We start from the raw sequence: 115,343 nt of genomic DNA, 5'->3' as shown, positions 1-115,343 counted from the left end.
ACCGAACGCACCTCTGACGCACCATACTCCCGTAGCGGTGGCGGAATAATCCCTTTACCCACCTGCAAAGCGGCATGCTCCAGCTCAACTAATGGCCGATTCTGAATACGGATAAACAGCCAGGCTCCCCCTACAGCCAATAACATAATTGCCAGGGTATAACGGAACAGTGGCGAGAAATCGCCCTGATGGATCTCAGTTAATGGCACTCGTACCCAAATATCCGGCGATAACCACGTCTTTAGCCAGACAACAGGGGAGTTTTTATTAACTTCGACCCGAACATCGGTTGGCCCACCCAATTGTTGGGCCATTTGATCACTGAGAAATTTGTAATGCTGTGCCCAACGCAGGCCACTTTCCTCCGCCGCAGCATTGGTATAAAGCGAAATCCCCAATTCACGGTAAATCTCACGCCGAAACGCCGGCGGGACTTCAAGTAGCGTGCCATCTTCCAATTGCAGCCGGTCAGTCATCAGCATACGAACTTCATACGCCAACACTTTGTTAAACTGCTGCAAACTGGGCAAAATGGCGAAATTCAGCACCACCAAATACGTGGTGACCAGACTGACGAACAGCAAGGTCACAATCAGTAATAAGGTTCGGGCAAATGAGCTACGTGGAGAAAAGCGCCATCGCCTCATGCTTTACTGCCGTCCGGTACAAATACGTAGCCCAAGCCCCATACAGTTTGGATATAGCGCGGATGCGCCGGATCTTCCTCGACCATACGCCGCAGACGTGAAATCTGTACGTCGATGGAACGCTCCATCGCACTGTATTCGCGACCTCGGGCCAGATTCATCAGCTTATCGCGTGACAACGGCTCACGTGGATGACTCACCAAGGCTTTCAGCACCGCAAACTCACCGCTAGTCAGTGGCATAGGCTCATCTTCACGAAACATCTCGCGCGTGCCTAAATTGAGTTTGAACTTACCAAACGCAATCACTGCTTCTTCCTGTGAAGGTGCACCCGGTAGCTCGTTAGCCTGACGGCGTAACACCGCACGAATACGGGCCAGTAACTCTCGGGGGTTGAATGGCTTAGGAATATAATCGTCAGCACCAATTTCCAATCCGACGATACGGTCAACTTCCTCACCCTTAGCCGTCACCATAATGATCGGCATCGGGTTACTTTGGCTACGCAGACGGCGGCAGATAGATAGACCATCTTCACCCGGTAACATCAGATCAAGCACCATCAGGTGGAAAGACTCACGGGTCAGCAAGCGATCCATCTGTTCAGCATTGGCAACGCTGCGCACCTGGAAACCTTGCTCTGTTAGGTAACGTTCCAACAGCGCGCGCAGGCGCATATCGTCATCAACGACCAGAATCTTGTGATTCTCTTGCATTTTATTACTCCCAAAGGCCGTATTGCTCGAACCTGTACATTGTTAAAAAAACTTACTTTATACCCTAAATAATTCGAGTCGCAGGAAGGCGGCAACTGAGCGAGCCCTCGGTCACTTACATGAGTCAGTGACGGAGGGTGAACGAAGGAAGCCAACACACATGCAGCTTGAAGTATGACGTGTATAACAGACAGCTTTTTATGGTATACATTCTAGTCGAAATTGTTACAAAGCTTATTGTTGTGCCTAATTATCAACACTTTCGTCAAATGGGCGGTAGCGGATCTCTAATATCCAGTAGGTTGCTTCACCATTTGGTGTCTGAACCGTCACCTCATCCTCCACCTGCTTGCCAATTAAGGCACGGGCAACCGGTGAATCGATAGAAATCCATTTTTTTGCCGGATCAAACTCATCCGGCCCAACCAGGCGAAAGATGCGCTGCTCTTCTAATTCATTTTCTACCCGCACCCAGGCACCAAAAAAGACTTTTCCTTCCTGACGCGGGTCAGGGTCGACAACTTTCAGCACCTCAAGGCGTTTGGTCAAAAAGCGTACCCGGCGATCAATCTCTCGTAGCCGCTTCTTACCATAGATATATTCAGCGTTTTCCGAACGGTCACCCATTGCTGCGGCTTCAGACACCGCCTGTGTTACCACCGGGCGCTCTTCCCGCCACAGATAATGCAATTCACGATCCAGCGCCTGCCAGCCTTCGCGGGTAATGTAATTACTTTTCGCCATATAATTATCCCTTTGGCATTGATGCTTCTACTATACCCTAACTTTTTACCGATAAGTCCACGTTACCTCAAGCTCTGCTGCCGCTCTACTGGCAATTTATCCGGGCAATCCGTATAACTATCTTCTGCCATTTTTCCTACTCACTATCAGACTTGACATCAGACTTATGAATGAACAACTGAGCAGCATTATTGCAAGCGAACTACAGGCGCGGCCGGAGCAAGTTATCTCTGCTATCCGCCTGCTTGATGAAGGTAATACCGTGCCGTTTATTTCGCGGTATCGTAAGGAAGTTACCGGCGGGTTGGATGATACCCAGTTGCGCCAGTTGGAAAGTCGTTTGGGCTATCTGCGTGAACTCGAAGAGCGCCGCCAAACCATTCTTAAATCAATTGAAGAAAGGGGCAAGCTCACTGAGCAGTTGGCCGGTGCCATCAATGGCACCATGAGTAAAACTGAGCTTGAAGATTTATATCTCCCTTATAAACCGAAGCGCCGCACCCGTGGTCAGATTGCGATTGAAGCCGGTCTGGAACCATTGGCGGACAGTTTATGGCATGACCCACAGCAAGAGCCAGAACAGGTTGCTCTCGCTTATGTTGATGCCGATAAAGGTGTTGCAGATACGAAAGCGGCACTGGATGGTGCACGCTATATCCTGATGGAGCGCTTTGCAGAAGATGCAACCCTACTGGCGAAAGTGCGCCAGTATTTGTGGAAAAATGCCCATTTGGTAGCAAAAGTGGTGGAAGGCAAAGAGCAGGAAGGCGCTAAATTCCGCGATTACTTTGACAGCCACGAACCTATCGCCCAAGTCCCTTCTCACCGCGCACTGGCAATGTTCCGTGGACGTAATGAAGGTGTGCTGCAACTGGCGCTAAATCCGGATCCGCAGTTTGACGAACCGCCGCGCGAAAGTCAGGGCGAGCAGATAATTATTAACCATCTCGACCTGCGGCTGAATAATGCGCCAGCAGACGGTTGGCGCAAAGCGGTGGTCAACTGGACCTGGCGTATCAAAGTGCTGATGCATCTGGAAACCGAGCTGATGAGTACCCTGCGCGAACGAGCCGAAGATGAAGCAATCAACGTATTCGCCCGTAACATGCAAGATCTGTTGATGGCAGCCCCTGCCGGCATGCGCGCCACCATGGGCCTTGATCCGGGCCTGCGGACTGGGGTGAAAGTGGCGATAGTGGACGCTACCGGCAAGCTGGTTGCCTTTGATACCATCTACCCTCATACCGGGCAGGCTGCTAAAGCCGCCGCCGTGGTGGCCGCCCTATGCATCAAGCATCAGGTTGAACTGGTGGCTATCGGGAATGGTACGGCATCGCGGGAAACCGAGCGTTTCTTTGTCGAGCTACAGCAACAGTATCCGGCAGTCACCGCGCAAAAAGTGATTGTCAGCGAAGCTGGAGCCTCGGTTTACTCCGCCTCGGAGTTGGCGGCGCTGGAGTTCCCAGATCTGGATGTCTCCATCCGTGGTGCAGTGTCTATTGCCCGGCGGTTACAAGATCCACTGGCTGAACTGGTAAAAATTGACCCGAAATCTATCGGGGTCGGCCAGTATCAACATGATGTTAGCCAAAGCCAACTGGCGAAAAAGCTGGATGCGGTAGTGGAAGACTGCGTAAACGCCGTGGGTGTGGATTTAAACACCGCGTCGGTGCCGTTACTGACCCGGGTTGCGGGTTTAACCCGCATGATGGCGCAAAACATTGTTAGCTGGCGTGATGAGAATGGCCGCTTCCATAACCGTGAGCAATTGCTCAAAGTCAGCCGCCTCGGGCCGAAAGCCTTCGAGCAGTGTGCCGGCTTCCTGCGTATCAATCATGGCAATAACCCGCTGGACGCATCAACCGTGCATCCAGAAGCCTACCCGATTGTTGAGCACATTTTGGCTGCAACTGAACAGGCATTGCAGGACCTAATGGGTAATGCTACCGCGCTGCGTAATCTTAATGCGCGTGATTTCACCACCGAGCAATTTGGTGTCCCGACGGTCACCGATATTCTACGCGAGTTAGAAAAGCCAGGCCGTGACCCACGCCCTGAGTTCAAAACCGCAACCTTCGCTGAAGGTGTAGAGACGCTCAATGACCTGACTCCGGGCATGATCCTCGAAGGCTCGGTCACTAACGTGACCAACTTTGGTGCCTTTGTTGATATTGGTGTTCATCAGGATGGTTTGGTACATATTTCATCACTGGCGGATAAGTTTGTCGATGACCCACATAAGGTGGTGAAAGCCGGGGATATCGTCAAAGTGAAAGTCATGGAAGTGGATTTGCAACGCAAGCGCATTGCCCTGACCATGCGCCTTGATGAACAGCCTGGTGAAGGCGGCTCGCGTCGTGGTAACAATGGCGCTAATAGTGCGAATAGCAGCGCCAATGGTCGTAATGACAATCGTGGTGCCAGCCAGCCTCGTAACAGCAATGATGCGAACAGTCGCCCAGCAGCCAAGGGCCGGGCAGACAGTAATTCTGGTAGCAACAGCGCCATGAGTGATGCACTGGCGGCGGCATTTAAAAAACGCTGATATCTCTACTCAGGGCCACGTTGGTGGCCCTTTTTTCATTTACGTTTTTGTTTCAAATTATCGCGACATCTTTAATATTTCCTCTCATATCCTTTTCTTCTATAAAGCTGAAGATTTATCTTTTAAATTAATTAGCACGCGATTCTTTTCTGCTGCGAAATGACGTTTACATCATGATTAAATCGGCGTTAATTTAACAATCTATTTAACATGAGGGTTAATTTCGTCAATTATTCACTCTAATTTATAAATAATTATGAAGACATTCTGTGAGTTAATTAAAATCCGAATGTTATTTTATTAAAATGTGAGTGAATTAATTATGTTAACAATCGGTATTTAACTGCCCTAACAGGGCATAATGGAAACATTCAGTTAACTGATTTAACTCATTATTTTCATTTGCGATTATGTTAATTTGATGGTAAAACAAGCATAAATAAAAATCAGACTCATTAATTATACCCTAAATAATTCGAGTTTCAGGAAGGCGGCAAGCGAGATAATCCCGATAAGCTTACATGAGTAAGTGATTCGGGTTAGTGAGCGTAGCCAACACACAGGCAGATGGAAGTATGACGGGTATATAAAAATGAAATAGTAACGAATACTTACCTTTGAGTATTTCACCTTAGTTGAATATGAAAACGATTCTTACTATTATTATTTTATCTATTACCTTTTAGAGTCGTATCACTCTGAATTTTGGTACGCCAATAACGTAATAACAAGAGGCACCTATGCATCTTATCCCGCAGCGTTCCTATAAAATTGTTGGTTTCTCGCCTGAAATCAGCCCGGCTTACCGGCAGAAATTATTGTCACTGGGTATGCTGCCCGGCTCTTCGTTTAATGTTGTCCGCCTCGCGCCATTAGGTGACCCCATTCAGATAGAGACCCGCCGCGTCAGTCTGGTGCTACGGAAAAAAGACTTAGATCTGCTTACGCTGGACTTGCAACCCTAATATTGCGGGTCAACATCCTATTTTGGCTGCCGGGCTGCGTGTCAAAGCCCCCCTGCGTAGTCTGATTTTAATTTACTAATATCACGTTGGATCATGAAAGCACTCACAATCGGCCTGATCGGCAATCCCAATGCAGGTAAAACCACCCTTTTTAACCAGTTAACCGGTGCCCGCCAACGGGTGGGGAACTGGGCCGGGGTTACGGTGGAGCGCAAAGAAGGCCATTTCACTACCGCGCAACATCAAGTGACATTGGTTGACCTGCCGGGAACCTACTCCCTGACCACCATTTCTGAGCAAACCTCGCTGGATGAGCAAATTGCTTGTCACTACATTCTAAGTGGTGAAGCTGACCTGCTGATTAATGTCATTGATGCGGTGAATCTGGAGCGCAATCTCTACCTGACACTGCAACTGGTTGAATTGGGTATTCCCTGTATTGTGGCGCTCAATATGTTGGATATTGCCAAAAGCCAACATATCGATATTGATATCAAGGCATTATCTCAGCAGTTAGGTTGCCCGGTTATTCCGCTGGTCTCCACTCGCGGGCAGGGTATCAATGAATTAAAAAGCAGTATTGATGAACTTCAGCCAATTCCCTTTAAGGCTTTGGTTAACTACCCGCCAGTGCTGCTCAGTGAAGTAGATAAGTTGGTACAGGCCATGCCTGAGTCCTGGCCGGTACAGCAGCGCCGTTGGCTGGCACTGCAAATATTGGAAGGTGATATCTATAGCCTGGCACGTGCAGGCATAGCGCCCTCAATCGTGGCGCTAGCGCGTGAAAATCTGCGAGCAAGCCAACACGAAGATCCCGAGCTGGTGATAGCCGATGCCCGCTATCAAAGTATTGCCCGCATCTGTGATGTGGTCGGTAACTCGCAGCAAGCGGAACCGAACCGCCTGACACAAGCGCTTGATAAAGTGATCCTTAATCGCTGGTTAGGTGTCCCGATCTTTCTGTTTGTCATGTATTTAATGTTTGTCTTAGCCATCAATATCGGTGGGGCGTTGCAACCCATATTTGATATCGGCTCTGCGGCTATCTTTATTCAGGGGTTGCAATGGGTGGGTTATACGCTGCATTTCCCACAGTGGTTAACCATCTTCCTCGCTCAAGGCGTGGGGGGCGGGATTAATACCGTGCTGCCGTTGGTGCCACAAATTGGCATGATGTACCTGTTTCTCTCCTTTTTGGAAGACTCCGGTTATATGGCCCGAGCCGCATTTGTTATGGACCGGCTGATGCAGGCGCTGGGGTTACCGGGTAAATCCTTCGTACCACTGATTGTCGGTTTCGGCTGTAATGTGCCCTCGATCATGGGTGCACGAACACTGGATGCGCAACGCGAACGCCTGATAACCATCATGATGGCACCCTTTATGTCCTGTGGCGCACGGCTGGCGATTTTTGCCGTCTTCGCGGCGGCATTCTTCGGTCAGGATGGGGCCAGTATCGTTTTCTCTCTTTATCTATTGGGTATCGCGGTCGCCATCCTCACTGGGCTGGTGCTGAAATACACCATTATGCGTGGCGAAGCCTCACCCTTTGTGATGGAACTGCCGGTTTATCATGTGCCCCATCTAAAGAGTTTATTATTGCAAACCTGGCAACGGTTAAAAGGTTTTGTCCTGCGCGCAGGGAAAGTGATTGTCATTGCCAGTATCTTCATCGGCGGCCTGAACAGCTTCTCTTTCAGTGGCAAACCGGTAGATAGCATCAATGACTCAGCACTGGCCTCAGTCAGTAAAGTGCTGACGCCACTGCTGGCACCCATGGGTGTTCATGGCGATAACTGGCAGGCAACCGTGGGGTTAGTGACCGGCGCCATGGCAAAAGAAGTGGTGGTAGGGACACTCAATACTCTCTATACCGCAGAGCAGATTAAGAATGAACCCTTTGATGCCGAGAGCTTCAACTTACCGGGCGAATTGGTCGGGGCGGTTAAAACTACCTGGCAGGGCTTAAAAGATACTTTTAGCCTTAGCGTGTTATCCAATCCCATTGAAGCCAGCAAAGGTGATGGTGAAATGGCAGCCGGTTCGATGGGCATGATGAGCAGTAAATTCGGTTCCAGTATTGCTGCCTATAGCTACCTGATATTTGTGTTGCTCTATGTGCCCTGCGTCTCAGTCATGGGGGCTATCGCTCGGGAAACCAGCCGCGGCTGGATGACCTTCTCAATATTGTGGGGGTTAAATGTGGCCTACTCACTGGCAACCCTGTTCTACCAAGCCGCCACGTTTCACCAGCACCCGCAACAAAGCCTAATGATTATTGCGGTGGTTATGGTGATTAATGCATTGATCTTGTTTGGATTGCGCCGCGCGCGGAGCCGGGTAACTGTCAGGTTGCAAAACAGTAAACCTGCGAGCTGTTGTCAGAGTGCAAGCAATGATTGCCATTAACAAACCGCTTTTGTTACAACAGGAGGCATGATGGCGAGCCTACTCCAATTACGCGATGCCATCGCGCTCAGTGGTAGTGTGGGAGCGAGTCAACTAAGCCAGCAATTGGCAACACCTTTACCCCTGGTTGAGGCCATGCTAGAAAGGCTGACGGCAATGGGCAAGGTTGAACGCATTGAGCAAGATAATAGTGGGTGCCTGACGGGCAGTTGCAAGAGCTGCCCTGAAGGAAAAAATAAATGTAACACTGTGATTTATAAAATAAAAAATCATCATTAAGTCACAAAAAGAGATGCCCGATGGGCATCTCTGCCTTTTTATTACTTATAAACATCGGCATCAGCGTCAAATTTCTTCTTTTCACGCTCGGCGATGATCACATAATACTTACCGCCTTTCTCATCCGCCATTTTCGACAGCTCTTCTTTCACATCCATCGGCGATGTTGCCTGACCCGACGTGGTGATGGTGCCAATCTTCTCGTAATTCTTCGCTTCTTCTTTAGTAATTTCTTTCGCCGCCATCGCGCCAAAAGAAACCCCGGTCACAACCAGAGCAATAGCCAGATTTTTCAATAAATGCATACCGAATACCTCACAAGTGAAGGGTTAATGCGTATAAAAACAGTAAGAAAAACAAAGATGATATTGATTTAATTCAAGACAGTTGGCTGATGTTACGCCACGCGCAGTGGCCGCCCACACCTCTAAAGAAAAGGCTCTCCCCATGCCAGTGCGCGGGGATGCGCCAATTTGAACCTTCTTAATTATTAAGTAAATTTAATATTTAGCCATTAAATTACGCATTAAATTCCATTCATCTCTATGTGCTAAGGCCTTAAATCTGTGGCAGTTAGCTATTCCAGTGTGATTTTAGCGTCAACATGTGCTGAAAAATCTATAAGTAATTTTGAAAAATCATCAGGATGAGAAACAAAAGGGGCATGAGCTGCTCCCTTCATCACCACCGATTGACTCTGCGGCCAGGCACTATCTAATAACGAAGCCACTTTGCGCGGCACCAGCCCATCCAGATAACCATAAATGCGCAACAAAGGTAGAGTGCATTTGCCCAGTGCGGGTCGTAAATCTGCAGTACGCAGAATGTCTAGCCCGCCGATTAACACCTCCACCTCTGGCATCTGGTGTTGTAGCACCACCGCGTTCAATAAACGGGCATCCTGTCGTGCACTTTCCGTCCCCAAAGTTTGCAATGCCAGAAAACGCTCAACGGTACGCTGAAAATCCTCACTTAACTGTTGCTGAAAACCAGCCAAGACTTCCGGCCGAATCCCCGGCCATTCATCATGCGCAGTAAAACATGGCGAGGAGGAGACAGTTATCAGCCCACGCACGCGCTCTGGTTGAGTCAAAGCTATCTGACTGGCCACCAGCCCGCCCATCGACCAACCGAGCCACAAGGCGCGCGGTGGTGCTTGTTGTAAGACAATTGCCGCCATATCAGACAGTGGCATCGTACCAAAATCTTTGCTGCGCCCATAACCGGGGAGGTCCACCAAATGCAGACGAAAATGCGGCGCGAGTCTATCAATTATGCAATGCCAGACTTCGGCGTTCAGCCCCCATCCGTGCAGCAGCACAAGATCGCAATCACCTTCACCGCAGATGTTCCAATACAGTTGTTTCATACGTTAATATCCTGTTGCCTTAGCCGCGTCATACATCACTTATCAAGGAAGATAAACATGCTAACAATCGTCAGCCAGTGTTGGCTATGCCGGCAGCGGTTATATCATCCCAGGCATGGCATTTGTTGTTATTGCAACCAGCATTTACCTAAATTACCGCCCTGTTGCCCTCGCTGCGGCTTGCCCTGCACTAACCCGGCATTACCTTGTGGCCGCTGCCTTAACGCACCACCCCGCTGGGCGAGTATGACCTTTGTCAGTGATTATATTCCGCCCTTGAACGGGCTGATAAAAAAGTTCAAATTTAACGGCGTCACACCGTTGGCTCCGGTACTGGCCCGTTTATTATTGTTACGCTGGCTTGATGCCTACCGTCAGGGTAAGGTTATCAGGCCAGAAAGAATCATTAGTGTGCCTTTACACCGCAGGCGCTGTTGGCGGCGCGGCTATAACCAAACAGACCTGTTAGCACGGCCATTGGCACACTGGCTTGGCTGCCACTACAGTAATATGACGTTACAGCGAGTACGGGCTACACCACCGCAGCAGCGATTGAAAGCTACCGCGCGACGTAAAAATATGCGGGGGATATTTCGTTGTACACAGTCTCTTCGCGGCCAACATATTGCTCTGCTGGATGATGTCGTAACAACGGGCAGTACACTGAATGAGATTGCCGATCTACTCTGGTCCGAGGGGATTGCCTCATTACAGGTGTGGTGTATCTGCCGAACCTTGTAGTCACCCTAGCAATGGGCGTATTATAACCGACAAGAATAGTCAACTATTGAGCAGATGCCATGATCACAATAACAGACGCAGCACAATCTCATTTTGCCAAACTGTTGGCAAATCAAGAAGAAGGCACCCAAATCCGGGTATTTGTTATCAACCCCGGAACACCCACCGCTGAATGCGGCGTGTCTTACTGCCCACCGGATGCGGTCGAAGCAACAGATACTGTACTGAAATTTGAGCAGTTATCTGCCTATGTTGATGAAATGAGCAAGCCTTATTTGGACGACGCTGAAATCGATTTCGTCACTGACCAACTAGGCTCTCAACTTACCCTGAAAGCGCCTAATGCCAAAATGCGTAAAGTTGATGATACTGCACCATTGATGGAGCGGGTTGAATATGTTCTGCAATCGCAGATTAACCCGCAACTGGCCGGGCATGGTGGCCGTGTAACATTGATGGAGATCACACCAGATGCATTGGCTATCCTGCAATTCGGCGGTGGCTGTAACGGGTGCTCTATGGTTGATGTCACATTGAAAGAAGGCATCGAAAAAGAGCTGTTGCAGAAATTCCCAGAATTGAAAGGCGTGAGGGATTTGACCGAGCATCAACGCGGCGAGCATTCCTATTACTAATTATCCTGCGTCCTTGGCGCTACAGCGGTGTTAGCTTCGCTCGCTCACCCGAATCACTGACTGATGTCAGCTCATCGGGATTTGTTCGCTTGCTGCCTTGCTGTAACACCAATAACTTTGGCTAATAATTGAGCATTGCTATTACTAATTGTCCTGCGTCCTTAGTGCTACAGCGGTGTTAGCTTCGCTCGCTCACCCGAATCACTGACTGATGTCAGCTCATCGGGATTTGTTCGCTTGCTGCCTTGCTGTAACACCAATGAATAATATTGTTCTTAATGCTGACAAAACCAGATGACTCAATCTGGAGCGGCGAGGATAGGTAGAAGAGTAAAGCGTCCGCGCCAGGGATGGCGCGGCACGAGCCTACATCGACGTATTGATGGCGTCTTTACGATCTGCCTGTTCTCTCCGCCACGAGCACTTTATTGGCAGCCTACTGAGAGATTCCCTCCCTTATCATCCCGCCGACACATTCTTGCGCCGCTTATCCAAATCCTTCAATAAACGATTAACCTGACTGTCAGCAAACATCTCTTCCAAGGTCGAGGTCAATTTACGCCGCCAGTTCGGATATTCCTCACTGGTTCCGGGGATGTTTACCGGTGTCGCCATATCTAACCAATCTTCCGGTTGCAAACCCAGTAATGCGCTGGCGCTGTCAGCAACATAACGCTGTAATCCCCGGTTAAGGACTGGGCTCATCGAGAGGAGTGACGCTTTATGGCCTACCTTCTTTGGCACACAGTCATAGTGATGTAACCCTTCCAATAATCCTTGCTTGGCCCGTTCCCGATCAAGATAAAGCTGCTTCAATATCTGTTGGTCTGGATATAACCCCAGCTTATTCCCCAACGTCAGATCGTCACTTTGCCAATAGCCCCGTAAGGTCGGCAAGTCATGGGTCGTAATGGTGGCCATCGCCTGTGCCGGATAAGATTGTGGCGCACGGAAGGTATTCTCACTGTCATGCTCAAAATAGAGCACCTTATAGGAATACACCCCGCTGTCACGCAGCTTAGCCACAATCTCTACCGGTACCGTGCCTAAATCCTCGCCAATCACCATGCAGTGATGACGCTGACTTTCCAGCGCCAATATCGCCAATAGATCATCGACCGGATATTTAACATAAGCCCCCTGGGCGGCAGTCTGCCCGTAGGGAATCCACCACAGACGCAATAAGGCCATCACATGATCAATACGCAGAGCACCACAACTGGTCATATTAGCGCGCAGCAAATCGATAAAAGGCTGGTAGGCACGCGCAACCATGACGTGCGGGTCCATTGGTGGCAACCCCCAGTTCTGGCCCAGCGGCCCTAAAATATCAGGCGGAGCCCCTACTGAAGCTTTCAGACAATATAACTCGCGGTCACACCAGGTTTCAGCGCCACCTTCAGCCACACCAACAGCTAAATCACGGTACAAACCAATCGGCATTTTTCGTGTCTGGCTGTTGCGAAAACAGTTATCAAACTGAGTGGCGGCCAACCACTGTAACCATAGATAGAAGGTCACATCACTCGCGTATTCGCGGCAAAAATCAGCTACAGCACTGCTGTGCCCATCACGATATTTTTCTGGCCACACCGGCCAGCCCCACATCATTGGGTCTTGCGCACTTAAATGAGCATGTAGCGCATCAAAAGCTGCTTGTTGATGCAGACTACGACCGCCTTGTTCCACAAACTGGTGGAACGCCTGCATCCGTGCATCTTTTACTTTACGAGCAGTAAACAACGGGAAGGCCAAACGCAGCGCCATCAATTTCAGTTGCATAACTTGCGGATAATCAACCCACTCATTAGCCCGAATTTCAGCCAGCGTCTGTTGCGTTGCTGGTTGATGCCACCAGAGCTGCGCCGCTTCACTGTGCTGAAACTCATCCACGCGGTTCACGTCGATATAAACCACATTCAACCAGCGTCTTGAAGAGGGGCTATAGGGGCTAGCACTCTGTGGGTTAGCCGGATACAGCGCATGAATTGGATTCAAACCGATAAAGGCACCACCACGCTCGCCCACCTGTTCCAACATTTGGCTGAGATCACCAAAATCACCAATCCCCCAGTTGCGTTCGGAACGCAGGGTATAGAGCTGTACACAAGCGCCCCACAACTTTTTCCCTGCCAGCAACGCATCTGGCTCATAGCAACGTTTCGGTGCCACAATAATTGAACACTGCCACTGCTGTAACCCTTGTTCGAGAATCAAACGGTGATAACCCTGCGGCAGAGAAGATGGCAATGTCAGCGTCTTTTTTGCACTGATACGCCCCTGGTGCAACTCACCTTTTTCTGTCTGCAATTGCCAGTGATAATCGCCTGAACCCGCCATTGGTAGCTGCATTGGGCTACCAAAAGTAAATACTTTCACCACCGGTAGTGGTGTATTTTCTGTCGAGGTGTCCTGAGGCACCTGAGTGCGCCCCATGGCCGCCAACAACTGCTGCTTGGTTTCCGGCAAAATAGCCTGCGGCTTACCATGAGCATTAATGTAGCTGGCGGCTATCCCTGCCAGTGTCGCTGCTTGATCGAGCGATTTACGATCCATGCAGTCTTCTCCTTAACGTTTGGCTTGCCAAATCCGTGATTGGTAATCACGAATTGAACGGTCAGAACTGAACATCCCTACCCGGGCAGTGTTAAGAATGGTACGGCGGGTCCATTCATCCTTATCGCGGTACAGGGCATCAATTTGCTTCTGTGCCTGACAGTATGAGGCAAAATCAGCCAATACCAGATAAGGGTCACCCCCTTCCAACAGGCTATGCAACATCATGTCAAATGCGTGCTTATCACCTTGGCTGAACGCACCACTGGTCAGCTCATCCAGAATGCTTTTCAGGTGCGCGTCAGCTTTAAGATACTGCTGCGGCTTATAGCCTTTCGCCAAAATGGCTTTTACCTGCTCCACGGTGTTACCGAAAATAAAGATATTCTCGTCACCCACCTGCTCGGCAATCTCAACGTTAGCCCCATCGAGAGTGCCCACAGTCAATGCACCATTCAGTGCCAGTTTCATGTTGCCAGTACCAGAGGCTTCTTTACCGGCAGTTGAAATCTGCTCCGATACATCCGCCGCAGGAATCATCAATTCCGCGACTGAAACCCGATAATCGGGGATAAAGACCACTTTTAGGCGATCTTTGACGATCGGATCATTGTTGATCTTATCGGCGGCCTGATTGATCGCATAAATAATATTCTTAGCTAAATAATAACCAGGTGCAGCTTTGGCACCAAACAAGAACACCCGCGGCGCAATATCCAGATTCGGGTTGTCACGGATCTGGCGGTAGAGCGACAGAATATGTAACAGATTCAAATGCTGACGCTTATATTCATGCAACCGCTTAATCTGCACATCGAAGATGGCGTCTGGATTAATCACCAACCCCATAGTTCGCTTAACGTATTCAGCTAACTTAACTTTGTTGTCATATTTGATCTGCTGATAACGGCCCCTAAAAGCCTTATCTTCGGCATAAGACTCAAGCCCAGCTAATGCATCCAGATTATTCGCCCATTCCACTTTCAGCGTTTCATCAATCAGGCCAGATAATGCCGGATTACATTGCTTCAACCAACGGCGCGGCGTAATACCATTAGTAACATTATGGAATTTATTTGGCCATAATTGATAGTATTCAGGGAATAAGTCTTTGATAACCAGATCAGAATGCAGTTGCGCTACGCCGTTGACGGCAAAGCCGCTGACCACACACAGATTGGCCATTCTCACTTGCTTATTATGATGAACCGCCAGCTTGGCCCACACCGCTTCATCCCCAGGCCATTGCTTATCCACCACCTTTTTAAACTGCGCATTGATCTGCTTGATGATGACAAAATGGCGTGGCAACAAACTACGCACCAATTTTTCATCCCAACATTCAAGTGCTTCAGGCATCAACGTGTGGTTGGTATAGGCGAAGGTTTTACTGGTGATCGCCCACGCCGCATCCCAGCTTAGCTGATGCTCATCCAGCAGTACTCGCAGCATTTCAGGAATAGCGATAGTCGGGTGGGTATCATTCAGTTGAATAACTTCATAGTCAGGCAATTCAGCCAGTTTACGACCAGCCAGATGGTGCTTACGTAAAATATCCGCCACCGAGCAGGCGCATTGGAAGTATTGCTGCATCAGGCGCAGACGTTTGCCGGCCAGATGGTTATCGTTTGGATACAATACTTTGGTCAGTTTTTCTGCTTCAACGCCATTTTGTTCTGCCAGCAGGAACTTCCCATCATTAAAATTAGTTAAATCAAATGGATGTTGATGAGTAGCCTGCCACAGGCGCAACGGCTGTGTTACACCATTGCGAAAACCCAGCACCGGTAAATCCCAAGCTTCACCGCGCAAGGTGAAGGCCGGACGCCACACCTGGCGGCCATCAGCGAGTTTTTCTAACTTGCCAGCAAAGCCGACATCAACCGCCAACGCCGCATTATGGCGAAACCACGGATAACTCTCGCGCTGCCAGTTGTCCGGGGCTTCCTGTTGTTTACATTCACTGAAAGATTGACGGAACAGACCATATTGATAATTCAGACCATAACCGGTGGCGGGTTGCTCAACGGTTGCCATCGAATCAAGGAAACAGGCCGCCAAACGCCCAAGACCGCCATTACCCAATGCAGGGTCAGTCTCCTGCTCCAGCAAATCACACAGGTTAATTTGCTGCTCGGCCAGCAACGCCTCCACTTGGTCATACCAACCCAGATTAATCAGGTTGTTTGCCGTTAAACGACCAATCAAAAACTCCATTGAAATGTAGTTAACATGCCGTTGGACTTTTTGGGTTTTACCTGGTGCAGGCTGAGCCGCCAATTGTTCGGCTAACGCCGCGCTGACAGCTTCCCACCATTGGTGTTGAGTCATTTGCTGAGCGGAGGTTAGGCCAAAGCGCTGCCACTGGCGGGTCAGTGCGGCCAGGAAATCGTCCTTTTTAAGCGTAGGCTGTGACATAGGGAGTCTCTATCCTGTGAGTGGGGTAATTTTACCCTTATCCTGCCAATGAGAACTGACAAGGGCATCATCCTGCCGGGGGATTAGCTGGGGATGAGTCGCAGGGCGTAGCTAAAATTGTGATCCGGTGCAACTTACAGCCATATGAAACATTAACTCTATTGCAATAACATGGCCGTTATCAGACCTTAGCAGTGCTGATTAATTACGAGGCTAAAAATAATTACTCTTATGAATGCCTGTAACATTTAATTACAAATGGACATATCACTCGCCAGGACGTCTTCTCACCGGATATTGGTTAAACCGGACACAGCATGCTGATCCCCTCAAAACTGAGCCGCTCGGTACGGCTGCAAAATACCGTGATACGCGACCGTCTATTGGTTAAGTTATCAGGTGTAGCAAACTATCGCCTGACTTTGATCAATTGCCCAGCCGGTTATGGTAAGACCACGTTGATCGCCCAATGGGCTGCCGACCAATCCAATCTCGGGTGGTATTCACTGGATGAAAGTGACAATCAACCAGAGCGTTTCGCCTCTTATCTGATTGCTGCGGTACAGTTGGCGACTGGCGGCCATTGCAGTAAAAGTGAAGCGCTCAGCCAAAAGCATCAATACGCCAGCCTTTCAGCGCTGTTTGCTCAATTATTTATCGAGTTGTCCGATTGGGACGGCCCGCTTTATCTGGTCATCGATGACTATCATCTGATTACCAATGACGCTGTTCATGAAGCTGTGCGCTTCTTTCTGCGTCACCAGCCGGAAAATATGACGCTGATCCTGCTATCCCGCACCTTGCCACCGCTGGGAATTGCTAACCTGCGGGTGCGCGATCAGTTGCTGGAATTAGGCATGCAGCAACTGGCATTTAATCATCAGGAAGCACAGCAATTTTTTGATTGCCGCCTGTCAGTGCCACTGGAACAAGGTGATAGCAGCAGCTTGTGTGATGAAGTTGAAGGCTGGGCTACCGCGCTGCAACTGATAGCACTGTCATCGCGTCAGCCAAACTCATCCGCGCAAAAATCGGCAAAACGCCTGGCAGGGTTAAATGCCAGCCATTTGTCAGACTATCTGGTGGATGAAGTATTAGATCAGGTGGATAGCAATTCCCGCGTTTTTCTGCTGCGTTGCTCAGTATTACGTTCCATGAATGATGCCCTGATTGTGCGCCTGACTGGGGAAGATAACGGTCAGCAACGGCTGGAAGAGTTGGAGCGCCAAGGGTTATTTATTCATCGTATGGATGACAGTGGTGAATGGTTCTGCTTCCACCCGCTATTTGCCACCTTCTTGCGCCAGCGCTGCCAGTGGGAATTGGCGTTGGAGTTACCGGAATTGCATCACGCAGCCGCTGAAGGTTGGATGGCGTTGGGCTACCCGGCTGAAGCAATCCACCATGCATTGGCCGCAGGTGATGTTGGCATGTTACGTGATATCTTGCTGCAACATGCCTGGACGCTGTTTAACCACAGTGAGTTGGCGCTGCTGGAACAATGTCTAGTCGCCCTGCCTTACTCTTTATTGGTGCAGAATCCAGAACTGGCACTGCTACAAGCCTGGCTGGCGCAAAGCCAACACCGTTATGGTGAGGTGAATACCTTGCTCGAGCGCGCTGAATTTGATGCCCTGCGTGCTCAGGTGGCTATCAATGATGGTAAGCCAGATGAAGCCGAAAAACTGGCAACTGATGCGCTGAAATATCTGCCGATGGCGAACTTTTATAGCCGTATTGTGGCAACCTCCGTAACTGGTGAAGTTCATCATTGTAAAGGGGAGCTAAGCCGTGCGCTGCCCATGATGCAGCAAACCGAGCAAATGGCACGTCGCCACGAAGCCTATCACTATGCCTTATGGGCATTGCTACAACAGAGCGAAATCCTGATTGCACAAGGTTTCTTGCAAGCCGCTTATGAAACGCAAGATAAAGCCTTGATTTAATTCATGAACAACATCTTGAGCAGTTGCCGTTGCATGAATTCCTGCTGCGTATTCGCTCCCAAATTTTATGGTCGTGGTCACGGCTGGATGAAGCGGAAGAAGCGGCACGCAAAGGCATTGAGATTCTGGTCAATTACCAACCCCAACAGCAATTGCAGTGTTTGGCGATGCTGGCAAAATGCTCACTGGCGCGTGGTGATCTGGATAACGCCAATATGTATATTCAGCGTTGTGAGGCCCTGCAACACGGCAGCCAATATCATCTCGACTGGATAACCAATGCCGATAAGCCACGGGTTATTCACTGGCAGATGACCGGGGATAAAGTCGCCGCCGCAAGTTGGCTGCGCCAGGCAGAAAAACCGGGGATGGCGGATAATCACTTTTTACAGGGGCAGTGGCGTAATATCGCGCGGATACAGATCATGCTAGGGCGGTTTAATGAAGCCGAAGTGGTATTGGACGAACTGAACGAAAATGCCCGCCGCCTTCGTTTAACCAGTGACCTCAACCGTAATCTATTGTTAAGTAATATCCTTTATTGGCAAACCGAACGTAAAAGTGAGGCCCAGAAAGCGCTGATTGAATCACTGTCATTGGCTAACCGCACCGGTTTTATCAGCCATTTCGTGATTGAAGGTGAAGCTATGGCACAGCAGTTGCGCCAACTGATTCAACTTAACGCGTTACCGGAATTGGAACAGCATCGTGCTCAGCGAATACTGAAGGATATTAACCAGCACCATCGGCATAAATTCGCCCATTTTGATGAGATATTTGTCGATAAACTGCTAACTCACCCGCAAGTACCAGAACTGATCCGTACCAGCCCGCTAACCCAGCGCGAATGGCAGGTATTAGGGCTGATTTACTCCGGCTACAGTAATGAACAGATCGCCGGTGAGCTGGAAGTGGCGGCCACTACGATTAAAACCCATATCCGTAATTTATATCAAAAACTGGGGGTTGCTCACCGCCAGGAAGCCGTACAACAGGCACAGCGTTTATTACAGATGATGGGTTATGTTTGATTATTTTTATTGTTATGGCAATAAGTTACCACTGTACTGCAATTTACATTAAACCAATGTTATTGCAGTCAGTGGTCTTTGGCGATAATATTTTTATATTAATAATATTATCGGCTATAACTGTTAGCTCTTTAATATCTTTGGGGGATTGAAGCAACAATCCTACTGATTGAAAAGACAAGTTAAGTACAACTATATAGCCTATATAATTTTTTCATTTCGTTTTTACTGTAAAATTCCCACTTCATTGAAATATTTAATGAATTCCAGCAATGACTTTAATGTCGGATTAGCATTCAAACTGGCATTCCTTTTCTCCACCTTAATATTATCATTATAAATAGTAGCCTGAGATTGATATTCTGCACTTGATAAGCGGTTAAGCATAGATAATGCCTTTATTTTAAACCAACCATGTGCCCTATATTAATAACGATAGATTTAATTTATTAATTCTATAAAAAAACAACATATTAAATTGGAATCAGAGACAAAAATAACATTACAGTTAGTCTGGTATTTATCAGCTAAAAAATGATTATAATCGTGTTTTGGCATTTTCTCTCTAAATGCATTTTTGTAAGGTAGAGCAAGATGGAACAGTTTGAAACAATCAGTGTTGAGCAGGCTCATAGCCGCCTGAAAGAGAATACCGCCGTATTGGTCGATATCCGCGATCCACAGAGTTATGAAGCGGGCCATGCACCCATCGCGTTCCATTTGACCAATAGCAGCCTGCATACCTTTATGCAGCAAACAGATTTTGAACAGCCCGTCATGGTGATGTGCTACCACGGCAATAGCAGCAAAGGGGCGGCGCAGTATTTGCTCCAGCAGGGCTTTGAGGCGGTTTACAGCATTGATGGTGGTTTTGAGGCATGGGCCAAAAGCTATCCACAAGAAATCATTCGTGAAAATGTCTGACTTTGTTACCCGTTTGTAGCTTGTCATTCGCCACAACCGACCAGATTGTGATATTTTTAAGCACTTTAATCACATTCATAATATCTATACTCAAAATCATTGGCGTTGCAGGTAGGCAGCTCACAACCCTGCGGCCTCAAATACAAAAGGTATAGACGGTAATGGGCAATATGATTCGTGTAATAGCAATCTCTAATCCGCGTCTGGCACAGGCCTTTGTGGATTATATGGCCACTCGCAATGTGGTACTGGAAGTTCGGCCTGATACTCAGGGTGCAGAGATCTGGCTTGCCGATGATGAGCAATTGCCCTTGGTGCAGCAGGAGCTGGAACAGTTTTTGCTCGATCCCCTCAATCCACGCTATCAGGCCGCAAGTTGGCAATCGGGTAATTTACACTCAAATTTATCCTATCAGCGCTTTTCCTACCTGCAGACGCTGCGCAGTCAGGCCGGCCCACTGACATTGAGTGTCATGGTACTGTGCATCGCCATCTATATTCTGATGCAAATTGTCGGCGATGCGGCCGTTATGTCATGGCTTGCCTGGCCCCGCGACGAGAGCCAATATCTACAACTCTGGCGCTGGGTCAGCCATGGCTTTTTACACTTTTCGCTACTGCATATCTTATTTAACCTGATGTGGTGGTGGTATCTGGCAGGACAAATGGAAAAACGGCTTGGCACCGGTAAATTGCTGGTATTAACTGTGGTATCTGCCCTGTTCAGTGGCTGGGGGCAATCGCTATTTAGCGGTGTGAATTTTGGTGGTCTGTCTGGTGTGGTGTATGCCTTAATGGGTTATGTCTGGCTGACCGGCGAGCGCGCACCCGAGCGCGGTATCTCGTTGCCCCGAGGTTTAATGGCTTTTTCTGTCCTCTGGCTGATTGCCGGTTATTTCGATGTTTTAGGTTTGTCGATTGCCAATGCGGCTCACGTTTCAGGTTTGATTATTGGGTTATTAATGGCATTTTGGGATACGCGCAACAGCGTAAGAACCACACAATAACTGCCTGAGCAACCAGGCGCATTAGGGGATTATAGTGAAGCAAACGCAGCGGCATGATGCGATTATTGAATTGGTACGCCAACAAGGCTACGTCAGCACTGAAGAGTTAGTAGAACATTTTGCCGTTAGCCCGCAAACCATCCGGCGTGATTTGAATGATTTGGCTGACCAAAACAAAATTCATCGTCATCATGGTGGTGCAGCACTCCCTTCCAGCTCAGTTAACGCCGCCTATAACGATCGTAAAGTGATGTGGTCGGAAGAAAAGGCCCGTATTGCACAGCGTGTTGCCAGCCAGATCCCCGATGGTGCAACACTGTTTATCGATATAGGTACCACGCCAGAAGCTGTCGCCCACGCGCTGATGAACCATAAGGGGCTGCGGGTGGTGACCAATAATCTTAACGTTGCTACCTTGCTGACGGCTAAAGAGGATTTCCGGCTGATTCTGGCTGGTGGTGAAGTTCGCACCCGCGATGGTGGGATTATTGGTGAGGCCACACTGGATTTCATTTCTCAGTTCCGTCTTGATTACGGCATCCTTGGTATCAGTGGTATTGATATGGACGGCTCACTATTAGAGTTTGATTACCATGAAGTGCGCACCAAGCGAGCAATTATCGAGAACTCCCGTTGTGTGATGCTGGTAACCGACCACTCGAAGTTTGGTCGTAACGCAATGGTGAATTTGGGGAATATGAATTTGATTGATTATCTGTTTACCGATCAGATGCCTCCTCCCAGTGTGATGAAGATTATTGAGCAGCATCAGGTTCAATTGGAGTTGTGTTAGTCGTTAAATTTTGGTTTTGGTGATCCGGTGCGGTTGTTAAGTCAACTCAAGTGCTCTAACAACCGAATCGGACCACAGAACACCGAACAACCAAACCTAATCACCAAATCCAAATCCAAATCCAAATCCAAATCCAAATCCAAATCCAAATCCAAATCCAAACTTTCCCCACATTTTGATAACAAAACTGTTACCTCCATCACGGGGGAATGTTTTTTTTTGGTTAACTCTTGGCTTGTTTGTTGGTTTTTGATTACAATCATGAGCGAAAACGAACATTAAAGAGCTGTTTCGAACATCTGGAGAGAGGAAGCATGGAAACCAAAGACTTGATCGTGATCGGTGGCGGCATTAATGGTGCCGGTATCGCTGCGGATGCGGCAGGGCGTGGCCTGTCCGTTCTGCTGCTGGAAGCGCAAGACTTGGCCTGTGCTACGTCTTCCGCCAGCTCCAAACTTATCCACGGTGGCCTGCGCTATCTGGAACACTATGAATTCCGTCTGGTAAGTGAAGCACTGGCCGAACGTGAAGTATTATTGAAACTGGCACCGCATATCGCATTCCCAATGCGTTTTCGTCTGCCGCATCAACCCCACCTGCGCCCAGCCTGGATGATCCGCACTGGTTTGTTCCTGTACGATCACTTGGGCAAACGTACCAGTCTGCCTGCCAGTAAAGGGTTGCGTTTTGGACCAGAATCGGTATTGAAACCAGAATTGGTGCGCGGTTTCGAATATTCTGACTGCTGGGTCGATGATGCTCGCCTGGTGGTGCTGAATGCCCAAGAAGTGGTCGAGCGCGGTGGTGAAGTCCGCACCCGTACCAAAGTGACCCGTGCCTGGCGTGAACAAGGTCTATGGATGGTTGAAGCCATTGATGTGAATACCGGCAAAACCTTTACCTGGCGTGCCAAAGGCTTGGTAAATGCGACCGGACCATGGGTTAAACAATTCTTCGACGACGGCCTGAAGCTGAAATCGCCTTATGGCATCCGCTTGATTAAAGGCAGCCATATCGTCGTGCCACGGGTTCATAATCAGCCACAAGCCTATATTCTGCAAAACGAAGACCATCGTATTGTTTTCGTCATTCCGTGGTTGGATGAATATTCCATCATCGGCACTACTGACGTGGAGTACCACGGCGATCCGAAAGAGGTGAAGATCGACTCACAAGAGATCGATTACCTGCTGAAAGTGTATAACGATCACTTTAAAAAACAGTTGGGTCGCGACGATATCGTGTGGACCTACTCTGGTGTACGGCCGCTATGTGACGACGAATCAGATTCACCGCAAGCTGTTACCCGCGACTACACGTTGGATGTAGCCGATGAAGACGGTAAAGCACCACTGCTTTCTGTATTTGGCGGCAAACTGACCACCTATCGCAAACTGGCAGAACACGCGCTGGAAAAACTGTCTGGCTACTATCAGAATGTCGGCCCAGCATGGACCAAGACTGGCGCATTGCCGGGTGGTGATATTGGCGGCAGCCGTGATAACTATACTGTTCAGTTGCGCCATCGCTATAACTGGTTACCTGAAGGGCTGGCCCGCCGCTATACCCGTACTTATGGTAGCCATAGCGAGATAATTTTGGCAGAAGCGACCAGTATCGAAAGCTTGGGTGAACATTTCGGCCATGGCTTGTACGAAGCAGAATTACGCTATCTAGTTGAAAAAGAATGGGTTGTAGAACTAGATGATGCGATTTGGCGTCGTACCAAGTTAGGTATGGCTCTGGACGATGCGCAGAAACAGCGCGTTGCCGAATGGTTGGCACAGGTGCAGGCCGGGAAACAACAGACATTATCGCTGGTTTCCTGATAACCCATCCAGTTCATCGATCTGCTTAAAAAAACCCTCTTCACAGTTGACTGTTGAAGAGGGTTTTTATTATTAGCTCAGTGGATATAACTACAGCCTGATAGGTTTAATATGCCAAATCTCGTCGGCATATTCTTCAATGGTACGATCTGAAGAGAAGTAACCCATATTGGCAATATTGAGTAACGTCTTGCGCGTCCATTCGTCCGAATGGCGATATAGCGTATCAACCTGCTCCTGAGTATCCACATAGCTGCGATAATCAGCCAATAGCTGGTAGTGATCACCAAAATTAACCAGTGAATCGAACAGGCTGGTATAACGCTTAGGGTCTTCGGGACTAAAGGTGCCTGTCGCCATTTGCGTCAATGCCAGATGCAATTCAGGATCTTCATCGTAATATTTCCGTGGGTTATAACCATTGTTACGCAGCACCTCGACCTGTTCGGTGGTATTGCCGAAGATAAAGATATTCTCCTCACCCACATGTTCGCGGATCTCGACGTTAGCCCCATCCAATGTGCCAATGGTCAGCGCCCCGTTGAGGGCAAACTTCATATTACTGGTACCCGAAGCCTCGGTTCCCGCCAGAGAAATCTGTTCCGATAGGTCAGCCGCCGGAATGATCAACTGCGCCAGACTCACGCTATAGTTTGGAATAAATACTACTTTCAGTAGGTTATTAATCCGAGGGTCATTGTTGATTACCTTCGCTACATCGTTGATCAATCGAATGATTTGCTTAGCATTGTAATACGCTGATGCCGCTTTACCGGCAAAAATTACCACGCGCGGCACCCACTTCTCATTCGGTGCTTCGAGAATACGGTTATAGCGGGTGATAACATGCAACACATTCAGCAATTGTCGTTTGTACTCATGAATACGTTTGATTTGCACATCAAACAACGCGCCCGGATTGACCACAATATTCAATTTTTCAGCAATATAAGCCGCCAGCCGTTTTTTGTTCTCCAGCTTGGCCTTTTGCAATGCCTGCAAGAAGCTGGGGTAATCGAGGTTTTTTTCCAGCTCACTGAGTTGGCTCAGATCAGTCCGCCAATTGTGACCAATACTCTCATCCAATACCGTAGCCAGTGGTCGGTTAGCCAACCCCAGCCAGCGCCGTGGCGTCACCCCATTGGTTTTATTGCAGAAGCGATTAGGGAAAATGTGAGCGAAATCGGCAAACAGTGACTGCACCATGAGTTCAGAGTGCAAAGCAGACACACCGTTAACTTTATGGCTGGCGATCACCGCAAGCCATGCCATACGGACCTTCCGCCCATGGGTTTCATCAATAATAGAGACTCGTGGCAACAGTTCTGGTTCAGACGGATATTGTTCCTGCACCAGTTTGAGGAAGTGATCATTGATATCAAAAATGATTTGCAGATGGCGCGGTAAGATTTTGCCAATCATGTCAATTGGCCAGGTTTCCAGCGCTTCGGTCATCAGCGTGTGATTGGTGTATGAGAACACCTGCTGCACCACGTCCCACGCATCCATCCAATTGAACTTATGTTCGTCGATCAACAGACGCATCATTTCAGGAATGGAAAGGACTGGGTGAGTATCATTGAGATGAATAGCAATCTTATCTGCCAGATTATCGAACGTCTGATGCATGGTCCAGTGGCGGCTGAGGATATCCTGTACCGTCGCCGACACTAAAAAGTACTCTTGTCGCAAACGTAATTCACGGCCGGAATAGGTAGAATCATCGGGATACAACACTCGTGATACGTTTTCTGAATGGTTTTTATCTTCAACCGCAGCAAAGTAATCACCCTGATTGAATTTGCCCAAATTGATTTCATTACTGGCCTGCGCAGACCATAAGCGCAGTGTATTAGTTGCATCCGTATCAAAGCCAGGGATGATTTGATCATAAGCACAGGCGAGGATTTCTTCGGTTTCCAGCCAGCGAGTTTTGCTGCCTTCCTGCTGAATTCGGCCACCGAAGCGCACTTTATAGCGGGTATTATGGCGTGGGAATTCCCAGGCATTACCATATTCCAGCCAGTTATCTGGCGACTCCATCTGTTGGCCATCCACTATTTTCTGGCTGAACATGCCATATTCGTAGCGGATGCCGTAGCCACGGCCCGGTAGTGCCAGTGTTGCCAGTGAGTCCAGAAAACACGCCGCCAGACGGCCTAAGCCACCATTGCCAAGCCCAGGGTCGTTTTCTTCTTGCAACAGCTCTGACAGATTGAGGCCCATCTCATCCAGCGCCTGTTCGATATCTTCATAAATACCCATAGATAACAGTGCATTAGAGAGGGTTCGCCCCAATAAAAACTCCATCGACAGATAGTAAACCTGACGAACGTCTTGTGATAATTGTGCGCGGTTAGAGCGTAGCCAGCGTTCTACCATCCGATCCCGTACCGCAAATAATGTCGCATTCAGCCAATCGTGCTGAGTCGCAATCGAGGGATCTTTGCCGACAATAAACATCAATTTGTAGGCAATCGAGTGTTTCAGCGCATCCACACTGACAACGGGTGAGGTATAACTGAACGGTGATGTCATAACGGTTTTCCCAATTCGTGGTTACAACAAATCGACAACTAGAGACGCCGATAAAGTGACAGATATTGACCAGCAGCTACTTGCCAACCAAAGTCCAACCCCATTGCATGGCGCTGAACATGACGCCAATGTTTTGGCCGGCTCCACAGAACAAAAGCACGGCGAATTGCCCGCACCAATGCCTGCGCATCGCATTCATCAAACACAAACCCCGAGGCGCTGCCATCCGCCAGATTTTCCAGCGCGCAATCCACCACGGTATCTGCCAACCCGCCCGTATGCCGGACCAGTGGCAAAGTGCCATATTTCAAACCATACAACTGCGTTAACCCACAAGGTTCAAAACGGCTAGGCACCAGAATCACATCCGCACCGGCAATAATTCGGTGAGAAAATGCCTCGTGATAACCAATTTGTACCCCAACCTGGCCGGAATAGTCTGCCGCTGCCGCCAAAAACTCCTCTTGTAGAATGGCATCCCCCGCCCCCAAGACCGCCAGTTGCCCACCTAGTTTCAGTAATTCAGGCAAAGCTTCCAGCACCAAATCCAACCCTTTTTGCTCGGTCAATCTACTGACCACGGCAAAAATAGGTTTCTTATCCGTCACCTCCAACCCCATCGTGGTTTGCAGATGCACTTTATTCACCGCTTTCTGCTGCAGGTTCTCTATGTCATAGCAGGCGTGCAGCAAGGTATCGCTCTGTGGGTCCCAAATGGCGCTATCCACCCCATTGAGGATGCCGGTCAAACGCCCCTGACTGGCTCGTTCTTGCAGCAGCCCTTCCATGCCGTAACCAAAAGCAGGTTGGGTAATTTCTTTGGCATAGGTCGGGCTGACAGTAGTGACATGATCAGCAAAGAACAGCCCAGCTTTCAGATAGGAAATTTGACCGTAGAACTCCAACCCGTACATTTGGAAAAATGCGGCGGGGAGTTGTAACTCAGCCAAATGGTACCCAGAAAATAGCCCCTGATAGGCCAGATTATGGACGGTAAATACTGATCGTGCCGGTCTACCACGCGCCGCCAGATAAGCACAGGCCAGCCCAGCGTGCCAATCATGGGCATGCACCACATCGGGACGCCAGAAACCATCCAGCCCGCAGGCCAGCTCACACGCCATCCATCCCAGCAAGGCAAAGCGGCGATAGTTATCGGCGTAAGCATGCAACGACTGGTCGTGATAAGGGCTGCCAGCGCGGTCATATAACCCCGGAGCATCAATAAGATAGATACCAATGCCCTGATAATGGCCGTAGCGCAGAGAAACCCGTCCGGCAAAGGTGTCTATCTCCCTAACCAGCACGGTGTCTGGTATTCCACGACGCAAATCAGGGAAGCTCGGTAGCATGACCCGAACATCGGCCCCTTCAGCAATTTGTGCGGCAGGTAAAGCGCCAACAACATCAGCCAATCCCCCTGTTTTCAACAAAGGAAATAGCTCAGAACATACGTGTAAGACCCGCATCGTGACTCCTGACACCTATCGGATAAATAAAATAGCCCTATTTGACGTTGACGGCTAATTTCGCCAGCATCGCACGGGTCACTAGCACCACCCCGCCCTCCGAACGATAAAAACGGGCGCTATCTTCATCGGCGTTCTCCCCGATAACCATCCCTTCAGGTATGTGACAGGCGCGATCAATAATGCAGCGGCGTAAACGGCACGAGCGACCAACATTGACATCAGGCAGCAATACCGTGGAATCAATGGTACAGAACGAGTTCACCCGAACCCGAGGGAACAACACCGAATGCACCACTACCGAGCCAGAAACAATACAGCCACCGGAGACCAGCGAGTTCATGGTCATGCCATGGCTACCGGAGCGATCCTGAACAAACTTAGCCGGCGGCAACGGCTCCATATGGGTACGGATTGGCCAGGCACGGTCATACATATCCAGCTCTGGTGTGACCGATGCCAAATCCAGGTTGGCCCGCCAGTAGGCATCCAATGTCCCAACATCACGCCAATAAGGTGGCAATTCGGCATTGGAGGTCACGCAGGAGAGATCAAACGGATGTGCCCAAGCCGCCTTCTGTTCGGTAAGTTTGGGAATCAAATCTTTACCAAAATCATGGGTAGAGCCAGGGGTATTCATATCTTCTTCTAATAACTTGAACAGATAATTGGCATTAAAAATATAGATCCCCATACTGGCTAACGCCATATCAGGCCGTCCAGGCATTGAAGGCGGGTTCGCAGGTTTTTCAAAGAAAGCCGTTATCTGGTAATCCTCGTCCACCTCCATTACCCCAAATTCATTGGCCTCGTTAATGGGTACCGGGATACAAGCAACGGTGCACTCAGCGCCTTTCTCTACGTGGTCGATGAGCATGCGCGAGTAATCCATCTTGTAGATGTGGTCACCGGCCAGAATGACCACATATTCCGCCTCATAGCGGCGGATAATATCCAGGTTTTGATAAACCGCATCCGCAGTACCTTTGTACCAATGCTCGGTGCTCAAACGTTGTTGGGCAGGCAATAAATCAACAAACTCGTTCATCTCCTCGTTGAGGAATGACCAGCCACGTTGAATATGCTGCACCAGAGTATGAGACTGGTACTGGGTGATGACACCGATACGGCGGATACCTGAATTCAGGCAGTTAGATAGCGCAAAATCGATGATACGGAACTTGCCGCCAAAATGTACCGCCGGTTTGGCACGGGTGGCGGTCAAATCTTTCAGACGAGAACCACGACCTCCGGCCAGAATCAGCGCTACAGATTTATTCGGTAATTGTCTGGCTAACATCAATGGGTCTTTATTTTCGAATTTAACCATGGCTGACTCCTTAAGATTTCAGTACGAGCACGCAAATGTCATGCGCGGCTCCGTTCCATACGGTGAATGATTCCATCTGATCTGACGGCCCAAAAGGAGGGATAACCTCCCATTCCCCCGCAGGTAACTGTATTTCACATTCTTGACCAGTGGCGTTAATCACCACCAGCCAGCGCTGAGACAACAGAATTTGCAGCTGTTTCTGGCAGCCATGTTCCCAAGCTGCATCACTCAGCACTTGCCCCTGACTATCCAGCCATTGCACATTGCCATCACCCTCCTGCCACCATGCGTCCTTAATCAGGGCCGGAATTTGCTGGCGTAACCGGATAAGATCGGCGGTAAATGTCATTAATGAACGATCCGCACTGCCCCAGTCGAGCCAAGTGAGGATGTTGTTCTGACAATATGCATTGTTATTACCTTGCTGGCTGTGACCATGCTCGTCACCGGCCAGTAACATTGGCGTTCCCTGCGAGAGTAATAAGCTGGCCAACAATGCCCGCTGACAAGACTTACGCCGTTGCCAGATAGCCTCATCAGCCACCAACCCTTCGCTACCAAAATTATTACTAAGATTGTTATCACTGCCATCACGGTTTTCCTCACCATTGATTTGATTGTGCTTTTGGTTAAAACACAGCAAATCCTGCAAAGTAAAACCATCATGGGCGGTAATTTGATTGATACTGGCGGAAGGCAAACGCCCCCGCTGTTGGAAAAGATTGCTTGAAGCGGCAAAGTGCTGAGCAAATAGTCCCAGCGGTAAGTCATCCCTTAACCAGAAACGGCGCATCGCATCACGATACTGGTCATTCCATTCACTAAAACCGGTAGGGAAGTTACCCAATTGATAGCCTCCCAGACCAATATCCCAAGGCTCGGCAATCATTTTGCAGGCACGCAGCCGCTCATCGGCAGCCAGCGCGGTAAATAAAGGGGCATGTTGGTCAAAAGCCGGCGTGCGGCCCAGAACGGTACCCAGATCAAAGCGGAAGCCGTCAACATGGCAGCTATCGAGCCAATGATGCAGGCAGTCGATAACCCACTGCATGACATTAGGATGATTAAGCCGCAGCGTATTGCCGCAGCCAGTCATGTTGTCGTATTCACCGTCAGGAGTGAGCCAGTAATAGCTAGCATTGTCGATACCGCGCTGGCACAGGGTTGGGCCAAAAATATCCAATTCGGCGCTGTGATTGAACACCACATCGAGAATCACTTCGATACCCGCTTTATGTAACGCTTTGACCGCATCCCGTAGCTCTCGCAGCGGAGATATGCCGTCACGGCCCGAGGCATAATCAGGATCAACGGCATAAGGCGCTAGCACGTTATAGCCCCAATAATTACCCAGTCCCATCTTCTGTAAACGAGGTTCATCGACGTGGAATTGCACCGGTAACAACTCCAGTGTGGTAATGCCCATGTCTTGCAAATAGGTAATCATGACGGGATGAGCTAACGCCGCATAGCTACCACGCAGGTCAGCCGGAATATCAGGGTGCAGTTTGGTTAAGCCGCGTACATGGGCTTCATAAATCACGGTATTGCCCCAAGGAATAGCCGGTGACTTATCCTCCTGCCAGTCATATTCTTCATGTACCACAATGCACTTAGGTAAGGCGGCAGCACTGTCGCGCTCATCGGGCTGATTAACCCCCCCCTCCAAGCTTGGATCATCCGCCACTTTGCGATCTAATGCATGGGCACCGGGGTCTATCAATAATTTATGTGGGTTAAAACGATGTCCTTGTTGTGGGTCAAATGGCCCGCTGACCCGATAACCATAGCGCTGCCCCGGTTTACCTCCAGGCAGATAGCCATGCCAGATATCACCACTGCGGGCGGGCAAGGCAATCCTCAACTCTTGGTTATTGTCATCAAACAGACACAGTTCGACCTGTTCAGCATGGGCTGAAAACAGCGTGAAATTTATCCCAGCCCCATCAAAATGGGCACCAATCGGTGTCGGGGAACCACGGGTAAGGCCAGTCATCCTACCCCTCCCGTAACAGGTAAATAGTCGACAGTGGCGGTAGTGTTAACAACAATGAGTGCGCGTGGTTATGGCTACCGACATGCTGGCTATGGATCCCCCCCTGATTACCCAGATTGCTGCCACGGTAAAACTCAGAGTCAGAATTAAGTACTTCCCGATAATGCCCTGCCTGCGGAATGCCCACACGGTAGTCATAACGCGGCACTGGGGTGAAATTACTGATGGCAATCAGTTCGCCACCATTCGCATCACGGCGCAAGAAAGCAAACACTGAGTTTTCGTGGTCATCTACCACCAGCCATTCAAAGCCATCGGGCTGATAATCCAATTCATAGAGTGGCGCATGTTGTTGATAGCAGTGGTTCAGGTCACGAACAAAACGCTGCACGCCACGGTGCCAGCCATTTTCATCATCCAGTAAATGCCAGTCCAGGCTGGTATCGAAATTCCACTCGCGCCCCTGCGCAAACTCGCAGCCCATAAACAGCAGTTTTTTACCGGGATGCGCCCACATAAACGCGTAATAGGCACGCAGGTTGGCGAATTTCTGCCAGGCATCCCCCGGCATACGATCGAGCACCGAGCGCTTACCGTGCACCACTTCATCGTGGGAGATAGGCAAGATAAAGTTCTCGGTATAGGCGTACAACATCCCGAAAGTCATCAGATTATGGTGGTACTTGCGATGAATCGGATCACACTGCATGTAATTGAGCGTGTCATGCATCCAACCCATATTCCATTTATAGTTAAACCCTAATCCACCGGCATCGGGCGGTAATGTCACGCCAGGAAAATCGGTCGATTCCTCCGCCATCGTCACACCGCCAGGGCGCTCAACGCCGATGGTGTGATTGGTGTAACGCAGGAAAGCAATCGCTTCCAGATTTTCACGCCCGCCATAATAGTTAGGCACCCACTGCCCTTCAGCACGGCTATAATCGCGATAAATCATCGAAGCCACGGCATCAATACGCAATGCATCGATACCAAAACGTTCCATCCAGTAAAACGCATTGCCAGCCAAATAATTACGGACCTCATTACGACCATAGTTATAAATCAGGGTATTCCAATCCTGGTGATAGCCTTCGCGCGGATCGGCATATTCATACAACGAGGTGCCATCAAACTGCATGAGCCCGTGTTCATCACTCGGGAAGTGGCCGGGAACCCAATCAAGGATGACGTTAATCCCCGCGGTATGGAATGCGGCAACAAAATCTTTGAAATCCTGCGGAGTACCAAAGCGGCGGGTCGGTGCATATAACCCGAGCGGCTGATAACCCCAGCTGCCATCAAATGGATGTTCGTTAATCGGCAGCAGCTCGACATGGGTAAACCCCATGTATTTAACGTATTCAACCAATTGCTCAGCCAACTCGCCATAACTGAGCCAATAGTTATTATCGGTATGGCGGCGCCATGAACCGAGATGGACTTCATAGATAGAAACCGGTGAGCGCAAATCATTGGCTTTCTGTCTTGCTGGCGTATTTTGTACCACTTCAGGTAACGGGCTGACCAACGAGGCGGTTTCTGGCCGCATCTGAGCTTCAAATGCATAAGGGTCCGCTTTTAAGCGCACCTGATCATTACTGTCTATTATCTCAAATTTGTACAACTGGCCGGCTTGTACACCGGGCAGGAATAGCTCCCAAATACCATTTTCGCGCCGTAACCGCATCGGGTGGCGGCGACCATCCCAAAAGTTAAACTCCCCCACCACAGACACTCGTTTGGCATTAGGTGCCCAAACGGCAAAACTGACCCCCGCGACTCCATCAAGGCTCATTAAATGCCCGCCCAGACGTTCATAAGGGCGTAGATGGGTGCCTTCGGCCAATAACCAACTGTCAATATCCTGCAATAACGTCCCGAATCGATAAGGATCTTCGATGATTTGGGGACTGTCTTGCCAAGTAACCGCTAATTGATAACGAAACGGGCTTTTACGACGAGGAAGCTTCGCAATGAAAAAACCGCGCGGGTCTTCACTGGTCAACTGAGCAATGTTGCGCCCACTTTCCGTTTCGACCAGCCAGACTTCTTTTGCATCTGGCAGCAAAGCGCATATCTGTAACCCTTGCGCAGTTTGGTGCATACCCAAAATGGAAAAGGGATCGGCATAATGGCCGGAAATAATCTGATTAATCACCTGACGATCGGGAAGTACTGGCATGATTTCTTCCTATGATTAACGGCATGATTTTGAGCCGAATTCTGAACTCTGACAGCAGAACCGACCTTTTCATCATGCAATCCATTTAGCGTTTAAAGAGTGACTAAGGTCAATGATTAACCAATTAGTTGATTTAATGCCCTAATACTCATTTTCTGACAGTAAAAGCTCGTCAGTTAACTTTTCTTACCCAAACTATAAGCATAGTCAAAGGCCGCCAAAAAAATCGGCTTACTATTAATGAAATTTTTTCTCATATGAATTAGCAAAAAAAACAGTGTTTAAACGGCGTAAGGCGTGCGTGAATGACGTAAAACCCTAAGTTAAGACGTAAAAACAGTGCGGATAACATCGGCCAGTAGAAATGCCCAAAACAGGGAACTGAGCTGACGTTTGCCCATATAAGGCCCTTTTTGCTTAAAAGGGGTGACGGTTAAAACTTTCTGCGGCTAAATGTGGTTACAATAGCGGCAAGAATTAGCATTTGTGGTTATCAATATGGGCGTAAGCCAAGCCGAACTGATTTTCTCCCTGCTACAACAGATGTGTGTGTATCTGGTGATCGCCTATCTGTTAAGTAAAACACCGCTGTTTATTCCGTTAATGCAGGTTACCATTCGGCTGCCCCACAAACTGGTGTGCTATCTCACGTTTTCCATGTTTTGCATCATGGGCACCTATTTTGGTCTGCATATTGAGGACTCCATCGCCAATACCCGTGCTATCGGCGCTGTGTTAGGTGGTGTTTTGGGGGGGCCATCGGTCGGTTTTCTGGTAGGGCTGACGGGTGGGTTGCACCGTTACTCCATGGGTGGGATGACCGCCACCGCCTGTATGTTGTCTACCGTCGCTGAAGGGCTATTGGGTGGCTTCCTCCACAGCTATTTGATACGTAAAAACCGCCTTGACTTGCTGTTCCAGCCGCTGGTGGTTGCAGGCATTACGCTGGTCGCTGAAGTCCTGCAAATGTTAATTATTTTGGCCGTTGCTCGCCCATTCCATGAAGCTGTCGAGTTGGTCGGAAACATTGCCCTGCCGATGATGATCACCAATACCATTGGTGCTGCCATGTTTATGCGTATCTTATTGGACCGGCGGGCTATTTTCGAAAAATACACCACCGCCTTCTCAGCCAAAGCATTACAAATTGCCGCACGGGCGGAGGGGCAACTACGCCATGGTTTTGACCAACAAAACAGTATGCGGGTGGCGCGTATCTTGTATGAGGAGCTGGGCGTTGGCGCGGTGGCAATTACCGACCGCGAGAAGCTGCTGGCATTTATCGGTACTGGCGCCGACCATCACCTTGTGGGGAGTGCTATCACCTCAGACCATACCCACCGGGCGATTGAGTTGAATCAGGTGGTTTATGCCGATGGCAATGCCGTCCCTTATACCTGCTCTATTTCACCTAATTGCAAACTGGGTTCCACGTTAGTTATCCCACTACGCGGTGAAGAGCATCGGGTGATTGGCAGCATCAAGCTGTATGAACCAAAAAGTAAATTGTTCTCCAGTATCAACCGCACATTGGGTGAAGGTATTGCTCACCTGCTGTCCGCCCAGATTCTGGCGGGTGAATTTGAACAACAGAAACAGCTATTGGCACAATCAGAAATCAAGCTACTGCACGCGCAAGTAAATCCTCACTTCCTCTTTAACGCACTGAATACCCTGTCAGTAGTAATCCGCCGTAATCCAGACCATGCCCGCAAGCTAGTGCTTTCTTTGTCGACATTTTTCCGTAAGAACCTCAAGCGCAGCCATGATGTGGTCACGCTGAGCGATGAAATTGAACATGTGAATGCTTATCTGGAAATAGAAAAGGCACGTTTTGCCGACCGCCTCTCCGTTGAGATCTCATTACCTGATGAATTGATGGAAGCGCGTTTACCGGCTTTTTCCCTGCAACCCGTGGTCGAAAATGCCATCAAACACGGCATAGCGCAGATGTTCAATAACGGGCGCATCACCTTGCACGGTAAGCTCGAGGGCAATACGTTGATACTGGAAGTGGAAGACAATGCTGGTTTGTATCAACCGCAACCAAACGGCGATGGGCTGGGGATGAATCTGGTAGACCGGCGAATTAAAGTCCGCTATGGTAACGAATATGGTGTCACCGCCCTAAGCGAGGCAGATAAATTCACGCGCATTACACTTAAATTGCCCTTTATCACCGCGAGTGAGGGTTAACAACGGTTAATTACTTACCCGTGCGGGCAATGATACTCACCATATTAAGTACCGCGGCAGAGCGCTCATGCCGCCGCCATGCCAGTGTAATCTTGGTTTTTAGCAAACTATCGTCAATCTCATGATAAGTAACATTATTCGTCTGAATAGTTGTCAGTGAGCGAGGCACGATAGTAAAACCAAAGCCTGCCGACACCATCCCTATGGCAGACACCAACTGGGGGGATTGTTGCCCCAGCTCCGGCTTAAATCCGGCACGGTAGCAAGCGCTGATAATGGTATCAAACAATCCGGGAGCCACTTCGCGAGGGAAAGTAATCAGCTTTTCATGCTGTATCGCTTGCAGATTGATTTGTGGGCAGCGATGCAACTGATGGTTATGGGGCAGTACCAGCAACATATCTTCCTCCACCAGCACCTTACAGGTGAATTCATTACTGGCATCACATGGCTGACGGATAAAAGCCACATCAATGCGTTCGTTATGCAAATCATTCATTAACACCGGCATGGTCTTTTCACTGGGTGACAATATCACCTCAGGATATTTATCCCGATAGGCGTGGAGTAGGCGCAATACCAAGGGCTGGAAGGCTGTCGAGCTGGCAAAACCTACCCGCAACTTACCCGTCTCCCCGCGCGCGATACTTTTAGCTCGCTCTATCGCTTCATCCGTAAGCGTCAATATATGACAGGCATCCACATAGAACGCTTTCCCTGCATCAGTCAGTTCAACACCGCGCGTGAGCCGACGTAGCAGTGGTGTCCCGATCTCCCGCTCTAGCTTTTGAATTTGCTGACTTAGTGGTGGCTGAGAGATACCCAGCTTTTCAGCCGCCCGGGTGAAATGGCGGGCTGAAGCAACCGCAGCAAAATATCGTAGATAACGTAGTTCCATATATTATTGATATCAAAAAAGTGGGATTCCTATATTGGTACTTATGTTCTTTCAGCGTCAACCTTATACGTAAATATAAATATAATTTATGTTACAGGTAAGACGGAGAGAGAGATGACTAAATCAATAACATCGCATTGTTCATGTACTCAAGAGATTGTAAAAAGCTTTATTGCCTATAGAGAAAAGCATTCTGAGTGCATTATTTATCAAACATCACTAATGAGCGCGCTAATTAGTGGGGTTTATGAAGGCCAAATCACCATGGCAGAACTACTGAAACACGGTGATTTTGGATTAGGAACATTTAACAATCTTGATGGTGAATTAGTCGCACTAAACAGTAAAATTTATCAATTACGATCCGATGGCAGCGCCCGTTCAGCACAACCAGAACAGAAGACACCTTTCGCAGTAATGACGTTTTTTCAGCCGACAGAAAAACGCAGTTTCGAACATAAAATAAGCAGAAAGCAGCTCCATAATGTGATTGATGACCTTACCAAAACAGATAATCTGTTTTGTGCTCTGCGTATTGATGGCACCTTCAGCCACGTTGAAACCCGCACCGTTCCCTGCCAACAGCGCCCCTATAAACCCATGCTTGAAGCCATCTCCGAGCAACCGACGTTTGATTTCACCCATCAAAATGGCGTGATCATCGGTTTTCGCAGCCCAGACTATACCCAAGGAATAAATGTTGCTGGCTACCACGAGCATTTTATTACTGACACCCGCAATGGCGGTGGCCATGTGCTCGACTACCAATTGGAAAAGGGTGTTCTGACCTTCGGCACCGTGGCCAAACTGGTAATCGATCTGCCGCAGGAAGCTGATTTTCTCCAGGCCAATCTCTCCCCGCAAAATCTCAATAACGCCATCCGCGCGGTAGAAAGTTAACCGGCGGTAAAACATCAATTAATAGCGGCTAAATCAACCATAGAGGACAACACATCATGACCAATGAAACGCATACTCAGGCTTGGCAGTGCGGGGCTGATCTGGTGGTTAATCATTTAGAGCAGCAAGGTGTAAAGCAGGTGTTCGGTATTCCCGGCGCTAAAATTGATCGAGTATTTAATTCACTGGAAGATTCCAGCATTCAAACGATTGTGGTGCGCCACGAAGCGAATGCGGCTTTCATGGCTGCGGCCATCGGCCGGCTAACCGGTAAAGCAGGCGTTGCATTAGTCACCTCAGGGCCGGGTTGCGCCAACTTAGTCACCGGACTGGCAACAGCAACCTCTGAAGGGGATCCAGTGGTGGCACTGGGCGGCGCGGTAAAACGAGCCGATAGCCTGAAAATAACTCACCAGAGTATGGATACTGTGAGTATTTTTCGCCCGATAACTAAGTTTAGTGCGGAGGTGACGGCCTCTGCGGCGCTGTCAGAAGTCCTGGGTAATGCCTTTAGAACCGCTGAATTTGGTCGGCCGGGCGCGGCCTTTGTTAGCCTGCCGCAAGATATCCTCAACAACCCTGTGACCAGCCAGGCATTGATTCATCAACCATGTCCACACAATGGCGGTGCACCCTTGGATGAGATTACTGCCGTGGCTAAGTTGATTAACAACGCTAAAAATCCCATTTTGCTCCTTGGATTGATGGCCAGTCAGCCGGCAAACGCTCAAGCCATTCGGCGTTTACTTCACCATAGCAAAATACCGGTCACCAGCACCTATCAAGCCGCAGGGGTGGTTGATCAGGCGCACTTTGATCATTTTGCCGGGCGGGTGGGCTTGTTTAATAATCAGGCTGGCGACAAGTTACTACAACAAGCCGATGTGATTATCACCATCGGTTATAGCCCTGTGGAATATGACCCAGCGCTATGGAACAACGGCCAGGCAACACTGATACATCTGGATATTTTACCCGCCGAAATAGATGCAGCCTATCAACCGGAAAAAGAGTTATTGGGCGATATTGCCGCTACCATAGATGCATTAGCCCCCCGGATACATGGCCCGTTAATATTAACATTGGCAACACAGGCGGTATTGGAAGAGCGCTGCCGCCAACGACGAGACTTGGCCCTCCGGGCTGACCATATGAGTGGTTTCGCTATTCATCCGCTGCGTTTAGTCCGGGCAATGCAGGATATTGTTAATAGTGACGTGACCCTATGTGTCGATATGGGGAGCTTTCACATCTGGATTGCCCGCTATCTTTACAGCTTCCGCACCCGTCAAATTTTGATGTCAAACGGTCAACAGACTATGGGTGTTGCACTGCCATGGGCCATTGCCGCCGCACTGGTGAACCCACATCAAAAGGTCGTATCCGTATCAGGTGACGGCGGTTTTATGCAATCAAGTATGGAGCTAGAAACTGCGGTGCGCCTGAAAAGCAATTTACTGCATATTATTTGGGTCGATAACGGTTACAACATGGTGGAAATACAGCAGCAGAAAAAATACCATCGGCCATCGGGAGTTAGCTTTGGCCCGATTGATTTCAAAATGTACGCCGAATCCTTTGGTGCGAAAGGTTTTGCCGTAGAATCTGCTGACGAATTATCCCATAAATTGCATCAAGCTATGGATGTATTAGGCCCGGCAGTCATTGCCATCCCGGTGGATTATTCAGATAACTATCGTTTAATGGAAGAGCTGAATATCAGCCAATTGCTGTAGTGCGAAGCCCGTATCGGGTGGCGTGCAACGTAGTTGCTGACACATCGAGGGATACAAAAAAGCCGTGTTAATCATATAAAAAAACCCTGACCATAAGATCAGGGCTTTATGGTTATTACTCACATCAAGATGCGCAGCATACGGCGCAATGGCTCTGCCGCGCCCCATAGCAACTGGTCACCTACAGTAAAGGCGGAGAGATACTCCGGCCCCATATTCAATTTACGCAGGCGGCCAACCGGGGTATTCAATGTACCGGTTACCGCAGCCGGAGTCAGTTCACGCATGCTCAGCTCGCGGTCGTTCGGGATAACACGAACCCAGTCATTGTGCGTTGCCAACATTTGCTCAATTTCTGGCAATGGCACGTCTTTTTTCAGTTTCAGCGTAAAGGCTTGGCTATGGCAACGCAGCGCACCGATGCGCACGCACAGACCATCTACTGGAATGACGCTGCTGGTGTTCAGAATTTTGTTAGTTTCAGCCTGGCCTTTCCACTCTTCGCGGCTCTGACCATTATCCAGTTGTTTGTCGATCCACGGGATCAGGCTACCTGCCAGCGGTACGCCAAAGTTATCAGTCGGCAAGGTACCACTACGGGTTGCAGCAGTGACCTTACGTTCAATATCCAAAATGGCAGAGGCCGGGTCTTGCAACTCTTTAGCCACGCCAGCATGTAGCATACCCATCTGAGTCAGCAACTCACGCATATGGCGCGCGCCACCACCGGATGCTGCCTGATAAGTGGCAACTGATGCCCACTCAACCAAATTATTAGCAAACAAACCACCCAAAGACATCAGCATCAGGCTAACGGTACAGTTACCCCCCGCAAAGGTCTTGATACCTTTATCTAAACCCTGTTGAATGACACTATGGTTAACCGGATCCAGAATAATAATTGCGTCATCTTGCATACGAAGAGAAGAAGCGGCGTCGATCCAATAGCCTTTCCAGCCGATTTCTCGCAGCTTTGGATAAACTTCGTTGGTATAATCTCCTCCTTGGCAGGTGATGATAATATCCAATGCACTCAGCGCATCAATATCATAAGCATCTTGCAACGTACCTTGCTGGCCGGTAAATGTCGGCGCGGCCTGGCCATGTTGCGAGGTGGAGAAAAAGACCGGGCGAATACCGTCAAAGTCGCGTTCTTCAATCATGCGTTGCATGAGTACTGAGCCGACCATACCGCGCCAGCCGATAAAACCAACATTTTTCATGTTTACTGTCCTGCCTTGGAAGGTGACACCGATTAATGGATGCCTGTCTTGTATAACTGCGCGCTGTAAGGGTACGGCAGACTGACTAAGATAGACCTGATACCACCTTACAAAATATGGACAAAGTGGCAAGTGAATTTATTCGATACCAGAATGATTCAAAGCAATCTTCCTAATATGTGGCTTTGATTGGCGGGAAACGCCAGTCCCTAGAGGTAATAATGACTGAGATGATTGCGGCAACAGTGCTGCTGTTTTTGATTATGGACCCACTGGGAAATCTGCCGATTTTTATGTCGGTACTCAAGCATCTGGAACCTAAGCGCCGGCGAGTCGTATTGATTCGCGAATTGCTCATTGCGCTGATATTAATGCTGATTTTCCTATTCGCTGGCGAGAAGATTCTGGCGTTCCTAAATCTGCGAACTGAAACGGTGTCGATATCGGGTGGTATTATTCTGTTTTTAATCGCAATTAAGATGATTTTCCCCACCCCAGAAAGTAACGTTACCGGGTTATCGGCTGGGGAAGAGCCATTCTTAGTACCACTGGCTATTCCCTTAGTCGCGGGTCCGTCGATTCTGGCAACGCTGATGCTACTGTCGCATCAATATCCTAATCAAATTAGCCATTTAGTTTTGGCGTTGATGATTGCGTGGGGGTTGTCTGCGGCGATTTTGCTGATGTCGAATCTGTTCCTGCGCCTGCTGGGTAATAAAGGTGTCAGTGCGCTGGAACGGTTGATGGGGTTAATTTTGGTGATGCTATCTACGCAGATGTTTTTAGATGGTGTGCGGGCATATTTGACCAAATAGGGTTGGCCTCAATTGCGCAATCCAAGAGGGGCGCGCCCTCTTGGGTATAAACTCACTTTAGTTACGACTTTTCAGTGCTAATACACAACGCTGCACCACGTTATCAATATCCGCATCAATATCGACGCAGAGAACATCTGGCTCATCTGAACCTGGCTCTTCCAACGCGTCAAACTGGCTTTTCAGCAGATCAGTTGGCATAAAATGGCCGGAGCGGGCTTTTAATCGCTCCATGATGACGTCGAAACTGCCTTTTAGATATATAAACACCATCCCCGGATTACCTTCCCGCAGACGATCACGATAACGGCGCTTCAGCGCTGAGCAGACAATAATACCGGTTTCATTTTTATGATTCAGGCTGTAGGCAGCATCACTCAAACGCTCCAGCCACGGCATACGATCTTCATCATTCAGTGGATGCCCACTGCCCATTTTCTGAATATTGGCACGAGGATGCAGATCGTCACCATCAATAAATTTGGCATGGATTTGGCGGGCTACAGCCTCTCCTACCGTGGTTTTGCCGCTACCCGATACACCCATCACGATAATGCTATGTCCTGCCATAATGTTGATCTCTATCTCAGAATGGGAATTTTACTGCTCTCTATGGTTCCGTATTTTACCATGTTACCGGTATCATGATACCGGTAACAAATGAAGATGTGATTTTTATCACAAAGGCCATCTTCCGACCCTACTGACGATAAAAAGAAGCTGACCGCAAATCATAACAAAAAACGAAATACCCAAAGTTATTGGAGAAATACTATGCCATTAGTCATTGTCGCGGTTGGCGTTGCCATGCTGCTGTTACTGATGATCCGTTTCAAACTGAACGGATTTATCTCGTTGATACTGGTCGCGCTGGCGGTAGGTATCATGCAAGGGATGCCAGTCGATAAAGTCGTCGGCTCAATCAAAGCTGGGGTTGGCGGAACGTTAGGCAGTCTGGCGCTGATTATGGGCTTTGGTGCCATGCTCGGTAAATTACTGGCTGATTGTGGTGGTGCTCAACGAATTGCGACCACGCTGATTGATAAATTTGGCAAAAAACACATTCAGTGGGCGGTCGTGCTGACTGGTTTTACTGTCGGTTTTGCGCTGTTTTATGAAGTGGGCTTTGTACTGTTGCTGCCACTGGTGTTTAGTATCGCGGCGTCAGCCCGTATCCCACTGTTGTATGTCGGTGTGCCGATGGCCGCAGCCTTGTCTGTAACCCACGGTTTCCTGCCACCTCACCCAGGCCCAACGGCTATTGCGACCATTTTCCACGCGGATATGGGTAAAACGCTGCTATACGGGACTTTACTGGCAATTCCGACCGTTATTCTGGCCGGCCCGGTGTTTGCGCGCTTTCTAAAAGGAATTGATAAACCAGTACCAGAAGGATTGTATAACCCGAAAACCTTCACCGATGAAGAGATGCCAAGCTTTGGCGTCAGTGTCTGTACAGCGCTGGTTCCGGTGATTTTGATGGCATTGCGGGCAGTGGCAGAGATGATTTTGCCAAAAGGCCACCCAGTGCTCTCTTATGCGGAGTTCTTCGGTGACCCGGTGATCGCCACCTTAATTGCTGTATTGATAGCGATTTTCACCTTTGGCTTAAACCGTGGCCGGTCAATGGAATCAGTGATGGATACCGTGACCGACTCCATCAAAATCATTGCAATGATGCTATTGGTTATCGGCGGCGGTGGTGCTTTCAAACAGGTTTTAGTCGACAGTGGCGTCGATCATTATATTGCCAACATGATGAATAGCAGCGGTTTATCACCAATTCTGATGGCATGGTCAATCGCAGCCGTACTGCGTATTGCGCTAGGTTCTGCGACAGTGGCGGCGATTACGGCTGGCGGTATCGTGGCACCGCTCATTGCCACCACCGGTGCCAGCCCTGAATTAATGGTTATTGCCGTCGGTTCGGGTAGCGTGATTTTCTCTCACGTCAACGACCCGGGCTTTTGGTTGTTCAAGGAGTACTTTAACCTGACCATTGTGGAAACCTTTAAGTCATGGTCAGTGCTGGAAACCATTATTTCGGTCTGCGGCCTGGTCGGTTGCCTGTTATTAGCCATGGTGATATAGCATCTGGCAGCAATAGTTATTTAGCTAAACCATTGTGATTTAAATACTGCCGCCGGGGAGGATGGTGAAACCGACATCAACCATCCTCGGCGCTACCGCCTCTCCGCGCAGTTTTGCCAGCAAACGCTCGGCACCAATTTGCCCCATTCTTTCACGCGGGGTAAGCACACTGGCCAGCTTAGGTACCATCGACTGGCCAATATCGTGACCATGGAAACCCGCTATTGCCATATCATAAGGGATAGATAACCCCTGACGCTGACACTCAAATACAGCACCAATTGCCAGGTCATCATTGGTACAAAAAATACTGTCAATCAGTGGATAACTGGCTTGCGCTTCACGCAACAACTCAGCACCTGCCGAATATGACGATGAACGGCTGGTCATCACGCTCATCGGCACCAAACCGGATTCACGCATCGCCTGCTCATAGCCTTGCTGCTTAATGACGGTACGCTCATCCTGACGTGCACCAAAATAGACAACATGGCGATGGCCTTTGGCGATAACTTGCTGCGTCATCTGCCTTGCCGCTTCAAAGTTATTAAAGCCCACAGCCAAATCAATACACGGTGAAATACAATCCATCAGCTCAATGACTGGAATCCCCGCGACCTCAATCATTTTCAATGTACGGGCGGTATGGTGACGTTCGGAGAGGATTAGGCCGTCAATATTATAAGAGAGTAACGAGGTTAACCGTTGCTCCTCACGCTCTTTCTGATAGCCATAGTGCGCTAGCATAGTCTGATAGCCATGCGCATCCGTCACACTCTCAATGCCGCGCAAAACCTCGGCAAAAACCTGGTTGGTCAATGACGGCAACAATACACCGATGGCATGACTGGTCGCGTTGGACAGGATATCGGGGGCGCGGTTGGGGATATAGCCCAGTTCGTCTAATGCCAGCGCGATTTTTTTCTGCAAAAGCGCAGAAACTTGTTCTGGATTACGCAAATACCGGCTGACGGTCATTTTTGTCACCCCAACCATATCGGCGACGTCTTGGAGCACTGGCCTTTTTTTCTTCATTATCAATGAACTGAGGCTGGGTAAATGGGATGCTATTCTAGCAAAGAAAAGGGTATGGCGCGATGCACATACCCTTTTTTACATATACCCGTCATACTTCAAGCTGCATATGCGTTGGCTGCTTTCTTTCACCCGAATCACTTACCTGAGTAAGCTCATCGGGATTCACTCAATTGCCGCCTTCCTGCAACTCGAATTATTAGGGTATGAGATGGTCAAACTTAAACTGGCGGTAAATCAAACAACAAAATTTCACTGTCTTCATCAGCATGAATAGAAAGTGCAGCTTCATCCCAGATAGCGAATGCATCGCTGGCCGCAGCATGATGCCCATTGATAGAGACCTTACCACGGACTACCTGTATCCAGATGCGACGCTCTGCTTGAATCTGATAAATGGACTGCTCCTCGCGTTTCAGTGCCCAGCGCCAGAGTGTCATGTCCTGGAATACTTTCAGCGAGCCATCGCGGGCATCCGGTGATAACACCAACTGCCGCCCTTGCGGGATATCAAACATCTGCTGTTCATAACGCGGCTCCAAACCTGTCTTATTGGGGATAATCCAAATCTGGTACAAATGCAGCGGTTGGTCGTCACGGCCATTATATTCTGAATGGCGGATACCGGTACCTGCGCTCATAATCTGGAATTCACCGGCATGGATCTGCTCTTTATTACCCATACTGTCTTTGTGCTCGACAGTACCAGACAGCACATAAGTCAGAATTTCCATATCTTTATGCGGATGGGTACCAAACCCCTGACCTGCATCGATCACATCTTCGTTAATCACTCGCAGTGCTGAAAACCCCATAAATTCTGGATCGTAATAATCAGCGAATGAGAAGGTATGCCAACTGTCCAACCAACCGTGATTAGCATGGCCACGTTCTTCTGCTTTGCGTAAATAGATCATGTTCAGTTCTCCTCAACGTTTTCTTTAGTCTAGATGTCGCGGGAGAATATGAAAGCGTAAAAAACTCACTCCTCTGTTCAAAAAATTCGACTGATTAATAAGTTGAAAGACAAATGATTTGAATTTGAAGTAATTAGCGAAAGAAAACGTTGAGAGAACTTGAGATATGACTGCCTACGAACCAATGATGCAGCGAACAAACAGTGCGAAATAGGCAAAAAAAAAGCCAGCACCCGGCTGGCTAAGTAAACACTGGAAGCAATGTGAGCAATGTCGTGCCTTCGTAATGTGAACACCTAAACACTGATGGCCTCATCTGAAAGCACGACAATGATAATCATTATCACTCTCACTTGTAAAGTGTTTTTTCTAACCACCTGCAATATTATTGACTCAGGTAAATAAAACGCTATTTTATTAGGTAATTCAAATAGTAAGAGTAAGGGTATGTTTATGGAAAATGTGCAGATACGCCATGTGGAGTTCACCGACTATCCCGCTTTGCGGCAGTTATTTTCTCATCCACAGGTTTATCGCGACACGTTACAGCTTCCCCTACCTTCTGAAGAGATGTGGGCCAAAAGAATTAAAGATTTTCCCGCCGGGATGCATAGCCTGGTGGCATGTATTGACGAGGAGATCGTTGGGCAATTGACTGTCGAAGCCAACCAACGGGCACGGCGTAAGCATGTCGCCACTTTTGGTATTGCCGTTGATGCAAATTACTGTGGACAAGGCATCGGCAGTGTATTAATGACTGCCATGATTGATTTATGTGATAACTGGTTGAATATACAACGTATTGAGCTAACAGTGTTTGTCGATAATCTGGCGGCTATCGCGCTTTACCGCAAGTTTGGCTTTGAAATTGAAGGTACCAGCCCACGCTTTGCTTTTCGCGAGGGCCAATATATCGATGCGTATCATATGGGGCGAATCAAGATATCCGCCTAATCCTCAGGGGATAGTGTATCAGCCTATCCCCTGCCATAACTGAATATGACTAAATGCTCGCGGTTTCTTTAATATAGTGGCGGGCTTTTACTGCATACTCAAATGGATTAGCGATAGCCGGATCCTGCTCTGCCTCTACTACCATCCAGCCCTGATAGCCTTTTTCATCCAGCAATTTAAATACCGGACGGAAATCAATTACCCCATCGCCCGGTACAGTGAACATGCCTTTTTTCACCCCATCGAGGAAACTGAGTTTATTCGCTTTCACATCAGCCACTATTTCATCCCGCACATCTTTTAAATGAACATGATTAATACGCGGCAGGTATTTCTCCAAAATAGCCAGCATCGCCGCCTGGCTCCCCTCAGAAACATAGGCATGACCTGTATCAAAGAGCAGATATACATCGTCGTTAACCATACTCATATAACGATCTATTTCTTCGGTAGTTTGGATCCCCGTCCCCATATGGTGGTGCAAACAGACTTGCATACCTTTGGTTGCCGCAATCTTGGCTAATTCGTTATAACCATCAGCAACTCGCTGCCATTGCACATCAGTGAAGTGTGGTTTTTCTTCAAATACTGCCTTCGTCGTCCCTTGAATGCTCTTACTTTGTTCTGAGCAACCAATCACTTTTGCGCCCATTATATGGAGGAAATTCATATGATTAATAAATTCATCAATGGTCTTGGTCCGCTGGTCATCGGCAAAGAAAGTGCTAAACCATGCATTACAAATCTGCATACCGCGCAGCTCAAGCATAGGTTTAAGTACGTTAGGATCTCGCGGGTATTTACTACCAACCTCGCAACCAGTAAATCCGGCAAGAGCCATTTCACTGATACATTGTTGGAAGGTATTTTCTTTGCCTAAGTCAGGCATATCATCATTGGTCCAGCCAATTGGCGCGATTGCTAACTTCACACGTTCTTTATTCATAATAAACCTCTGCGATACATCCAATTTATAGAGATGAATACAATTAAAATGTGATTAATTGCCCGTCTTTAATGCAGGAAAATATACCTTTGGCGCTTGAAGCTGCGGCGTTGTTCACTGCAACGTCAATAACGTTGGGCTAAGTTTTTATTTAAAATCTTAAAGAGAACTTGCAACTGAGGCCGCCGGGCGAATTTATTTCCCCAACAATTCGCGCTCAATACGTTCGCGAGTAGCCACCGCCTGATGCACCATTTTTTCTGGATAACCAAAAAGAGAAGTCGCAATAATTGACTCACCACCGACTTTAAAGGTGCGATTAGCGAAATCCATATCGCGCAGAGTTTGAAATAAGGCAGAGAAATCGACTTCCCCTTCACCAATACCAACATGTTGATGAATAACCGCATCAACACCTGGTGGATTCACAATATAACGGCAATGCTTGGTGTGATTCATGGTGTCTGCAATCAATACATGAGAAAGGTCAACACCCGCATATTTCAGCATGCTGGCAACGTCTCCTTTGCCCTTATCGTAGAAAAAGGTATGGGGCACGCTATACAGATACTTCACATTATCGCTGCGGAGTGATTTCACTAAATCTGCGGTTTCATTATTTTCTTCACAAAAATCCCACGGATGAGATTGAATCTCTACCCGAATCCCTTCCCGCTCAATAATCGGCAATAACTCTTCCATTGAGCGATACCACATCTCTTCGCAAACTTCTGGCTCATTTGGATCGCCAGAAAGTTCGGTATTAATCACAGAGACACCCATTTCAACTGCAATTTCAATCATTCTCTTCCAGTTGGTCACCGCAGCCTGCCGCCTTGCCTCGAGTGGCCCAGCCCAACGATAAACCACAATAAAGGAAGATATTTGCACCCCGGTTTCTTTTAGTACTTTCTTATATTCAGCAACAACTTCGCGGCCCGCTTTTGGGTGTTTATAAAATGGGTTTAACTGCGGATGCGGTGATTGTTCAATATAGTCATATCCCCATTCTGCCACTTGACGAACCATATTGCTGATACCAAGGCCTTTAATGACATCAACATCAAATGCAATCTTCATCGCTCCCCCGTTTCACGCAAGATACATGCAAGCTTGAGATAAACTCCATTTGCAACAAAAAACCTGACTATGCGGCAGCAGGCTAGCTAGCGCACAGGCAGCAGAGTTTGATGTTATTTATTATAAAAATCAGGTCGTGGCGGCAAACTCACAGGAACAATTTCACCGCTATTCTGTGCCGCAATACAGGCATCCGCAGTAACGGCGGCAGCAAAACCATCCCAGGCAGAAGGACCGGTGAGTTTTTCAGCTAAAACGTCATTGATAAATGCTTGTAACTCAACATCATAAGCATCAATAAAGCGGTCTTTCCAATCGGTCAGTATTTCATGCGATAGCCGTGCCTGGCTGCGCATCAGCACGGATGAGGGTTCTGGTAATTTTGCAATACCGGTATCACCTACCACTTCACATTGAATATCATAGCCATATTGACAGTTCACAAAGATTTCAACATCTATACGCGTTCCTTTCGCCGTTTCAAATAACACCACCTGCGGGTCTTTCAGATGCGCTTTAGCGTGTTTGGCTTTACGTGGGAAAACAACCTGAACGGAGACATAATCATCATCCAGCAGCCAGCGCAGTACATCAATCTCATGGATCAATGTGTCAGTAATAGCCATATTGGTGGTGTAATTTTCGCCGACTCTCGGGTTACGGTGAGCACAATGCAGCATCAAGGGTTCACCGATTTCCCCACGAGTAATCACATCTTTCAGTGCGCGATAACCCTGATCATAAGGGCGCATAAACCCAACCTGAACCAAGCGTTTACCCTTGGCGGCTTCAGCCTCTACAATTCGCTTACACCCTTCAGCTGTCACCGCCAACGGCTTTTCACAAAATACATATTTACCCGCAGCGATGGCTGCCAGAACAAACTCTTCGTGACTCGGCCCCCAAGATGTGACTAATATCGCATCCACCTCTTTTGCATTAATCACTTCATGCCCATCGGCATAGATATTCGCCTCAATACCCAGATCACGAATAACTTTAGTGGCATGCTGCTGATTGATATCCGTTACAGCAACCACACGAGCGCCCTGTAAAACTTTACTGCAACGACGAATATGATCCTGGCCGATAGCACCTGTTCCGATGACACCAATATTTAACGACATATTATTTTCCTCATGAAGTTTCGGTTTGCAGGTGATACCTGCTCGTTTTACGACTTCACATCCAGCTCAACTTGCAAGTTGCAGGTGCGTTGGCAGCCCTCATGACTCGGCACATCCCTGTACCGCCATTTTGTGTGTTGAAAGCTATTGGGTATAACGCATTGATTGCCTGCTTAATTAGCCTTAGTAATCACGGGCTTTGGCGATATTTTTTTCCAGCTCACGAACCACTGCATCGATTCGTTCACTTTCAGAAACCTGAGCAACCCCTACCCGCCACCAACTCAGGTATTTATGTACCATGGTCTTTGGCAGCACTTTTATGTCAATCAAGGTAGAAATTGCCTGCGAATGGGCATCGGTTAATGCATCGATCAGCTGTTGCTCGGTAGAAACACGATATGTTTTACAGCCATAGGCGGCAGCCAGCATGGCAAAATCAACCGGAACAAGACCGCCATCTAATTGGCCTGTGTCCTCATTACGAAAGCGGAATTCTGTGGCATAGCTGTCCATGCCATGTTCCATTTGCAGGTTGTTGATGCAGCCATTCGTCATGTTATCGAACAGCACAACGTTAATTTTTTTACGCTCTTGAATAGAGGTAACCAGTTCGGAATGCAGCATCATAAATGCGCCGTCCCCAACCAATGAGTAGACCTCCCTGTCTGGTTCAGCTAACTTCACACCCAGTGCGGCACCCACCTCATAACCCATGCACGAATAACCGTATTCGACGTGATAGTCGTTACTCCCTTTGGTACGCCACACCCGCTGTAAATCGCCGGGCAAACTACCCGCAGCCGCAACAATGATGGCATCAGGAGGTAATGTGTTATTCAGTACTCCCAGCACTTGGCTTTGCGTCAAGAAAGAGCCGGTTTTATTGATAAATTCAGCAAAAACCTGTTCACGGTCCAAATGGTCATTAATTTCAGGAACGAAATCGTCGGCGCGGTATTGCACTTGATAAACCCGCCGCGTTTCAGCTAATTGTTCCGCGCGCATGCGAGCAATTTCATCCCCCCATCCGGCTTGATAACCGGTAGTGCCAAGCTGTTGATGCAATGCTGATAATGCCTCACGCGCATCAGCCAACAATTGCAAACCATCCAATTTGCCGGCATCAAAGGCACTGACATTAATATTCAGGAATGAAACGTCTGGATTCTGGAATAACCATTTAGAGGACGTGGTGAAATCGCTATAGCGAGTGCCAACGCCGATCACCAGATCCGCCTGTTTTGCTAATGTGTTAGCAGCCAGGCAGCCGGTTTCACCAATACCACCAAGATTTAATTCATGTTCTGAGCTGATAGTGCCTTTACCGGCTTGCGTTTCTACCCACGGCAAACCAAAACATTCAGCAAATCGTTGCAATGCCTGGCCGGCTTGTGAGTATTTCACCCCTCCCCCACATACCAAAATGGGCTTACGTTTGGCGGTCAGTAACGCAATGGCATCAGCCAGCATAGCGGCACTGGCAGGGCGTCTGTCAAGGTGATGAACTCGCTTGTGGAAGAAATAGTCAGGATAGTCATAGGCTTCAGCCTGCACATCTTGTGGCAAGCTCAGTGTCACAGCCCCCGTTTCTGCCGGATCAGTCAGAACCCGCATCGCATTAATACAGGCGCTCATCAGTTGCTCTGGCCGCGTAATGCGATCCCAGTATTTACTAACCGGTTTGAATGCATCATTAGTGCTGATGCTAAGGTCATGAGATTGTTCTATTTGTTGTAACACTGGGTCCGGTTGGCGGGATGCAAATACGTCGCCTGGGAGCAATAGTAGGGGAATACGATTGGCCGTTGCCGTTGCAGCGGCGGTAATCATATTAGCGCTGCCCGGCCCGACGGATGAGGTGCAGGCATAAATTTGCTGGCGCAGTTTTTGTTTGGCAAAACCGGTAGCGGCATGGGCCATCCCTTGCTCATTCCGCCCCTGATGAACCACTAAATCGCCACAGTTTTGTTCCAACGCCTGCCCCATTCCCAGCACATTACCGTGGCCAAAAATAGCAAAAATCCCTTTGATAAATTTGATTTCCTGACCATCAACTTGCAGGTATTGGTTGTCCAAAAACCGGACTAATGCCTGTGCAGTGGTTAGCCGAATCTTATTCATTTACCCATCCTTTGCTCTGTTGCGCTACATCATGGTGACCAAGTGACGTTCAGCCCCTGAAGATACATATGCCGGAGAGAAGCAGCAGACTTGTTAGCTTTCGCCTGGCTGACGACAGTAAGGTGAAACATAGCAGGGATTATAAACAAATATTTTTTTCATAAAATCAAATTACAGAAGAAACATTTCATTATGCGATGAAGATCAAATATTCTCAGAAACACTGAAATAACGCGTCCCCCTCTTACCATGCAATCGACCGTTCATTTCCAATCGTCAATAAAAACGCATAATTAATTGATATTAATATACTATTTTGATTTTAACTCTTCTTTATTGCACCTCGAAAACACTGCCAATAACCGGCCTAAGCTTTTGGTGTAAGTCCCATTTTCAGACCTGATATGAGGCTTTTATCTTCGTCACACAACCGGGGAATAAATTTCATTTAATCTTGAACTTGAAATTTTTATTCCTCATACTGGTTTTAGAAATGTCATTACAGGTTTATTTCATCGGTCACTGTCGGGGCTTGGTTTAATACAGAAGGAAATGGGGATGGGTACACAACACAAAGTACTGGATGTCATATGTATCGGTCGTATTGCCGTCGATTTTTATGGGCAGCAGATTGGTGCCCGGCTGGAAGATACCAGTACATTTGCCAAATATTTAGGCGGGTCATCAGGTAATGTTGCTTATGGCACGGCAATTCAGGGCTTGAAGTCAGGCATGCTGGCACGTGTTGGCGATGAACATATGGGCCGTTTCCTACGCGAGGAATTACAGCGTGTTGGGTCTGATACCCGTTTTCTTATTACTGATAAACAACGGCTGACAGGTCTGGTTATTCTGGGTATTAAAGATCAAGAGACTTTTCCACTGATCTTTTACCGTGAAAACTGCGCTGATATGGCCCTGACGCCAGATGATATTGACGAGACATATATTGCTTCATCACGCGCGCTGGCAATCACGGGTACACATCTTTCGCATCCGAATACCCGAGCAGCAGTGCTAAAAGCATTGGAATATGCCCATAAGTATGGGTTGCGCACAGCGCTCGATATTGATTATCGTCCGGTATTATGTGGCCTGACCTCACTTGGAGACGGTGAAACGCGTTTCATAGAGTCGCAAAAAGTAACGCAGGAATTGCAGGAAGTACTGCATCATTTCAATTTAATCGTTGGTACAGAAGAAGAATTTCACATTGCGGGGGGGAGCACAGATACGCTGACAGCCCTGCAAAATGTGCGTAAAACCACGCCAGCGACACTGGTTTGCAAGCGCGGAGCACAAGGTTGCTCTGTTTTTGAAGGGGATATTCCCACCCGTTGGGAGTCAATCAAACTGCATTCTGGTGTGCGCGTCGAGGTTCTCAACGTATTAGGGGCTGGCGATGCCTTCATGTCTGGCCTGCTACGCGGTTATCTGAATGATGAAGGCTGGGAGCAAGCCTGCCGCTACGCCAATGCCTGTGGGGCGCTAGTTGTTTCACGTCATGGTTGTGCTCCAGCGATGCCGACAAAAATTGAACTGGATGATTATCTTAGCCGCGAATATTCCGTGTCACGCCCTGACAAGGATAGCCGCCTTAATCATTTACATCGGGTGACTACCCGTAAGCAACAGTGGCCTGAACTTTGTGTTTTTGCCTTTGACCACCGCAAACAATTGGCTGATATGGCCCGTGAAGCCGGTGTTGGTGAAGAGCGCATCCCAAAACTTAAGACATTGTTGCTACAAGCAGCGCAACAAGCCGCTTTGGAGTCTGGATTGGAGCATAAAAGTGGCATTCTGGCTGATACGACATATGGTCAGGAGGCGCTCAATATCATTACCGGCCAGGGATGGTGGATAGGCCGCCCCATAGAATTACCCAGTTCCAGGCCATTACGGCTTGAACACGGTAATATTGGTTCCCAGCTAATAGATTGGCCACTGGAACATGTTGTTAAGTGTCTGGTTTTTTATCATCCCCAAGACCGTGCAGAACTGCGCCAACAGCAGGATGAGCTGATTGTGGATGTATATCGTGGATGCTGTAAATCAGGACATGAATTGCTACTGGAAGTGATTTTACCTGAAGATAATAAGGATAAGGATGAGCGCTATTATATTGAAACTATGGCTCATTTCTATCAACTAGGCATTCAGCCAGATTGGTGGAAGCTGCCGCCGCTAACGGCAGAAAACTGGCAACTGGTTGGCAAACTGATTGAAACTGAAGATCCCTATTGCCGAGGTGTATTAATTCTTGGGCTGGACTCGACAGAGGCCGTATTAAAAGCAGGGTTTGCCGCTGCTGCACACGCCCCGTGGGTTAAAGGTTTTGCTGTCGGCCGGACCATTTTTGGCCTGGCATCGCGCCACTGGTTACAAGGTGAATTGAATGATGCCGAGTTAATGACACAAGTGAAACAAAATTACCAAACCCTGATTGGTTATTGGCGTGACTATCGCCCTGCGATTTGAATTAAAAACGACTCTATCGGCGCTGAAGTGATACTGCCTCAGCGCCACTATTATGCCGCTATCTACGCTGTTTATTCCCCATAAAGCCAAAAAAATCCTGATTTCCATCAAAGTTAATAAAGGAATATCTTTAGATTTCATTCATTTCTATTAATATAGTTTGGTGAATTTATTTAAGTTTCGATGAAATAAAAGCAAATACTGACATCAATAAATGAAATTTTCCAACCACCTGTTAGAATACTGTCAGATAGACTCAAAGAACTTGGGGTTGCAGCCAGCCAAAGCGAACACATCTCGACGAGCTGACACATGTCAGTCATTCGGGTGAATAACCTTAGCTAACAACCTTGCAGCTTTAAGTACGAAGGGAATAACCCCTGAAATTTCCTCTGCCGTGGGCCGAATGGATGAATAACCCTACTCAACTTTCATTGTTACAAGACCAAATTCGTCATCGCTATGAGACGTTAAGCAAACGCTTAAAACAAGTTGCCCGTTATATATTGGATAACAGTAATAGCATTGCATTTGATACGGTTGCTTCTATTGCGGCTCAAGCCGACGTACCACCTTCAACATTGATCCGATTTGCTAATGCCTTTAATTTCAGCGGCTTCAACGAAATGAAACAGGTATTCCGCCAGCATTTGATGGAAGAAACCGTTAACTATACTGAGCGAGCACGGTTATTCCGCCAAATATCGACAGATGGCAGCACGGCACCAGAAAGTCCGGCAGAAATACTGAATGTATTTACCATGGTAAATGCACAAGCGCTGCAACAACTGGCCGTACAAACCAGCGCAGAACAGTTGGAGAGAGCAGTTAACTTGTTGAAAAATGCTGAAAATATCTATGTGATTGGTCTACGTCGCTCTTTTAGTGTTGCTTCTTATCTCACCTATGCGTTACGCCATCTGGAACGTCGTGCTTTTCTGATCGATGGGCTAGGGGGAATGTTCTCTGAACAACTGAGCATGGTGAAACCCAAAGACGTAGTGATCGCCATTAGTTATTCACCTTATGCGCAAGAGGCGTTAGAACTGGTGGAATTAGGGGCGAAGAGTGGTGCACAGCAGATTGCGATTACAGATAGCCAGGTCAGCCCATTAGCGGCTTTTAGCGATGTATGTTTTGTCGTGCGAGAAGCTCAAGTTGACGGTTTCCGTTCGCAAGTAGCCTCTATGTGTCTGGCACAAACATTGGCAGTTTCACTGGCACTGAATAACGCGAAAGAGTAAACACTCCAATAGGAGACTCTGTTCGTTTTTCGTCATTTCTGCTCACACCTAGAATGGGTAGGATTCCTCCTACCCCATTATTATATGCTTTAGCCAGAGTAAGTTAGCTGTTATTAACCGGATAGTTATCGCTGTTGATCCATGCGTGGTCTTTCTCCCAGGTAAATTTCCATAACCGTACCGGCCCTGCCATCACATTCAAATAATAGTTGTCGTAGCCTGCTAACGTTGCCACCGGGTGATAACCTTTGGGGACTTTCACCACATCACGGTTATAAACAGGCATACACTCATCCAGTGAACGGTCGTCAGTATAAACACGCTGCATACAGAAACCCTGTTCAGGGTTCAACCGGTGATAATAGGTTTCTTCAAGATAAGTTTCGTCGGTAGAATTTTCCTGATCGTGTTTATGACTTGGATATGAGCTGGTGTTCCCTTCGTCTGTGTAGACCTCTACCACCAACAAACTGTCCGCAGGCTCACTGTCAGGCAGAATATTATGCACTAACCGCTGGTTGCGCCCCTTACCGCGCCGTTCGACCCCGACATCAGCCGGCGTAATCAGGCGGGAAGGCAAATGCCCCTGTGCAGGGGCACGGCATACCGCCAATTCCAAGTCAGTTTCTGCCACCACTTTCACATGATCATGATGTGGGACATAAACAGAATAAGGCGGTGTTCGTTCGAACGGACTCATACGTTTACCAATATGTGGGTATTCAGCGTGCAGAGTTGAAACTGAAGCAACACCAGCAACCAATACCAGACAGAGTTCATTGTCACCACTGTCCAGAACTAATGCTTTACCCGCAGTAAGACGATAGACATCAAATCCAACAAAACGCCAACCCGCATTTTGCGGTGAAATGTGTTGAATACGTCCATCCGCATCCGGTAACTGACATTTGGCAAGCAGTGAAGACATAATAGCTCTCCTGTTAACACTGAAATTAACCCAAGGCACACCCACTGATAGCATTAGCCAAGTGTTGGCATACTGTACTCTGAAACCGTTTGCTGGCCGGTAGGCCAACGGGCAGTGGTTGTTTTCATCCGGGTGTAAAAACGCACGCCATCGGTACCGTGAACATTTAACGCACCGAATACCGAGCGCTTCCAGCCACCAAAGCTATGGAATGCCATTGGGACAGGTACTGGAACATTGACGCCAACCATTCCGGCCTGAACTTCATGCACAAATAGCCGCGCATAATGGCCGCTACTGGTAAAAATAGCGCTGCCGTTGCCAAACTCATGGCTATTAACTGTATCAATGGCTGTTTGGTAATCAGGGACTCTGACAATACCCAGTACCGGCCCAAAAATCTCTTCCCGATAGATTTTCATCTCTGGCGTGACATGGTCAAACAGAGTGCCGCCTACATAATATCCCTGCTCATAACCTGCAACTTTATAATTGCGGCCATCGGTGACTAACGTTGCGCCCTCTTTCACACCTTGATCGATATAACCGAGCACTTTTTTCTGATGGGTGGCTGAGATTAGCGGCCCCATCTCATTTTCTTCACCACTTTGCTGCAAGCCAGGGCCGACTCGCAAGTGAGTGATGAGTGGTTTTAACTTCTCAATTAATTTGTCCGCGGTGTCATCACCCACGACAACCGCAATCGGCAAAGCCATACAACGTTCACCCGCCGAACCAAATGCACCACCCATCAATGCATTTACTGTGGCATCCAAATCAGCATCAGGCATGATAATTGCCTGATTTTTAGCAGCACCAAATGCTTGTACGCGCTTACCGTGTGCACTGGCAGTAGTATAAATATGTTCAGCTACGGTAGAAGATCCAACAAAACTGACGGCCTGAATTCGTGGGTCAGTGCAGAGTTGGGCTGCACTCTCATTTGAACAGTGAATAACATTGAATACACCATCCGGTAACCCAGCTTCAGTCAACAATTCCGCCAGACGAACAGAGGCTGACGGGTCTAATGCCGGTGGCTTCAGGATAAAGGTATTGCCGCAAGTTAAGGCAACGGGGAACATCCACATCGGGACCATAGCAGGGAAGTTAAACGGTGTTATACCTGCGACCACACCTAACGGTTGCATCATGGAAAAACAATCCACCCCCGTACCAACATCTGCGGAATATTCACCTTTCAAGAGATGTGGAATGCCACAGGCAAACTCGACGACTTCCAGCCCACGGGTGATCTCACCCAACGCATCGGAATAAACCTTGCCGTGCTCACGGACAATCAACTCAGCCAACTCATCACGATGTTGCTCAATCAGTGCTTTAAAGTTAAACATAATACGGGCGCGACGCAGTGGGGTAGTCCGTGACCAATCGGCAAATGCTTGATGAGCCACGCCGATAGCCTGATTAACTTCCTCGGCAGTACTTTGCGTAACCTGGCTTTCGACTTTACCGGTGGCTGGATTATGAATCTCGGCAGTCTGATTGCTGGAACTCAGGGAATTCTTCCCGCCAATAAAGTTACTCACGATTTTCATGTCTAACCCTCTTCTCAATAGCTGCTACCGCAAGGTTCGCTCAAAGTGGCTTTAACCTGACACTCATTCCTAACGGACCATACGCTCAATCAGTAAAGGCTATCTTGTGGTGGGACCAAAATAGCCAGCAAGGCGACCTGCCACCAGAGAGGCGAAAAACCAGCCGACATGCAGACTCTATTCCATTGAAAAAAAAGTTTCAAATAACTTCTTTTAGAAATTTTGTTTTGTGCGATGTATCGCAAGTTCCTGCAAGGCTTTAACACCACCATCAAAAAAGCCAGATAGCCCACGCAACGTGCCAAAAAGGCTAAAAAATCTCGTTCTTTTGCGATAAATAAATTGTTAAGGTTAAAAAAACAACGGCAATAGCTCGATTTCATTGGTTCTTAATGAAAGCTGAATCGCTTTTTTAGCTTAATTTTTGAACCACATCTAAAAATTAATGTTTCGTTATTTAATTAAAATGAAATAAATGTTCTTATTTTGAGCTATGTATAGCATTTATCACAGCAGGAGCAGAGCACCATGTCCATCGCGCAAGATCGTTTCTGTATTAATCGCAAAATCGCCCCGAATCTCAGTATTGAGAATTTTTTCCGTCTGGTTAAGAAATGTGGCTTAAATAAGGTTGAGCTACGCAATGATATGCCCGGTGGAAAAGTGACTGACGAGCTAAGCACGGCCCAACTCAATGCACTGGCTGATGAACATCAAATTGAGATTGTTACTATCAATGCATTGCAATATTTCAATCTGCCAGAGCAGCGAGGCGAGCTACTACAAGAAGCGGAAAACATGCTCAAGTTGGCACGGGATATCAACTGTCACGGAGTCATTCTGTGCCCGAATTGTAGTGCCAGTGACAAACGTTCAGCCGAGCAAAAAGAGCATGACACCCTGGATGCACTGCGGCTACTTGCCCCCCTGTTTAAGAAATATCAAGTCACTGGATTAGTTGAGCCTTTAGGCTTTGGAATCAGTTCATTGCGTTCTCATCTGGTAACACAATCACTGATCCGCACATCGGCTGCCCCCTACCAAATGGTGTTGGATACTTTCCATTACTATCTGAGTGATATCGTTCAGGCCGAGTTTGATGCACATATTGACGTTAATATAATTGGCTTAGTACACCTTTCCGGCGTCGAAGAGAACAGGTTGAAATCCACACTGACTGATGAAGACCGCATTATGCTCAGCGAGCAAGATAAGTTGAACAGTAAGCAACAAGTCGCAAATCTTGAACGTCTGGGTTATCAGGGAATTTATGCTTTTGAACCGTTTTCGTCACAACTAAATATTTGGTCTGAAGCTGATATAGAAAGAGAAATTCGCCAGAGCATGGCTTATTTACAAAGCTAATCAGCCCTACTGATATTGGGGCTGATAACTGACTATTGGGCTTAACACTTTAAAACGGAACTCAAGACATCGGCTCGGGGTGCCTGTTTTCTTAGACATCCCGACATGCTAACTGTATTGGCAAAATTACTATCCTCTCTGCTCATTATGAGCAGAATCACGGCTACCTGGCGCTACGATTGCTCCAGCGTACGACCAGGCTAGCTGCACCCGCGAGGGTAATCAGACTAACTACAGCAGTCCATCCCATTTTTTCCAGCATCAGGCTGCCTAAAGCTGAACCAACCGCCATCCCAACAAACACACCGGTAAATAACAAGGCATTGAGCCGGCTACGAGCTGCAGGTTCCAGGCTGTAAATAATGGTTTGGTGTGCTATCAGTGTCGCCTGAACGCCGAAATCAAAACCAATCGCGCTGATGACCATAAGCCCAATCTGGTATTGAAGTGGCAATAGCGGCAGAAGAAATAACGCTGCAAATGAGAGGGTTGCCACACTTGCACCAATCAAAGTAACCCTATGTGGTCCACGGCGATCCGCCAATGCTCCAGCAAGAGGGGCCGCCAAAGCACCTGCGGCACCGGCAAGGCCAAACGCACCGGCAACAGCACTACCAAGATGATAAGTATCTTGTAACATCACTGCTAGTGTTGACCAAAAAGCACTGAATCCGACCGATAACAACCCTTGTGATAGCGCCGCACGGCGCAAGGTTTTAAACTGAAGCCACAAGTGAATCATCGACATAAGTAGTGCTGGATAACTCAGTGTTGAAGCGGCGGGAACCCGAGGTAAACCGCGCCATATCACCAGCGTTATAAAAATAACTGACAGCGCCGCACCGATATACAGCACCCGCCAACTAAAATATTCGGCGACAAAACCACTCAGCACCCGCGACAGTAGAATCCCCAGCAATAAGCCCGTCATTACAGTTCCGACGGTCTTGCCCCGTTGTGCTGCTGAAGCCAACGTCGCTGATGCAGGAACAATGTCCTGTGCCATGGTTGCGGCAATCCCGACCACAAAGCTGGTGACTAACAACCCATTGATACCAGAGATAAAACCACTGCACAGCAACGCTGCGGTAAGCAAAAGACCTTTCAATAAAATAACAATCCGACGATCGTGGCGATCACCTAGCGGGGCGAGCAACAAGATACCTAAAGCATAACCAATCTGTGTCAGTGTCGGCACCATACCAACCGTACCTACACTGGCATGCAGGTCGGTACCCATAACCCCCAATAATGGCTGACTATAATAAATTGAGGCAACGCTAAGCCCAGCGCCGGTTGCCAACATAAGAACTGTCCGGCCGGAAAGGGTTTTCTCAGGACTATCTAAAGTACTTGGTATGGTTTGAATGGCTGACATGGCGGCTACCTATAATGATATTGAGTCAGTATTCTTGCCTGAGTAGACATGTGTTGGTAGTCGCCTAAAGAGTAAAATTGTTATACGCTTAACGTATGATAGAACTCGGTTTGACTGGCATTGATCGTATAGAGTTAATGCAGACATTTATCCGCATCGTTGAGGCTGGTAGTTTATCGGCAGCAGCAGTACGCCTGGGTACAAGCCAGCCGACGATTAGCCGGCGGTTACAGACACTGGAACGCCTGCTTGGTCTGAAATTATTGCAGCGCACTACGCATGTTATGAAGCTCACCGACGATGGCGAACGCTGCTATTCCCATGCTAAAGCACTGGTTGAAAACTGGCATAGGATGGAGGATGACCTGCGCGGGGCCACGGACGAGCCCAGAGGAGTACTGCGAGTTTTAGTGCCGCACGCGTTCGGGCAAGATCAATTAATCAAACCGCTTAAAGACTATTTAGGCCGTTATCCGAAAATGTCTGTGGAATGGATGCTAAATGATCGCCGCCCGGATTTCATCGTGGAAGGTATTGATTGCGCCATTCAAGTTGGAGCCGTCACCGATCCTTCGGTGATTGCGATTCTGCTGGCCGAGGTGCCGCGTATTGTCGTCGCCGCGCCTGAATTGCTCAATGATAAGCCGCTACTGCTACATCCTGACCAATTGCAGGATTTACGCTGGCTGGCATTAAGCTCCTTTTACCGTAATGAAGTCGTCCTAAATCATCAGACGAGTGGTGACATACATCGATTTTCTATCCAGCCACAATTGAGTACCGACAGTCTGTATGCCTTACGTAATGCCGCACTCGCGGGGGTCGGGGTAGGAATCGCCTCAACGTGGGTGGTAAGCGAAGATCTTGCACAAGGGCGGTTAGTACATCTAACTCCCGATTGGCACGGATTACCTTTGCCCATCTATCTGGTTTATCCCCATGCCAGTTTTTACCCAGCAAGATTACGGGCATTTTTAGATATTATGCGCCACGCCATGCCGAGTCTGGCTGGCACGCAACCCCCAGCGCAAAAATAGAAAAACCAGCCCGAGGACTGGTTCTTGATAATGACAGATGCCTTTTAAGGATTGTGCAGATAAAGCAATTAATTCTATCGCAGCCATCCTTCATTGGTGAAAAACTTAGCGCCTTCCGTTGTAGTCAAATAAGCCATGAATTGCGCCGCACCTATATCTGCTTTCGGTGAAATTGCCATATTGAAGTCGCGGTAAATTCGTCTTTCCGGCTCAATAGTCACCATATCGACTTTATCCGCGTTAGCAATCGGCCAGTCACTCCAGGTGATCCAGGCATCTGCTTTTAACCGTTGGAAGGCCTTAAATGCAGCACCACTCCCCTGCTCATAGGCCACGATATGTGACCGTACTTGTTTGATATCTTCCAGCCGGCCCAAACGCCCGGCAATATCTTCCCACAAACCGGTACCTGAGGTGTTGTAGGTTCCTTTACCTTCGGTCACCACAATTTTGACCGGTTGTTTGATCAGATCCTCAAAACTCTTAATATTTTTAGGATTACCTTTTGCTACTGCAATCACTGCCGGATGAATAAACATCGGCACAACATCCTTGCTGGCCACAAAAGGATAATTCTCCAGATACGCCGTCATCGATTGCTCTGAAGCACTGAAAATAATATCAGCACGTTGCTGGGCATCTTTTGACCATTTCTCCTCTGGCCCGTAGATTATTTCCACACGTTGTCCGGTCTGTTGCTGAAAACTCTCTGCGGCTTTTATCAACGCGGTGTGAGGTCCGCCCGGCCCATAGACGCGAACCACGCCATCGTTGGGTTGATGGATGATATTAGTATCGAGAAATTGGCCGCTGGCGTAGGACAGCGCCGATGCCATGATACTCAGTGTGCCAATGATTAACTTTCTAATTTTCATCAACTATTCTCATCGTTATACCGTTGAAGCAGACAGTTCAATACAGGTACCTTTGAACAGAACCTTGCTTGCAGGATTATTATTTGCCGTAATGAAAAGCTCACTGCTGTTTTTGACAGTATTCCATTCCGTTGGCGTGAGTAATTTAGGGACAGTTAAATCAGTAAATCGCCCTAATAACACCGTCTGACCGGTATCTTTATTTCGTGCCCATAACATGGCTGTTTCCATTCCTGCATCGGTTGACTGATGACGGGCATTCCATTTCAAGCGAATACTTGATTCCCCTGGTTTGTCACCTTTGTAAGCCATCAGGACAAAGTGGTCGGCCTTTTCTGCGGACGACATAACTGCGATATAGCTGGGCATGGCGACTTGCGGCTTGGCCATAAACAACATAGTGCTGGAAAATAGCAATAACAGTGCCACGCAAGCAAGCGACAATGTTGGCCACTTTCTTGGCCCCAACCATGCCCACAACCCCGGTTTTACTGGTTGTCCCAATGTGGTCTGAATATTTTTCCATACCCATGAAGGGGGCTTATCTGATGTCATTGGTTCCAGTCCACTTAAACGTGAATGCCACTGCATAACCAGCTCATACCAGCTTTCATCTTCCGCCATCAGAGATTCAAGACGTTTTCTGGTTTTGGGGGATAATGTGCCAAGTAAATACTGACTCACCAGATGTTCCCGGATGACTAAATTGCGATATCGACCCGGAGTTAAGTGTCCATGCATTGTTTTAACTCCTTTAGACCGCGCCGTATCCACGATTTGACCGTGCCCAACGGACGCGCCAATCGTTCAACAATTTCCTCATGGGAGTAACCATGGATATAAGCCAACCTTATCGCTTGCCTTTTTTCTTGTGTCAGCGAAAAAATACAGCGATTTAAAATGGCAAGGTGAGCTGCGGTATCGGTTTCATCTTCTTTCCCCACTTCCGATAACATGTCTGCCTCTTCAAAAATAGGATGATGACGGCCATGCTGTCGGACATGGTCAATAGCCAGATTACGCATTAATTGACACATCCAGGCCCAGGGATAAGTCGTTGGGCTGCGGTCAGCAGCAAACCAGACTTTGAGATACCCCTCTTGTAATAGCTCGGCGGCAATATCTCGATCAGCCACAATTTTCATGATCAAGCCGTATAACTTGCGATTAGTTTGGCTATATAAGGTTTCAAAAGCCTGCCTGTCTCTCAGCTTGACCCGAGAGAAAAGTTTCTGTAGTTCTTCATTTGCTGTGACCACAATAACCTCAAACGCGTTATTTAAAGATGAACCAGATGCCAGACATCTTTTATCTGATCACCCGTGATATCACCGGGTTGTTTATCTTTAATCCAAGAATATAAAGGCTGGTCCTGATAGGCCCACTGATAGGTACCATCTTTACGTGCAACAACGCTGAACGGCGCACTGGCTTTGTCATCTTTTTGGGCTGCTAATGGCGGCCAATTTGCGGCGCAATCTTCATAGCATACCGATATCCCTTTGCTGTCTTTAGAGAAGGTATAGAGCGACATATTGTCTTTATTGGCTAAAATCTTGCCGGAATCGGTGGTGTAAACCTTGACCGGCGCCCTATCTGCACGGGCAAGTGACCATATATTCTTAAAGCCCGCTCCGGTAATATCCCCAGGCTGTAGATCTTTATGCCAGAGATAAAGTGGGCGATGGTTCAGTGCCCATTGCAGACTACCATCCGCACGTTTAATTTTATCCAGCCCAGGGAGTTGAGTGGCATTATCTTTTACCAACAACGGTGGCCAAGCCTTGGCACAATCCTTGTAGCAATTGGACAAGTCTTGCTTGTCATTATCGAAGGTATACAGGGTCATACCTTTACTGTCGGTATAAACTTGTCCTAACGTAGTCTCTTTTACTGCGACATCAGAAGCCAGAGCCGAGAATGCCAGTAAGCCGATCATTGCAGGTAGCAAGCGGAGTTTCATCGTTGATATCCTTGTTGTGTGTTTGATTACTCTGATAGAGACGTTCAGGTGATCATTTTGGATGCACTCAAAGGAAAATATTTTTGAATTTATGTTTTTGCTGCATTAAAGAAAAACTTTCGCGATTACTCAAGTAACCTATAAATAATTATTTAAACAACAAAGTAAAATCCCCGCCTTTATTACTCATCATTAAGGTGGGAATTTTATCAGTCATGCATGTATTTTATCTGTAGCAATTCTCTATATACCAGCCACGTTATAGTCTATTTACTCTTCATGCTGAATTCGGCACAAATACTGAGGGAAATTTGTGCTAGAGGGAGGAAATAACAGAAACCTATATTCTTCGCTGCCAAAATGTAGCGTTGGTATACTGGTTTCTGAATAGAATCAGTGGTTGCTAAATTAGTGGTCTGCCAAGGCTGAGTTCAGATTTCATCTCAGATAATAACCACAGAGAAAAATCCCGCATCGCGGCAGTTTCTGTGCGCGATTGTAGCCGAGTTAACCAATACCCACCCAGGCTAATCGTGGTGCTAAAGGGCTGAATGATACGTTCTCTGAGTAACAGATGCGTAAACATGGACGGTGGAGCCAGCGCAATGCCTATCTCTGCCTGCGCCGCTTCCAGCATGCTCACCGACGAATCGAACACCATTATTTGCTGAGAAGGTGAAGGGACACATCCTCCAGCCGCACTAAACCATGCCGACCACTCATCGCGACGATAGGAACGAAGCAGCGTAAATTTTTGCAGGTCATCAGGCTGGTGTAAACATCCCGCTAACGAGGGAGCACACAAAGGTGCAAGTGGCGCATCGCATAAAAATTGCGACTCAGTATCATGCCAGGCACCATTGCCATAGCGAATAGCATAATCCAGCCCTTCAGCCACCACATCAACACGGTTGTTATGCGTTGAAAGTGAAACATCCACATGTGGATAACGTTGTTGAAAATCCCTCAGGCGCGGCAGGAGATAGCCGGTTGCAAAGGTCCCAACCACACCTACTCTGACTTTCTCACGCATTACCCCAGCGGAAAAACGGTCTAGCGTGTCAGCGATACGATCAAAGGAATCATTAAGGATCGGTAGGAGATTCTCACCTTCGGTTGTTAACACTAATCCGCGTGAAATACGAATAAACAGACGGCAATTGAGGCGTTGTTCCAGCGCTTTGACCTGCTGGCTTATTGCTGCATGGGTAACGTTTAATTCGATAGCAGCCTTAGTAAAACTTAACTGTCTGGCTGCGGCTTCAAAGGCGCGAAGTGAATTTAGGGGAATATAACTGCGTACCATAGGATTATCTGTTAGATTTTCTATTATCAAACACTAAATATAATCGATTGTTATCCATAGTCAATCATCGCAAAATCAGCGACGCAGAAGGAGACACACTGCTTGTTGTTTATCAATCTAAGGAAGATTTTCTAATGTTGAAAAAATCTGTAATCAATACCTTGGTCTTTACCGCTATCGCAACTTCGCCATTTTATACCTCGGCACAAACCATACTTACGGAGCAACAGGTTGCGGCTATCGTCAATAACACCCTTAAGCCGTTGATCGAACAGCAGAATATCCCCGGCATGGCCGTCGCTGTATTTTATGACGGAAAGCCACAGTTTTTTAACTATGGCGTAGCGGATATAAAAGCAGATATCCCAGTCACTGAGAATACGCTGTTTGAACTCGGTTCAGTAAGTAAGACCTTTACCGGAATAGCTGGGGAATATGCCATGCAAACCGGCATTATGAACCTTAATGATCCAGTGACGGAATATGCTCCTGAGCTAACGGGTAGTCAGTGGCAAGATGTGAAAATGCTGCATCTGGCAACCTACACTGCGGGGGGGCTACCTCTTCAACTGCCCGATTCGGTTACAGACCAAAAATCATTATGGCAATATTATCAGCAATGGCAGCCACAATGGGCGCCTGGAGTGATGCGCAATTACTCCAATGCCAGTATTGGTTTATTCGGGGCGTTGGCGGTGAAAAGAAGCCAATTAACCTTCGAAAACTACATGAAAAAGTATGTATTCCAGCCCTTAAAACTGACACATACTTTTATCACTGTCCCTGAATCGATGCAGTCAAGCTATGCATGGGGATATAAGGATGGCCAGCCAGTACGCGTTACATTGGGCATGCTGGGTGAGGAAGCTTATGGGGTAAAAACCACCACGAAAGATATGGTGAGATATATGCAGGCCAATATGGACCCAGACAGCCTACCTGCCGAAAACGATAAGTTAAAGAAAGCCATCATCGCGGCTCAGTCTCGCTATTTCCAGGCGGGGGAGATGTTCCAGGGGTTGGGATGGGAAATGTATAACTGGCCTATCAACCCACAGGAGGTTATCGCCGACAGTGGCAATGATATCGCGTTGAAACCGCGTAAAGTTGAGCAATTGCTGCCAGCACACCCGGCAACACGGGCATCCTGGGTGCATAAGACCGGTGCTACCAATGGCTTTGGGGCTTATATTGTCTTCATCCCAGAGGAAAATATTGGCATAGTGATGTTAGCTAACAAGAATTACCCTAATCCTGTTCGCGTGCAAGCTGCCTATAATATTCTTCAGGCATTGCGTTGATAGTCATGCCGCACTAACTCCATGATAGATCAGATAAAATAAGACTGACCATAGATTTCACTATGGTCAGTTTAGTGTTATTGCCTTATTTCTTCTCAATCATCGGGCTGTATTCTATCGGCACCCAAGTGTAGCCAACTTTATTTGCCCGGACATGGCCCAAACCAGGGAACGGAAGATGAGCGCCCGCCACCCACAGTTTGTCTTTAGCGGCGGTGGCAAAGATAGCTTTGCGCGTAGCCACTGCCTGTTTGCTATCCGTATCAAATTCTAAAGAGACATTCGGGCGCGCAAATTGGATGGAATGACTGTGTACAATATCGCCCCACACCAGCAAGTTGTCGCCTTTTGAGGTAAAAAGATATGAAGTATGCCCTGGGGTATGGCCCGGCGTTGGCACCACTTTGACGCCTGGTAATAAGGTGTCACCAGCAGTGTAAATTTTTAATTTATTGTTTGCCGCATAAGGGGCAACCGATTCCATTGATTTTTCAAACATTGGGCGCAGTTCTGGCGTAGCTTTACTGGCGACGTCTTTATTCAGCCAGAAATCGGCATCCCCTTTTGACACATACACAGTAGCATTAGGGAATGCGGCTTTACCCTGATTGTTAATACCACAGGCATGATCGGGATGTAGATGGGTCAGCAATACAGTATCAATTTGCTCAGGCTGATAACCCGCAGCACGAATATTATCGACCACAGCACCCAGTGTCGGCCCGAAACATTGTGCGGTGCCTGCATCAACTAAGACTAGGTTGGTTCCGGTATTGATCAAGAAGGCATTTACCGCAGTCTGTACCCCGTTGGTGCTATCAATAAACATACTGGACAGCAGCGTCTGGATATCTTTCTCATTGATATCCTTCAGCAGATTGGTACCCAGCTTTACATAACCGTCATAGATGGCTGTGACTTCAAAATCACCTAATGCCATACGATAGTAACCGGGAACCTGCGTCTGTTGCTGCGTGGGTGCGGCAGCCATACTGATCGTCGGGAAGCCAAGAGGCAGAGCGCAGGCTCCAACAACCATCAGAGCCAGTAATGCTTTACACCGTGGTAACTGTTTCAGTAAAAGCGCCTTCATAAATCTCTCCAGAAGTGAATAACGATTCTTATCATGATGTTATTAATGATAGATAACGCAGAATAATGAGCACCTTAATCAAGATACTTTCTAAATGTTTTATTGTCTTTTAAAAAATTCGGCCGAGGGAGGGTTTAGGCGTTAATCTGTGTCGGGGTAGACCTTTCCGAGTTTTGTTCGGGAATATAGGGGGGAACAATAAAAAACACCCCCATTAGGCGTAATGCTAATCAGTTAAGGATCACTTGGAGTGATCCTTATTACACCAACTTCCTAACCATAAACCCTAACTACAAACAATTAATATTGTCTTCAATACTGCAATCAGCGTTCTAGCCACGTCAAATTAGCATGGTGGAAAATAAATCCAATTTATTGATATAAAGCTAAAAAACAAACTTTAATGTCATTAAAATCGAGTCTATTCGAATTCTAGCGTCACTGAACAGACTTTATTGTTTCTGCATAACCGCTGTGTTGGAAAAATAAAGTTTGTACATAAGTCCGACTCGGTATATTAAAGTTTGTACACTAATCGAGTGATTGGGAACTTTTGAGTTATTATTTTCTCGGATTTTCAAAAAAAGCAGGCTTGAATGAACACTGCTGTCACTTTCGCTACCTGTAACAGCCTGCATTTATAAATGGAAAAATCTGCAGTTATCGCGTTTTTCAACCCAAATTATCTGCATCTATCCGGGGAGTGGCCCCAGTCATTATCGTACAGGGAAACAGGTTTATCTGGCCTAGGGGGCTTGTTGCAAATAATGAGTGTCGGTGATTTTACTGATAGATGAGCGGGATAATTAAGCTAAAACCGCCTCAATATGAAAGAGCCGATTCATAAAGGCGGATCTTTCCCGCACTCGACGTTCAGGCTCGTCACGGCGTAGCCAAATATCAAATTGACCTTTATTCAGTCGTCGCAATGTTTCAACTCCCTGAAGCGTTGACCCGGCAAGGTTTGGCCGTTTGAAGCCCCCGCCCGCTTTGACTAATTTTTTGATGGGGGCATATTCAATAAACCAACGGTAAATGGTAGAGCGGTGAACGGAAACCCCACGCTCTGCCAGCATATCGCTGATATTGGCATAACTCATCGGGGTTGAACCGTACCACCGTAAGCACCACAGAATGATCTCGGGAGCAAAATGTTTTCATTTGAAATCGCTAGGGGGCCAGGTGGGTTCACTGAAGAAGGGATGAATAACCTCAGTTTTCATGACAACTCCATTTTTTGCAACAAGCCCGATAACATCATCAAAAAAACAGCATGTTACCCGACGGGGTCTTAGCGCCACAAAGCCACTGACTTTTCCCCCACTAAACGCGGGGGAATACCAGAGAAGCAAAACCAAATTTAAAAACTCAAAACTCTATCGACGACACATTACATGCCTAGGAATATCGGCGTCACTGAAGCTATTGGTAACGCCCGCGATCGAGTCGCCAAGGTAGTAGAAGCCAGTGCTGGGGTTCTGAGTGTCGCCCGTCCAGTAGGTGGTGCCGATAAAACCGGAGCCAGTGTAGTTATCCATTCGCCCCCATTCATCGAACAATGAACCCACCACACGGGTACCAAATGAGGAGTAGGAAGAACTCAAGTCGGTGCGTGATGGCTGAGACGCCAGCTGTAGACTACAGAACCTCACAGCATCTGACCAAACAGCCATTGTGCTATCGTTATGTATAAACCATTTCTGCACAGCAAATGTGTAGCTTAGTGGACTTCCTCCATCCTTGGGTGTCGCCGTAATGGTCACTGGCCCAGTAGGTTTGCTGTTGAGCTTCACTTGACCGTCACCATTGACGTTTACGGCCCCTGGCTGGTTGGAACTCCAGGTGAAGTCGCTCGCATTTCTGTTCATATTTAGTATGAAGGTAGCCGCGGTAAAACCTGTTTTTGGAAATTCATCGTTTACAGTGAACACATGGCCGTTAACGGCTATTCCGGTAAACATCGAATCCTCCACAAAGGTGGTGCTGACCGTCTGGTTGCTGCCGTTCACCGTGGCGGTGACCACACTGACACCCGGCGCAGTATTAGTCAGTGTCGCCGTAGCAACCCCGTCCACGCCAGTAGTACCAATCACCGTCGTCACGTTCGCCCCGTTGCTGGCAGTAAATGTCACCACCTGGCCCGGTACAAGGTTGTTACCCGCATCCGTCACTATCGCTTTCACCGCATTGGTGGCTCTGCCATTGGCGACCTCGTTATCAGTAGTCGCCGTTAGGTTAGCTGCGGTGATTTCCGCTGTGCTGCCGTCCGCCACAAAAGTGGTGTCGACCGTCTGACTACTGCCGTTCACCGTGGCGGTGACCGCGCTTATTCCACTCTTCATATTGGTCAGTGTCGCCGTGGCAACCCCGTCCACGCCAGTAGTACCAATGACTGCCGTCACTTTCGCCCCGTTGCTGGCGGTAAATGCCACCACCTGGCCTGCGACAGGATTGTTACCGGCATCCGTCACTATCACTACCACCGCATTGGTGGCCGTGCCGTTGGCCACCCTTCTATCGGCAGTCACCTTGGCTGCGGTGATTTTTGCGGTGCTGCCGTCCGCCACAAAGGTAGTGTCCACCGTCTGGCTGCTGCCGTTCACCGTGGCGGTGACCACACTAATCCCCGAGTCAGTATTAGTCAGTGTTGCCGTAGCAATCCCGTCCACGCCAGTAGTACCAATTACCGTCGTCACTTTCGCCCCGTTGCTGGCGGTAAATGTCACCACCTGGCCCGGTACAAGGTTGTTACCCGCATCCGTCACTATCGCTTTCACCGCATTGGTGGCAATGCCATTGGCAACCTCATTATTGGCAGTCGCCGTCAGGTTGGCTGCAGTGATTTCCGCTGTGCTGCTGTTCGCCACAAAAGTGGTGTCGACCGTCTGACTACTGCCGTTCACCGTGGCGGTGACCGCGCTTATTCCACTCTTCATATTGGTCAGTGTCGCCGTAGCAACCCCGTCCACGCCAGTAGTACCAATCACCGTCGTCACGTTCGCCCCGTTGCTGGCGGTAAATGTCACCACCTGGCCCGGTACAAGGTTATTGCCCGCATCCATCACTATCGCTTTCACCGCATTGGTGGCAATGCCATTGGCAACCTCATTATCGGCAGTCGCCGTCAGGTTCACTGCTGCAACAGTACTAGGCATAACAGTGATCTGCACTGTCGCACGTAATGACACATTACCTTGGATGTCATGAGCCACTGCACTTAACGTGTGGGCATTACTACCACTCCGCGTTAGCCGATGCGAGGGTAATCCTACTACAACAGCGTGCGCAGATACCGGTGTGAGAGAACCTCCTGCCGCTATCAAGGCAGAACTGTCCCACTCAATACGCTCAAGGCCATGTCGGGTGGATACCTCTGCACTCAATGGAACGCTTGTCCCCCCCTCACCGCTTATCATAGCCGGAAGGATCAGCTGTATCACCTTCTGTTCCTGATAATTCAGCACAATATTGTTGTTACGCTCGACTAAATCATAACGACTACCCGCCAAAGTGCGCGTTGCTGCCACGGCTGATGGACTGATATGAGATTGCCAAGATTCACCCAGTCGGTAATTTAGCTGGAAGTTAATGTTGCTGTCGTTTTTACTGCCTTTACCGGCGCGATGTTCAGCCCCAATAGTCACTAATGGTATAGGGGTGTAATTTACACCCGCAGTAATAGCATAGGGGTTTTTCTGGCGGTTATCTTTGCCAAACAAGGCCACATCATCACCACGGTATTTTTCATACATGACCTTGCCGCCAAGTTGGGGATGAGAGGGTAAATAAGTTTCTGCCCGCACATCATAGCCGTTGGCAGGCCGTTCTTTATAGTCAGCAAAATCCCGTGAATGATGCCAATCGGTGGTACCGAAGTAACTGTTACCCGAGAACTTCAGGTAGTCGGTCCAAGCCTCTGCGCCTACCCCAACCCGCCGGTTTTTGCCTGTAACATCATTATCAAAAAACGCATTAGCCCCATACATCCAGCTATTCTGGAAAGTACGCACTCCAGCACCAACGTTAACGGTGTTACGATCGTCTTTATTTCGGGCACCCAATTGGGTAAAAAGTAGGGATTTCTGATTATCATAAAGTGGAACCAGTACATCGACCATACTGCCATCCAGCTTAAAATCTTCATTAACATTCATTTGTACCCGGGCGGTACCAAACTGGCTCAGCAACTGCTGCGTGGAGTTGTTTAATTCATTGTTGGCAGCTGAGTTGAGCATGCGCTCACCAGATTTTACTGCATTGCCATTAGATAATGCGACAGCACCGGTCTGGGCATAACCGGCCAGCTTATTATTTATGTGAATATCAGCATGTGAATAACTTTCATCACTAATGGATAACGAAGGCAGCTTACCGGAAACATCAATTTCATCCCCTAACTTGGCGACAGTATTAATGTTTTTACCGGTCTGCAAAATATAAGACTCTGTAACCGTATTGACTTGCGAAGTATACGAAGAAGACGCGACAACCGCAGGTGAAAATGCCAAACTCAAAGGAAACAGTAACTGAAACAGGATATTAATCCACGCAATAATCCTGAACGTTTGTGGTAGTGCGTATGCCCGCGTGAACCCATGACTCGAGGATGTTTTTAGTGATTTCGTCCAAAAAAAATTACGCAATTTATTATACTCAGCCGAGTAAAAAAACCGTCACATAACCTCGCGATTTAATCAATATTGCCTAAATCTCGTTTGATATTGTAGAGTGACGAAAATTTTTTAGTGTTAGTTTCCTACCCCCCCCACGGAATCAGGTGAGTAACGATAAACTACCGTATCTATATTGCTAGATTCGACACTGATCGGCAGTTTCATTACCTATGATGCATCAGACAGCCCCGAACAATTAGTGAACCCATCTTATTCAGGTTTAATAATATTAATAAGAACCAATGACTTGATGTTTTATTAACAAGGAGGTGCCCCAACACTGGCGGATGGTTGCATGTATAACAAGAAAAGGTTGTGTTGTATTAAGACGCAGCAGAGCCATATTAACTGCCTGCCAAATATGAGAGGAGCCGGATCACTTAAGATGACCGACCGAAGAAAAATTAACTTTCCTTCTCAATCAATAACGCTTCCAGCAAATCTAAATCATGCAACAATTTTTGCAGGGTTTCATTGCTGATTTTTTGCGTCGCACGTAAGTGATATAATTCACCACGCTCAGACGGGCTTGTTGCAAAAAATGGAGTGACCATGAAAGCTGAGGCTATTCATCCCTTCTTCAGTGAACCCACATGGCCCCCTAGCGATTTCAAATGAAAACATTTTGCACCCGAGATCATTCTGTGGTGCTTACGGTGGTACGGCTCAACCCCGATGAGTTATGCCAATGTCAGCGATATGCTGGCAGAGCGTGGGGTTTCCGTTCACCGCTCTACGATTTACCGTTGGTTTATTGAATATGCCCCCATCAAAAAATTAGTCAAAGCGGGCGGGGGCTTCAAACGGCCAAACCTTGCCGGGTCAACGCTTCAGGGAGTTGAAACATTGCGACGACTGAATAAAGGTCAATTTGATATTTGGCTACGCCGTGACGAACCTGAGTATCGAGTGCGGGAAAGATCCGCCTTTATGAATCGGCTCTTTCATATTGAGGCGGTTTTAGCTTAATTATCCCGCTCATCTATCAGTAAAATCACCGACGCTCATTATTTGCAACAAGCCCACTTGATGGACTAACTATAGCTTGGTGTACAAACTTTATTATTCCAGAACAACCGCCAATGCCTGCGCACAGGCCCAGGCAGAGCTCCAGGCCCATTGGAAGTTATAGCCACCCAACCAGCCAGTGACATCAACAACCTCGCCAATAAAGTACATTCCAGGCACTTTATGGGCCTCCATTGTCTTAGAGGAGAGCTCTTGGGTGTCAACACCACCAAGAGTGACCTCAGCAGTACGGTAGCCCTCGGTGCCATTGGGCTGCACTCGCCATTGTTGAAGATTGGCGACTAACGCGGCCTGCTGCGGCGCGTTTAATTGCTTCAGGGTAACGTCTGGCAGTTGCTCCAAGGTCTGAAGGCACTCCACCAGCCGCTTAGGTAACCGTTGAGCCAGAGTATTTTTCAGTGTCTGATTAGGGTGGTTTTTTCGCTCACTGTTTAGAAAATCATCTAAATCAGTATCAGGAAGTAAGTTAATGCTCACATACTCACCAGCCTGCCAATAGCTTGAAAGTTGTAAAATTGCTGGGCCAGAAAGCCCACGGTGAGTAAACAAAATACTCTCACGGAAGCTAACGCCATTTTCGGCGGTGACCACCGCAGGCACGGAAACCCCAGATAATGTTTGCAGGTGCTCCAGCAGCGGTTTGTGCAAGGTGAACGGGACTAATGCCGCACGGGTAGGGAGGACTTTCAAGCCAAACTGTTCTGCCAACTTATAGCCGAACGGTGAAGCACCAAGTCCGGGCATAGAGAGTCCGCCAGAGGCGACGACAAGTGAGTTAGTGCTCACTTCCAAATTATTAATTTGTAATACGAAACCGGTGCCGCTTTTTTCAACCGACAAAACATCGCTACGCAACCGAATCGTGACTTGCCCCAGCTCACACTCTTTCAGTAATAGTTCAACCACCTGCTGAGCAGAGTCATCGCAGAACAACTGCCCTAGCGCTTTCTCATGCCAGGCAATGCCATAGCGATTCATCAGATCGATGAAATCCCATTGGGTATAACGCGCCAAGGCAGATTTACAGAAGTGAGGATTCTGTGACAGATACGCGGCAGGCTCTGCAAAGAGATTGGTAAAATTACAGCGGCCACCACCAGACATCAGTATTTTGCGCCCCGCCTTTTTGCCGTTATCGACCAACAACACCCGACATCCGGCTTGTCCAGCCTGAGCGGCACAAAATAGCCCCGCAGCACCTGCACCTATCACTACCACATCAAACTGTTCCACACTTGGCCTCACTGAGTAAAATCATCATCGCTGCAAAATTGCCCGCTTTTGGCTGATTATTATATTATTTAGCGCATTCAACCGACAAATTGGCGGCGGGAGATTGTAAGTCGCTCGCAGGAATATCGCTATAGTAAGAAAATGTCTCATACAGTAAAACTAAGTAACCTGCTGATATAACATGTATATGTTGCTCAATAAGACGAATTCGTCTGCGGTCATGTCAAAAAAAGGTCATATTTTCCTTTTCCCCACCCCCCATTGTCACTGATAATGCGCCGCGTTCATGTCCACAAACTGGCGTAACGCTTATGCTACATCTTTTCGCTGGCCTGGATTTCCATACCGGCCTAATGTTAGTTCTTGCTTTGTTGTTCGTGCTGTTTTACGAAGCCATCAATGGTTTTCATGATACAGCCAATGCGGTCGCGACCGTAATCTATACCCGTGCCATGCGTTCACAGGTTGCTGTTGTGATGGCAGGGGTGTTTAACTTCCTCGGCGTGATGCTGGGCGGTTTGAGCGTGGCTTATGCTATCGTTCACTTATTGCCTACTGATCTGCTGTTAAACGTCAGTTCGGCGCATGGGTTGGCTATGGTCTTCTCTATGCTACTGGCGGCGATTATCTGGAATTTGGGCACTTGGTATTTCGGTATCCCGGCTTCCAGCTCTCATACGCTAATTGGTGCAATCATCGGTATTGGTTTAACCAATGCATTAATGACCAGTACATCTGTTGTAGATGCACTGAACGTTCCTAAGATGATTCAAATCTTCCTGTCATTAATCTTATCCCCAATTGTGGGTCTGGTTATTGCCGGTTTGATGGTGTTCCTGCTACGTCGTTACTGGAACGGGTCCAAGAAACAGCAACGTATTCACCTGACACCTGCTGAACGTGAAAAGAAAGACGGTAAACGTAAACCGCCCTTCTGGACCCGTACTGCGCTGATTCTATCGGCTATCGGTGTGAGTTTCTCTCATGGCGCTAACGATGGTCAGAAAGGGATTGGCTTGATCATGCTGGTATTAATCGGCGTGGCTCCGGCTGGGTTCGTCGTGAATATGAATGCAACCGGTTATGATATTGCCCGCACCCGCGATGCAGTGACCCATCTGCAACAATATTATCAGCAACATGTTGAGGTGTTACCTCATGCTGTCGCGCTGAAACCGCTGGTACCTGCACCAGAAACATTGCCGAATACACCGGCACAGTTCCATTGTGATAGCTCACGCGCCATGATTGCCATTGATCATGCCCAAACGTTGCTGGCTAATCTGCAAAGCTATGACGATCTGACGGTTGATCAACGCAGCCATATGCGTCGCTTGCTGATGTGTGTTGCCGAAACCGCAGGGACTGTTGCCAAACTGCCTGAAACCAGTGCTGAAGACCGCCGTTTCCTCAATAATCTGCGTACAGATTTGTTGGAAACTGTGGAATATGCACCGACCTGGATCATCGTTGCCGTCGCTCTGGCCCTCTCTTTGGGTACCATGATTGGCTGGAAACGTGTGGCAGTCACCATCGGTGAGAAAATCGGTAAGAAAGGCATGACTTACGCGCAAGGGGTTTCTGCCCAGATGACTGCGGCGGTTTCCATCGGTATTGCGAGTTATACCGGTATGCCAGTATCGACAACGCAAGTGCTCTCTTCAGCAGTTGCCGGGACCATGTTGGTTGATGGCGGTGGTGTTCAGAGTAAAACGGTGAAGAACATTATGTTGGCGTGGGTATTAACCTTACCAATATCTATTCTTCTTTCCGGTGGGTTGTACTGGGTGGCTCTAAGATTCATTTAAACCCAGCGAAACGTATTACTATCATAGTGCGCCTCAACCTAGCACTGTGATAAGACCGGGCAGTAAACATATTGAACGGTTACGGTAAATAAAAAAGGCGGCCTTATCAGGTCGCCTTTTTAAATGCTTCTCTGCCAATAATTCATACTAATACCACAACATTAAACCCACCAGACTGACCACTACCAATCCACATAATGCACTGGTCAGTATAAATTGCCCACGTAGCCTCTCACAGCGGCGAATAAACTCAGGATCGTGGTGATCAAGATAACGTTGGGCGAAGATGTAACCCACTAATCTAATTTGTTTGCTCGGCTGACCGTGGGAGGTAAAAAAGCCACCACCATCAACATATTGATACAGCAACGGGTCGCAGCCACGTAATACCACTAACAAAGCACGCAGAGATGAATAATAACGTGCCATATTAATCACACATACCACACATAAAGCCCAAAAAAGCGCGACGGTACTGATCATAATTATCCTCCCAGCGATATCTCACACATTGGGTCAATCACCTGAACCTCTGTGCCATCGCTTACTCTAGCCGATACAAACACCCCCAGGGCCTCAAAAAACACCCCCTATCGTCCGCTTTCTGACTATGCTCGATACGTTGTTCGTTCGACACAGTATCCGAACGTGTAGGACTCCCTTTATCAGTGTAGGAAATGAAATGGAAAATAGCCTGATAATCTCTAAATTAAGCCTATTTAGGCATTTGTTAACTATCGATTGGCATTAACTTATATCGAATATCTGTCACTGATAAATGCTCGTAACCCATACAAATTCCGCTTAAATATTAATCTCTCTTAACTGAATTACATAAATTTGGCTGCTGTTTTTTGTAAATTATATTTGCATCACAAATATGAAATTCCGTTAATCATGATGATTTATCAGCGCTATACTTAAGATAATGATCTGCTTTAAATTCAAGTATTCTCACCGTGCGCCAAGGCAATTAACGGGCGAATCTCATCACTTATTGGTGCAATTTGGTGCAAAATGACATACGGATGCTTTAGTGATCATCATCAAAACAGTGCGTTGTGATCCGTGAAACACTTCAGTTAGGGGTCATAATGATAGTATGCAGATACCGTGTTAGCACCCGTTCAACAAGTTGAATGTTTGCTTACCCATTAATTAACATTATGGAAGGAGTTTACTTATGGCTTACAAACACATTCTGATTGCGGTTGACCTATCTCCAGAAAGTAAGGTATTGGTGGAAAAGGCGGTCTCCATGGCCAGACCGTACAATGCCAAAGTTTCCCTGATCCATGTTGATGTTAACTACTCAGATCTCTATACCGGTCTGATCGACGTTAATCTTGGTGATATGCAAAAACGTATCTCTGAAGAAACCCATAATGCATTAACTGAGCTTTCGCAAAATGCGGGCTACCCAATTGAGCAAACCCTCAGCGGTAGCGGCGATTTGGGCCAGGTACTGGTTGATGCCATTAAGAAATATGATATGGACTTGGTATTATGCGGTCATCATCAGGATTTCTGGAGCAAATTGATGTCTTCAGCACGCCAACTGATCAATACCGTACATGTCGATATGCTTATCGTGCCACTGCGCGATGACGACGCCGAAGACGAATAAGTTTCGCGAGAGTCATCCTGTTTAGCTTTAACGCCCGCCTTTTGCGGGCGTTTTTAATCAACAACCCCCGCCAAGCCCCGATAGCCACTCATTGATAACCCTGCTAAGTTTTTGTCAAAATCCCTTGCTGTATGAATATAAACCAGTGATATAGTCGAAGATGCACAACATCGTCTCCTCACTATTTGGATAATAATAATAGTTCGCAAAAAGGTGTAGGGAGAGTCTTAATTGGTACAAGGAATTATTAGTGATGAATGGTTTAACCTCTCTGGAGTCGTTTTTAGAATCTTTACAACAACGTGATGCCAACCAACCAGAATATCTCCAAGCAGTACGTGAAGTCTTCACGTCACTTTGGCCCTTTCTGGAGCAAAACCCACATTACCGTGAACAAAGCCTACTCGAGCGCTTAGTCGAGCCAGAACGTGTTATTCAATTCCGCGTTGCCTGGACTGATGACCAAGGTAAAGTTCAGGTTAACCGCGCCTGGCGTGTTCAATTTAACTCGGCGATTGGTCCTTATAAGGGCGGGATGCGTTTCCACCCATCAGTAAACTTATCAATTCTGAAGTTCCTTGGTTTTGAACAGACCTTTAAAAATGCCCTGACAACCCTGCCTATGGGAGGCGGCAAAGGCGGTTCTGATTTTAATCCTAAAGGAAAAAGTCAGGCTGAAGTGATGCGTTTTTGCCAGGCACTGATGATGGAACTGTATCGTCATCTCGGCCCGGATACCGATGTTCCGGCGGGTGATATTGGTGTTGGTGGCCGTGAAGTGGCGTTTATGTCTGGCATGATGAAAAAACTGTCGAATAACACCGCTTGTGTCTTCACCGGCAAAGGTCTCTCCTTCGGCGGTAGTCTGATTCGCCCGGAAGCCACCGGTTATGGCTTGGTCTATTTCACCGACGCCATGTTAAAACGTCACGGCTTAGGTTTTGAAGGTCGTAAAGTCTCGGTTTCCGGCGCCGGAAATGTCGCACAATACACTATTGAAAAAGCCATGGAGCTGGGTGCCAAAGTGATTACCGCTTCTGACTCAGGTGGTACAGTGGTTGATGAAACAGGCTTTACCCCAGAAAAACTGGCTCATCTGGCTGAGATTAAGAACAATCGTTATGGTCGTATTGAAGATTATGCCCGTGAACGTAATCTGGTCTATTTAGCCGATCAGCAGCCATGGAGTGTACCGGTTGATATCGCGCTGCCATGTGCGACGCAGAATGAACTGGACCTGCCAGCGGCACGTCAACTGATTGCCAACGGGGTTAAAGCCGTTGCCGAAGGCGCTAATATGCCTACGACTATTCAGGCAACTGATGCTTTCCTTGATGCAGGGGTGCTGTTTGCACCGGGTAAAGCCGCCAATGCCGGTGGTGTTGCCACATCAGGTCTGGAAATGGCGCAGAACGCGGCCCGCCTGAGCTGGAAGGCAGAGAAAGTTGATGTCCGTCTGCATCACATCATGCTCGATATTCATCAATCTTGTGTTGAATACGGTGGCGAAGGCAAGCAAACCCACTATGTACACGGCGCGAATATTGCGGCCTTTGTTAAAGTGGCAGACGCAATGCTGGCCCAAGGTGTGTTGTAAGTAAGACTCTATTCCCATATTCTTTGAGGTAATAATACCAGAAGAATATGGGAACTTTATCCTCATAGATTTAAAAATCATATATCCCGCAGAGTAATATATAAAATCCTTAGTTCTTTTTAAGAACGTGCTTATTTTAAATATTATCGATGTCAGTAACATCCTTCCCGGGCATGAGTCGATAGCAAAGTAAATCATTTAAATTATGAGGAATAATAATGCTCAGGGAACAGACTAAAAATAATGTCAGAACTGTAGATATTAATAATAGTATTGATATTAATAAATCAAAGACGATTAATCTATTAGCGATAACCAGCAGAAACAAATGGCAAAATAAAGATAAGAATGGAATAAGTATTATCACTTATTCATTTAGCCAACGAATACCAATAGATTACCATTATTATAAATCAGCTGAGGGTGTTCCGGCCTATTCCCTTAATGAAGCCCAAATTCACCAGATAAGAACCGCTATGCTCGCCATTGCTGATGTGGCGAATATTAAATTTATTGAGGCTAAAGATGATGTTATAGCTAACATCCCCATTACCAATGTTTCACTCGATGGGTCACGTGGCGGTTATGCCTATCCCCCGAATCCTAGTAACCTCAGCCCCATATTTATTAATGCGAAGATAGAGGAGAATCTAGCCCCCACGCAATCAAACTATGGTGGTCGGGTATTTATGCATGAACTCGGCCATGCACTCGGCTTGATGCATACTCATGACTCGGTGGGCTTAACACAACAAACCAGCGTAATGAGCTATTTATCTGAGTTCTACTCAGGAGCAATCTACGGGGGTAACTTTGCATCAACCCCGCAACTCCATGATATTTTAGCACTTCAATACCTTTACGGAGCCAATAATCGTACCCGTATCGGTAATACGACTTATGGTTTCAATTCCAATAGTAATAGGGATTACTTTACTGCAACCCACGCTAACGACAAGTTGATATTCTGCGTGTGGGATGCCGGTGGTAACGATACGTTTGATTTCTCGGGCTATCATCAAGACCAAAGAATCACACTGACTAAGCGTGGTTTCTCTGATATTGGTGGCTTGAGAGGCAATGTCTCAATTGCAGATAAAGTCGTGATTGAAAATGCCATCGCCGGTAGCGGTGATGATGAAATCAACGGTAACCGATCAAATAACACCCTGAACGGAGGGGGTGGTGATGACAGATTATGGGGCCGAGTGGGAAATGACCGGCTATTTGGCGGCCGTGGTAATGACAGGCTATCCGGTGGTAAGGGTGATGACTTCTTATCCGGCGGCGCGGGTAATGACCGGCTCAGCGGTGGCAATGGCAATGACCGGCTATTCGGCGGGCGCGGCGCTGACCGGATGAAAGGGGGAGAGGGCCATGATATTTTCCAATACCGTAATAGCAGAGATTCCACCAAAAAATATACCGATACCATCATCGACTTTACCTCTGGTGAAGATAAAATTGATTTATCATTCATTATGGCTGGCAATAATAATATTGTTATGGTCAATCAATTCAGCGCGAATGGTCAAACAGAATTAATGCAGAAATATGATGATGTCGCTAATATTACCTATCTGATGATTGATTTCGATCCAAAAATAAGCAAAGTCGATATGATGATAAAATTCACCGGTAAACATCAATTCACCCACAATGATTTTATTGTCAGTTCACCGCTTATTTCATAACTATTTATCCAGGTAGAATCGATGATTCAGGTGGCTGCAATAACGCGCAGCCGCCTGATTGAAACCAATATACCCAAAGTCATTGGTGTTACAGCCATAGGGCAAACTGACACTGTAATAACATCAAGGAAGTGGCATATAGAGGTCAAAACGATGACTTTTAGTGGTTACAGCCGCTTGCGCAGCTATTCCTGCCAACGGCTCGGCATAATCTGGCCGCTTCACCACCACCCGTTTGGTCGCTAACGCGCGGGCCGGTGCCAATAAACCATCGGCATCTTCATCCGCACCCACCAGCGATTGGAACACCCGCATCTCCTTTTTAACCAGTGCACTTTTTTGCCGGTGCGGATACATCGGATCGAGGTAAACCACTTCTGGCCGGGGTTCAATATCTGCCAGTGCTATCAGGCTGGAGGCGTGCAACAGCGTCAACCGTTCGCGCAGCCACGGACCAATCTCAGCATCCTGATAACCGCGACACAAACCATCATCGAGCAATGCTGCCACCACTGGATTGCGCTCCAGCATTTGCACCTGGCAACCCAGCGCCGCCAAAACAAACGCATCCCGCCCTAAGCCTGCGGTAGCATCGACCACGCGGGGAAGATAACCCTTTTTGACCCCGACGGCTTTGGCTACCGCTTCCCCTCGCCCACCACCGAACTTGCGGCGGTGCGCCAACGTGCCGGAGACAAAATCGACATAAATGCCGCCGAGCTTCGGCTCATCCCTCTTGCGCAATTCAAGGCGCTCAGGTGTCAATACCAGCGCCATAATGGCCTGCTCGTCAGACACCAAACCCCAACGCTCAGCCAAAATAGACAAGGCGCCGGGGGAGGCGCCTGCTTCAGACAATAAACAGATACTGACTTGTGACACGTTCTAGCCCTTAATACCGTAATGGCGCAGCATAGCATCCAACTGCGGTTCACGGCCACGGAAGCGCTTGAACAGCGTCATCGGCTCTTCAGAGCCACCACGGGACAGAATATTATCGAGGAAGGACTGCCCAGTCGCAGCATTGAAAATCCCCTCTTCTTCGAAACGCGAGAATGCATCTGCCGAGAGCACTTCTGCCCACAAATAGCTGTAGTAACCCGCTGCATAGCCACCGGCAAAGATATGGCTAAAGGCATGCGGGAAGCGGCCCCATGTCGGTGACGGTACCACTGCCACCTGCTTTTTCACTTCATACAGGATCGGCAGGATCTGTGCACCGGTCAGTGGATCGAACTCATAATGCATGCGGAAATCGAACAGCCCGAACTCTAATTGACGCAGAATAAATAGCGCCGCCTGATAGTTTTTCGCCGCCAACAGTTTATCCAGCATCTCTTGCGGTAATGGCTCATGGGTTTCGTAATGGCCGGAAATAAACGCCAGCGCCTGTGGCTCCCAGCACCAGTTTTCCATAAACTGACTCGGCAATTCGACCGCATCCCAAGGGACACCATTGATACCCGAGACGCCGGCAGTATCAATTTTGGTCAGCATGTGATGCAAACCATGGCCGAACTCATGGAACAAGGTGGTGACTTCGTTATGGGTGAACAGCGCCGGTTTACCGCCGACTGGCCCGTTAAAGTTACAGGTCAGATAAGCCACCGGCTTTTGCAATTGACCGTTCGCCAGACGCAGGCTACCGACGCAATCATCCATCCAGGCACCGCCACGTTTGTGCTCACGGGCATACAAGTCAAGATAGAAGCTGCCGCGCAGTTCACCGCTGGCATCAAAGAGTTCGAAGAAACGCACATCTGGATGCCAAGTATCCACATCTCGGCGCTCTTTGGCGCTAATACCGTAAATACGTTTAACGACTTCGAATAACCCTTCCACCACCCGCTGTTCCGGGAAGTAAGGTCGCAATTGCTCGTCACTGATGGAGAACAGATGCTGCTTCTGCTTCTCTGAATAATAGGTGATATCCCAAGCAGCCAACTCATTGACGCCGTAGTGTTTTTCAGCAAAAGCACGTAATTGTGCCAGTTCTTCTTCAGCCTGCGGACGGGCGCGTTTCGCCAAATCGTTCAGGAAACCAAGCACCTGTTGCGGGCTTTCTGCCATTTTGGTCGCCAGCGATTTCTCGGCATAGCTGCCAAAACCTAACAGTTGTGCCAATTCATGACGCAATGTCAGAATTTCCGCCATGATTTCACTGTTATCCCACTTACCGGCATTTGGCCCCTGATCAGAGGCGCGGGTAGCAAAGGCGCGATACATCTCTTCGCGCAATTTAGCGTTATCAGCATAGGTCAGAACCGGCAGATAACTTGGCATATCCAGTGTCAGCAACCAACCATCCTGCTGTTTGGCTTCAGCCATAGCTTTAGCCGCAGCCAAGGCACTTTCTGGCAAGCCTTGCAATTGGTTAACATCAGTAATTAACTTGCTCCAGCCCATAGTGGCATCGAGCACGTTATTGCTGTAAGTGGAGCCTAGCTCAGACAAACGGGCGACAATTTCGCCATAACGTTTCTGCTGATCGGGTTGCAAACCGATACCGGATAACTGGAAATCGCGCAGCGCATTCTCTACTGCTTTGCGCTGTGGGGCTGTCAATGCATCAAACCCCGGGCCTTCTTTCAGACTGACATAGGCCTGATACAAACCTTTATGTTGACCCACCCAAGTACCGTATTCCGACAGCAATGGCAGGCTTTGTTCATATGCAGTGCGCAGTTCCGGGCTATTTTTGACCGAATTTAAATGCCCGACCGGCGACCAGATACGCGATAAGCGATCGTCAGACTCAGCCAATGGCTGACACAGGTTATCCCAGGTGAAAGGTCCTGGCTGGGCAACTACCCGCTCCACCGCTTGACGGCATTCATCCAGCGCGGATTTCACCGCAGGCACGATATCTTCGGGGCGAATCGCAGAAAATGGCGGCAGGGAGAACGGGGTCAACAGCGGATTTGTCATAGGGCAGTCCTGATTATAGTTTTGGATATCAATGATTCTTTTGAATATCAATGATCGTTTTCAATACCGCCGCGATGGTGAATACAACGACGACTTATAAATTATCTATGTATGATTAACATGAGGTCTATCAACATGAAAATCAATGGCTGGCGGCCTGACGACTATTGATTACCCACCGATTTTGGTAATCAAGCTCGCACTGCTGGTGTAGCAAAAACCTCAACCAGCTTAAATTGCTCAAAGACCAATAGCATCTCAGGGGAGAAATCACCCTCTCGTTCAAAGAAGGCCCGATGCCCGGTCTGCCAATAAACCAAGCTTTTATCTCCCTCGCCCTCTTTGGCCGCCATTTCTGCGGTGACATCACAATAGCGGACCAGCGTTAAGCTCATGGTTCTAATGACACAAACCGGTGTGCCTCGGCCATCGAGAATGACATTGTAATCACCAACACTGGGCGAAGCTTCTGATTTATAAGCACGATAGGAGCAACAAGTCGCTGTTTTAGCGCCGTTGATGACCAATTGCGCCAATTCATCTGCCATCTCAGAACTGTCGCCAAAGGACCAGAGCAAAGCGTCTGGGTAGTGCTCAGCAATTATCTTGTTAGTCATTATTATATCCATTGAGGTGAGATCAGGTATTCATCACAGATTAATGCAATTCAGTTTTTATCCACCAGACAGTTTATACTAGTTGCCATAATGTGCTGGCTGCGGTTTCTCACCAGGGTGTTTGTCGCATCCACAGATAAAAAGCACTGCCACAATCTACAGCATATATTCTCGCTAAATCCTTGATTTAAATTAGAATATCAATTGGTTAAAATAAAATGTTAAGTTATCGCCATAGTTTTCACGCCGGCAACCATGCCGACGTTCTTAAACATACCGTTCAAAGTCTGATTATTGAGTCTTTGAAGGAAAAAGAAAAACCGTTCCTTTATTTGGATACCCACGCCGGTGCCGGTCGCTACCAGTTAAGCGGCGAGCATGCCGAGCGCACGGGTGAATACCTTGATGGTATCGGCCTACTGTGGCAACGAGATGATTTACCTGCTGATTTAGCGCCATATATCAGTGCTATCAATTACTTTAACCGTAGTGAAAAACTGCGTTACTACCCCGGCTCACCATTAATCGCCCGCCATTTATTGCGTGAAGATGACAAAATTCATCTGACTGAACTACACCCAAGCGACTACCCGTTGCTGCGCAATGAGTTTGCTAAAGATGAGCGAGCTAAAGTTCAACGTGCCGATGGTTATCAACAACTTAAATCACAATTGCCCCCATCATCACGCCGGGGTTTTGTTCTGATTGATCCGCCGTATGAAATGAAAACGGATTATCAGGATGTGGTGAAAGGTATTCAGGAAGGCTATAAACGCTTTGCAACGGGTACCTATGCATTATGGTATCCAGTGGTTTTACGTCAGCAAATCAAACGTATGTTACGGGATCTGGAAGCCACCGGCATCCGCCGTATCTTGCAAATTGAGCTGGCAGTGCGCCCGGACAGTGACCAACATGGTATGACCGCATCTGGCATGATTGTGATTAACCCGCCGTGGAAGCTAGAACAACAGATGAATACCTTGTTGCCGTGGCTGCACAACGTGCTGGTGCCATCGGGCCATGGTCATACCCTGGTGAAGTGGGTAGTGCCAGAATAAACACAGCCTAAATCAATTGGTCACGCGAATCAGAGCCATTGACGCAACCTTTGCGACAAAACTCGGGTAAGCGTTAAACTGTTAGGCAAATTTTAAACAACGTGGGAACGATTCTGATGACCAAACATTACGACTATCTGGCAATTGGCGGTGGCAGTGGTGGGATCGCGTCGATCAACCGGGCAGCCATGTACGGCAAAAAGTGTGCGCTGATCGAAGCTAAACAACTTGGTGGCACCTGCGTCAACGTTGGTTGTGTGCCGAAAAAAGTAATGTGGCATGCTGCGCAAATTGCAGAAGCGATTCATTTGTATGGCCCAGATTACGGTTTCGATACCACGGTGAACCATTTCGATTGGAAAAAGCTGATCGCTAACCGTACTGCTTACATCGATCGTATCCATCAGTCTTATGAGCGTGGTTTAGGCAATAACAAAGTGGATGTTATTCATGGTTTCGCGCGTTTTGTTGATGCGCATACTGTGGAAGTGAACGGTGAAAAAATCACTGCTGATCACATCCTGATCGCCACCGGTGGCCGCCCAAGTCACCCGAATATCCCTGGCGCAGAATACGGGATTAACTCCGATGGCTTCTTCGAATTAGACGAGATGCCAAAGCGAGTTGCCGTAGTAGGTGCAGGTTATATCGCGGTAGAAATCGCCGGGGTGCTCAATGGGTTAGGTACAGAAACCCATCTGTTTGTGCGCAAACATGCACCATTGCGTACTTTTGATCCGCTGATTGTTGAAACTCTGCTTGAAGTGATGAACACCGAAGGGCCAACACTGCATACCGACGCGGTACCAAAAGCGGTGATTAAAAACGCCGATGGTAGCCTAACGCTGCAACTGGAAAATGGCACTGAAGTCACCGTTGACCACCTGATTTGGGCCATTGGCCGTGAACCATCAACTGACAACCTCAATCTGTCTGCCAGCGGTGTCAAAACCAATGACAAAGGCTATATCGAAGTTGATAAGTTCCAAAACACTAACGTCAAAGGTATCTACGCCGTCGGGGACAACACCGGTGCGGTTGAACTGACCCCTGTAGCCGTGGCTGCGGGTCGCCGTTTGTCTGAACGCTTGTTCAATAACAAGCCGGATGAGCATCTGGATTACAGTAATATCCCAACCGTGGTATTCAGCCATCCGCCAATCGGCACTATTGGTCTGACTGAGCCACAAGCACGTGAGAAGTTTGGCGACGATCAGGTGAAAGTGTACAAATCTTCATTCACTGCAATGTACAGCGCGGTGACTCAGCACCGCCAGCCATGCCGGATGAAATTAGTCTGCGTAGGGGTGGAAGAGAAGATTGTTGGTATCCATGGTATCGGTTTCGGTATGGATGAAATCTTGCAAGGGTTTGCTGTCGCCGTGAAAATGGGCGCGACCAAGAAAGATTTCGACAACACCGTCGCTATCCACCCGACCGCCGCAGAAGAGTTTGTAACCATGCGTTAAGGTTTGGTAAAAGATCAGAAAGGCTATGGACCGCAGGGTTGATAGCCTTTTTTATTGTTTTAAATTCTATCCTCGCGAATATTTCTTACTTTCGCGCGGGTGATCCCTTAGTAGTTTCCAGCCAAAATTCATGCCCGCAGCAGCCAATAGGATGGCGGTCGCCCCAGCTATTTGCACGAGACTCAAGCGGTGATCGAATACCAACCAGTCGACAATAATCGCCACAACCGGATAAATAAAAGATAACGTGCCAACCAAACTGGTCGGGATTTTCTGAATCGCGCTGTACAACAGTGCGGACATTAACCCAGTGTGAACCACGCCGATAATGAACAGTAATCCCCATGTGCTGCCTGATAGCGGTAAATCAGACCAACACACAAAGGGTGCCAGCAAAATAGCGCCGACCAACAACTGAATCAGTACAATCAGATGTGGTGGCAAGCCTTTTAGCCGTTTGATAATCGCGGCCGTTACCGCATACATAAATGCCGCCCCCAGCGCCATAATGATGCCGAAGAGGTAGTCAGAACCTGAGGTGATGGCCCCCGGTTGCCCGATAATGATAAACAGCATCCCGCCAAAAGCGACCAGCAACCAACAGAGCGCATTTACTGTTAATTTCTCACCAAAAAACAGCACCCCCAGCCCAACCAGCATAAAGGGTTGAGTATGGTAGGTAACGGTTGCCATCGAAATGGAGGCATAAGAGTAAGCGCCAAACAGTAGAACCCAGTTCAATACCAGCGTAATACCACCGATAACTGCAATGACGATATGCTGTCGCGTGAGCACACCGCGTTTGAGTAAACCCAGCATGGCACAAGCGATAAACATGGCGAATGCACCAAATACACAGCGCCAGAACACAACCGTTACCGCAGGTTGCCCTGATGCGATAACCGGCCAGCCCACAGTACCGGAAATAAGCATAGCTGCGACCATTTCCATGGCCCCGCGAGCTTTCATTTTTATCATTCTCTCTCCGTAATCGCTGCCAGGATGCTTTTGTATTTGAGTGCTTGGCACTCAACAGACAATACATTAAAATGAACAAGTGACTATTATGGTGAACGACAATCAGTCGTTCGTCAAGATGAACAAATGAATGATATGGTGAACAATGACTCACTTTATACCCGATAACTCAGACCATGCAGCAACCCCGATTGGCTTGCTTTCTGCCTCTATTCGCCGGGAACGTGAGAAGTTAGGGCTGACGGTAACGGAATTAGCAAAGCGTGCAGGTATCGCGAAATCGACGTTATCGCAATTGGAAGGTGGAGCCGGTAATCCCAGTCTGGAAACACTGTGGTCGTTAGCCATGGCACTGGATGTTCCGGTCAGTCGGCTTATCGCCCAGCCGCGCATGCATGTTCAGGTGATCAGGGCCAATGAAGGGATTACTGCGGTTTCTGAACAGGCGAACTACACCGCGACGTTGCTGGCTGCCTGCCCCACAGGGGTACAGCGGGATATCTATCGGATTAATGTTCAACCCGGTGAACTCAGGCGCTCCCGAGCACATATGCCCGGTACCATTGAACATGTGATTATCAGTTCAGGAAAAGCCAGAATCGGCCCAGTTGATCAAGCAGTTGAGTTAAACGCAGGAGACTACATTAGCTATTCTGCTGATGTGGAACATATTTTTGAAGCACTGGCCGTGGATACCACTGCGGTGATGATGATTGAGCACACATAAGCTATCGAGATATCCGTGGTCATACAGAATCCCGACCGACACCCTGGCATAACTATTGGTTAGGTTGTGATAGACGTCGACTCTGCTATTATCAACAGGTTGCTGCCATTTTGTATCATATTTTGTAGAATAATCATCTGCATAAGGCATGGATTAAGGCCACTGAGGAGAATTATGCCGAACGCACCGAAAGACAACTCAGCCCCACTGGCGGCGGGGATTGAAACCGGTAAAAAAGCCATTTCCTATATGACCCAGCTGAGTAACCACATCAAAGCTTACCCAGTGGTTGCTCATATTATCCGTGCCACCGATCGCTTTAATGACCGGATGGGCAGCCAGTTTGGTGCAGCTATTACGTATTTTTCTTTTTTGTCACTGATCCCTATTTTGATGGTTTCTTTCGCCGCAGTCGGTTTTGTCCTGGCGTCTAATCCTGACTTATTAGCTGAATTAATTAATAAAATTGTCAATACCATCAGTGATCCAACACTGGCCGCTACACTTAAAAACACGGTAAATACCGCAATCCAGCAGCGCACCACCGTCGGCTTGACTGGCTTAGCGATTGCGCTGTATTCCGGTATCAGTTGGATGGGGAACTTACGCGAGGCGATTCGTGCTCAATCACGGGATGTGTGGGAGCGTAATCCACAGGATCAGGAAAAGTTCTACTACCGTTATGCCCGCGATTTTATCTCGCTGACCGGGTTGGTTATCGCACTGATTATCACCCTGTCACTGACGTCAATTGCCGGTGCTGCACAATCTGCCATTGTTGATGCATTAGGATTGGGGGGAATTGATTGGTTACGGCCCGTTATGACATTGATTGCGTTGTCGATCTCTATTGCGGCTAACTATTTGTTATTTTTATGGATATTCTGGATTCTGCCGCGCCATAAACCTAAGAAAAAAGCGTTACTGCGCGGCACCCTGATTGCCGCTATCGGCTTTGAGATAATTAAGTTTGTCATGACGATGATGCTACCACGCCTTGCCAGTTCGCCGTCCGGGGCGGCTTTTGGCTCCGTTATTGGTTTAATGGCGTTTTTCTACTTTTTTGCCCGGCTAACGTTATTTTGTGCCGCCTGGATAGCCACAGCCCACTACGCTGAGGATGAAACCTTACCGCAAGGCGGGGGAAACAAGGCCACCCAATAAGCCCAACCAGATAGGGTCAATACCCCATTAATGATAAATAAGCATTATGGCGTTTGCTCACCTCGCTGACTTATCACTACACTGGCCGCCGTTATCAAAAACAGAGGGCTATCCGTGTCGCGTTATATAAAAAAACCGTGGTTTTTACTGATATTACTCGCAGTTGCGGTGCTGGCCACAGTGTATAAATTGCGTTTTAGCAATGCGGATGAACTGTGGAAAATCGTCAGCCAGCAATGTGTTCCCCATATGGTCGCAGAACATAGCCCGCAGCCTTGTGTCGCGGCTGACATACCGGCTGGTTTTGTGGTGTATAAATCAAATGTTGGGCCATTGCAGTATTTGTTGATGCCGACCGCTAAAATCAGCGGCATGGAAAGCCCACAGTTGTTAACGAGCAGCAACCCAAACTACTTCCTTGATGCCTGGCAAGCCCGTCACTTTATGGCCGATAAATATGGCGCACCAATTGATGATGCGGATATCTCACTGACCATTAATTCAAAATACGGGCGTAGTCAGGATCATTTACATATCCATATTTCTTGCCTGAAACCACAGGTAAAAGCGGCGCTGGCGGCGCAAGAAGCAAACTTCCGTCAGCAGTGGCAGCCCCTGCCAGGTGGTCTGTTAGGTCATGACTATCTGGTGCGGCGCACAACAGCCGCTGAATTGCAGCACTCAGGTGCATTCCGCCTGTTAGCCGATGAGGTGGCTGGAGCGAAAGATAGTATGGGCCGCTATGGTTTAGCCATGACCGCATTGCCTGATGGGGCATTTTTACTACTGGCAAGCCAGGCGAGCCTGACGAAACTGCACCGTGCATCCGTGGAAGAATTGCAGGATCACGACTGTAATTTGCTATCTCCACCGCCGCCGCCGCTGCTCTCTTCTTCGTAGAGTTAAACGGCCGGGCAGTTAGCTACTCGCTCTCACTGCCCAGCCGCTACCCTGTTCAAATTGATTGATTTACCGGCTCCCATTAGCCTGGCGATAGATCTTTTATTGCTCTATTTCTTTTGCTTTATCTTTTGCAGGAAAGGGGTGCACTGGTTTTCATCAGCCTCACTGGGCGAAATCAGTGCCAGCAAGGCCGCAGCAGGTGTGAGTGCGACACCCAATACAGCAGCAACTGCACCACGGGCGATCAACGGCCCCGCTTTCACACCAGCATCAGGCTGTTTAAATGTTCCTTTCACATACAGCGGAGAGCGTAGGGTCAGAATACGCAGCCCTTTACTTTCTGGATTGACCGATAAGTCCAACCGCTCAGTAGCAAAGTTGATATTACCGGTAATGTTGATAATGGCATTCTCGGTATCAATAACAAACAGGCGCGGTGTTGCCAATCCATTGCGCAACTGCACATCGGCCACTGCGCAGTTAATTTTCACCTCATCATCACCAAACAGCTTCGCCACCAGATAGTTACCCACATTCAGCCCCAACAACTCCATCAGGCTACGGCTGATTAGCCCCTGATTCAGTAGCAAGCGCAGGTTACCATTACTGGTTGCCAGCAACGCAGCCACTGAGTTACCGGTAGCGGTAAATGATGCGTCGCCATTCAACTGCCCCAGACTGTTGCGCATCGCCTGTACCTGTGGCAATAGCTCTTTCAATTGCAGGCGACGGGCATGCAAATCAACCTTGCCGGTCATCGGATCTTTGTTGCCATTCAGCCGCAAAGTGGCATTAAGATTACCGCCCGCCATGCCAAAACGCAGTGGATCGAGTCGTAACTCACCCTGATTGAGTACCACGTGGGTAGACAGATTATTCAAAGGTAATGATTTATCCCGTTCGATACGCTTAGCCGCATACGTAACATCTGCATCCATCACTCCCCAACTTTTGGTATCAAACTTATCTGTCGGTAATACCTTGTTTGCAGGCTGCCGGTTTCGCTCACCACGATTGGCCTTTTCCTGATTGGAGTCAGCACCAATCAAGGGGGCTAAATCAGTAAAACGTAATTTTTCTGATGACATTTTGCCCGTTAATTTCGGCCGTGGCTGGCTGGCGGTATAGGTCAGGCTGCCGTGAATATCACTGTCACCGATTTTACCGTTAAAGTTTTCATAGCGATAAACTGCGCCACCAGTTTGCTTTAGGCTGGCAATTAAGCGGCCATCGGTATTGTAAGGCGGGGTCGCGGGCAGCAATACACCGATAAGGGGATAGAGGTTGTCCAGACTGGCACCGGAGAATTTCAATTGCAGATCTAATCCCGCCAGATTTCCAGGGTCGGTTAAGGTACCGGCTACCACCACACGGGTAGAGCCAGAACGCACATCAGCCTGCAACGGGAATGGTACGCTCGCATCACTCATCGACAGCATGCCGCCTATTTTTCCGCTGCCGGTGAGTGGCTGGCTCTGATACTTACCGTCAATTTTCCAGCCGAAAACATAATCTGGCGTATGACTCTGCGCCTTATCCGTGACCTGTTTATCCTTTGTCTCATTACGAGTACCGGTCACCTCAGCAAACGGCAATGGCTTACCCAGTGGGTCGATCACGGCGTGCAAATCAGCTTTCAGAATGGCATCACTGAGGGTTATTTCACCGCGATCAAACACAATATCGTTAATATTCACTGACCAAGATGAAGAAGGTGCCTCACCCTGCGTAGGGCTATTGGCCAGATTGAAGGTCCAGTTATTCTTACCGTTAGCCAGACGAAGCAGCTTGGCATCCGGTTGTGTTAGCCAGATACGAGGGATCCACACTTTCTGTGCCAATAAAGCCAACGGCGCAATACTGGCATCAACCCGTTTTAACGTGACCATTTCCCCAGCCGGAAAATCTGTGGCTAGCGTGTTAGTTTTATTATCTGTTTTATCACTGACTAAATCTGACGGGTTACCCAACACCAAATCTTCAGCATGAATATGTGGCCATGGTATCCAGCCGCGCCAACCCGGCTCATCCCCTTTACGTGACCAATCCACCCCCAAGTTGCCACGGATAGCAAACGGCCGCTGCAACTCAGCAGAGACTTTTTCATTGATGGTTGGCTTCAAACGGTTCCAGTCAAAAGTCATCACGAAAATCACCGTCGCCGCCAGTAGCAGCACGATAAGTCCACCAACACCTGTCAGCACTTTTCCGGTTTTTGTCATAACAGCTCCATGCCCGTACTCATAATAGATAAAGCTAAATCCGACACCAGGCGCGTATTTAATGGACGTCAGTTCGCGGTAATTTAATCGAAAAATCAGCCATAAAAATAGCTAACTGATTAATAATGCGGATTCAGAAGACTACACTAACCATAGTCGATGATGGTTCAGAATCCATTATTTGGGCAGTTGAATCCGGTGATGCGCAGAGGCAACACGGCAGGGAAGTGCTTTTTCTCAGAGAAGATTAACCACAAAACAACATAGGCAGCGTCTGTAATCTATCAAATGAAGTTGGCCGGGACAGATAATAACCCTGTGCGGCTGCGGCATCAGAGCGTTGTACCATGGCCCACTCCTGCGAGGTCTCAACCCCTTCAACTATAACCCCTTTGCAGTAGCGCCCCATTAAGGTGACCAAGGTGAAGAACAGTTGGTTTCCAACCTCACTTTCTTGCAACACAATAAATAAATCTCTGGCGACTTTGATGTACTCATAGCGCCAACTGATAAATGAAGTGAAATTCGCCAGCCCGCTGCCAAAATCATCCAACCAGAGTCGGTCAGCTTCAGCAATACGCGCAAAAGGAGTATCAAGGGAGGTATCAACGTGCTCGAGTAATTCAAAGCGAATATAGGGCATAGCATCGATTAGCAATTTGGCTTGCAGATCATCTTGCATCGCCATCAATGCCTGTCCATCAATGTTGATCGAAACCAGTACCGAGTGATGAACAAATATAGCGTGCCACTGCTTAATCATATTCAACTGCTCCAGTACTACATCCAAACGAGCGCGGATACTAATAGCACTGAAGTAATCCTCTGGATTTAAACGTGTATCCGGGGATGAAGGATGAAAAACAGCCGTGAGCAGTTCAATTGCCAGCAACGCACCAGATGTACGATAGATAGGTTGAAAAGTGTACCGACGCTGACATTGCCGCCAGAAGCTCTGTCCTTTATTTCGATCAATAGCGGCAAAGGATGGCGCAAGTAAACCTGATACTTTATTGGTCATCATCAGTTTAGTCGCCATGTTGCAAGACACCGTACAGTAATGGCAGTGTATATCGCTGCCAGCCTGATTGCATCCTGTGGTAAACGGTTTTCTTTCTGGAGATGTTATCGACTCGAGCGACCAGAACTTTATATAGCGGCATGACAGATTATCGTTCCCAAGCGGGCTGGCACGGTACATTAAAGCCATCTACAGTAGTTAACTCAATAATGCCATTAATGTTAATGGAGGTCTGTATGCCTTATGTAAATATTAAAATTACTCGCGAAGGAGCGACGGCGGAGCAGAAAAAACAGCTAATTGCCGGAGTCACCCAACTATTAGTCGATACCTTAGGTAAAAACCCCGCGACTACGGTCGTCGTGATTGATGAAGTGGACACTGATAACTGGGGTATTGGTGGTCAAAGCGTCACCGAACTGCGGAAATCATCATAATTCTGTTCTGAGTGGCGGGAAACTTGTCAGTTTCCCGACCTACATCATAAAAAATTTAAAACGTCGTTTTAATACTATTGACTCCGACCAAGCCAGCAGTGAGACTATAGTCAAAGTCATTGGCGTTGTAGCACGGCTGCAAACAACGCTACAACGTCAAGTTAGCCGGGGATAACCCAATATCATTCCCATCACTGACTCATCATTCAGAAATAGGCCGCTTTCCATGACCAGCAAAAATATTGCCGTTATCGGCGAATGCATGATTGAACTGTCACAAAAAGGTACCGATCTTAGCCGGGGTTTTGGCGGTGATACGCTGAACACGGCGGTGTATATTGCCCGTCAGGTATCAAAGCAGGCTTTGAATGTACATTACGTGACCGCATTGGGGACTGATAACTTCAGTGAAGAGATGCTGGCTGCCTGGCAGCAAGAACAAATCCACACTGATCTTATTCAGCGTATGGATAATAAGTTGCCGGGTCTGTACTTCATCGAAACCGACAACACCGGTGAGCGAACCTTCTATTACTGGCGCAATGATGCCGCAGCCCGTTTCTGGTTGACCAGCCCGGCAGCCGATGAAATCTGCCAGCGGCTGGAAAAATTTGATTATCTGTACCTTAGTGGGATCAGTTTGGCCATTCTGGACAGCGCATCGCGCCAGCGTCTGCTGCAATTGCTGCGCGCCTGTCGTGCCAACGGCGGCAAAGTTATCTTTGATAACAACTACCGCCCACGCCTGTGGCAGAGCAAGCAAGAGACTCAGGAAGCCTACCGTGACATGTTAGCCTGTACGGATATCGCGTTCCTGACACTGGATGATGAAGATATGCTGTGGGGCGAGAAGCCACTGGAACAGGTGATTGCAAGCACTCAGGCTTTGGGCGTGAGCGAGATTATCATCAAGCGTGGTGCGGACTCGTGTATCGTCTGGGTAAAAGACGGTTTTGAAGCCCATCAATATGATGTTCCCGCGGTCAAACTGCCGAAAGAGAAAGTGGTGGATACCACTGCTGCGGGGGATTCCTTCAGTGCGGGCTATCTGGCGGTTCGCTTAACGGGCGGTAGCGCCCACGACGCAGCAGTACGTGGCCATTTAACAGCCAGCACGGTGATTCAATATCGTGGTGCTATCATTCCACTGGCAGCAATGCCAGCAGTTTGATACTCGCCAACAGGTTCAGGCGGCCGGTGACTGACGTCGCTACGGTCCGCCTCTGCTGCTTCATATCGTCATGAATTCATTTCATTAACGACAAGCCCGGCACATACCGCCCGGGCTTTTTTGATTACTGCGCAGTGGTCGGTGTTGGTGGTGCTGCTTCCGCTGCCGCTACTGTTGGCGTGGCATCCTCTGGCACCACCGTATGGGGTGTCATAATTGCGTTATACGCCGCCTGTAATGCCTTCACATTCACTTCTGGCTCGCCTTTCGGCTGCGTCAGAATCAACGTGGTATCTTGCGATAACTGCTGTTTCAATTCCTGATTAAGCTCAGCCAGCGTCAAACCCGACAAGAATGCCTGGCGCAACTTCTGGTACTGTTCCGGGGCGATATCCACTACGCCACTTTGCTGTGAACGCAAACGTTGGCTCATCAAAATGTCGGTATCAGTCCGGGCATAGGTTGCAAACAACTTACTTAGCTGATCATTTTTCTGCGCCATCAACGCATCAAACTCAGCCTGACTCAGGCCATTAGCGCGCAAGCTAGCCAGTTCACGGGCGACAAAACTCATCCCTGGCGTCAGGTTTTCAGCCGGCGTATTCAAGTGGATAGCACATTGCGCACGCTGATATTGCACCCGGCAATCAAAGCCCAGCTTCAGGTTCTTCTGATCACTTTTATCCAACACTTGCTGGATATGCCAGAACAGTGCCTCGCGCGCCAAATCACTGCGCCAGTAGCGGCTCAATGCGATGGAATCCTGAATAGGATGCCATGGGGTATCCCACATCAGCGATAGCGTATCTTGTGCCGCTTGTTCATTAATAAGGCTTACCGGCTCTGGCGGCAATGGCGCTAACATCGCAATCGGTGCAGGTGTCGCGCGTTTCCCTTTCAGCTCAGAGAACGCTTTACCAATTTGGGCGGCAATGCTGCGGCTATCCACGTTTCCGACCACGTACAACGTCATCGCATCCGGGGTGTACCACTGTTCATAAAACTGTTTTAGCTTTTCGACATCGACCGGCTTCGCCACAGGTTGACCCGGATCATGCCCAATCAAAGAAGAACCTTTAAGCCGATAACGCCACCAAGGTTCCTGAATATTTTGCGGGAAAGTGGCAATAGGATCGGTGGCACCATTCAGTGCTGCATTAACGGTTTGTTCATTTACAGCCAGCTTGCCACTGGTATCAGATAACCAGGCCAGCGCTTCCTTCATCAGGTCGGGGCGGTTATTGGGCAAACTTAAGCTGTATAACGTGAAATCATAAGATGTAATGGCCGGTGGCAACGGGCGCTCGTTATCGACCCCTTGTTGCCACAGCGACTGAAGTTGGGCGGGAGTAAAACTCGCGCTACTCATTAATGCCAGGCGTGGTAGCAGATGGGCAAAGCCAACTTGCTGTGCGCTTTCAGATAATGAGCCAGTATTAACAACTAGACGTAACTCGATCCGATCGCTTGGGCGTTGCGGCGTAGCCAGCAACTGCCATGAGAACCCGTTTTCTAACTTCCCCTGCTGCCAAGCAGGATCGGGTTGTAGTGCTTCAGCCTGCACATTACTGCTGGCGGCAGCCAACAATAATCCACCAACTATGAGACGAATTCTGGTGCCCTGCATGTGAACCCCTACTTAATAAACTATCCAATTTTAAAACGATACAAATTTACACCAGCCAGTCGTGTTTTCACCCGAACAGCCCATGTTTAACTTGTCAGCGCCATCGATATGGCAGCCATAAAGACATGCATAAACCAATCCAGCTTTAATAACCCCAGTCCAGCCATCACAAACTGATCGCTCTGCCGTCATTATTAGGCGAAAAATCAACGGTCAACGCCACCGTGAAAACCGGAGGTTGCAGTGTACCATTCTGTTAGACCGCATGCTTTTGCCGATGTCACTCAACAGAGTAAAAAATAGTAGCTAAAGGGTATTTAACACCAGAAAATGGATCGCGGGGCATTATTTTCGCGATTATAGTGCAGAGGTGCTACCGGTGACAGCAAGCCACCGGTAGTGATTTGGTCGTACTAATCGACTGAATCTTGGTTATATCTTTCGCACTTGATGCTACGAAGAAGAAAGACCGTTTTTTATCTCACTGTTAGGTGGTGTTTTGTTTGATAACACCGCCTGCAACTGGTCGTTATCCAGTTGTTTACACCATTTGGCAACCACAATAGTTGCCACACCGTTACCTATCAGGTTAGTCAGGGCGCGAGCTTCGGACATAAAGCGATCGATACCCAGAATCAGCGCCAACCCGGCCAGTGGTAAATGCCCAACCGCAGAGATGGTCGCCGCCAACACAATAAAGCCACTGCCTGTCACACCGGCCGCACCTTTTGAGGAGAGCAGCAGTACTACCAGTAATGTGACCTGATGAATAACATCCATATGGGTGTTGGTCGCCTGCGCAATAAACACTGCCGCCATGGTCAGGTAGATAGAGGTGCCGTCCAGATTAAAGGAGTAACCGGTCGGGATAACCAACCCCACCACCGATTTCTTACACCCTGCTTTCTCCATCTTATCGAGCATGCGCGGGAGCACGGACTCAGAAGATGACGTCCCCAATACGATCAGCAGTTCTTCTCTTATATAGCGGATAAATTTGAAGATGTTAAAGCCATTGAATCTCGCAATTGACCCCAGCACCACCACCACAAACAGAATACAGGTCGCGTAGAAGCAAATAATCAACTGCCCCAGTTGCACCAAGCTGCCGACACCATACTTACCGATAGTAAAGGCCATCGCACCGAAAGCACCAATCGGCGCCAGGCGCATAATCATATTGATGATACCGAAGATAACGCGGGAGAAACTCTCGATAACATTAAAGATGAGCTGACCTTTTTCACCCAAACGGTGCAGGGCAAAACCGAACAGAACAGCAAACATCAATACTTGCAGAATATTACCGCTGGCAAACGCGCCCACCACACTGCCTGGGATGATATCCAGCAAGAATGGCACAATCCCTTGTTGCGAGGCTTGTTCGGCATAAAGTGCAACTGCTTTGGCATCCAAAGTTGCCGGGTCGATATTCATACCGGCACCGGGTTGCACCACGTTAACAATCACCAGCCCAATCAATAGTGCAATGGTGCTGACAATTTCAAAATAGAGCAGTGCAATCGCACCGGTACGGCCAACGGCCTTCATACTTTCCATGCCCGCGATACCGGTAACCACGGTACAGAAAATCACGGGTGCGATAATCATTTTAATTAGTTTAACAAATCCATCACCCAGAGGTTTCATCTGAGCGCCGAGGTCAGGGTAAAAGTGCCCTAACAATACGCCCAAGGTAATCGCCGTTAACACCTGAAAATAAAGACTTTTAAATATTGAAACTTTCATGACTATGTCCTTTTGGGTAAATACACGGCAGCCTGTCGCTTAACTCTTTGTGATGATTGAGTGACACTTCTTTTTTATCCGTGCTTGCGCGGAAAATAACACCCTCATAACAATATGGAAATTATTAGTTGCACTGGATTGCACCCTTAACACGAAATTAAGAACTGAAACGCTTCAAGCGAGAGCAACAACGGAAAAACAGACAGATCAACCAGACAATTAACCAAAATGATTAGTCCGCAGAAGGGGTAGAAATGAGATAAATAATCGGGATGGTGTGTCGGGGAAAAAGAAGGTTTTTGAACGACGTGAACAGCCGATGTATTGCAGCAATAGCCCCCTTTAAGGATGATTGGTCAAGGGGGCGAGTTAGCCATTTCCAGTAGGCTTATTTAATTGCCCGGGTGGGCGCGGTGGCAGCACTGTTAATGGCGACTTCGTTAATGGCACTCCACTTATTGATATCTGTGCCAAAAGTGTCCAGCTTGATATATTTGGCTGTCACCGGTGTAAAAGTCAGCTTCTCACCGCTTTTGTTCGCCGTAGAGGTTTCCAGCCCTTGCGCCAGCGGCTGCCAACTCTTCCCATCACTGGAATAGGCGATGGAGAACTTCAGCTTGCGTTCGGTGGGTTTAAATGGAACCACGAGAATATTTTCAATGGATTGCGCTTTATCCAATTCCAGTTGAATCCAGCTATCTCCCGATGCTGCCCAACGCGTTTTTACATCGCCGTCGGCAATATTCGCCGGAACATGGCCTTTCTCACTGTCATAACCCGATGCAGTGACAGCAACAATCTGCGCGGCATAACCCGATGCGCAGAACAACGAACCTAACACCAGAGTGGCTAAAACCTGTTTTTTCATCAACCTATCCTTTTTATCACGACACAGAAACCCGAGAGGAAAGCGCCGGGACAAGCAACCCTGGGAAGCCACTGCCCGGCACTTTACCAACAGCGGCCCCAGCACGGGCCGCTGTCGGGACTATTTACGGCCGTTCGGTTGCAGCTTCTCACCCACATTGAGCAAGAACAGTTCATTATCACGGGTTGAGATCCGGGCTGAACCGTCGTCCATTCGGTAAGCACCTTCAGTAAAACCAGCACCATTCAGGAAAGGGGCTACTGCCTGTGGTTTATTGCGTAGTGAAGCCTCTAGCGCCAATAAAGCGTAAGGCTCAATGGCATCTATATCTGCATATTGACGATCCGGTGAAGCCATAAAGAAACCATCGATATAGCGGGTTTTAACGATGTTATCGCCGATTTTCTCTGCTAATAACCGATACTCCGCCACCTGACTGGCATGGTAGAGATCCAACAAAGCAAACAATGCGTAAGGATCGCTGTTGGTGGTATCCAACTTGATCTTCACCTCTTTACCCGGTGCTGTGCCGAGATCACCCAGCCCCTGATCGTTTGCAATACCGCGAGCCACTTTCCACAACAGTGGATCATTATCAATGGCATAAGCACGGGCATATGAAATCAGGAATTCGTTGCCCGCTTTGTACGGCTTGAGTACGGTGCCTTTTTTGCCGTAATAGCCATCACGCGGCAGTGTATAATTGGATAAGTCCTGCCCATCAGCAATCATTGGGCGGAAGGTGTTGTCCTTATCGTTATAAGCATATTGCGCGAATGCTTTTAGGCCATCCACGGTCCATTTCAATAAATCCTGCCCTTGATTGCCCAGATCTTTACCCAGTTGCAGTTGCATCAGCGCATTTTCAGAATAAAGCGTGCTGGTGCGCCCTTTGAGCATCATGTTGCCTTCCAATGCTGCTGGGCCAAACTCTGGGCCAAACTGACGCTGGGCGCGGTCACCGAACTTGGAGTGGGTATCTGCGTCATCTGTTGGCTCTTCCCGTTTAAGAGCTTGGGTAAACTGATAAACACCAAGACCGGTTTTCGCATCACGTGGCAATACATACTGCGAGGCCAAACGCTTAGCCCACACTAATGCCTCTGGCTCCTGCTGATGTTTATAAAGCAGAGAGGCGGAATAAATCAGATCATTACCTGCATTGAGGAAGCTAAGCCCTTTGGTTGCAAAGAAGGGGGCCTGTTGCTCGAATTTACTTTCCCATAATTTCCCCATTGGTTTGCCATATTCGCCGTGGCGGCTGGTTTCGAGAATACGCCAGTCATAAACATGGGCGTTCCAGAAACCACGAATGAACCGGGCAGTGGCATCACTATCAACACTGAACATCAGGTCATAGTAGGGATAGGCATTTTTCAGTTCATGCACCATCTCTTTTTCACTCGGCCCTTCTGGTTGCAGCGTTTTCAAATCGACAAAGCGATGGCCGCCCCAATAGAGTAAGCCGCTCGGGTCCTGATAATTTTGGAAATGATAACGAACGATATCTTCAGCGCGTTTTTGGTAACGGGCGTCCTGAGTAAGCTGGCTCAGGCCGCTCATGACACGCATCAGATTTTGTTGTGCTGAGAAGTTTGATAACACAGCCCGACGGCCATCGGGGAATATCCATTCCATTTGTTGGCCAGTACGGGGGTCAACACCATCCGCCAATAACGGGCTGGGCTTATCGCCGTGGTAAGTATCTGAAGCTTTGCTTAACACGTTATCGACATACTGTTTCACGACAGTGAGACGATCGGTATCCGCTGCCTGTCCAGCGGGTATATACAGCGTTGCCAGCGCTGCCATACTCAAGAATAACGCTCTTTTTTTCATTACTTGCTACCTGTCAAAAATCGTTATGTGAGGTGTGACCCCCTGAGGTCAGAATCTGATTATTTCAATAATGGATCAGAAGCTGTATTTCACCCCAACGCGATAACGGGTTTGACGTTCGTTGGTATTTTTGCTGCCAGCAACGTTACCCACTGCCATATAAGGAGACCAGTTTTTATCCCACTTGTAAGTCAATTTAAAATCGTGGCTCCAATCGTAGTTCTCGTTATTTGCCAGTATAACCCCAGCTTTATTGGCTTGTTTGTAGTCCAGCTCATAGTCTAATTGATAATCTTTAAAGAATTTATAGCTAACCACGCTCGTCAGATTATAGCCATTTTCAGATGTATCTTTTGGCGTATTAATATTGGCGCTGGTGCGTTTGTAATAAGGACGATAACGGAAGGAAACAGAGAGGTCGTCAACGATATTAGCCTTACCTCGCAGGTAAGGACGATAACTATTGGCTGTGGAGCTTGAATCTAATGAGAAACCTGGTTCAATAGAAAATGTATTATCAATTTTGTATACATAGCTGGCAACGACTTCAGTACCATTGCTGACTGTTTCATTAAATGCTTTATCTTTGTCCTGAGCTCCTTTCCACTTGCCTTCCAGTGACAAACCGAAGCCATTTGCAAAACGATGTGACATTAATAAACGATCTTTGTGGGTGTTACCACTTTGATCTTGCATTTCATGACGATAGTCAATAGTTACCGCCATTGCGCTAGTGCTGATAAGTGATGCCATTGCCAGAGATAGTAATTTAAATTTCATTCCAATTTCCCTTATTTTAATAAAGATAAGTATTATTATGATAAATACAAAAGACATTTATGAAACATAATTCTATTTATTTTGATATTAAGTTCCGAGATCCATGACCGATAGTTTGAAATTAATAAAACCAATATCCATTTATGTGACATGGTTCAAAGTAAATAGTTTTAACCAATGTCTCTCGTCTGTAATAATTCTGCTGCAACGTAGGCATAGCAAGGGATTGTCGCTATTTTAAAGAGGATAATGTGAGGGATAAATAGTCTTGACGTGGTAGGCAATAATATTGTAGGTACAAGCGAATATAAGGCAAATACATCCTAGTCCAATATTTTCATATGGGTATTATTGATAGTTTTAATCACTTTTACACTACAGATGATATTTGCTATTTTCTTGTGGGCAAAGGATTAGTGGATATACACGCCGAACCAAGGTGTGACGGATATTTCTTATTAAAAATTAAGGTTAATTAATATAAGAAAAGATAATATCTTGATATTTCCTGCATAGATGAAAGTTCTGATATCTAGCCATATTGCAGTGATTACACCAGCACAATCTGTAGACCAAGAGGAGCAGCCAGCGAATGGCCAATACCACCGGTTACCTCAACCCGTTTTTTGGTAAGCACCAAAACCAACGTTGCAACGGTGCCGCTTTATCTTCAGCGGCACCTCGCCTCCCATAAAGGCCATGTTATTAATTTAATTAAATTTGATACAACAATTTAGTTAATAGTAATTGATCAAGAATACGGCTTTACCATTCGCTTTACCTGGCATGGGGTTCGCTTCTGTTTGAATATAGCGAGCCACCAGTGGAACGCGTATCGTAGAACTGCCATCTTTTGGCAGCGTTAACGTTTGTTCTGCGGCAAAGTTAAAGAGTGTTGGCGTCTGGTTGCTCACACCCCAACCGATTTGTATGCCTACACCCGATGCGGCTCCTGATACTGTTGAATCGATAGCCATTACTCCACTTGTCGAATCAATAACATTGCTAGTGGGTGTTAATCGCACACCAATACTGTTACTGGTTGACGTTGCTACAGCACCCGTGCCGGTGCTGTAATCAAACATCAGCGTGCTATTGTTCGCATTATAGAAGCCATAAAAAGTAGGACAATTTGTCAATATAATCGAGGCATCTATCCACGGCGTCGTAGCACCAATAGCCGTAAAGTATTGCCGCTTCTCATAACTCCCCATGTTCACATTCACATTCGGTGTCGTGCAAGTCTGGGCAGAGACCGTTAACTGCCCCTGAAACTTGATCACATTAGCTTTGACCGGAAGCCCTGTTGTTGCAGAGTGAGTCAGTGGGTTAACAATAGAGATACTGGCAGACGGCAGTGTTGACGCATCAAGACTATAATTTCCAGGTGTAATCGTGCCGATTTTGATCAATGAGACATAGACGGTTCTGCCATTCAGGAAAGGTTCATAAGACCCACCCGCTACCGGACTTTGTACATCGGCAGGGAATTGATAGTTAGCCTGGCCCAAAATAGCTGCATCAGCGTTGTTGTTCCGGGATATGGCAATCCCGACACCCGGAATATTGGTCTGATATACCGCACCGCTAAAGGGGCTACCCGTCCAATTAGCCAGTGGCAAAGGGGCTTGCTCAATCCCCCATGCAATATTGAGCCACATAGTGGTATCTACTGGGGATGTGCATTTCATCACGCTAAGGCCAGTGGATCCACTATTCCAGCGCCCCTGATAAATCACCGTTCCGACTGGAATATCTGCACCGGCTGAAATCGCCGGAGGAGTGAGTTGCACCGTATCCGTGCGGGGGGCCCCATTCAGCGGCGCACAAACCACCTCAGCCCAAACGCTATGGCTGGTCATCATGAGTAAAACAAGCCCGGCGATACTTTGTATTATTTTTTTCATTCGTTCACCTTTGGCACAACTACGCATTACGTTCACTATTTTGGCGGTCATCGACAGAACACAAAATTGATTTAAATATACTTTACGCACAGGTTATTCCCCCTTTAGTTCTGTATGCCGTTCTTCTCAGTTTGTGATGGCTCGATGCTCACTGACTTGTCCTTGGGGCACACAGGTCGAGGTAAACCGCATCATCGCGCTGGCTTTACCGTTGGCTAATTGCGGCGGCAGAATATAGTTCAGGTAACATTGCTGGCCGGTACCTTCACCCCAACTGACTTGCAAACGGCCACGCTCCTCGCTCACCCGCGCATAAATCTGCCCACCCTGACCGACAGAACCCACTACCTGACCTTTGGTGTCTAACACTTGTGCGCCAAACGGCACCGGCTCGCCATCTGACTGGGTGGCGTTCACCAATATCGGATAGCCCTTGGTACTTTTATATTTCACCATCACCACCGCACCGGCATTCGGCGCCACTTTCTGACTGGTGGATTCCAGCTCCACGTCATAAGAGGTCCCCTTCGGATCGATGGTTATCTCATTCATCTGATAGGCACTCAGATACGGCACCACGGCATAACCCCGTGAATCAATTTTCACGCCGGAGTAACCGGACACTTCGGCCCCTTCAGCGCCCTTAGCTTCCACCACCGCAAAGGTCTCACTGCTGTACGGCGTTAATGTCACGCCGCCGGGGTGGGCAATCATGCTGCCTGAAATGCCGACCGAGCCACTCTGATAGTCGCGACCGCCACCGTAAGACGCCATACTGGTGGCTTTAGAACCGCGGTACTGACCATTGACACTGCCACTGGCCCCCGACCCGCCGTTGCTGTTCATGGCGGTTGCCCCATAACTGAACTGGCTTTGCTCGCCAGCACTGCCTGAAACCGATGCCTGTTCGCCCCAGTTGCCCTGACCATTGCGGTTCATTTCCAGTCGCATTTGCGGCACGTTCTGCTGGTCATTACGCCCCAACGGGAAACTCATACTGACCAGATAAGTATTTTGCATCTCGCCAAACCCGGAGCGGCTGCGGTTCACGCTGACGCCGTAGGTCATGCTTTTATAGTTGTTGCTGTAACCCACCTGATACTGCTGGTCACTGCCACCTTTATTCCAGTAATCCTGCAAAGAACCACTGATATACATCTGGCCCCAGCCGTCCGGTAATCCCTGATTGGCGGTCACGGTTAAGCGGTTTTTTGCCCGGTAGATACTGTTGGCGTCATAGCCCTGACGTTCGGCATCAAGGGTTTGCATCGCCGTGGCGAAATCGAGATAGCCCTGAGTCGAAAAGCGGTGCGCCGCCACACTCAGGTTACTGTTGGTTTCAGCAATCACCTTGCTGTAACTAACCTGATAGCTCTGGCCACTTTCATTGCCGTTACGCAGGCGGGTATTGGCCTGGGTCACGTCGATCGCCACCGCCCCAATCGGGGTACTGAACGCAGTCCCGACCTGCACGGCATAGTAGTCTTCACTGGCCTGCGCCCCGGTATAACCGGTAATGCTGTTATTCAGACCACGCTGATAGGTTCCCTGATAAAGACCCGGGGTAAAGGAGAGCGAATCATTGCGCACTTTACCCACCGTCAGGCTGTAGCGCTGCGAACCGGGGCGCAGCAATTGCGCCACTGCCGCAAACGGCACCTGGAAATTCTGTGTGCTGCCGTCGGCTTCACGCACCGTGACATCCAGATTGCCGCCGTAACCGGTCGGATAGAGGTCATCAATGATAAATTCGCCCGGTGAAACCGTGGTTTCATACAACACCTGACCACTCTGGCGCACGGTCACCAGCGCATTGGTGCGGGCAATCCCGCGCACTTCCGGCGCATAGCCACGCAGGGACTCTGGCAACATGCGGTCATCGGTGCTGAATTGTGCTCCAGTGAAAGGCACGGTATCGAATAACTGCCCGGTGGTATTGGATTGTCCCAGCAACACCCGGCCCAGCGCAGCCGGGACATCCCGCTGCACATAACTGTTAATACTGGTGTATTTGCTGTCACCGTCTTCTTGCCAGTTATACGAGCCGTTATGACGGAAATACCATGAGCCGAGGTTTACCCCGGTGTTAATCCCGGCAAAAGCCGAGTTAAATGTCTGTCCGTTGGCGGAGGAGCTGTAGCCATTGAGTGAATAGCCCAACATCCCTGATGTCACGCCGCTGTCCCACAACGCGGGGTTGACGGTGCCACGGGCGGTACGGAGTAACAATGCCTGGGGAATAGCGATATCCAGCCGTTGTTCGCCGCTGTCAAAAGCCACCTGGGCATCGGGGAGCAGCGACGCCAGATCAACACAGCCGTCCTCTTTTTTCAGCGGGGCCAGTGATTCAGGCGGCAATGCTTCTGTCTTGAGATTAAGACTGGCAATGACCGACGAGGATAAGCAGGCATGGACACTTTTATCGTCGCGGGCCTTAAATTCCACATTCTCATTGCCAATCAGGGTATTGTTTAAATAAATGTCAGCCCGGTAAGTGCCGGGTAACACGCTGCCCCCTTTCGAGAAGCGGCTTAAATCAATGCCGGAACCACCGTGTTCGGTATTTAAGTAAATACTGTCAAACTCCACCGCCTGAGGTTTATTAGGCTCAAGTGATACAGTACTCTCTGTTTTTCCAATGCTATCAACAGCAAAAACAGTTGGTGACAAAAAAACGGTAATAACCGCCGCCGCAACGGGTGTTAAACCAACATTGCGGGTACGCCGTTCTGCTGAAAAAGGCATTGCAGGGTGTTTCATTATTCAATTATTCCGTAGTGTACAGACGTATTCCGCCCCCACGAGATAACCAGCGGACGCTGTGTATAACTGCTGTATATAAATTAAATTAAGGTTTAATGGGCTGACTCAGTTTATTGAGTGCGCCATAATCATTAACAAATTCAAAATCAACGTTATTGCCGGCGGTATTTCCCGGTAACGAAAAGGTCAGCGAATTATTAGGGCTAATCATTTGGCCTTCAACCGGCGCTGTTTTACTGCCCGTTATCCCCACCGTGACCAAAGAAACATGAAACGGTGTCGGATTGGTGGCTTTAAGTCCGCCAGGGACTTTGGTCCAGACTAAAGATTGTGCAGCATCATTCGCATTACCCACTAACCCTGCGGGACGGAAAAACAATTTAATACGGGAGCGGTACGCCATCTGCAAATAATTCTGACTGCTACCCGAATCCACTTTCGCGGGAATTTCCAATACGTTCAACCAAAACACCGATTCTTTATCTGTGGGTAAAGAGGCTCCGGTATAACTGATGCGTAATGTCTGGCTTTTATTTGGCTCGACGCGATTGATTGGAGGCGTAAGCACAAAAGGCACTTTCAAGGTTTCCGGGCGGGCATTCACATCCCCATTGTCAATCCAGCTTTGTAATACCACCGGGCCGGTGCCGGTGTTATTAACCTTTACCGTCACTTCTTTTTGTTTTTCCGGATAAATTACCCGGGTGCCGGTAATAACCACACTGGCCTGAACAGAGCGTCCGACAAATAGAATCAAGAACAAGGCTGAAAATACTGTTAATAAAAGACGGTTAGTGCTGTTCATAACAACCTCGACACTTATTGAATGTGTGCATGCTTTAATTTTAGTTATTATCGTCAAAAAGGGCAGATATCTGCCCTTTAAAATTTATATGTTACTCGTTAATACTTATTTGTATTGAATAGAGTAAACCACGTTGCTGATAACTGTACCGGCAGTGGTTGCGCCATCAGCATAATATTGAACCGCATACGGCAGTGAAGCAGAACCCGTAGAAGCATCAATATAAGTCGTGCTGGTCGTCTGGTTGCTGTTACCGGCTTTAATTGGCGTCATGGCGTTAGACGCGTCCAGCAGTTCCAGGCTAACCTGACCGGCAGTACCGCTTACATTTTTCAGGTGACCGGTAACCACATCGACACTTGGGCCTGCTTCAAAGAAAGCAGAAACTGTTTTCAGGGTGCCAGCACAGTCGCTCAGCGCCATGTTAAAGCCTGTGCTACCAGCAACCTGGTTAGCAGAAGTCAACTGGTTGGTACCGACAGTTGGCAGTACCACTGTTGCGTCTGCACCCTGGCCGTCGACGGATACGTCACAAGTAGACGCTGTCAGTTCACCGTTAAAGGTGATGGTACCGGTAGAAGCGGCTTGAGCAGCGTTAACACCCGCGAATGCAGCAACGATTGAGGCAATAATAGCTAACTTTTTCATTTATATTTCCAATTAATAATAGATGTATGAGTTAAATAACTCAGTACTGTTGTGTTAATTTGGTGGTGGTTATTCCACAAGAATCCATTAGATATTTATTTATCGCTGCTGGGCAATAAGACCAGTAATGAGTTTTTTCAACCATCCAATAAATGTCGAAGCTCAATATATATACTAGGTAGCGAAAACGATATTTTAAATATCTTTTAAGAGCGGGAGTAAAGCGAGTTTCTAATATTCACAATGTCCGTGCTGTATATTAAGCGACTTAGAAACCTGAAACATCCTTGTCGCTGTGCTCACTTGCTATGGATTAAAGTATACGCGATCGATTCATCTAGTAAACATCGATATCACAGATCAATGGTCTGAAAGCAATATTGGTTTGCAGTATATTATACCGAATACTGTCTTTTCCGAAGATTTTTAGATCGTCTACATATAGAAAAGTAATCGTTAATGTGGATTAAGATCATTTTAGCAGATTATTATGTTTTTATTTTAAAGAATAAAATAATCCATTTCCATTTTGGGGGGTAATCAATCCCAAACACCCAGTATTTTAGCCTACAGATAAAAAATAAAATTCCTACAACGGAGTGGGAATTTTATTTTTTATTTGCCTGTGTTAGTACATTTATCCTACATTCATTTAACTTAATTCTCGATAAATACAAACTAACATCATGCTTTTTTTTATAAAAATACAAGGCCCATCTTTTGGTAATTTGCACATAGCCAGTAGTGATAAACTTACCGCTGGCTTCAACGCAATACCCCTGAAATGGAATAACGGCCAGGCAGCCAGCAAACGGCAAATTGGTCGGGAATCTATTTGGACAGCATTTATGCTAGCCCGTAGGATGAGCTGGCTCAAGTCAGTGATTCGGGTGACGAATCTGCCGGGAGCAGATTTGAACGCTGCTTTCAGCGGCGCCAAGGACGAAGGAAACAGCCAAAGTCATTGTCGTTGCAGCCAGGCAGCCAGCAAATGAATCCCGATGAGCTGGCTCAAGTCAGTGATTCGGGTGACAAATCTGCCGGGAGCAGATTTGAACGCTGCTTGCAGCGGCCTCAACGAGGCGAGGCCCAAGGATGGGCCGAGTATACGAGTGCAGCTAACAACGCTGCGGCGTCAAGGACGAAGGATGTAGCGCGCCTCAAACACCTCTCGCGGTAACGGCTCCGAAAACAAAAAACCCTGCCCGCAGTAAATGCCGTGGTTTAGCAACCATTGACGTTGCTCATCGGTCTCGACACCTTCGGCCATCACTCGCAGCTTTAATACTTCTGAGATAGTGGCGATTATTCGCGCCATTACATCATCTTCTGGCAAGTGCTCCACAAAGCATTTATCGAGCTTAATCATGCTGATTGGTAGGCCTTTCAGATGATTGAGATATTGAAGACTTGAATATCCCATACCAAAATCATCCAAAGCGATCGACAAACCTAGCCCTTGTAATTCGCGCAGTAGCCCGAGAGCTTCATCCAGATTCTGAATACGGGCGGTTTCGGTTATTTCCAGTAATAATTGGCGCGGGTCGATTTGATACTGATCGATGATGGTTTTCAGATGCGGTAAAAACTGATCACTCTGCACCTGCAAACCCGAAATATTTACTGCCAAAGATAGGGTAATCCCTTGTGCTTTCCAGTCAGCCAGAATGCGGCATGCCTCTTCCAGTACCCAGTTACCTAGTGGCATCATCACGCCCCCCTCTTCCGCTCCGGGGACAAACTCTGAAGGGGAACGATAACTGCCATCCGGTTGGGGCCAGCGTAACAACGCTTCTGCACCGATAACCCGCTGATCTTGCATATTCCATTGGGGTTGTAAAAACAGCCTGAAGTCGTGATTTTCAATTGCCTGTAAAATGTCATGCTCCTGAGTCAGTCGCTTTTGCGTTTTCTCAGTCAAATGCGGCTCAAACACGATAATCTGGTTTCGCCCCTGATGGTGAGCGGCCATCATCGCAGTGCTGGCATTGCCCATCAGAGACTCGGCTGTTTCATCTTGGTATTGGTAATCAGTAATCCCAATACTGGCGCTGGGCCGCAGTTGCATATTGCCAAAGACTAAGGGTTGAGTAATTTGCAGCATAATCCGCCGCGCCAACTGCATCGCCGGGAACGGGCGGCTGATCCCTCTGGCAAGTACTGCAAACTCAGTTTTACTCAGTTGCGCCAGCAAGCTGTTTTCATCAATGCATTGTTCAAGTTGCTGTGCCATAGTCAGCAAGAGCTGCCGGTGCTGCTCTTCACTCATTACGCCGGACACTTCTTGCAATGTTTCAATGCCAATGACTAACAGGTGGAATTTCTCAGCATGCATGCCAGCTGCAATTTCCTGCTCAAGTAGAGCCATAAACAACGGGCGGTTGGGGAGTTCAGTCACCGGGAAACGGGTATTTATACGGGTCATATCCGTATAAGCTTCGGCTAATAGTTGCTGGTTACGGTTGTAATTGTGTACCAGTACGCCTAATTCATCATCCTGATGGTGGGCAGGTAAGGACAGTTGGTGGTTAAGCACACCTTGCTGACCAATCTTTTCCAGCTCTTTGGCGATCGCCCGCAATGGATGAATAATCAGGCGATTAATACACCAGGCGATAGAGACCGAAAGTACCAATGCCAGTAACAAATAGGTCGATAGCATGGCCGACAATGCACTGAGAATGAACTGATACATACGAAATGAGTCGGCTCGCAACACTAAATGTGCCAGTGGCTGCGGATTTGCGGATACCCGCTCCAGTGCATACAGCGGTATTGTTATCTGTACTGGCAGGGAAAAAATACGCTTAGCCCAGCGTGGAACAGGCCGTTCTGTGGGGAAGTTAGCATGTAATACCTGAATCTGATTCGGTAATATCACTTCAGCGCGGCTGAGAATACCAATCGGTAACAAGCTATTGAGGATTTTTTTGGCTTGTGGGACATCGACACTTAGTATGGCTTCTGACAACGGTTGGCGAACCGAATATGCAATGCTCTCCAACTGCTTGGCGTAGTCATCTTTGCGCTGCTGCACAAAGTGGAACAACTGAAGGACGATAAAAATACAGATGGTCACCAGTGCCACAACTGCCACTGCCGCCATTTGTTTAATCGTTAATGAACGCCTTACCTGCAAACTCGCTCTCCGCCAATGCCAACTGAATAATATAAGAGAGTGCCATGGTGATATGGCGACTCGTCGATGCTGTCTGAGTATACCCTTCTTGCTTGAAGTTGCAGCGATGTTAGCGGCTCTCCACTCACGAAGCACTAACCAGCATCAGCTTATGGCTCGCTCACAGCGAGTCAGTTACTTTGGGTGTATGATACTCGATCGCGTTCAGATTTTATCTGGTGAAACCAAACCGGAGGGGAAGAATACCGTGGGTTTCAGTCTTTTCCTATCAGGATCGCAACGTCAGAGTGCTATTTCTCACTCTAACGTTGTTTTTTCGTGCAAATCATCACGACCCAATGATTACTTAAAATCTGCGTATGGCACCAATGGCTGTGGTGGCATATCCAGAGAGCCTTGCCATCCAGCCAGAGAGTAACGCAAGTAGATAAGCGCATGGCTTGGGGTATAGTCCTTCGCCTGCTGGATATCAACCCCAGCTCCCAATGTCCAATGCGAACTCAACCGGCGCTCGATCAAGGCGCGCAAGGTATAACCCACCCCATTACTGCTATCACCATCATCGGGTTCATACCGGTCTGGAATAGTCTGGATACTGTGGCTGAGCAGATTTTGCAGTGGATAACGTGCCCGTGAGCTAGTTGCAGAATGTGAAACAGACACCGACCCACCCAACTCCCACGACCAGTTAGCCGTCCGCTGCCGATAATTTACCGGAATAGCCAGTGACAGATATTTTTGCGGGCTGTAATACCCGCCCTGACCTAGCGTATAACCGCTGAGGTCTTTTTGATAATGCCACCACATCCCGTTCAAACCGACGGTAACACGGCGGTTATCTTCGTTGATTAGCTTGTAATAATAACCCGTCATAAAGCGCAGCCGCTGGTTATCCGCCACATTCTGCCCGGTCAGATAGTGAAAACTTAAATCGCCCCACACTCCGTGAGCCTCACCTCGGTCATAACTGGCTCCCAGGCTCACACCGTTGGCACGCACGCCCCCCCAGGTCACATTGGTATTCGGATCTTTGGCTCCAGCAAAGGCCAGCATCGAGCTGGATATTGGCCGACGTGACGCCGTGGCGGTCCAGCCAATATGATTCCAACTATTGCTGTATGCCAGCCCACCGACCACATCAACGACATCAAAACCCATCGGTGTAGTACCGAGATCAGTTTCCCAACTGTCATTTTGCCAGCCCACGGCAACACTGGTACCCGTTGCCTGTTGATGTAGATTAGTCTGACATGGCTTTTCTGTCTGGTAACAGGTACCGGCTTTATATCGGGCATTCTTGTCAAAGGTCCCGGCATCCATCTGCACCGTATCTGTTCGTAAGAAAGCCCGACCATCAGCCAGCGAGGTATCTACCTGCAACATGGTGTTGTGCGCCCGGAGATCAGAGATCCCTTCCGTGCCGCTTGACCGCAGGTAGTCGTGATCAATCGTGATACGGGTATCCTGCTGGCGGTAAAGGTTAGCGGCATCAGAACGAATGCCCCGCTTAAGCCAGTCATCGGTGGCCTGATTGCGGGTCAGCAAGGTATAACTGTCGTTATCCGCCGCCAGTGTCGGTGTGATACCACTGGCTACCATGGCATGTTTGAAATCATCTTGTGCCGCAGCGGGTTGCCCCTGCGCTTGTGCTAATCGACCTGAATCACGAAATATCAATGCATTATCCTGTGAGGGCCCCCCTTTAGCTGCCGCCGGTTTCAAGCGCTGGAAGATCTCTGCCGCTTTTTGTGGCTCGCCCACGCCGTACCAGGCATTGGCTATCCGCCGCTGGGCGCTTGAGTTAGTCCCGTCACCGGAAAGTGGCTCATGTTGTAAATATTGGCGAGCGTCACTGAGACGGCCTTCGGCAATATAAGCCTCAATCTCACCCAGAATAGCATCGGGGTTTTGTGGCTCGCGCGCCCGAACTCGCTGATACCCCACCAGCGCTGTGTGATAGTCACCACGCTCCAACGCCCAATCAGCAAGCGTCAAGTCAATGGCAGTGTTGGCTGGCTGTTGACGTAATAGGGTTATCGCCCCCACTTCATCACCACTAGCCCGCAGTTGGCGAGCTAATGTCAGTAGCTGAGCAAATTTCAAGCGCTGGTCTAAAGCGCGGATATTATCGTTCCAGTGCAGGGTTAGCAGTGTTGCCAAATGCGCCAATGCCTGACTATCACGCCCGGTGCTGGAGAGATACAGCGCATAGGCATATACCTGCTCGGGATCTTTCGGCTTACGGCTCGCTAATTGGTGGAACTGTGCGTCAGCTTCCACCAAATGCCCCTCTTGCGCTAACGCTTGTGCCAGCCGGTAGGTTATCCAGACATCGTCCGGGGCCATCTTCAGCGCCTGGCGATATTTTTCCGCTACTTGATGCCATTGTTGCTGCGCCGCCAGATTTTCGGCTTGTTGTTTCAGCATATCGACTTGCAGGCTGTCTAATGTGTCATGCATTTTGGCTTGTTGACTGCGTGGTAAACTGCTCAGATAACTCAGTGCTTTTTGCGGCGATTCGCGCTGGTAGATATGGGTTAGCCCTCGTACCGCACTGCCGTTTGATGGGTCCAGACGGAGTGCCTGCTGATAATACTGCTCGGCCGTTTTATCATCATGACGGGCCACGGCAACATCAGCCAAACCAATCAATGCATAGCTGTCGCTGCCATCAATATGGCGCGCTTGCTGGTATTTCTGTTGTGCCACCCCGGTATTACCGGCTTTCAGCGCTTTATCCCCCTCGTCATTTAGCAGCCAGTAGCGATTGGTTTTTATCAGGCTGATCCACTTGTCGCTTTTCAGACCATCTTTATCTGATTTTTGCGCCAGTTCAAACAAGCGCAGAGCTTGGGCACGGTCACCACTACGGGCATATGCCAGACCCAGCGCGCCGAGTATCTCGGGGTCATTAGGTGCGGCAGCCAGTGCCTGTTTTAGTGCGGGGATAGCCGCCGCCCCGCCACCGCTGTCTACTTTTGCCAATCCACTTAAACGCGCTTGATAAGTCGGTGAAGCCAGCATGGCCTGCTGGCTGGCCAATGCTTGACGGGCGATATTAGCCTGAGGACCAGACGAGAAGATGTCGAGGAAATGGGTCAGCGCCGCCACGCTTTGTGGACTGACAGTCATGGTTTTGACAGTCTCCATCCACAAGTCTGCGGCATCTGAAGCTCCCACTGGGTCCGCGGCCACTTTCTCCAATGTGGCATAGC

General features: G+C 48.2%; 85 protein-coding genes and 1 pseudogene (2 of these 86 cut by a window edge). 34 read left to right on the top strand and 52 right to left on the bottom strand.

Annotated elements, in window-relative coordinates:
• The 3 genes from envZ to greB all read right to left on the bottom strand — a co-directional run.
• Positions 1–647 carry the 5' end (the start) of a two-component system sensor histidine kinase EnvZ gene (envZ, locus tag V1955_RS00885; protein ID WP_083161238.1) on the bottom strand. 706 nt of this gene lie to the left of the window's left edge, so the window shows 647 of its 1,353 coding nt (coding positions 1–647); its start codon is at positions 645–647; its stop codon lies off the left edge, out of view.
• A complete protein-coding gene (gene ompR / locus V1955_RS00880; RefSeq protein ID WP_004709363.1) occupies positions 644–1,363 on the bottom strand; it encodes an osmolarity response regulator transcription factor OmpR in 720 nt (239 codons plus the stop codon). The genes envZ and ompR overlap by 4 nt, the downstream gene beginning before the upstream one ends.
• Before the next feature lie 246 nt (positions 1,364–1,609).
• The gene (gene greB, locus V1955_RS00875) at positions 1,610–2,107 is read right to left on the bottom strand and encodes a transcription elongation factor GreB (protein WP_005186101.1); all 498 of its coding nucleotides are present in this window, start codon (positions 2,105–2,107) and stop codon (positions 1,610–1,612) included.
• Positions 2,108–2,273: 166 nt separating this feature from the next.
• Between greB and V1955_RS00870 the strand changes: the two genes are divergently transcribed.
• The 4 genes from V1955_RS00870 (at position 2,274) to V1955_RS00855 (ending at position 8,305) form a co-directional block, all read left to right on the top strand.
• On the top strand, positions 2,274–4,652 hold the full coding sequence (locus tag V1955_RS00870; RefSeq protein WP_083161239.1) for a Tex family protein: 2,379 nt from the start codon (positions 2,274–2,276) through the stop codon (positions 4,650–4,652).
• A gap of 740 nt (positions 4,653–5,392) precedes the next feature.
• Positions 5,393–5,617 (top strand): ferrous iron transporter A, encoded by a 225-nt coding sequence (gene feoA, locus V1955_RS00865; RefSeq protein ID WP_005186094.1) that lies wholly within the window; start codon positions 5,393–5,395, stop codon positions 5,615–5,617.
• Between the two features lie 93 nt (positions 5,618–5,710).
• Positions 5,711–8,026 carry a Fe(2+) transporter permease subunit FeoB gene (gene feoB, locus V1955_RS00860; RefSeq protein WP_083161240.1) on the top strand — a complete coding sequence of 772 codons (2,316 nt, stop codon included), beginning with the start codon at positions 5,711–5,713 and terminating at the stop codon, positions 8,024–8,026.
• Between the two features lie 30 nt (positions 8,027–8,056).
• Complete coding sequence (locus V1955_RS00855) at positions 8,057–8,305, top strand: FeoC-like transcriptional regulator (RefSeq protein WP_083161241.1); 249 nt, start codon at positions 8,057–8,059, stop codon at positions 8,303–8,305.
• Between the two features lie 41 nt (positions 8,306–8,346).
• On the opposite strand, the gene V1955_RS00850 is transcribed toward V1955_RS00855, so the two are convergent.
• Together V1955_RS00850 and bioH are read right to left on the bottom strand one after the other, a co-directional pair.
• Positions 8,347–8,610, bottom strand: a complete 264-nt coding sequence (locus tag V1955_RS00850; protein WP_372568491.1) for a YdgH/BhsA/McbA-like domain containing protein — start codon at positions 8,608–8,610, stop codon at positions 8,347–8,349.
• A 272-nt stretch (positions 8,611–8,882) separates the two neighbouring features.
• A complete protein-coding gene (gene bioH / locus V1955_RS00845) occupies positions 8,883–9,674 on the bottom strand; it encodes a pimeloyl-ACP methyl ester esterase BioH (protein WP_442820432.1) in 792 nt (263 codons plus the stop codon).
• Between the two features lie 57 nt (positions 9,675–9,731).
• Between bioH and gntX the strand changes: the two genes are divergently transcribed.
• Positions 9,732–10,415, top strand: coding sequence for a DNA utilization protein GntX (gene gntX / locus V1955_RS00840; protein WP_083161245.1), 684 nt, complete (start codon positions 9,732–9,734; stop codon positions 10,413–10,415).
• A 59-nt stretch (positions 10,416–10,474) separates the two neighbouring features.
• On the top strand, positions 10,475–11,050 hold the full coding sequence (nfuA, locus tag V1955_RS00835; RefSeq protein ID WP_083161247.1) for a Fe-S biogenesis protein NfuA: 576 nt from the start codon (positions 10,475–10,477) through the stop codon (positions 11,048–11,050).
• A 459-nt stretch (positions 11,051–11,509) separates the two neighbouring features.
• Here nfuA and malQ read toward each other — a convergent pair whose 3' ends face one another.
• Both malQ and malP read right to left on the bottom strand, forming a co-directional pair.
• Positions 11,510–13,606: a 4-alpha-glucanotransferase gene (gene malQ / locus V1955_RS00830; RefSeq protein WP_372568489.1), complete on the bottom strand. Its 2,097-nt coding sequence runs from the start codon at positions 13,604–13,606 to the stop codon at positions 11,510–11,512.
• Positions 13,607–13,618: 12 nt separating this feature from the next.
• A complete protein-coding gene (gene malP, locus V1955_RS00825; RefSeq protein WP_442820431.1) occupies positions 13,619–16,024 on the bottom strand; it encodes a maltodextrin phosphorylase in 2,406 nt (801 codons plus the stop codon).
• A gap of 317 nt (positions 16,025–16,341) precedes the next feature.
• Here malP and malT point away from each other — a divergent pair.
• The 5 genes and pseudogenes from malT (at position 16,342) to glpD (ending at position 23,554) form a co-directional block, all read left to right on the top strand.
• Positions 16,342–19,001 (top strand): annotated as a pseudogene (malT, locus tag V1955_RS00820) (HTH-type transcriptional regulator MalT).
• A 594-nt stretch (positions 19,002–19,595) separates the two neighbouring features.
• A complete protein-coding gene (gene glpE, locus V1955_RS00815) occupies positions 19,596–19,925 on the top strand; it encodes a thiosulfate sulfurtransferase GlpE (protein WP_083161257.1) in 330 nt (109 codons plus the stop codon).
• Between the two features lie 170 nt (positions 19,926–20,095).
• On the top strand, positions 20,096–20,932 hold the full coding sequence (glpG, locus tag V1955_RS00810) for a rhomboid family intramembrane serine protease GlpG (RefSeq protein ID WP_083163953.1): 837 nt from the start codon (positions 20,096–20,098) through the stop codon (positions 20,930–20,932).
• A gap of 34 nt (positions 20,933–20,966) precedes the next feature.
• Entirely contained in the window at positions 20,967–21,725 is a 759-nt protein-coding gene (locus V1955_RS00805) for a DeoR/GlpR family transcriptional regulator (RefSeq protein ID WP_083161259.1), read from the top strand.
• A 314-nt stretch (positions 21,726–22,039) separates the two neighbouring features.
• Positions 22,040–23,554, top strand: coding sequence for a glycerol-3-phosphate dehydrogenase (gene glpD / locus V1955_RS00800; protein WP_372568487.1), 1,515 nt, complete (start codon positions 22,040–22,042; stop codon positions 23,552–23,554).
• Positions 23,555–23,644: 90 nt separating this feature from the next.
• Here the strand turns inward: glpD and glgP are convergent, their stop codons facing one another.
• The 5 genes from glgP to glgB are packed head-to-tail and all read right to left on the bottom strand — an operon-like array spanning position 23,645 to position 33,075.
• Positions 23,645–26,092 (bottom strand): glycogen phosphorylase, encoded by a 2,448-nt coding sequence (gene glgP, locus V1955_RS00795; protein ID WP_083161263.1) that lies wholly within the window; start codon positions 26,090–26,092, stop codon positions 23,645–23,647.
• 38 nt (positions 26,093–26,130) lie between these two features.
• Positions 26,131–27,561 (bottom strand): glycogen synthase GlgA, encoded by a 1,431-nt coding sequence (glgA, locus tag V1955_RS00790; RefSeq protein ID WP_442820430.1) that lies wholly within the window; start codon positions 27,559–27,561, stop codon positions 26,131–26,133.
• A gap of 37 nt (positions 27,562–27,598) precedes the next feature.
• Positions 27,599–28,891, bottom strand: coding sequence for a glucose-1-phosphate adenylyltransferase (gene glgC / locus V1955_RS00785; RefSeq protein WP_083161267.1), 1,293 nt, complete (start codon positions 28,889–28,891; stop codon positions 27,599–27,601).
• Between the two features lie 10 nt (positions 28,892–28,901).
• Positions 28,902–30,890 (bottom strand): glycogen debranching protein GlgX, encoded by a 1,989-nt coding sequence (glgX, locus tag V1955_RS00780; RefSeq protein ID WP_420073632.1) that lies wholly within the window; start codon positions 30,888–30,890, stop codon positions 28,902–28,904.
• A gap of 1 nt (position 30,891) precedes the next feature.
• Positions 30,892–33,075: a 1,4-alpha-glucan branching protein GlgB gene (gene glgB / locus V1955_RS00775; RefSeq protein ID WP_102970495.1), complete on the bottom strand. Its 2,184-nt coding sequence runs from the start codon at positions 33,073–33,075 to the stop codon at positions 30,892–30,894.
• A 498-nt stretch (positions 33,076–33,573) separates the two neighbouring features.
• Here glgB and V1955_RS00770 point away from each other — a divergent pair, with 498 nt between their 5' ends.
• Entirely contained in the window at positions 33,574–35,271 is a 1,698-nt protein-coding gene (locus V1955_RS00770; RefSeq protein WP_083163957.1) for a sensor histidine kinase, read from the top strand.
• Between the two features lie 10 nt (positions 35,272–35,281).
• On the opposite strand, the gene V1955_RS00765 is transcribed toward V1955_RS00770, so the two are convergent.
• The gene (locus tag V1955_RS00765; RefSeq protein ID WP_083161269.1) at positions 35,282–36,169 is read right to left on the bottom strand and encodes a LysR family transcriptional regulator; all 888 of its coding nucleotides are present in this window, start codon (positions 36,167–36,169) and stop codon (positions 35,282–35,284) included.
• Positions 36,170–36,283: 114 nt separating this feature from the next.
• On the opposite strand from V1955_RS00765, the gene budA reads away from it, so the two are divergent.
• Entirely contained in the window at positions 36,284–37,069 is a 786-nt protein-coding gene (budA, locus tag V1955_RS00760) for an acetolactate decarboxylase (RefSeq protein ID WP_083161271.1), read from the top strand.
• Positions 37,070–37,125: 56 nt separating this feature from the next.
• On the top strand, positions 37,126–38,805 hold the full coding sequence (gene alsS, locus V1955_RS00755) for an acetolactate synthase AlsS (protein ID WP_083161273.1): 1,680 nt from the start codon (positions 37,126–37,128) through the stop codon (positions 38,803–38,805).
• 119 nt (positions 38,806–38,924) lie between these two features.
• Here the strand turns inward: alsS and asd are convergent, their stop codons facing one another.
• Entirely contained in the window at positions 38,925–40,028 is a 1,104-nt protein-coding gene (gene asd, locus V1955_RS00750; RefSeq protein WP_083161275.1) for an aspartate-semialdehyde dehydrogenase, read from the bottom strand.
• A gap of 221 nt (positions 40,029–40,249) precedes the next feature.
• Here asd and V1955_RS00745 point away from each other — a divergent pair, with 221 nt between their 5' ends.
• Positions 40,250–40,843, top strand: a complete 594-nt coding sequence (locus V1955_RS00745) for a YhgN family NAAT transporter (protein WP_005186017.1) — start codon at positions 40,250–40,252, stop codon at positions 40,841–40,843.
• A gap of 57 nt (positions 40,844–40,900) precedes the next feature.
• On the opposite strand, the gene V1955_RS00740 is transcribed toward V1955_RS00745, so the two are convergent.
• Entirely contained in the window at positions 40,901–41,413 is a 513-nt protein-coding gene (locus V1955_RS00740) for a gluconokinase (protein WP_083161277.1), read from the bottom strand.
• A 204-nt stretch (positions 41,414–41,617) separates the two neighbouring features.
• On the opposite strand from V1955_RS00740, the gene gntT reads away from it, so the two are divergent.
• On the top strand, positions 41,618–42,934 hold the full coding sequence (gntT, locus tag V1955_RS00735) for a gluconate transporter (RefSeq protein ID WP_372560296.1): 1,317 nt from the start codon (positions 41,618–41,620) through the stop codon (positions 42,932–42,934).
• A gap of 39 nt (positions 42,935–42,973) precedes the next feature.
• Here the strand turns inward: gntT and gntR are convergent, their stop codons facing one another.
• Entirely contained in the window at positions 42,974–43,969 is a 996-nt protein-coding gene (gntR, locus tag V1955_RS00730; RefSeq protein WP_372560295.1) for a gluconate operon transcriptional repressor GntR, read from the bottom strand.
• 221 nt (positions 43,970–44,190) lie between these two features.
• Entirely contained in the window at positions 44,191–44,886 is a 696-nt protein-coding gene (locus V1955_RS00725; RefSeq protein ID WP_372568482.1) for a pirin family protein, read from the bottom strand.
• Between the two features lie 453 nt (positions 44,887–45,339).
• On the opposite strand from V1955_RS00725, the gene V1955_RS00720 reads away from it, so the two are divergent.
• Positions 45,340–45,840, top strand: coding sequence for a GNAT family N-acetyltransferase (locus V1955_RS00720; RefSeq protein ID WP_083161285.1), 501 nt, complete (start codon positions 45,340–45,342; stop codon positions 45,838–45,840).
• Positions 45,841–45,889: 49 nt separating this feature from the next.
• Here V1955_RS00720 and iolE read toward each other — a convergent pair whose 3' ends face one another.
• From iolE to iolD, 4 genes are all read right to left on the bottom strand, one after another.
• On the bottom strand, positions 45,890–46,786 hold the full coding sequence (iolE, locus tag V1955_RS00715; protein ID WP_083161287.1) for a myo-inosose-2 dehydratase: 897 nt from the start codon (positions 46,784–46,786) through the stop codon (positions 45,890–45,892).
• Positions 46,787–46,981: 195 nt separating this feature from the next.
• Entirely contained in the window at positions 46,982–47,866 is an 885-nt protein-coding gene (locus V1955_RS00710; RefSeq protein WP_083161289.1) for a sugar phosphate isomerase/epimerase family protein, read from the bottom strand.
• A 113-nt stretch (positions 47,867–47,979) separates the two neighbouring features.
• On the bottom strand, positions 47,980–48,993 hold the full coding sequence (locus V1955_RS00705) for a Gfo/Idh/MocA family protein (protein ID WP_442820429.1): 1,014 nt from the start codon (positions 48,991–48,993) through the stop codon (positions 47,980–47,982).
• Positions 48,994–49,176: 183 nt separating this feature from the next.
• Positions 49,177–51,117, bottom strand: coding sequence for a 3D-(3,5/4)-trihydroxycyclohexane-1,2-dione acylhydrolase (decyclizing) (iolD, locus tag V1955_RS00700; RefSeq protein ID WP_442820428.1), 1,941 nt, complete (start codon positions 51,115–51,117; stop codon positions 49,177–49,179).
• Between the two features lie 558 nt (positions 51,118–51,675).
• Between iolD and V1955_RS00695 the strand changes: the two genes are divergently transcribed.
• Both V1955_RS00695 and V1955_RS00690 read left to right on the top strand, forming a co-directional pair.
• Entirely contained in the window at positions 51,676–53,595 is a 1,920-nt protein-coding gene (locus V1955_RS00695) for a bifunctional 5-dehydro-2-deoxygluconokinase/5-dehydro-2-deoxyphosphogluconate aldolase (RefSeq protein WP_442820427.1), read from the top strand.
• A gap of 410 nt (positions 53,596–54,005) precedes the next feature.
• A complete protein-coding gene (locus tag V1955_RS00690) occupies positions 54,006–54,839 on the top strand; it encodes a MurR/RpiR family transcriptional regulator (RefSeq protein ID WP_083161297.1) in 834 nt (277 codons plus the stop codon).
• A 103-nt stretch (positions 54,840–54,942) separates the two neighbouring features.
• Here V1955_RS00690 and iolB read toward each other — a convergent pair whose 3' ends face one another.
• Together iolB and V1955_RS00680 are read right to left on the bottom strand one after the other, a co-directional pair.
• The gene (iolB, locus tag V1955_RS00685) at positions 54,943–55,767 is read right to left on the bottom strand and encodes a 5-deoxy-glucuronate isomerase (RefSeq protein ID WP_083161299.1); all 825 of its coding nucleotides are present in this window, start codon (positions 55,765–55,767) and stop codon (positions 54,943–54,945) included.
• A 53-nt stretch (positions 55,768–55,820) separates the two neighbouring features.
• Positions 55,821–57,326 carry a CoA-acylating methylmalonate-semialdehyde dehydrogenase gene (locus V1955_RS00680; protein WP_442820426.1) on the bottom strand — a complete coding sequence of 502 codons (1,506 nt, stop codon included), beginning with the start codon at positions 57,324–57,326 and terminating at the stop codon, positions 55,821–55,823.
• A 528-nt stretch (positions 57,327–57,854) separates the two neighbouring features.
• Here V1955_RS00680 and V1955_RS00675 point away from each other — a divergent pair.
• Positions 57,855–58,691, top strand: a complete 837-nt coding sequence (locus V1955_RS00675; protein WP_420073514.1) for a TIM barrel protein — start codon at positions 57,855–57,857, stop codon at positions 58,689–58,691.
• Positions 58,692–58,854: 163 nt separating this feature from the next.
• Here V1955_RS00675 and V1955_RS00670 read toward each other — a convergent pair whose 3' ends face one another.
• On the bottom strand, positions 58,855–60,069 hold the full coding sequence (locus V1955_RS00670; protein WP_083161305.1) for an MFS transporter: 1,215 nt from the start codon (positions 60,067–60,069) through the stop codon (positions 58,855–58,857).
• A gap of 95 nt (positions 60,070–60,164) precedes the next feature.
• Between V1955_RS00670 and V1955_RS00665 the strand changes: the two genes are divergently transcribed.
• Positions 60,165–61,106 carry a LysR family transcriptional regulator gene (locus V1955_RS00665; protein ID WP_442820425.1) on the top strand — a complete coding sequence of 314 codons (942 nt, stop codon included), beginning with the start codon at positions 60,165–60,167 and terminating at the stop codon, positions 61,104–61,106.
• A 74-nt stretch (positions 61,107–61,180) separates the two neighbouring features.
• Here V1955_RS00665 and V1955_RS00660 read toward each other — a convergent pair whose 3' ends face one another.
• The 5 genes from V1955_RS00660 to ampR all read right to left on the bottom strand — a co-directional run bounded on the left by V1955_RS00660 (position 61,181) and on the right by ampR (position 65,250).
• A complete protein-coding gene (locus V1955_RS00660) occupies positions 61,181–61,981 on the bottom strand; it encodes a substrate-binding domain-containing protein (RefSeq protein WP_420073515.1) in 801 nt (266 codons plus the stop codon).
• Positions 61,982–61,996: 15 nt separating this feature from the next.
• On the bottom strand, positions 61,997–62,722 hold the full coding sequence (locus V1955_RS00655; RefSeq protein WP_083161311.1) for a hypothetical protein: 726 nt from the start codon (positions 62,720–62,722) through the stop codon (positions 61,997–61,999).
• On the bottom strand, positions 62,707–63,240 hold the full coding sequence (locus V1955_RS00650; protein ID WP_083161313.1) for an RNA polymerase sigma factor: 534 nt from the start codon (positions 63,238–63,240) through the stop codon (positions 62,707–62,709). The genes V1955_RS00655 and V1955_RS00650 overlap by 16 nt, the downstream gene beginning before the upstream one ends.
• Before the next feature lie 20 nt (positions 63,241–63,260).
• Positions 63,261–63,944: a hypothetical protein gene (locus V1955_RS00645; protein ID WP_083161315.1), complete on the bottom strand. Its 684-nt coding sequence runs from the start codon at positions 63,942–63,944 to the stop codon at positions 63,261–63,263.
• Between the two features lie 403 nt (positions 63,945–64,347).
• A complete protein-coding gene (ampR, locus tag V1955_RS00640) occupies positions 64,348–65,250 on the bottom strand; it encodes a LysR family transcriptional regulator AmpR (RefSeq protein ID WP_083161317.1) in 903 nt (300 codons plus the stop codon).
• Between the two features lie 134 nt (positions 65,251–65,384).
• Between ampR and ampC the strand changes: the two genes are divergently transcribed.
• Positions 65,385–66,551 (top strand): class C beta-lactamase, encoded by a 1,167-nt coding sequence (gene ampC, locus V1955_RS00635; RefSeq protein WP_083161319.1) that lies wholly within the window; start codon positions 65,385–65,387, stop codon positions 66,549–66,551.
• A gap of 85 nt (positions 66,552–66,636) precedes the next feature.
• Here ampC and V1955_RS00630 read toward each other — a convergent pair whose 3' ends face one another.
• The 4 genes from V1955_RS00630 to V1955_RS00615 all read right to left on the bottom strand — a co-directional run bounded on the left by V1955_RS00630 (position 66,637) and on the right by V1955_RS00615 (position 72,871).
• Complete coding sequence (locus tag V1955_RS00630) at positions 66,637–67,644, bottom strand: MBL fold metallo-hydrolase (RefSeq protein ID WP_083161321.1); 1,008 nt, start codon at positions 67,642–67,644, stop codon at positions 66,637–66,639.
• Positions 67,645–68,450: 806 nt separating this feature from the next.
• A complete protein-coding gene (locus tag V1955_RS00625) occupies positions 68,451–68,783 on the bottom strand; it encodes a hypothetical protein (protein ID WP_372569837.1) in 333 nt (110 codons plus the stop codon).
• 237 nt (positions 68,784–69,020) lie between these two features.
• Positions 69,021–72,077, bottom strand: coding sequence for an inverse autotransporter beta domain-containing protein (locus tag V1955_RS00620; RefSeq protein WP_442820424.1), 3,057 nt, complete (start codon positions 72,075–72,077; stop codon positions 69,021–69,023).
• Positions 72,078–72,721: 644 nt separating this feature from the next.
• Positions 72,722–72,871, bottom strand: a complete 150-nt coding sequence (locus V1955_RS00615) for a hypothetical protein (protein WP_193784877.1) — start codon at positions 72,869–72,871, stop codon at positions 72,722–72,724.
• A gap of 82 nt (positions 72,872–72,953) precedes the next feature.
• Here V1955_RS00615 and V1955_RS00610 point away from each other — a divergent pair, with 82 nt between their 5' ends.
• Complete coding sequence (locus tag V1955_RS00610; RefSeq protein ID WP_227746606.1) at positions 72,954–73,286, top strand: hypothetical protein; 333 nt, start codon at positions 72,954–72,956, stop codon at positions 73,284–73,286.
• A gap of 93 nt (positions 73,287–73,379) precedes the next feature.
• Here V1955_RS00610 and V1955_RS00605 read toward each other — a convergent pair whose 3' ends face one another.
• Complete coding sequence (locus tag V1955_RS00605) at positions 73,380–74,579, bottom strand: NAD(P)/FAD-dependent oxidoreductase (RefSeq protein WP_372568472.1); 1,200 nt, start codon at positions 74,577–74,579, stop codon at positions 73,380–73,382.
• A gap of 311 nt (positions 74,580–74,890) precedes the next feature.
• Between V1955_RS00605 and pitA the strand changes: the two genes are divergently transcribed.
• Complete coding sequence (gene pitA / locus V1955_RS00600) at positions 74,891–76,387, top strand: inorganic phosphate transporter PitA (protein WP_083161331.1); 1,497 nt, start codon at positions 74,891–74,893, stop codon at positions 76,385–76,387.
• A gap of 147 nt (positions 76,388–76,534) precedes the next feature.
• Here pitA and uspB read toward each other — a convergent pair whose 3' ends face one another.
• Positions 76,535–76,870, bottom strand: a complete 336-nt coding sequence (uspB, locus tag V1955_RS00595) for a universal stress protein UspB (protein WP_005187112.1) — start codon at positions 76,868–76,870, stop codon at positions 76,535–76,537.
• A 700-nt stretch (positions 76,871–77,570) separates the two neighbouring features.
• Between uspB and uspA the strand changes: the two genes are divergently transcribed.
• From uspA to V1955_RS00580, 3 genes are all read left to right on the top strand, one after another.
• Positions 77,571–78,014 carry a universal stress protein UspA gene (gene uspA / locus V1955_RS00590; RefSeq protein WP_083161333.1) on the top strand — a complete coding sequence of 148 codons (444 nt, stop codon included), beginning with the start codon at positions 77,571–77,573 and terminating at the stop codon, positions 78,012–78,014.
• Positions 78,015–78,267: 253 nt separating this feature from the next.
• On the top strand, positions 78,268–79,611 hold the full coding sequence (gene gdhA / locus V1955_RS00585) for an NADP-specific glutamate dehydrogenase (RefSeq protein WP_083161335.1): 1,344 nt from the start codon (positions 78,268–78,270) through the stop codon (positions 79,609–79,611).
• A 476-nt stretch (positions 79,612–80,087) separates the two neighbouring features.
• Positions 80,088–81,305, top strand: a complete 1,218-nt coding sequence (locus V1955_RS00580) for a M10 family metallopeptidase C-terminal domain-containing protein (RefSeq protein ID WP_442820423.1) — start codon at positions 80,088–80,090, stop codon at positions 81,303–81,305.
• 123 nt (positions 81,306–81,428) lie between these two features.
• Here V1955_RS00580 and rsmJ read toward each other — a convergent pair whose 3' ends face one another.
• The 3 genes from rsmJ to V1955_RS00565 all read right to left on the bottom strand — a co-directional run bounded on the left by rsmJ (position 81,429) and on the right by V1955_RS00565 (position 84,850).
• A complete protein-coding gene (gene rsmJ / locus V1955_RS00575) occupies positions 81,429–82,187 on the bottom strand; it encodes a 16S rRNA (guanine(1516)-N(2))-methyltransferase RsmJ (protein WP_442820422.1) in 759 nt (252 codons plus the stop codon).
• A gap of 3 nt (positions 82,188–82,190) precedes the next feature.
• Entirely contained in the window at positions 82,191–84,233 is a 2,043-nt protein-coding gene (prlC, locus tag V1955_RS00570) for an oligopeptidase A (protein WP_083161342.1), read from the bottom strand.
• 191 nt (positions 84,234–84,424) lie between these two features.
• Positions 84,425–84,850 carry an ASCH domain-containing protein gene (locus tag V1955_RS00565; protein ID WP_083161344.1) on the bottom strand — a complete coding sequence of 142 codons (426 nt, stop codon included), beginning with the start codon at positions 84,848–84,850 and terminating at the stop codon, positions 84,425–84,427.
• Between the two features lie 218 nt (positions 84,851–85,068).
• Between V1955_RS00565 and V1955_RS00560 the strand changes: the two genes are divergently transcribed.
• Positions 85,069–85,911, top strand: a complete 843-nt coding sequence (locus tag V1955_RS00560) for a 23S rRNA (adenine(2030)-N(6))-methyltransferase RlmJ (protein ID WP_083161346.1) — start codon at positions 85,069–85,071, stop codon at positions 85,909–85,911.
• 116 nt (positions 85,912–86,027) lie between these two features.
• Positions 86,028–87,380, top strand: a complete 1,353-nt coding sequence (gene gorA, locus V1955_RS00555) for a glutathione-disulfide reductase (RefSeq protein ID WP_372560271.1) — start codon at positions 86,028–86,030, stop codon at positions 87,378–87,380.
• 66 nt (positions 87,381–87,446) lie between these two features.
• Here the strand turns inward: gorA and V1955_RS00550 are convergent, their stop codons facing one another.
• Complete coding sequence (locus V1955_RS00550) at positions 87,447–88,355, bottom strand: DMT family transporter (protein ID WP_372569836.1); 909 nt, start codon at positions 88,353–88,355, stop codon at positions 87,447–87,449.
• A 148-nt stretch (positions 88,356–88,503) separates the two neighbouring features.
• Here V1955_RS00550 and V1955_RS00545 point away from each other — a divergent pair, with 148 nt between their 5' ends.
• From V1955_RS00545 to V1955_RS00535, 3 genes are all read left to right on the top strand, one after another.
• Entirely contained in the window at positions 88,504–89,085 is a 582-nt protein-coding gene (locus tag V1955_RS00545) for a helix-turn-helix domain-containing protein (RefSeq protein ID WP_083161348.1), read from the top strand.
• Positions 89,086–89,259: 174 nt separating this feature from the next.
• Positions 89,260–90,249, top strand: coding sequence for an inner membrane protein YhjD (gene yhjD, locus V1955_RS00540; RefSeq protein ID WP_372568470.1), 990 nt, complete (start codon positions 89,260–89,262; stop codon positions 90,247–90,249).
• A gap of 114 nt (positions 90,250–90,363) precedes the next feature.
• On the top strand, positions 90,364–91,149 hold the full coding sequence (locus V1955_RS00535) for a CDP-diacylglycerol diphosphatase (protein WP_442820421.1): 786 nt from the start codon (positions 90,364–90,366) through the stop codon (positions 91,147–91,149).
• A 110-nt stretch (positions 91,150–91,259) separates the two neighbouring features.
• Here the strand turns inward: V1955_RS00535 and V1955_RS00530 are convergent, their stop codons facing one another.
• Entirely contained in the window at positions 91,260–93,374 is a 2,115-nt protein-coding gene (locus V1955_RS00530; protein ID WP_442820420.1) for an AsmA family protein, read from the bottom strand.
• A gap of 247 nt (positions 93,375–93,621) precedes the next feature.
• Positions 93,622–94,413 (bottom strand): cyclic-guanylate-specific phosphodiesterase, encoded by a 792-nt coding sequence (gene pdeH, locus V1955_RS00525; RefSeq protein ID WP_193784750.1) that lies wholly within the window; start codon positions 94,411–94,413, stop codon positions 93,622–93,624.
• Positions 94,414–94,631: 218 nt separating this feature from the next.
• Here pdeH and V1955_RS00520 point away from each other — a divergent pair, with 218 nt between their 5' ends.
• Positions 94,632–94,832: a 2-hydroxymuconate tautomerase family protein gene (locus V1955_RS00520; protein WP_050086806.1), complete on the top strand. Its 201-nt coding sequence runs from the start codon at positions 94,632–94,634 to the stop codon at positions 94,830–94,832.
• A gap of 226 nt (positions 94,833–95,058) precedes the next feature.
• Positions 95,059–96,003, top strand: coding sequence for a sugar kinase (locus V1955_RS00515; protein WP_442820419.1), 945 nt, complete (start codon positions 95,059–95,061; stop codon positions 96,001–96,003).
• Positions 96,004–96,127: 124 nt separating this feature from the next.
• Here the strand turns inward: V1955_RS00515 and V1955_RS00510 are convergent, their stop codons facing one another.
• The 11 genes from V1955_RS00510 to bcsC all read right to left on the bottom strand — a co-directional run.
• Positions 96,128–97,630: a M16 family metallopeptidase gene (locus V1955_RS00510; protein WP_083161360.1), complete on the bottom strand. Its 1,503-nt coding sequence runs from the start codon at positions 97,628–97,630 to the stop codon at positions 96,128–96,130.
• 453 nt (positions 97,631–98,083) lie between these two features.
• A complete protein-coding gene (locus tag V1955_RS00505; RefSeq protein ID WP_372560264.1) occupies positions 98,084–99,379 on the bottom strand; it encodes a dicarboxylate/amino acid:cation symporter in 1,296 nt (431 codons plus the stop codon).
• 388 nt (positions 99,380–99,767) lie between these two features.
• A complete protein-coding gene (locus V1955_RS00500) occupies positions 99,768–100,247 on the bottom strand; it encodes a discoidin domain-containing protein (protein WP_372568467.1) in 480 nt (159 codons plus the stop codon).
• Positions 100,248–100,367: 120 nt separating this feature from the next.
• Complete coding sequence (locus V1955_RS00495; protein ID WP_420073287.1) at positions 100,368–102,086, bottom strand: pectate lyase; 1,719 nt, start codon at positions 102,084–102,086, stop codon at positions 100,368–100,370.
• Between the two features lie 75 nt (positions 102,087–102,161).
• On the bottom strand, positions 102,162–102,866 hold the full coding sequence (locus tag V1955_RS00490; protein ID WP_083161368.1) for an oligogalacturonate-specific porin KdgM family protein: 705 nt from the start codon (positions 102,864–102,866) through the stop codon (positions 102,162–102,164).
• A 737-nt stretch (positions 102,867–103,603) separates the two neighbouring features.
• Positions 103,604–104,773 (bottom strand): fimbrial protein, encoded by a 1,170-nt coding sequence (locus tag V1955_RS00485; protein WP_083161370.1) that lies wholly within the window; start codon positions 104,771–104,773, stop codon positions 103,604–103,606.
• A gap of 126 nt (positions 104,774–104,899) precedes the next feature.
• Positions 104,900–107,533 (bottom strand): fimbria/pilus outer membrane usher protein, encoded by a 2,634-nt coding sequence (locus V1955_RS00480; RefSeq protein ID WP_442820418.1) that lies wholly within the window; start codon positions 107,531–107,533, stop codon positions 104,900–104,902.
• A gap of 88 nt (positions 107,534–107,621) precedes the next feature.
• Positions 107,622–108,341 (bottom strand): fimbrial biogenesis chaperone, encoded by a 720-nt coding sequence (locus V1955_RS00475; RefSeq protein WP_372568463.1) that lies wholly within the window; start codon positions 108,339–108,341, stop codon positions 107,622–107,624.
• A gap of 105 nt (positions 108,342–108,446) precedes the next feature.
• Positions 108,447–108,989, bottom strand: coding sequence for a fimbrial protein (locus V1955_RS00470; RefSeq protein WP_083161376.1), 543 nt, complete (start codon positions 108,987–108,989; stop codon positions 108,447–108,449).
• 1,135 nt (positions 108,990–110,124) lie between these two features.
• Complete coding sequence (gene hmsP / locus V1955_RS00465; protein WP_442820417.1) at positions 110,125–112,128, bottom strand: biofilm formation regulator HmsP; 2,004 nt, start codon at positions 112,126–112,128, stop codon at positions 110,125–110,127.
• A 342-nt stretch (positions 112,129–112,470) separates the two neighbouring features.
• Positions 112,471–115,343, bottom strand: the 3' portion of a protein-coding gene (gene bcsC / locus V1955_RS00460; RefSeq protein ID WP_442820416.1) for a cellulose synthase complex outer membrane protein BcsC. 610 nt of this gene lie beyond the right edge of the window; only the last 2,873 of its 3,483 coding nucleotides appear in the window; its start codon lies off the right edge, out of view; its stop codon occupies positions 112,471–112,473.

Source organism: Yersinia sp. 2545 StPb PI (assembly GCF_052217125.1).
In the GTDB taxonomy this organism is placed as follows: domain Bacteria; phylum Pseudomonadota; class Gammaproteobacteria; order Enterobacterales; family Enterobacteriaceae; genus Yersinia; species Yersinia enterocolitica_E.
Note: the sequence above shows the minus strand (reverse complement) of the source record. Positions and strands in the feature narration are given on the sequence as shown.

Bases quoted from the DNA above. Each gene is read 5' to 3' on its own strand.
- V1955_RS00770 (WP_083163957.1), top strand. From the start codon at position 33,574: ATGGGCGTAAGCCAAGCCGAACTGATTTTCTCCCTGCTACAACAGATG.
- V1955_RS00495 (WP_420073287.1), bottom strand. From the start codon at position 102,086: ATGAAAAAAAGAGCGTTATTCTTGAGTATGGCAGCGCTGGCAACGCTG.
- glpE (WP_083161257.1), top strand. From the start codon at position 19,596: ATGGAACAGTTTGAAACAATCAGTGTTGAGCAGGCTCATAGCCGCCTG.
- glgP (WP_083161263.1), bottom strand. From the start codon at position 26,092: ATGACATCACCGTTCAGTTATACCTCACCCGTTGTCAGTGTGGATGCG.
- gntT (WP_372560296.1), top strand. From the start codon at position 41,618: ATGCCATTAGTCATTGTCGCGGTTGGCGTTGCCATGCTGCTGTTACTG.
- V1955_RS00850 (WP_372568491.1), bottom strand. From the start codon at position 8,610: ATGCATTTATTGAAAAATCTGGCTATTGCTCTGGTTGTGACCGGGGTT.
- gdhA (WP_083161335.1), top strand. From the start codon at position 78,268: ATGAATGGTTTAACCTCTCTGGAGTCGTTTTTAGAATCTTTACAACAA.
- V1955_RS00720 (WP_083161285.1), top strand. From the start codon at position 45,340: ATGGAAAATGTGCAGATACGCCATGTGGAGTTCACCGACTATCCCGCT.
- V1955_RS00725 (WP_372568482.1), bottom strand. From the start codon at position 44,886: ATGATCTATTTACGCAAAGCAGAAGAACGTGGCCATGCTAATCACGGT.
- nfuA (WP_083161247.1), top strand. From the start codon at position 10,475: ATGATCACAATAACAGACGCAGCACAATCTCATTTTGCCAAACTGTTG.
- V1955_RS00705 (WP_442820429.1), bottom strand. From the start codon at position 48,993: ATGTCGTTAAATATTGGTGTCATCGGAACAGGTGCTATCGGCCAGGAT.
- V1955_RS00580 (WP_442820423.1), top strand. From the start codon at position 80,088: ATGCTCGCCATTGCTGATGTGGCGAATATTAAATTTATTGAGGCTAAA.
- alsS (WP_083161273.1), top strand. From the start codon at position 37,126: ATGACCAATGAAACGCATACTCAGGCTTGGCAGTGCGGGGCTGATCTG.
- V1955_RS00475 (WP_372568463.1), bottom strand. From the start codon at position 108,341: ATGAACAGCACTAACCGTCTTTTATTAACAGTATTTTCAGCCTTGTTC.
- glgB (WP_102970495.1), bottom strand. From the start codon at position 33,075: ATGCCAGTACTTCCCGATCGTCAGGTGATTAATCAGATTATTTCCGGC.
- yhjD (WP_372568470.1), top strand. From the start codon at position 89,260: ATGCCGAACGCACCGAAAGACAACTCAGCCCCACTGGCGGCGGGGATT.
- V1955_RS00745 (WP_005186017.1), top strand. From the start codon at position 40,250: ATGACTGAGATGATTGCGGCAACAGTGCTGCTGTTTTTGATTATGGAC.
- V1955_RS00690 (WP_083161297.1), top strand. From the start codon at position 54,006: ATGAATAACCCTACTCAACTTTCATTGTTACAAGACCAAATTCGTCAT.
- gntX (WP_083161245.1), top strand. From the start codon at position 9,732: ATGCTAACAATCGTCAGCCAGTGTTGGCTATGCCGGCAGCGGTTATAT.
- uspB (WP_005187112.1), bottom strand. From the start codon at position 76,870: ATGATCAGTACCGTCGCGCTTTTTTGGGCTTTATGTGTGGTATGTGTG.
- V1955_RS00740 (WP_083161277.1), bottom strand. From the start codon at position 41,413: ATGGCAGGACATAGCATTATCGTGATGGGTGTATCGGGTAGCGGCAAA.
- budA (WP_083161271.1), top strand. From the start codon at position 36,284: ATGACTAAATCAATAACATCGCATTGTTCATGTACTCAAGAGATTGTA.
- V1955_RS00765 (WP_083161269.1), bottom strand. From the start codon at position 36,169: ATGGAACTACGTTATCTACGATATTTTGCTGCGGTTGCTTCAGCCCGC.
- V1955_RS00480 (WP_442820418.1), bottom strand. From the start codon at position 107,533: ATGAAACACCCTGCAATGCCTTTTTCAGCAGAACGGCGTACCCGCAAT.
- V1955_RS00645 (WP_083161315.1), bottom strand. From the start codon at position 63,944: ATGAAACTCCGCTTGCTACCTGCAATGATCGGCTTACTGGCATTCTCG.
- glgC (WP_083161267.1), bottom strand. From the start codon at position 28,891: ATGGTTAAATTCGAAAATAAAGACCCATTGATGTTAGCCAGACAATTA.
- V1955_RS00680 (WP_442820426.1), bottom strand. From the start codon at position 57,326: ATGAAAATCGTGAGTAACTTTATTGGCGGGAAGAATTCCCTGAGTTCC.
- gorA (WP_372560271.1), top strand. From the start codon at position 86,028: ATGACCAAACATTACGACTATCTGGCAATTGGCGGTGGCAGTGGTGGG.
- V1955_RS00710 (WP_083161289.1), bottom strand. From the start codon at position 47,866: ATGAAGATTGCATTTGATGTTGATGTCATTAAAGGCCTTGGTATCAGC.
- feoB (WP_083161240.1), top strand. From the start codon at position 5,711: ATGAAAGCACTCACAATCGGCCTGATCGGCAATCCCAATGCAGGTAAA.
- glgX (WP_420073632.1), bottom strand. From the start codon at position 30,890: ATGACTGGCCTTACCCGTGGTTCCCCGACACCGATTGGTGCCCATTTT.
- uspA (WP_083161333.1), top strand. From the start codon at position 77,571: ATGGCTTACAAACACATTCTGATTGCGGTTGACCTATCTCCAGAAAGT.
- V1955_RS00670 (WP_083161305.1), bottom strand. From the start codon at position 60,069: ATGTCAGCCATTCAAACCATACCAAGTACTTTAGATAGTCCTGAGAAA.
- feoA (WP_005186094.1), top strand. From the start codon at position 5,393: ATGCATCTTATCCCGCAGCGTTCCTATAAAATTGTTGGTTTCTCGCCT.
- V1955_RS00675 (WP_420073514.1), top strand. From the start codon at position 57,855: ATGTCCATCGCGCAAGATCGTTTCTGTATTAATCGCAAAATCGCCCCG.
- pdeH (WP_193784750.1), bottom strand. From the start codon at position 94,413: ATGGCGACTAAACTGATGATGACCAATAAAGTATCAGGTTTACTTGCG.
- malP (WP_442820431.1), bottom strand. From the start codon at position 16,024: ATGTCACAGCCTACGCTTAAAAAGGACGATTTCCTGGCCGCACTGACC.
- glpD (WP_372568487.1), top strand. From the start codon at position 22,040: ATGGAAACCAAAGACTTGATCGTGATCGGTGGCGGCATTAATGGTGCC.
- V1955_RS00505 (WP_372560264.1), bottom strand. From the start codon at position 99,379: ATGAAAGTTTCAATATTTAAAAGTCTTTATTTTCAGGTGTTAACGGCG.
- V1955_RS00510 (WP_083161360.1), bottom strand. From the start codon at position 97,630: ATGCAGGGCACCAGAATTCGTCTCATAGTTGGTGGATTATTGTTGGCT.
- V1955_RS00855 (WP_083161241.1), top strand. From the start codon at position 8,057: ATGGCGAGCCTACTCCAATTACGCGATGCCATCGCGCTCAGTGGTAGT.
- V1955_RS00520 (WP_050086806.1), top strand. From the start codon at position 94,632: ATGCCTTATGTAAATATTAAAATTACTCGCGAAGGAGCGACGGCGGAG.
- V1955_RS00565 (WP_083161344.1), bottom strand. From the start codon at position 84,850: ATGACTAACAAGATAATTGCTGAGCACTACCCAGACGCTTTGCTCTGG.
- prlC (WP_083161342.1), bottom strand. From the start codon at position 84,233: ATGACAAATCCGCTGTTGACCCCGTTCTCCCTGCCGCCATTTTCTGCG.
- iolD (WP_442820428.1), bottom strand. From the start codon at position 51,117: ATGAATAAGATTCGGCTAACCACTGCACAGGCATTAGTCCGGTTTTTG.
- iolB (WP_083161299.1), bottom strand. From the start codon at position 55,767: ATGTCTTCACTGCTTGCCAAATGTCAGTTACCGGATGCGGATGGACGT.
- glpG (WP_083163953.1), top strand. From the start codon at position 20,096: ATGATTCGTGTAATAGCAATCTCTAATCCGCGTCTGGCACAGGCCTTT.
- V1955_RS00500 (WP_372568467.1), bottom strand. From the start codon at position 100,247: ATGAAAAAACAGGTTTTAGCCACTCTGGTGTTAGGTTCGTTGTTCTGC.
- pitA (WP_083161331.1), top strand. From the start codon at position 74,891: ATGCTACATCTTTTCGCTGGCCTGGATTTCCATACCGGCCTAATGTTA.
- V1955_RS00560 (WP_083161346.1), top strand. From the start codon at position 85,069: ATGTTAAGTTATCGCCATAGTTTTCACGCCGGCAACCATGCCGACGTT.
- asd (WP_083161275.1), bottom strand. From the start codon at position 40,028: ATGAAAAATGTTGGTTTTATCGGCTGGCGCGGTATGGTCGGCTCAGTA.
- bioH (WP_442820432.1), bottom strand. From the start codon at position 9,674: ATGAAACAACTGTATTGGAACATCTGCGGTGAAGGTGATTGCGATCTT.
- V1955_RS00490 (WP_083161368.1), bottom strand. From the start codon at position 102,866: ATGAAATTTAAATTACTATCTCTGGCAATGGCATCACTTATCAGCACT.
- ompR (WP_004709363.1), bottom strand. From the start codon at position 1,363: ATGCAAGAGAATCACAAGATTCTGGTCGTTGATGACGATATGCGCCTG.
- greB (WP_005186101.1), bottom strand. From the start codon at position 2,107: ATGGCGAAAAGTAATTACATTACCCGCGAAGGCTGGCAGGCGCTGGAT.
- V1955_RS00470 (WP_083161376.1), bottom strand. From the start codon at position 108,989: ATGAAAAAGTTAGCTATTATTGCCTCAATCGTTGCTGCATTCGCGGGT.
- V1955_RS00870 (WP_083161239.1), top strand. From the start codon at position 2,274: ATGAATGAACAACTGAGCAGCATTATTGCAAGCGAACTACAGGCGCGG.
- ampC (WP_083161319.1), top strand. From the start codon at position 65,385: ATGTTGAAAAAATCTGTAATCAATACCTTGGTCTTTACCGCTATCGCA.
- V1955_RS00485 (WP_083161370.1), bottom strand. From the start codon at position 104,773: ATGAAAAAAATAATACAAAGTATCGCCGGGCTTGTTTTACTCATGATG.
- V1955_RS00665 (WP_442820425.1), top strand. From the start codon at position 60,165: ATGATAGAACTCGGTTTGACTGGCATTGATCGTATAGAGTTAATGCAG.
- V1955_RS00630 (WP_083161321.1), bottom strand. From the start codon at position 67,644: ATGAAGGCGCTTTTACTGAAACAGTTACCACGGTGTAAAGCATTACTG.
- V1955_RS00615 (WP_193784877.1), bottom strand. From the start codon at position 72,871: ATGGTCACTCCATTTTTTGCAACAAGCCCGTCTGAGCGTGGTGAATTA.
- ampR (WP_083161317.1), bottom strand. From the start codon at position 65,250: ATGGTACGCAGTTATATTCCCCTAAATTCACTTCGCGCCTTTGAAGCC.
- V1955_RS00545 (WP_083161348.1), top strand. From the start codon at position 88,504: ATGACTCACTTTATACCCGATAACTCAGACCATGCAGCAACCCCGATT.
- malQ (WP_372568489.1), bottom strand. From the start codon at position 13,606: ATGGATCGTAAATCGCTCGATCAAGCAGCGACACTGGCAGGGATAGCC.
- V1955_RS00660 (WP_420073515.1), bottom strand. From the start codon at position 61,981: ATGAAAATTAGAAAGTTAATCATTGGCACACTGAGTATCATGGCATCG.
- iolE (WP_083161287.1), bottom strand. From the start codon at position 46,786: ATGAATAAAGAACGTGTGAAGTTAGCAATCGCGCCAATTGGCTGGACC.
- glgA (WP_442820430.1), bottom strand. From the start codon at position 27,561: ATGCGGGTCTTACACGTATGTTCTGAGCTATTTCCTTTGTTGAAAACA.
- gntR (WP_372560295.1), bottom strand. From the start codon at position 43,969: ATGAAGAAAAAAAGGCCAGTGCTCCAAGACGTCGCCGATATGGTTGGG.
- V1955_RS00695 (WP_442820427.1), top strand. From the start codon at position 51,676: ATGGGTACACAACACAAAGTACTGGATGTCATATGTATCGGTCGTATT.
- V1955_RS00530 (WP_442820420.1), bottom strand. From the start codon at position 93,374: ATGACAAAAACCGGAAAAGTGCTGACAGGTGTTGGTGGACTTATCGTG.
- V1955_RS00655 (WP_083161311.1), bottom strand. From the start codon at position 62,722: ATGCATGGACACTTAACTCCGGGTCGATATCGCAATTTAGTCATCCGG.
- V1955_RS00515 (WP_442820419.1), top strand. From the start codon at position 95,059: ATGACCAGCAAAAATATTGCCGTTATCGGCGAATGCATGATTGAACTG.